The organism is Pseudomonas sp. H1h, assembly GCF_000633255.1.
In the GTDB taxonomy this organism is placed as follows: domain Bacteria; phylum Pseudomonadota; class Gammaproteobacteria; order Pseudomonadales; family Pseudomonadaceae; genus Aquipseudomonas.
In genome coordinates this window covers 57672-173014 of sequence record NZ_AYMJ01000012.1, presented here as the reverse complement: position 1 = coordinate 173014, position 115343 = coordinate 57672, and the positions used below count along the sequence as shown (strand labels likewise).

Annotated in this window: 87 protein-coding genes and 4 pseudogenes (1 of these 91 only partly in view); 46 read left to right on the top strand and 45 right to left on the bottom strand. The window is 61.3% G+C overall.

The genetic code is table 11. The features are described 5' to 3' along the window. A protein-coding gene (locus U862_RS0109960) for a primosomal protein N' (protein WP_025110270.1) crosses the window boundary here: on the bottom strand, nucleotides 1–631 show its 5' end (the start). Its footprint begins 1589 nt before the window's first position; 631 of the gene's 2220 nt are visible here — the first part of the coding sequence; its start codon is at nucleotides 629–631; the stop codon falls past the left edge of the window. Nucleotides 632–915: 284 nt separating this feature from the next. Between U862_RS0109960 and rpmE the strand changes: the two genes are divergently transcribed. The 3 genes from rpmE (at nucleotide 916) to U862_RS0109945 (ending at nucleotide 3407) form a co-directional block, all read left to right on the top strand. Then, the gene (gene rpmE / locus U862_RS0109955; RefSeq protein WP_025110269.1) at nucleotides 916–1131 is read left to right on the top strand and encodes a 50S ribosomal protein L31; all 216 of its coding nucleotides are present in this window, start codon (nucleotides 916–918) and stop codon (nucleotides 1129–1131) included. A 41-nt stretch (nucleotides 1132–1172) separates the two neighbouring features. Next, nucleotides 1173–1955: a thermonuclease family protein gene (locus U862_RS0109950; protein WP_029977568.1), complete on the top strand. Its 783-nt coding sequence runs from the start codon at nucleotides 1173–1175 to the stop codon at nucleotides 1953–1955. Between the two features lie 183 nt (nucleotides 1956–2138). Beyond that, a complete protein-coding gene (locus U862_RS0109945) occupies nucleotides 2139–3407 on the top strand; it encodes a malic enzyme-like NAD(P)-binding protein (RefSeq protein ID WP_003220889.1) in 1269 nt (422 codons plus the stop codon). A gap of 268 nt (nucleotides 3408–3675) precedes the next feature. Here U862_RS0109945 and U862_RS0109940 read toward each other — a convergent pair whose 3' ends face one another. Then, nucleotides 3676–6120, bottom strand: coding sequence for a penicillin-binding protein 1A (locus U862_RS0109940; protein ID WP_371262570.1), 2445 nt, complete (start codon nucleotides 6118–6120; stop codon nucleotides 3676–3678). Nucleotides 6121–6338: 218 nt separating this feature from the next. Between U862_RS0109940 and U862_RS0109935 the strand changes: the two genes are divergently transcribed. From U862_RS0109935 to hemE, 11 genes are all read left to right on the top strand, one after another. Then, nucleotides 6339–7403, top strand: coding sequence for a pilus assembly protein PilM (locus U862_RS0109935; protein ID WP_025110266.1), 1065 nt, complete (start codon nucleotides 6339–6341; stop codon nucleotides 7401–7403). Continuing rightward, nucleotides 7403–7969 carry a PilN domain-containing protein gene (locus U862_RS0109930; RefSeq protein ID WP_025110265.1) on the top strand — a complete coding sequence of 189 codons (567 nt, stop codon included), beginning with the start codon at nucleotides 7403–7405 and terminating at the stop codon, nucleotides 7967–7969. The genes U862_RS0109935 and U862_RS0109930 overlap by 1 nt, the downstream gene beginning before the upstream one ends. Next, a complete protein-coding gene (pilO, locus tag U862_RS0109925) occupies nucleotides 7966–8589 on the top strand; it encodes a type 4a pilus biogenesis protein PilO (RefSeq protein WP_025110264.1) in 624 nt (207 codons plus the stop codon). Before U862_RS0109930 ends, pilO begins: the two co-directional genes overlap by 4 nt. Continuing rightward, nucleotides 8586–9113: a pilus assembly protein PilP gene (locus U862_RS0109920; RefSeq protein ID WP_025110263.1), complete on the top strand. Its 528-nt coding sequence runs from the start codon at nucleotides 8586–8588 to the stop codon at nucleotides 9111–9113. The genes pilO and U862_RS0109920 overlap by 4 nt, the downstream gene beginning before the upstream one ends. A gap of 13 nt (nucleotides 9114–9126) precedes the next feature. Further along, complete coding sequence (gene pilQ, locus U862_RS0109915; protein ID WP_025110262.1) at nucleotides 9127–11199, top strand: type IV pilus secretin PilQ; 2073 nt, start codon at nucleotides 9127–9129, stop codon at nucleotides 11197–11199. Nucleotides 11200–11203: 4 nt separating this feature from the next. Next, the gene (gene aroK / locus U862_RS0109910; protein WP_025110261.1) at nucleotides 11204–11722 is read left to right on the top strand and encodes a shikimate kinase AroK; all 519 of its coding nucleotides are present in this window, start codon (nucleotides 11204–11206) and stop codon (nucleotides 11720–11722) included. Nucleotides 11723–11873: 151 nt separating this feature from the next. Then, nucleotides 11874–12974 (top strand): 3-dehydroquinate synthase, encoded by a 1101-nt coding sequence (gene aroB / locus U862_RS0109905; RefSeq protein WP_025110260.1) that lies wholly within the window; start codon nucleotides 11874–11876, stop codon nucleotides 12972–12974. Between the two features lie 10 nt (nucleotides 12975–12984). Next, the gene (locus U862_RS0109900) at nucleotides 12985–14571 is read left to right on the top strand and encodes an AAA family ATPase (protein WP_025110259.1); all 1587 of its coding nucleotides are present in this window, start codon (nucleotides 12985–12987) and stop codon (nucleotides 14569–14571) included. Between the two features lie 349 nt (nucleotides 14572–14920). Further along, on the top strand, nucleotides 14921–19366 hold the full coding sequence (gene gltB, locus U862_RS0109895; RefSeq protein WP_025110258.1) for a glutamate synthase large subunit: 4446 nt from the start codon (nucleotides 14921–14923) through the stop codon (nucleotides 19364–19366). Nucleotides 19367–19399: 33 nt separating this feature from the next. Beyond that, nucleotides 19400–20818: an FAD-dependent oxidoreductase gene (locus U862_RS0109890; protein ID WP_007909438.1), complete on the top strand. Its 1419-nt coding sequence runs from the start codon at nucleotides 19400–19402 to the stop codon at nucleotides 20816–20818. 254 nt (nucleotides 20819–21072) lie between these two features. Beyond that, complete coding sequence (gene hemE, locus U862_RS0109885) at nucleotides 21073–22140, top strand: uroporphyrinogen decarboxylase (RefSeq protein ID WP_025110257.1); 1068 nt, start codon at nucleotides 21073–21075, stop codon at nucleotides 22138–22140. 175 nt (nucleotides 22141–22315) lie between these two features. On the opposite strand, the gene U862_RS0109880 is transcribed toward hemE, so the two are convergent. Then, nucleotides 22316–23590: an MFS transporter gene (locus U862_RS0109880; protein ID WP_025110256.1), complete on the bottom strand. Its 1275-nt coding sequence runs from the start codon at nucleotides 23588–23590 to the stop codon at nucleotides 22316–22318. 118 nt (nucleotides 23591–23708) lie between these two features. Between U862_RS0109880 and U862_RS0109875 the strand changes: the two genes are divergently transcribed. Continuing rightward, complete coding sequence (locus tag U862_RS0109875; RefSeq protein ID WP_025110255.1) at nucleotides 23709–24611, top strand: LysR family transcriptional regulator; 903 nt, start codon at nucleotides 23709–23711, stop codon at nucleotides 24609–24611. Nucleotides 24612–24715: 104 nt separating this feature from the next. Here the strand turns inward: U862_RS0109875 and U862_RS0109870 are convergent, their stop codons facing one another. From U862_RS0109870 to U862_RS0109765, 22 genes are all read right to left on the bottom strand, one after another. Further along, entirely contained in the window at nucleotides 24716–25153 is a 438-nt protein-coding gene (locus tag U862_RS0109870; protein ID WP_025110254.1) for a hypothetical protein, read from the bottom strand. Between the two features lie 164 nt (nucleotides 25154–25317). Beyond that, the gene (locus tag U862_RS0109865) at nucleotides 25318–26121 is read right to left on the bottom strand and encodes a hypothetical protein (protein ID WP_025110253.1); all 804 of its coding nucleotides are present in this window, start codon (nucleotides 26119–26121) and stop codon (nucleotides 25318–25320) included. Between the two features lie 25 nt (nucleotides 26122–26146). Further along, nucleotides 26147–27373, bottom strand: coding sequence for a beta-ketoacyl-ACP synthase (locus U862_RS0109860; protein ID WP_025110252.1), 1227 nt, complete (start codon nucleotides 27371–27373; stop codon nucleotides 26147–26149). Next, the gene (gene fabG / locus U862_RS0109855; protein WP_025110251.1) at nucleotides 27373–28101 is read right to left on the bottom strand and encodes a 3-oxoacyl-ACP reductase FabG; all 729 of its coding nucleotides are present in this window, start codon (nucleotides 28099–28101) and stop codon (nucleotides 27373–27375) included. The genes U862_RS0109860 and fabG overlap by 1 nt, the downstream gene beginning before the upstream one ends. Then, the gene (locus tag U862_RS0109850; protein WP_025110250.1) at nucleotides 28094–28558 is read right to left on the bottom strand and encodes a hotdog family protein; all 465 of its coding nucleotides are present in this window, start codon (nucleotides 28556–28558) and stop codon (nucleotides 28094–28096) included. Before U862_RS0109850 ends, fabG begins: the two co-directional genes overlap by 8 nt. Further along, the gene (locus U862_RS0109845) at nucleotides 28555–29751 is read right to left on the bottom strand and encodes a beta-ketoacyl-[acyl-carrier-protein] synthase family protein (protein ID WP_025110249.1); all 1197 of its coding nucleotides are present in this window, start codon (nucleotides 29749–29751) and stop codon (nucleotides 28555–28557) included. Before U862_RS0109845 ends, U862_RS0109850 begins: the two co-directional genes overlap by 4 nt. Then, on the bottom strand, nucleotides 29748–30359 hold the full coding sequence (locus U862_RS0109840) for a hypothetical protein (RefSeq protein ID WP_256214652.1): 612 nt from the start codon (nucleotides 30357–30359) through the stop codon (nucleotides 29748–29750). The genes U862_RS0109845 and U862_RS0109840 overlap by 4 nt, the downstream gene beginning before the upstream one ends. Next, nucleotides 30359–31084, bottom strand: coding sequence for a class I SAM-dependent methyltransferase (locus U862_RS0109835; RefSeq protein WP_025110247.1), 726 nt, complete (start codon nucleotides 31082–31084; stop codon nucleotides 30359–30361). Before U862_RS0109835 ends, U862_RS0109840 begins: the two co-directional genes overlap by 1 nt. Next, nucleotides 31081–32328, bottom strand: coding sequence for an NAD(P)/FAD-dependent oxidoreductase (locus tag U862_RS0109830; RefSeq protein WP_025110246.1), 1248 nt, complete (start codon nucleotides 32326–32328; stop codon nucleotides 31081–31083). The genes U862_RS0109835 and U862_RS0109830 overlap by 4 nt, the downstream gene beginning before the upstream one ends. Continuing rightward, on the bottom strand, nucleotides 32315–33478 hold the full coding sequence (locus U862_RS0109825; protein WP_025110245.1) for a hypothetical protein: 1164 nt from the start codon (nucleotides 33476–33478) through the stop codon (nucleotides 32315–32317). The genes U862_RS0109830 and U862_RS0109825 overlap by 14 nt, the downstream gene beginning before the upstream one ends. Beyond that, entirely contained in the window at nucleotides 33475–35814 is a 2340-nt protein-coding gene (locus U862_RS0109820; RefSeq protein ID WP_025110244.1) for an MMPL family transporter, read from the bottom strand. The genes U862_RS0109825 and U862_RS0109820 overlap by 4 nt, the downstream gene beginning before the upstream one ends. Next, the gene (locus U862_RS0109815; protein ID WP_025110243.1) at nucleotides 35798–36400 is read right to left on the bottom strand and encodes an outer membrane lipoprotein carrier protein LolA; all 603 of its coding nucleotides are present in this window, start codon (nucleotides 36398–36400) and stop codon (nucleotides 35798–35800) included. The genes U862_RS0109820 and U862_RS0109815 overlap by 17 nt, the downstream gene beginning before the upstream one ends. After that, nucleotides 36397–36822 carry a thioesterase family protein gene (locus U862_RS0109810; RefSeq protein ID WP_025110242.1) on the bottom strand — a complete coding sequence of 142 codons (426 nt, stop codon included), beginning with the start codon at nucleotides 36820–36822 and terminating at the stop codon, nucleotides 36397–36399. Before U862_RS0109810 ends, U862_RS0109815 begins: the two co-directional genes overlap by 4 nt. Next, nucleotides 36815–38359, bottom strand: a complete 1545-nt coding sequence (hutH, locus tag U862_RS0109805) for a histidine ammonia-lyase (protein WP_025110241.1) — start codon at nucleotides 38357–38359, stop codon at nucleotides 36815–36817. The genes U862_RS0109810 and hutH overlap by 8 nt, the downstream gene beginning before the upstream one ends. Continuing rightward, on the bottom strand, nucleotides 38340–39287 hold the full coding sequence (locus tag U862_RS0109800; protein ID WP_025110240.1) for a glycosyl transferase: 948 nt from the start codon (nucleotides 39285–39287) through the stop codon (nucleotides 38340–38342). The genes hutH and U862_RS0109800 overlap by 20 nt, the downstream gene beginning before the upstream one ends. Continuing rightward, nucleotides 39284–40018: a glycosyltransferase family 2 protein gene (locus U862_RS0109795; RefSeq protein WP_025110239.1), complete on the bottom strand. Its 735-nt coding sequence runs from the start codon at nucleotides 40016–40018 to the stop codon at nucleotides 39284–39286. The genes U862_RS0109800 and U862_RS0109795 overlap by 4 nt, the downstream gene beginning before the upstream one ends. Nucleotides 40019–40137: 119 nt before the next feature. Beyond that, nucleotides 40138–41817 carry an acyl-CoA synthetase family protein gene (locus U862_RS0109790; RefSeq protein WP_025110238.1) on the bottom strand — a complete coding sequence of 560 codons (1680 nt, stop codon included), beginning with the start codon at nucleotides 41815–41817 and terminating at the stop codon, nucleotides 40138–40140. Next, nucleotides 41814–42359 (bottom strand): membrane protein, encoded by a 546-nt coding sequence (locus U862_RS0109785; RefSeq protein WP_025110237.1) that lies wholly within the window; start codon nucleotides 42357–42359, stop codon nucleotides 41814–41816. Before U862_RS0109785 ends, U862_RS0109790 begins: the two co-directional genes overlap by 4 nt. After that, the gene (locus U862_RS0109780) at nucleotides 42356–42610 is read right to left on the bottom strand and encodes an acyl carrier protein (RefSeq protein WP_007909503.1); all 255 of its coding nucleotides are present in this window, start codon (nucleotides 42608–42610) and stop codon (nucleotides 42356–42358) included. Before U862_RS0109780 ends, U862_RS0109785 begins: the two co-directional genes overlap by 4 nt. Nucleotides 42611–42619: 9 nt before the next feature. Further along, nucleotides 42620–42895 (bottom strand): phosphopantetheine-binding protein, encoded by a 276-nt coding sequence (locus U862_RS0109775; protein WP_025110236.1) that lies wholly within the window; start codon nucleotides 42893–42895, stop codon nucleotides 42620–42622. Continuing rightward, nucleotides 42879–43685, bottom strand: coding sequence for a 1-acyl-sn-glycerol-3-phosphate acyltransferase (locus U862_RS0109770; protein ID WP_025110235.1), 807 nt, complete (start codon nucleotides 43683–43685; stop codon nucleotides 42879–42881). The genes U862_RS0109775 and U862_RS0109770 overlap by 17 nt, the downstream gene beginning before the upstream one ends. Beyond that, nucleotides 43661–44386, bottom strand: coding sequence for a beta-ketoacyl synthase chain length factor (locus U862_RS0109765; RefSeq protein ID WP_025110234.1), 726 nt, complete (start codon nucleotides 44384–44386; stop codon nucleotides 43661–43663). Before U862_RS0109765 ends, U862_RS0109770 begins: the two co-directional genes overlap by 25 nt. A 377-nt stretch (nucleotides 44387–44763) precedes the next feature. On the opposite strand from U862_RS0109765, the gene U862_RS0109760 reads away from it, so the two are divergent. Continuing rightward, nucleotides 44764–45534, top strand: coding sequence for a ParA family protein (locus U862_RS0109760; RefSeq protein ID WP_025110233.1), 771 nt, complete (start codon nucleotides 44764–44766; stop codon nucleotides 45532–45534). Nucleotides 45535–45772: 238 nt separating this feature from the next. Here the strand turns inward: U862_RS0109760 and trxC are convergent, their stop codons facing one another. The 6 genes and pseudogenes from trxC to U862_RS31435 all read right to left on the bottom strand — a co-directional run. Next, entirely contained in the window at nucleotides 45773–46207 is a 435-nt protein-coding gene (trxC, locus tag U862_RS0109755) for a thioredoxin TrxC (protein ID WP_025110232.1), read from the bottom strand. An 80-nt stretch (nucleotides 46208–46287) separates the two neighbouring features. Further along, complete coding sequence (gene selO, locus U862_RS0109750) at nucleotides 46288–47751, bottom strand: protein adenylyltransferase SelO (RefSeq protein WP_025110231.1); 1464 nt, start codon at nucleotides 47749–47751, stop codon at nucleotides 46288–46290. 48 nt (nucleotides 47752–47799) lie between these two features. Further along, nucleotides 47800–51153 (bottom strand): mechanosensitive channel MscK, encoded by a 3354-nt coding sequence (mscK, locus tag U862_RS0109745; protein WP_025110230.1) that lies wholly within the window; start codon nucleotides 51151–51153, stop codon nucleotides 47800–47802. Between the two features lie 34 nt (nucleotides 51154–51187). Next, nucleotides 51188–52930 (bottom strand): potassium/proton antiporter, encoded by a 1743-nt coding sequence (locus U862_RS0109740; protein ID WP_025110229.1) that lies wholly within the window; start codon nucleotides 52928–52930, stop codon nucleotides 51188–51190. A gap of 327 nt (nucleotides 52931–53257) precedes the next feature. Next, nucleotides 53258–53857, bottom strand: a pseudogene (locus U862_RS31440) (methyl-accepting chemotaxis protein); the annotation flags it as partial. A 303-nt stretch (nucleotides 53858–54160) separates the two neighbouring features. After that, nucleotides 54161–54817, bottom strand: a pseudogene (locus tag U862_RS31435) (MCP four helix bundle domain-containing protein); the annotation flags it as partial. A 343-nt stretch (nucleotides 54818–55160) separates the two neighbouring features. Here U862_RS31435 and U862_RS0109730 point away from each other — a divergent pair. The 3 genes from U862_RS0109730 (at nucleotide 55161) to U862_RS0109720 (ending at nucleotide 57727) form a co-directional block, all read left to right on the top strand. Next, complete coding sequence (locus U862_RS0109730) at nucleotides 55161–55391, top strand: hypothetical protein (RefSeq protein ID WP_003220969.1); 231 nt, start codon at nucleotides 55161–55163, stop codon at nucleotides 55389–55391. Continuing rightward, a complete protein-coding gene (locus U862_RS0109725; protein ID WP_003220971.1) occupies nucleotides 55388–55690 on the top strand; it encodes a cell division protein ZapA in 303 nt (100 codons plus the stop codon). The genes U862_RS0109730 and U862_RS0109725 overlap by 4 nt, the downstream gene beginning before the upstream one ends. A gap of 99 nt (nucleotides 55691–55789) precedes the next feature. Continuing rightward, nucleotides 55790–57727 (top strand): methyl-accepting chemotaxis protein, encoded by a 1938-nt coding sequence (locus U862_RS0109720; protein WP_025110227.1) that lies wholly within the window; start codon nucleotides 55790–55792, stop codon nucleotides 57725–57727. A 48-nt stretch (nucleotides 57728–57775) separates the two neighbouring features. On the opposite strand, the gene U862_RS0109715 is transcribed toward U862_RS0109720, so the two are convergent. From U862_RS0109715 to putA, 3 genes are all read right to left on the bottom strand, one after another. Next, nucleotides 57776–58504 carry a hypothetical protein gene (locus U862_RS0109715; RefSeq protein ID WP_025110226.1) on the bottom strand — a complete coding sequence of 243 codons (729 nt, stop codon included), beginning with the start codon at nucleotides 58502–58504 and terminating at the stop codon, nucleotides 57776–57778. Between the two features lie 165 nt (nucleotides 58505–58669). Beyond that, the gene (locus U862_RS0109710) at nucleotides 58670–60472 is read right to left on the bottom strand and encodes an acyl-CoA dehydrogenase (protein ID WP_025110225.1); all 1803 of its coding nucleotides are present in this window, start codon (nucleotides 60470–60472) and stop codon (nucleotides 58670–58672) included. A gap of 244 nt (nucleotides 60473–60716) precedes the next feature. Next, nucleotides 60717–64670: a trifunctional transcriptional regulator/proline dehydrogenase/L-glutamate gamma-semialdehyde dehydrogenase gene (gene putA / locus U862_RS0109705; RefSeq protein ID WP_025110224.1), complete on the bottom strand. Its 3954-nt coding sequence runs from the start codon at nucleotides 64668–64670 to the stop codon at nucleotides 60717–60719. Between the two features lie 457 nt (nucleotides 64671–65127). On the opposite strand from putA, the gene putP reads away from it, so the two are divergent. From putP to U862_RS0109675, 6 genes and pseudogenes are all read left to right on the top strand, one after another. After that, nucleotides 65128–66612: a sodium/proline symporter PutP gene (gene putP, locus U862_RS0109700; protein WP_025110223.1), complete on the top strand. Its 1485-nt coding sequence runs from the start codon at nucleotides 65128–65130 to the stop codon at nucleotides 66610–66612. A gap of 353 nt (nucleotides 66613–66965) precedes the next feature. Next, a pseudogene (locus tag U862_RS0109695) lies at nucleotides 66966–68978 on the top strand (type VI secretion system tip protein VgrG); the annotation flags it as partial. Nucleotides 68979–70027: 1049 nt separating this feature from the next. After that, entirely contained in the window at nucleotides 70028–70399 is a 372-nt protein-coding gene (locus U862_RS0109690) for a hypothetical protein (protein WP_157836070.1), read from the top strand. A 126-nt stretch (nucleotides 70400–70525) separates the two neighbouring features. Further along, the gene (locus tag U862_RS0109685) at nucleotides 70526–71248 is read left to right on the top strand and encodes a DUF4123 domain-containing protein (protein ID WP_025110220.1); all 723 of its coding nucleotides are present in this window, start codon (nucleotides 70526–70528) and stop codon (nucleotides 71246–71248) included. An 82-nt stretch (nucleotides 71249–71330) separates the two neighbouring features. After that, nucleotides 71331–71519: pseudogene (locus U862_RS0109680) on the top strand (hypothetical protein); the annotation flags it as partial. Between the two features lie 117 nt (nucleotides 71520–71636). After that, a complete protein-coding gene (locus tag U862_RS0109675) occupies nucleotides 71637–72476 on the top strand; it encodes a 23S rRNA (adenine(2030)-N(6))-methyltransferase RlmJ (RefSeq protein WP_025110218.1) in 840 nt (279 codons plus the stop codon). A gap of 109 nt (nucleotides 72477–72585) precedes the next feature. Here U862_RS0109675 and msrA read toward each other — a convergent pair whose 3' ends face one another. From msrA to aceE, 5 genes are all read right to left on the bottom strand, one after another. Continuing rightward, nucleotides 72586–73251: a peptide-methionine (S)-S-oxide reductase MsrA gene (msrA, locus tag U862_RS0109670; RefSeq protein ID WP_025110217.1), complete on the bottom strand. Its 666-nt coding sequence runs from the start codon at nucleotides 73249–73251 to the stop codon at nucleotides 72586–72588. Nucleotides 73252–73459: 208 nt separating this feature from the next. Beyond that, entirely contained in the window at nucleotides 73460–76156 is a 2697-nt protein-coding gene (locus U862_RS0109665; protein ID WP_025110216.1) for a bifunctional diguanylate cyclase/phosphodiesterase, read from the bottom strand. Between the two features lie 253 nt (nucleotides 76157–76409). Continuing rightward, nucleotides 76410–77807 (bottom strand): alkaline phosphatase D family protein, encoded by a 1398-nt coding sequence (locus tag U862_RS0109660; protein ID WP_025110215.1) that lies wholly within the window; start codon nucleotides 77805–77807, stop codon nucleotides 76410–76412. 274 nt (nucleotides 77808–78081) lie between these two features. Next, complete coding sequence (aceF, locus tag U862_RS0109655) at nucleotides 78082–80061, bottom strand: dihydrolipoyllysine-residue acetyltransferase (RefSeq protein ID WP_025110214.1); 1980 nt, start codon at nucleotides 80059–80061, stop codon at nucleotides 78082–78084. Nucleotides 80062–80072: 11 nt separating this feature from the next. Continuing rightward, nucleotides 80073–82718 carry a pyruvate dehydrogenase (acetyl-transferring), homodimeric type gene (gene aceE / locus U862_RS0109650; RefSeq protein WP_007915682.1) on the bottom strand — a complete coding sequence of 882 codons (2646 nt, stop codon included), beginning with the start codon at nucleotides 82716–82718 and terminating at the stop codon, nucleotides 80073–80075. A gap of 384 nt (nucleotides 82719–83102) precedes the next feature. Between aceE and glnE the strand changes: the two genes are divergently transcribed. The 15 genes from glnE (at nucleotide 83103) to U862_RS0109575 (ending at nucleotide 101173) form a co-directional block, all read left to right on the top strand. After that, on the top strand, nucleotides 83103–86042 hold the full coding sequence (gene glnE / locus U862_RS0109645) for a bifunctional [glutamate--ammonia ligase]-adenylyl-L-tyrosine phosphorylase/[glutamate--ammonia-ligase] adenylyltransferase (RefSeq protein WP_025110213.1): 2940 nt from the start codon (nucleotides 83103–83105) through the stop codon (nucleotides 86040–86042). 195 nt (nucleotides 86043–86237) lie between these two features. Beyond that, entirely contained in the window at nucleotides 86238–87272 is a 1035-nt protein-coding gene (gene waaF, locus U862_RS0109640) for a lipopolysaccharide heptosyltransferase II (RefSeq protein WP_025110212.1), read from the top strand. A 1-nt stretch (nucleotide 87273) separates the two neighbouring features. Continuing rightward, a complete protein-coding gene (gene waaC, locus U862_RS0109635) occupies nucleotides 87274–88335 on the top strand; it encodes a lipopolysaccharide heptosyltransferase I (RefSeq protein WP_025110211.1) in 1062 nt (353 codons plus the stop codon). Next, nucleotides 88335–89456, top strand: coding sequence for a glycosyltransferase family 4 protein (locus U862_RS0109630; RefSeq protein ID WP_025110210.1), 1122 nt, complete (start codon nucleotides 88335–88337; stop codon nucleotides 89454–89456). The genes waaC and U862_RS0109630 overlap by 1 nt, the downstream gene beginning before the upstream one ends. Further along, nucleotides 89457–90263, top strand: a complete 807-nt coding sequence (rfaP, locus tag U862_RS0109625) for a lipopolysaccharide core heptose(I) kinase RfaP (protein WP_025110209.1) — start codon at nucleotides 89457–89459, stop codon at nucleotides 90261–90263. It abuts the gene before it with no gap. Further along, nucleotides 90263–90997 carry a lipopolysaccharide kinase InaA family protein gene (locus tag U862_RS0109620; RefSeq protein ID WP_025110208.1) on the top strand — a complete coding sequence of 245 codons (735 nt, stop codon included), beginning with the start codon at nucleotides 90263–90265 and terminating at the stop codon, nucleotides 90995–90997. The genes rfaP and U862_RS0109620 overlap by 1 nt, the downstream gene beginning before the upstream one ends. Further along, entirely contained in the window at nucleotides 90994–91746 is a 753-nt protein-coding gene (locus U862_RS0109615) for a lipopolysaccharide kinase InaA family protein (protein WP_025110207.1), read from the top strand. The genes U862_RS0109620 and U862_RS0109615 overlap by 4 nt, the downstream gene beginning before the upstream one ends. Continuing rightward, on the top strand, nucleotides 91746–93197 hold the full coding sequence (locus U862_RS0109610; protein WP_025110206.1) for a lipopolysaccharide kinase InaA family protein: 1452 nt from the start codon (nucleotides 91746–91748) through the stop codon (nucleotides 93195–93197). Before U862_RS0109615 ends, U862_RS0109610 begins: the two co-directional genes overlap by 1 nt. Nucleotides 93198–93403: 206 nt before the next feature. Further along, a complete protein-coding gene (locus tag U862_RS0109605) occupies nucleotides 93404–93739 on the top strand; it encodes a YceK/YidQ family lipoprotein (protein WP_025110205.1) in 336 nt (111 codons plus the stop codon). A 171-nt stretch (nucleotides 93740–93910) separates the two neighbouring features. Further along, complete coding sequence (locus U862_RS0109600) at nucleotides 93911–95668, top strand: carbamoyltransferase (protein ID WP_025110204.1); 1758 nt, start codon at nucleotides 93911–93913, stop codon at nucleotides 95666–95668. Further along, nucleotides 95652–96782 (top strand): glycosyltransferase, encoded by a 1131-nt coding sequence (locus tag U862_RS0109595; protein ID WP_025110203.1) that lies wholly within the window; start codon nucleotides 95652–95654, stop codon nucleotides 96780–96782. The genes U862_RS0109600 and U862_RS0109595 overlap by 17 nt, the downstream gene beginning before the upstream one ends. After that, nucleotides 96782–97678, top strand: coding sequence for an antimicrobial resistance protein Mig-14 (locus U862_RS0109590; protein WP_025110202.1), 897 nt, complete (start codon nucleotides 96782–96784; stop codon nucleotides 97676–97678). Before U862_RS0109595 ends, U862_RS0109590 begins: the two co-directional genes overlap by 1 nt. Nucleotides 97679–97686: 8 nt before the next feature. Next, nucleotides 97687–99123: a PIG-L deacetylase family protein gene (locus tag U862_RS0109585; protein ID WP_025110201.1), complete on the top strand. Its 1437-nt coding sequence runs from the start codon at nucleotides 97687–97689 to the stop codon at nucleotides 99121–99123. Next, nucleotides 99120–100274, top strand: coding sequence for a glycosyltransferase family 4 protein (locus U862_RS0109580; protein ID WP_025110200.1), 1155 nt, complete (start codon nucleotides 99120–99122; stop codon nucleotides 100272–100274). The genes U862_RS0109585 and U862_RS0109580 overlap by 4 nt, the downstream gene beginning before the upstream one ends. Next, the gene (locus tag U862_RS0109575; RefSeq protein WP_025110199.1) at nucleotides 100271–101173 is read left to right on the top strand and encodes a glycosyltransferase; all 903 of its coding nucleotides are present in this window, start codon (nucleotides 100271–100273) and stop codon (nucleotides 101171–101173) included. Before U862_RS0109580 ends, U862_RS0109575 begins: the two co-directional genes overlap by 4 nt. A gap of 18 nt (nucleotides 101174–101191) precedes the next feature. Here the strand turns inward: U862_RS0109575 and U862_RS0109570 are convergent, their stop codons facing one another. Beyond that, on the bottom strand, nucleotides 101192–102409 hold the full coding sequence (locus U862_RS0109570; RefSeq protein ID WP_025110198.1) for an acyltransferase: 1218 nt from the start codon (nucleotides 102407–102409) through the stop codon (nucleotides 101192–101194). Continuing rightward, nucleotides 102409–104271 carry a bifunctional O-antigen ligase/aminoglycoside phosphotransferase family protein gene (locus U862_RS0109565; RefSeq protein ID WP_025110197.1) on the bottom strand — a complete coding sequence of 621 codons (1863 nt, stop codon included), beginning with the start codon at nucleotides 104269–104271 and terminating at the stop codon, nucleotides 102409–102411. Before U862_RS0109565 ends, U862_RS0109570 begins: the two co-directional genes overlap by 1 nt. A gap of 154 nt (nucleotides 104272–104425) precedes the next feature. Between U862_RS0109565 and msbA the strand changes: the two genes are divergently transcribed. The 4 genes from msbA (at nucleotide 104426) to hldE (ending at nucleotide 109294) form a co-directional block, all read left to right on the top strand. After that, the gene (gene msbA / locus U862_RS0109560; protein WP_025110196.1) at nucleotides 104426–106228 is read left to right on the top strand and encodes a lipid A export permease/ATP-binding protein MsbA; all 1803 of its coding nucleotides are present in this window, start codon (nucleotides 104426–104428) and stop codon (nucleotides 106226–106228) included. A gap of 233 nt (nucleotides 106229–106461) precedes the next feature. Next, the gene (locus tag U862_RS0109555) at nucleotides 106462–107166 is read left to right on the top strand and encodes a sulfotransferase family 2 domain-containing protein (RefSeq protein ID WP_025110195.1); all 705 of its coding nucleotides are present in this window, start codon (nucleotides 106462–106464) and stop codon (nucleotides 107164–107166) included. Beyond that, the gene (gene cysC, locus U862_RS0109550) at nucleotides 107159–107770 is read left to right on the top strand and encodes an adenylyl-sulfate kinase (protein ID WP_025110194.1); all 612 of its coding nucleotides are present in this window, start codon (nucleotides 107159–107161) and stop codon (nucleotides 107768–107770) included. The genes U862_RS0109555 and cysC overlap by 8 nt, the downstream gene beginning before the upstream one ends. 102 nt (nucleotides 107771–107872) lie before the next feature. Then, the gene (hldE, locus tag U862_RS0109540; RefSeq protein ID WP_025110193.1) at nucleotides 107873–109294 is read left to right on the top strand and encodes a bifunctional D-glycero-beta-D-manno-heptose-7-phosphate kinase/D-glycero-beta-D-manno-heptose 1-phosphate adenylyltransferase HldE; all 1422 of its coding nucleotides are present in this window, start codon (nucleotides 107873–107875) and stop codon (nucleotides 109292–109294) included. Between the two features lie 62 nt (nucleotides 109295–109356). Here the strand turns inward: hldE and U862_RS0109535 are convergent, their stop codons facing one another. From U862_RS0109535 to U862_RS0109520, 4 genes are all read right to left on the bottom strand, one after another. Then, the gene (locus U862_RS0109535; RefSeq protein ID WP_025110192.1) at nucleotides 109357–110325 is read right to left on the bottom strand and encodes a hypothetical protein; all 969 of its coding nucleotides are present in this window, start codon (nucleotides 110323–110325) and stop codon (nucleotides 109357–109359) included. Between the two features lie 31 nt (nucleotides 110326–110356). Then, nucleotides 110357–111169, bottom strand: coding sequence for an aldo/keto reductase (locus U862_RS0109530; protein ID WP_025110191.1), 813 nt, complete (start codon nucleotides 111167–111169; stop codon nucleotides 110357–110359). Then, the gene (locus tag U862_RS0109525) at nucleotides 111166–112341 is read right to left on the bottom strand and encodes an FAD-binding oxidoreductase (RefSeq protein ID WP_025110190.1); all 1176 of its coding nucleotides are present in this window, start codon (nucleotides 112339–112341) and stop codon (nucleotides 111166–111168) included. Before U862_RS0109525 ends, U862_RS0109530 begins: the two co-directional genes overlap by 4 nt. A gap of 203 nt (nucleotides 112342–112544) precedes the next feature. Next, complete coding sequence (locus U862_RS0109520) at nucleotides 112545–112877, bottom strand: multidrug efflux SMR transporter (RefSeq protein ID WP_003221050.1); 333 nt, start codon at nucleotides 112875–112877, stop codon at nucleotides 112545–112547. A 102-nt stretch (nucleotides 112878–112979) separates the two neighbouring features. Here U862_RS0109520 and U862_RS0109515 point away from each other — a divergent pair, with 102 nt between their 5' ends. Together U862_RS0109515 and waaA are read left to right on the top strand one after the other, a co-directional pair. Beyond that, complete coding sequence (locus U862_RS0109515; protein WP_025110189.1) at nucleotides 112980–113882, top strand: LysR family transcriptional regulator; 903 nt, start codon at nucleotides 112980–112982, stop codon at nucleotides 113880–113882. Nucleotides 113883–113893: 11 nt separating this feature from the next. Further along, nucleotides 113894–115168 (top strand): lipid IV(A) 3-deoxy-D-manno-octulosonic acid transferase, encoded by a 1275-nt coding sequence (waaA, locus tag U862_RS0109510; RefSeq protein ID WP_025110188.1) that lies wholly within the window; start codon nucleotides 113894–113896, stop codon nucleotides 115166–115168. The last annotated feature ends 175 nt before the right edge of the window (nucleotides 115169–115343 follow it).

Here is a 115343-nt window from a genome sequence, read left to right as displayed (position 1 = left end):
AAGCGGCGCGTTGCTCGGTATTGAGCGGCAGTTCCGGTTGCGCCAGCCAGTGTTCATGGCGCACGCCGGGGGCGTGCCGCCGGATCTCCACTTGCACCAGATTCTTGGCCAGCAGCAGGTCGAGGCTGTCTTTGCTCAGCATCAGCTTGCTCAACAACTGATGGGCGACGCCGTGCGGGTGCTGCGCCAGCGTCGCCAGTGCTTCACGTTGCCGCGGGGCGCGGGCGATGCGCGGATCATCCAGGCTGGCCCCGGGCGTAACCGACCAGAAGCGTTCCTGACGGGCCTCGGCCAGTTCGCCCTGACGCAGCAGCACCGGCAGCGCCCAGCTCAATGTGTCGCCGAGGCTGTGCTGGTAATACTGCGATGTCCACAGGCACAGCTTGAACAGCGCTGGCGGCAGCGGCGGCTCGGTATCGAGCAGGGCCAGCGCCGGTTTGAGTTTTTCCAGCGGCACTTCGCTGGTGTCTGTGACTTCGACCAGAATCCCGATCATCTCCCGCCGCCCGAACGGCACCCGCAGGCGCATGCCTGGCTGCAGCTGGGCGCGCAGCACCCCGGCCGGTGCCCGATAGTCGAACAGGCGGCGCAGGGGCGAAGGCAGGGCGAGGCGCAGTATGGCGTCGGGCACGCGGGGGGTCTCTTTCAACACAAAAGGGGGGCGAGCGCAGATCAATTGTGGTAGCTGGCTTGCTCGCGAATGCAGTGTGTCAGGCACCGTAATGCTGGCTGACACACTGCATTCGCGAGCAAGCCCGCCCCACAGGAGAATGTGTTCAAGGCCGGGAGCCTAGCAGACGGTCGGTCTCAGGGACAGCTTGCGCGATTGACATTGTCTGGTAGAATCCGCGGCCTAATTACGTGCGGTATTCAACAATAGTGTTGGGTGGCGGCACGCTAGCTGAGGAAGACATCATGAAAGCTGATATCCACCCGAATTACCCAGTCATTGCTGTTACCTGCAGCTGTGGCAACAAGTTCGAAACTCGTTCGACTTTCGGCAAAGCTCTGCCAATCGACGTTTGCAACGAATGCCACCCGTTCTACACCGGTAAGCAGAAGACTCTGGACACCGGTGGTCGCGTTCAGAAGTTCGCAGACCGTTTCGGCGCTTTCGGCAAAAAAGCCTAAGGCTCTTCATTCTGGAAAGCTCCTACGGCTTTTCCGGTCTGATGAAAAAGGCGTCCCTCGCGGGCGCCTTTTTTGTGTCCGCGATTTGGCTGTCCGCTGCCCAGGCGTTTTGCCCGGCGCCTGCCGGCCTGACCAGCGTCAGCGTCCAGCGCGTGGTCGACGGCGACACTTTGCGCCTGAGCGACGGGCGCAGTGTGCGCATGATCGGCCTCAACACGCCGGAACTGGGCAAGCAGGGCCGCAGCGACCAGTCATTCGCCGTGGCGGCGCGCAAACGCCTGGAGGCTTTGGTAGCAGGCAGCGGCGGACGGATCGGTTTGCTGCCCGGCAAGCAAGCCAAGGACCATTACGGTCGCACCCTCGCGCACGTCTACAGTGCCAGTGGCGCCAATCTTGAAGCGCAAATGCTCGCCGACGGTCTCGGTTTCCAGGTGGCGGTGGCGCCGAACGTCGATCTTGTCGCCTGTCAGCAGGTTGCCGAACGCAGTGCCCGGCAGGCCGGTCGAGGCTTATGGCGCCAGTCGCCTGTATTGAAAGCGGAGCAGATTGCTGATTCCGGTTTCGCGGTGATCAGCGGGCGTGTGAGCAAGGTTCAGCGCAATCGTGGCGCAATCTGGATCGAGTTGCAGGGCTCGCTTGTACTGCGTGTTGCGCCCAATCTGGTCGGACAATTTGACAGTGCGCGGTTGCAGGCGCTGAAGGGCAGGCAGATCGAGGCTCGCGGGTGGATCGTCGATCGTTCGCGCCGGGGCGGCTTGAAACCGGGGCAGTCGCGCTGGTTGCTGCCACTGACCGATCCATCGATGCTGCAAAGCGCTCGCTGAATAAAAATTGTAGACATTTTTTCTGTCGATTGTGAACAGTCCAGCCCTTGTGCGCCGTGGCTCTTGGCCCAAAGTCGTAGGACAGGGCGCTTGACAGGGGTGACTGCTCAGTCTTGTGGGGACTTTGCGAGGCGCGTATCCTCGCTGACCAGTCTGTCCAACAGTAAAAAGCGGAATGCCAAAATGTCTGATCTGAAAACTGCCGCTCTCGAATATCATGCCAATCCTCGTCCAGGGAAGCTGAGTGTCGAGCTCACCAAGGCCACTGCTACCGCCCGCGACCTGTCGCTGGCCTACAGCCCCGGCGTAGCTGAACCAGTACGTGAGATCGCCCGCGATCCTGAACTGGCCTACAAATACACCGGCAAGGGCAACCTGGTTGCAGTCATTTCCGATGGCACCGCGATTCTGGGCCTGGGTAACCTCGGCCCATTGGCTTCCAAGCCAGTGATGGAAGGTAAAGGCGTGCTGTTCAAGCGCTTCGCCGGCATCGACGTGTTCGACATCGAAGTCGATTCCGAAAGCCCGCAAGCCTTCATCGACACCGTGAAACGCATCTCCATCACCTTCGGTGGTATCAACCTGGAAGACATCAAGGCACCTGAGTGCTTTGAGATCGAACGCGCTCTGATCGAGCAGTGCGACATCCCGGTATTCCACGATGACCAGCACGGCACTGCGATCGTGACCGCTGCGGGCATGATCAACGCTCTGGAAATCGCTGGCAAAACCCTGCCGGAAGCCAAGATCGTCTGCCTCGGCGCTGGCGCTGCGGCCATCTCCTGCATGAAGTTGCTGGTGAGCATGGGCGCGAAGATCGAAAACATCTTCATGGTTGACCGTACCGGCGTGATCCACTCCGGCCGTGACGACCTGAACCAGTACAAAGCCGTGTTCGCCCACGCGACCGACAAGCGCAGCCTGGCTGACGCTCTGAAAGGTGCTGACGTGTTCGTCGGTCTGTCCGGCCCGAACCTGCTGAGCGCTGAAGGCCTGCTGTCGATGGCGGCCAACCCGATCGTCTTCGCCTGCTCGAACCCGGATCCGGAAATCTCCCCGGAACTGGCGCACGCCACCCGTAGCGACGTGATCATGGCCACCGGTCGTTCCGACTACCCGAACCAGGTCAACAACGTACTGGGCTTCCCGTTCATTTTCCGCGGTGCCCTGGACGTTCGCGCCAAGCGCATCAACGAAGAAATGAAAGTGGCTGCCGCCAACGCTCTGCGTGAATTGGCCAAGCTGCCTGTTCCACAGGACGTGTGCGATGCCTACGGTGGTGCGCCACTGGAATTCGGTCGTGAGTACATCATTCCGAAGCCAATGGACAAGCGCCTGATCACCCTGATCTCCGACGCTGTGGCCAAGGCCGCAATCGAGACCGGCGTGGCCACCCTGCCGTATCCGAAGAACTACCCGCTGAAAAGCGTGGATGACGTGTTCAACGGCTAAGTCGTTGTAGCGCTTCAACCGAAAAGCCCCGGCTCGTGAGAGTCGGGGCTTTTTTGTGCCTGTGTGATTTGTGGTGTTCTTCAGTGCCCCTTCGCGAGCAAGCCCGCTCCCACAGGAATCTGGGGGTGTACATGAAGTGTGTGAACACTGCAAAACCCTGTGGGAGCGGGCTCGCCCGCGAAGAGGCCGGCCCGGGCCATACAAAACCGATAGGCAATAAAAAGCCCCGCACTTCTCACGAAGGCGGGGCTTTTTTGCTGGGGCGGGATCAGAACAGATCGATCGGCGCCTGCTCATCCGCCGGCAGCGGGCTGCCCGGCGCAGTGCCGTTACCCAGCTCGTTTACCGACGGCGGCGTGTCTTCGGACTTGAACAGTTCGAAATAGGCGCCAGGCGTGCTTGGCGTCGCCGCACGACCGCTGACCGGATCTACCCGCAGGCTGAGGATGCCTTCCGGCTCAGGCTGCACGTGCGGCGGCTTGTCCTTCAGTGCAGCCGACATGTAGTTCATCCAGATCGGCAGCGCCACGGTGCCCCCGAACTCGCGGCGACCGAGGCTTTCTGGCTGATCGAAACCGGTCCACACGGTGGTCACGTAATCGGCGTTGTAGCCGGAGAACCACGCATCCTTCGATTCGTTGGTGGTACCGGTCTTGCCGGCGATGTCGCTGCGACCCATGGCCAGCGCGCGGCGACCGGTGCCGAGCTTGATCACGTCCTGCAACATGCTGTTGAGGATGTACGTGGTGCGGCCATCGACAATCCGCTCGGCCACGGCCGGCGCTTGTGGCGCTGCAGCAGCGCCCGGAGCTTCACCCGGTACTGGCGCGGCGTTGACGGTGATCGGCTGGGACGCTGGCGCGGCAAAGCCATCAGTGGCCGAGATACCCTGGGGCACGGTCGGCGGGTTGGCGACGAACAGCGTGTCGCCGTTCCGGCTTTCGATCTTGTCGATGATGTACGGGGTGATCTTGAAGCCGCCGTTGGCGAAGGCGCTCCAGCCGGTGGCGATTTCCATCGGGGTCAGGGTTGCGGTACCCAGTGCCAGCGACAGGTTCGGCGGCAGATCCTGCTTGTTGAAGCCGAAGCGGGTGATGTAGTCGATGGTCTTGCCCACGCCCATCGCCTGCAGCAGGCGGATCGACACCAGGTTGCGCGACTTGTACAGCGCTTCGCGCAGACGGATCGGGCCGAGGAATGTGTTGGTGTCGTTCTTCGGTCGCCAGACTTTATCGAGGTACTCGTCGACGAACACGATCGGGGCGTCGTTGACCAGGGTTGCGGCGGTGTAGCCGCTGTCCAGCGCAGCACTGTAGACGAACGGCTTGAAGCTCGAGCCCGGCTGACGTTTGGCCTGCAGTGCACGGTTGTAGTTGCTCTGCTCGAAAGCGAAGCCGCCGACCAGCGAGCGGATCGCACCGTTCTGCGGATCCAGCGAGACCAGCGCGCCTTGCGCCTGCGGGATCTGGCTGAACTTCAGCGAGTTGTTTGGCTGACGCTGTACGCGAATCAGATCGCCGACCTGGGCCACATCCGACGGCTGACGCGGTGCGGCGCCCATGCTGTTGGTGTTGAGGAACGGGCGTGCCCATTTCATGGTGTCCCAGGCGACGTGTTCTTCACCGGTGCGGGTCAGCACCTGCAAGCCATTCTTGTCGACCTGGGTGACGATGGCCGGCTCCAGGCTGCTGATGGTGCGCTGCTTGGTCAGCTCGCTGACCCAGGCCTCGTGAGTCTTGCCCGGCAGGCGCGACTCGGGGCCACGGTAGCCGTGACGCTGGTCGTAGGTCATCAAGCCTTCGTGCAGGGCGGTGTTGGCCATTTCCTGCAGGTTGCTCGGCACCGTGGTGGTGACGCGGAAGCCTTCTGTATAGGCGTCGCTGCCGTAGCGGCCGACCATTTCGGCACGGGCCATTTCAGCAATGTACGGCGCGTTCACTTCCGGGGTCGGCACGTGATAGCTGGCGTTCAGCGGCTCGTTGATCGCGGTGGTGTAGTCGGCCTCGGAAATCTTGCCGAGCTTGTACATGCGGCCAAGGATCCAGTCGCGACGTTCCTTGCTGCGTGCCGGGTTGGCCAGCGGATTGAAACGCGACGGGGCCTTCGGCAGGCCGGCGATCATCGCCATTTGCGCCAGGCTGATGTCACGGATCGACTTGCCGTAATACACCTGCGCCGCCGCCTCGATGCCATAGGCGCGATTACCCAGATAGATCTTGTTTACATACAGCTCGAGGATCTCGTCCTTGGTCAGCTGCCGTTCGATCTGCAGTGCCAGGAGAATTTCCGTGGTTTTGCGCGAGAAGCTGCGTTCGCTGGTCAGGAAGAAGTTCTTCGCCACCTGCATGGTGATGGTGCTGCCGCCGGACTGGATGTGCCCGCTCTTGACCAGTTGGGTCGCCGCACGCATCAGGCTGCTCGGATCGACGCCATAGTGGTTGGCAAAGTTGTCGTCTTCAGCACTTAGTAACGCATTAATGAAATTGGGCGGAATGTCGGCGAAACGGATCGGAGTACGGCGCATTTCGCCAAATTCTGCGATCAACTTGTTGTCGCTGCTGTAGACCCGCAGCGGAATCTGCAACTGAATGCTTCTCAGGGCCTCCACAGACGGCAAACCCGGACTAAGGTAAAGAAACGCGCCGCTGAGACCTAAAAGCAGTCCGCAGAAAACGGCGACGATGGACCAACCGAAAAATTTCAGCAGACGAATCAAGGCTTTTGGACATCCAGGGCAAAGAATGAATTGGGCGGCAGGGTTCCGGTAACACACAGAACAGCCTGGGCCGGCAGTAAAAGCGGAAAAAAACGCTGGGCATTATAAGCACTTTTCTGCTGGGGGCGTCATTTGCGCTTCTGTCAAGACGGGGTGAAGGAACGCAATGCGTATTACAGAGTCCGTAACTCACGGAAAGTCATAGGGAATTGGTAGTGCTGGGACTCTTCAATAAAAAGACCAATACGTTACTGGGGATCGACATCAGCTCCACTTCGGTGAAGCTGCTGGAACTGAGCCGCCAGGGCGACCGCTACCGGGTCGAGGCCTACGCGGTGGAGCCGTTGCCGGCCAATGCCGTGGTCGAAAAGAACATCGCCGAGCTCGAAGGCGTCGGGCACGCCCTGTCACGGGTGCTGGTGAAGGCCCGCACCGGGCTCAAGAGCGTGGCGGTGGCGGTGGCCGGTTCTGCGGTGATCACCAAGATCATCGAGATGGACGCCGGGCTGACTGATGACGAGCTGGAAAACCAGCTCAAGATCGAAGCCGACCAATACATCCCCTATCCGCTGGACGAAGTCGCCATCGATTTTGAAGTCCAGGGTGTGTCGTCGCGCAACCCGGAGCGGGTCAATGTGCTGCTGGCCGCCTGTCGCAAGGAAAACGTCGAAGTCCGCGAGGCGGCGCTGGCGCTGGCCGGGCTGACCGCGCGGGTGGTCGATGTCGAGGCCTACGCGCTGGAGCGCTCCTTCGGTCTGCTCGCCACCCAATTGGCGGCCTCGCAGGAGCGCCTGACGGTGGCGGTAGTCGACATCGGCGCGACCATGACCACCCTGAGCGTGCTGCACAACGGCCGCATCATTTATACCCGCGAGCAACTGTTCGGTGGCCGGCAACTGACCGAGGAAATCCAGCGCCGCTATGGCTTGACCGTCGAACAGGCCGGGCTGGCGAAAAAACAGGGCGGTCTGCCGGATGACTACGTCAGCGAGGTCTTGCAGCCGTTCCGGGATGCGTTGGTGCAGCAGGTGTCGCGCTCATTACAGTTCTTCTTTGCCTCCGGGCAGTACAACGCCGTCGATCACATCCTGTTGGCCGGTGGCACAGCGTCGGTGCCGGGGCTGGATCGCCTGATCGAGCAACGCCTGGGCACTCCGACCCAGGTCGCCAACCCGTTTTCCGACATGGCCTTGAGCAGCAAGGTCAATGCCGGGGCCCTGGCCAGTGACGCGCCGGCCCTGATGATTGCCTGCGGGCTCGCGCTCAGGAGTTTCGACTGATGGCGCGGATCAACCTTCTCCCCTGGCGTGAAGAGCGCCGCGAAGAGCGGCGTAAACGCTTCCTGCTGATCCTGATCGGGGTCCTGGTCGGATCGGTGGGCGCGGTGTTCATCGCCGATCAGATCTTCAGTGCCGCGATCGAGCGGCAGGAGGCACGCAACGCCTACATCGGCAAGCAGATTGCCGTGGTCGACGAACGGATCAGGCAGATCAGCGAGCTCAAGGCGCGGCGCCAGCAACTGGTCGAGCGCATGCGCATCATCCAGGACCTGCAGGGCAACCGGCAGATCAGCGGACGGATCTTCGATCAACTGGCGCGCACCCTGCCGGACGGCGTGTATTTCACCAGCGTGAAGCTGGTTGGCAAGACGCTGTCGATCAGCGGCGCGGCGGAATCGAACAATCGCGTCTCCGAATTGATGCGCAACCTGGATGCCTCCGATTGGTTCGATGCGCCGAGTCTCAATGAAGTGAAGGCGACTACCGCCGGACAGGTGGATCAGGCCAACGTCTTTCAGTTGACCGTCCGGCAGACTCAGCCAGCAGCCGTGGAGGGCGACAAATGAAACCGTCCGAATGGCTGCAGGGTTTGCGCAACATCGATTTCAACGACCTGGACACCAGCAACATCGGCTCCTGGCCGGCCGCAGTGAAAACCATCGCCGGGGTATTGTTGGCAGTGCTGGTGTTGGCGCTTGGCTATAACTTTTTCATCAGCGACATGGAAAACCAGCTTGAAGCCAAGCGTCAGGAAGAAGACACGTTGAAGGAACAATTCGCCAGCAAGGCGCACATGGCCGCCAACCTGGAGCTGTACACCCAGCAGATGAAGGAAATGGAGAACTCCTTCGGCGTGCTCCTGCGGCAATTGCCCAGCGACACCGAAGTTCCGGGGTTGCTGGAGGACATCACCCGCACCGGTCTGGGCAGCGGTCTGGAATTCGAAGAAATCAAGCTGCTGCCGGAAGTCACCCAGCCGTTCTACATCGAACTGCCGATCCAGATCACCGTCACCGGCGCCTACCACGACCTCGCCACCTTCGTCAGCGGCGTCGCCGGGTTGCCACGGATCGTCACGCTGCACGATTTCGAACTGGCGCCCGCCAACCCGGAAGGCGGGACGAAGCTGCGCATGAGCATCCTCGCCAAGACTTACCGCTATAACGACAAGGGGCTGGAAAAATGACCCCGATGCGTTATTTCGCCTTATCCATGGTGTTGCTGGGCCTGAGCGGCTGCGGCAGCAATGATGAGTTCAGCGACCTCGATGCCTACATGAACGAAGTGCGTCTGCGACCGGCGGGCCGGATTGAGCCGACGCCGACTTTCCACTCCTACCCCACGTTTACCTACAGCGCGGCCAACTTGCGCAGCCCGTTCTCGCGTCAGGTGCGGGTCGATCTGGCCGCTCAGCAGCGCGGTGCGCGCAACGTCAAACCCGACCCCAGCCGGGTCAAGCAATACCTCGAAGGCTTCAACATCGAGCAGTTTGAAATGGTCGGCACAATCTCCAATGCCACCGGCTCTTTTGCCCTGCTGCGCGGAGCTGGCGGGGTGCATCGGTTGAAAGTCGGCGACTACCTGGGGCGCAACGACGGTCGCATCGTTGCAATCAGTGCCACGCAGGTCGATGTGGTCGAAATCGTGCCCGATGGCGAAGGCGCCTGGCTGGAGCGTCCGCGCACCATTCCTTTGAAAGAGCACTCATAGTGGAAGTCGAACAATGAACAGGATTTTCTCCACCCTCGGTTTTTCGCTATGGATAGCGCTGCTTTCACCGATGGTTCAGGCGGCCAGCCTGAAGGCGCTGGATGTGGCGGCGTTGCCTGGTGACCGCGTCGAGTTGAAGCTGTCGTTCGACGGCCCGCCCCCGCAGCCCAAGGGCTACACCACCGAATCACCGGCACGAATTGCGCTGGATCTGCCGGGTGTGGCCAGCCAGCTGACGAGCAAGACCCGCGACCTGGGCAGTGGCAATGCACGAAGCGCCACGGTGGTCGAGGCCAACGATCGCACGCGATTGATCATCAACCTGACGCAACTGAGCCCTTACACCTCTCGGGTCGAGGGCAACAATCTGTTCGTGGTGGTCGGGCAGGGCACCAAGCCTGCTGCATCCCGTCCGGCCGCTGTTGCGTCACGGCCAGCCGCCGCTCCGGCGAAGGCTTACGCTCCCGTCGCCAAGGCCATTCGTGGCGTCGATTTTCAGCGCGGCACGGCGGGCGAGGGCAATGTGGTCATCGATCTGTCGGACCCGACCATCGCCCCGGACATCCAGGAGCATGACGGCAAGATCATCCTCAGTTTTGCCCGCACCCAGTTGCCCGACCGGTTGCGGGTTCGTCTCGACGTCAAGGACTTCGCCACCCCGGTGCAGTTCGTCAACAGTGCCGCGACCGGTGATCGTGCGGTCATCACCGTCGAGCCCAGTGGCACTTTCGACTATTCGACCTACCAGACCGATAACAAGCTGACCGTCAGCATTCGTCCGATGACGGTCGACGATCTGCAAAAGCGCAACGCCGATCGCAACAGCTACAGCGGCGAAAAGCTCTCGCTGAATTTCCAGGACATCGATGTGCGCTCGGTGCTGCAACTGATCGCCGATTTCACCAACCTCAATCTCGTGGCCAGCGACACCGTGCAGGGCGGGATCACCTTGCGCCTGCAGAACGTGCCGTGGGATCAGGCGCTGGATCTGGCGCTGAAAACCAAAGGGCTGGACAAACGCAAGATCGGCAACGTGTTGCTGGTAGCGCCGGCCGACGAAATCGCCGCCCGCGAGCGTCAGGAACTGGAGTCGCAGAAACAGATCGCCGAACTGGCGCCGCTGCGCCGCGAACTGCTGCAAGTCAACTACGCCAAGGCGGCGGACATCGCCAAGTTGTTTCAGTCGGTGACCAGCGCCGAAGCGAAAATCGACGAACGCGGCTCGATCACGGTCGATGAGCGCACCAACAACATCATTGCCTACCAGACCCAGGACCGCCTCGACGAGCTGCGGCGGATCGTGGCGCAACTGGATATTCCGGTGCGTCAGGTGATGATCGAGGCGCGGATCGTCGAGGCCAACGTCGATTACGACAAGAGCCTGGGCGTGCGCTGGGGCGGTTCGATTCAGAACAAGGGCAACTGGAACACGTCCGGGGTCAGTAACGGCACCTCGACCACCATTGGCACACCGGGCAACACCAGCACCAACTCGCCGTTCGTCGACATGGGCACGGTCGGTAACACGTCCGGGATCGGCATCGCTTTCATCACCGACAACGTGCTGCTCGATCTTGAGCTGACCGCCATGGAGAAAACCGGTAACGGCGAAATCGTCTCCCAGCCGAAAGTGGTCACCTCCGACAAGGAGACCGCGAAGATCCTCAAGGGCACCGAGATTCCGTATCAGGAAGCCAGCTCCAGCGGCGCGACTTCGGTGTCATTCAAGGAGGCGTCGCTGTCGCTGGAAGTGACGCCGCAGATCACGCCCGACAACCGCATCATCATGGAGGTCAAGGTCACCAAGGACGAGCCGGACTACCTGAACAAGGTGCAGGATGTACCGCCGATCAAGAAGAACGAGGTCAACGCCAAAGTGCTGGTGAACGACGGCGAGACCATCGTGATCGGGGGCGTTTTCTCAAATACTCAAAGCAAGGTCGTAGATAAGGTGCCATTTCTTGGCGATGTGCCGTATCTTGGCCGCCTTTTCCGGCGTGATGTGGTTTCGGAGAAAAAATCCGAGCTGCTGGTATTTCTCACTCCGCGTATCATGAATAACCAGGCGATTGCTGTGAGTCGTTGATTCTGTGCGAAATTTGATTCTTGTAGGACCGATGGGCGCTGGAAAAAGCACCATCGGCCGGTTGCTGGCCAAAGAGCTGCGCCTGCCGTTCAAAGATTCCGACAAGGAAATTGAACTGCGCACGGGCGCCAATATCCCGTGGATCTTCGACAAGGAAGGCGAGCCCGGCTTTCGTGACCGTGAGCAGGCGATGATCGCCGAGCTGTGCGCGTTCGACGGCGTGGTGCTGGCGACCGGCGGCGGCGCGGTGATGCGCGATGCCAATCGCAAGGCCCTGCACGAAGGCGGGCGGGTGGTGTATCTGCACGCTTCCGTCGAGCAGCAGGTCGGCCGCACTGCCCGCGACCGCAACCGACCGTTGCTGCGCACCGCCAATCCCGAGAAAACCCTGCGCGACCTGCTCGCGATCCGTGATCCGCTCTATCGGGAAATCGCCGATCTGGTGGTGGAAACCGACGAACGGCCGCCGCGCATGGTGGTGCTCGACATTCTCGACCGTCTGGCACAGCTTCCACCCCGTTAAAGCGCCGCCAGAAATGCGCTATCCTCGGCGTCCTGTCGCAGCCGTCGAGGTTGTGGCGGATGGCGTGCGAGCGGCGTCACATCAGCTAAAGGTCGCGGACATCCAATAATTCAAGGCAGGACGCCTGCTTCCATCTTCACTGTGGGGACACATGCAGACACTCAAGGTCGATCTAGGCGAGCGCAGCTACCCGATTCATATTGGCGAAGGTTTGTTGGATCAGCCTGAGCTGCTGGCGCCGCATATCCACGGGCGGCAGGTGGCAATCATCTCCAACGAGACCGTTGCGCCGCTCTATCTCGAACGTCTGACCAAGAGTCTTGCGCCGTTCTCGGTGATTTCCGTGGTGCTGCCGGACGGCGAAGCCTTCAAGAACTGGGAAACCCTGCAACTGATCTTCGACGGCCTGCTGACAGCCCGTCATGACCGCCGCACCACGATCATCGCCCTTGGTGGCGGGGTCATCGGTGACATGGCCGGTTTCGCCGCCGCGTGCTATCAGCGCGGTGTCGATTTCATCCAGATTCCGACCACGCTGCTGTCCCAGGTCGATTCGTCGGTGGGCGGCAAGACCGGCATCAACCATCCGCTGGGCAAGAACATGGTCGGCGCGTTCTATCAGCCGAACGTGGTGCTGATCGATACCGCGTCCCTGAAAACCCTGCCGGAGCGTGAGCTGTCGGCCGGTCTGGCGGAGGTCATCAAGTACGGCCTGATCTGCGATGAGCCGTTCCTGACCTGGCTCGAAGACAACGTCGATGCCCTGCGTGCGCTGGACCAGAAAGCCCTGACTTACGCCATCGAGCGCTCCTGCGCAGCCAAGGCTGCGGTGGTCGGCGCCGATGAGAAGGAAACCGGCGTACGCGCCACGCTCAATCTGGGCCACACCTTCGGCCACGCCATCGAGACCCACATGGGCTATGGTGTCTGGTTGCATGGTGAGGCGGTCGCGGCTGGCACCGTGATGGCGCTGGAAATGTCCGCGCGTCTGGGCTGGATCAGCGAGCAGGAGCGTGATCGCGGCATTCGTCTTTTCCAGCGTGCCGGTCTACCGGTAATTCCGCCGGAAGAGATGACCGAAGCCGATTTTCTCGAACATATGGCAATTGATAAAAAAGTGATCGACGGTCGTCTGCGCCTGGTGCTGCTGCGCCGGATGGGCGAAGCGGTGGTGACCGCCGATTATCCGAAAGAGGTTCTACAGGCCACGCTGGGAGCGGATTACCGCGCTCTGGCTCAGCTTAAAGGTTAATAAGATTCCGATGACTAGTTTGCATGCCGACGAGGCGTTCCTCGGCCATTTCCAGTTAAGTCACGACCCTTTCGCTCCGCGGGTACCGGGCTTCAAATTCTTCCCGGCCCAGCGCAAGCCGGTGCTGGGGCAACTGCATCACCTGGCGCGTTACAGCCAGTTGCTGCTGGTGGTCACCGGTCCGCAAGGCAGCGGCAAGACCCTGCTGCGCCAGGCGCTGGTGGCCAGCACCAACAAACAATCGGTACAGAGCGTTGTGGTGTCGGCGCGCGGTGCAGGCGATGCTGCTGGCATCCTGCGTCAGGTCGCCCAGGCGCTGGACGTGGCGCAGGCCGAGGTCGGCGCGATTCTGGCGCAGGTGGTGCAACTTGCTCTCACCGGTCAGGAAGTCTATCTGCTGGTGGACGACGCCGAGCAGCTCGACGAGTCCGCCCTCGAGGCGCTGATGGCGCTGGGCGCCGGTGCACCGGAAGGTCGTCCGCACGTGTTCCTGTTCGGTGAGTCGTCGCTGATCGCTCAACTGGAGGCGCTGCACCTCGAGGAAGAACGCTTCCACGTCATCGAATTGCAGCCGTATACCGAAGAAGAGACCCGCGAATACCTCGACCAACGGCTCGAAGGTGCGGGCCGGGGTGTCGAACTTTTCACCGCGGATCAGATCTCTGATATTCACGAAAGTGCCGAGGGTTGGCCTGGCAACATCAACCAGGTCGCTCGCGATGCTCTGATCGAAGTCATGATTGCCAGCCGCTCTGCGGTGAAGCGTCCAAGTATGGGGTTCAACATGCCGAAGAAACACGTATTGGCGATTTCCGCCGTCGTTGTGGTCGCGGTCGCCGCCGCCTGGCTGATGCCGGGTCGCAACAAGGCACCAACCACCGGCGCACCTGCCAACGAACAGGCACAACTGCCATTGGGTCAGGGCGCCAAGGGTGGCGCGCCAAACGTCGAGTTCGCCGGCAATACCCAGCCAATGCCGCTGCCGCTGGTCGGCAACTCGCAGCCAGTCATGCGTGGCCCGTTGGCTGAAGCGGCCGGAGGCATCACCGAGGGCGACGATGGAGTGCCGCTGGAAGGCTCCAGCGCTACGCCGCCGACCGTCACCACCTCCGCACCGCCGGCAGGTGTTCCGGCCGGTCCGGCGCCGACCCCGGTTCCGGTGCCTGCCGCCAAGCCGACGCCAGCGCCTACCCAGATCGCTACCGCCAAACCTGCGCCGGCTCCAGTGGCAAAACCTGCTCCTGCGCCGGCCAAGCCCGCTGTAGCAGCCAAACCGGCCGAGAAGCCGGTTACCGTCGCCAAAGCCGCCGGTGGCAGCTGGTACGCCGGTCAGCCGACCAGCAACTACGTGGTGCAGATCCTTGGCACCAGCTCCGAAGCGACCGCGCAGAACTTCGTCAAGGAGCAGGGCGGTGAGTACCGTTATTTCAAGAAAGTCCTCAACGGCAAGCCTCTCTACGTGATCACCTACGGCAACTTCGCCAATCGTGATGCAGCCGTTTCTGCCATCAAGGCCTTGCCAGCGAAGGTTCAGGCTGGTAAACCTTGGCCTCGCACTGTCGCCAGCGTCCAACAGGAACTGGCAACAACTCGCTGAAGATTCGGCGGCCTTACCCAGGCCGCCTCTCCAAGCACCTCAAAATTTCTACGAGTGCGCGCTGCCTTCCAGGTCGCGTGCCTTGTGGTGTCTGCGTCACAGTAGTCTTTGAGTCGTTGCAGTCAGAATTAAAAAAGTTTTGACTAGCACAGCATATCGCTTTAAACCTTTCACAAATGCGACATAGATTTGCGACATTTCGTCGTCAAATTTGTGAGCGTCTGTGTCGCTGTGTACAATGACCACCCTTTTGCCCCCGCTAAGCCGGCGTACGTTCGGCGCGAGATGCAAGTGGTTGAATTGAAAAGAAATTTGCCTCGAAAAGAGGCAGCCTGGTGAGAAAGTGTCTATGAAAGCAGGTCTGTACCAACCAGATGAATTCAAGGATAACTGCGGTTTCGGCCTGATAGCCCACATGCAGGGCGAGCCCAGTCATACCCTATTGCAAACGGCCATTGAGGCCCTGACCTGCATGACCCACCGCGGTGGGATTAATGCCGACGGCAAGACCGGTGACGGTTGCGGTCTGCTGATTCAAAAGCCTGATGCCTTCCTGCGCGCCATTGCCCAGGAAACCTTCAGCGTCGAGCTGCCCAAGCAATATGCGGTGGGCATGGTCTTCTTCAACCAGGATCCGGCCAAGGCCGAAGCCGCTCGCGAGAACATGAACCGCGAGATCCTTGCTGAAGGCCTGCAATTGATCGGCTGGCGCAAGGTGCCAATCGACACCAGCGTCCTCGGCCGCCTGGCGCTTGAGCGCCTGCCGCAAATCGAGCAGGTGTACATCGGCGGTGAAGGCCTGAGCGATCAGGACATGGCGGTCAAGCTGTTCAGCGCCCGTCGTCGTTCGTCGGTGGCCAACGCCGCCGATACCGACCACTACATCTGCAGCTTTTCGCACAAGACCATCATCTATAAAGGCCTGATGATGCCGGCCGATCTGGCCGCGTTCTATCCGGACCTGAGTGACGAGCGCCTGCAAACCGCGATCTGCGTTTTCCACCAGCGCTTCTCCACCAACACCCTGCCGAAATGGCCGCTGGCTCAGCCATTCCGCTTCCTCGCCCACAACGGCGAGATCAACACCATCACCGGCAACCGCAACTGGGCGCAGGCCCGCCGGACCAAGTTCACCAACGATCTGATGGATCTGGAAGAACTCGGCCCGCTGGTCAACCGTGTCGGTTCCGACTCCTCGAGCATGGACAACATGCTCGAATTGATGGTCACCGGTGGCATCGACCTGTTCCGCGGTGTGCGGATGATCATTCCGCCGGCGTGGCAGAACGTCGAAACCATGGACCCGGATCTGCGTGCGTTCTACGAGTACAACTCGATGCACATGGAGCCGTGGGACGGCCCGGCCGGCGTGGTCATGACCGACGGTCGCTACGCGGTGTGCCTGCTCGACCGTAACGGTCTGCGTCCGGCGCGCTGGGTCACCACCACCAACGGTTTCATCACCCTTGCGTCGGAAATCGGCGTATGGGACTACAAACCCGAGGACGTGATTGCCAAAGGCCGCGTCGGCCCTGGCCAGATCTTCGCCGTGGACACCGAAACCGGGCAGATCCTCGACACCGATGCGATCGACAACCGCCTGAAGTCCCGTCATCCGTACAAGCAATGGCTGCGCAAGAATGCCCTGCGCATCCAGGCGACCATGGAAGACAACGACCACGGTTCGGCGTTTTACGACGTCGATCAGCTCAAGCAATACATGAAGATGTATCAGGTCACGTTCGAAGAGCGCGATCAGGTACTGCGTCCGCTCGGCGAGCAAGGCTACGAGGCCGTGGGCTCGATGGGCGACGACACGCCGATGGCCGTGTTGTCCCAGCGTGTGCGCACGCCGTACGACTACTTCCGCCAGCAGTTCGCGCAGGTCACCAACCCGCCGATCGACCCGTTGCGTGAAGCGATCGTGATGTCGCTGGAAATCTGCCTCGGTGCCGAGCGCAACATCTTCCAGGAGTCGCCGGAACATGCCTCGCGCGTGATCCTCAGCTCGCCGGTCATTTCCCCGGCCAAGTGGCGTTCGCTGATGAACCTCGACCGCCCGGGTTTCGAGCGGCAGATCATCGACCTCAACTACGAGGAAAGTGTTGGTCTGGAAGCGGCGATCCGCAACGTCGCCGATCAGGCTGAAGAGGCCGTGCGTGCCGGTCGGACCCAGATCGTCCTGAGCGACCGCCATATCGCTCCGGGCAAACTGCCGATCCACGCATCCCTGGCCACCGGTGCGGTGCACCACCGCCTGACCGAAAAAGGCCTGCGTTGCGATTCCAACATCCTCGTTGAAACCGCGACCGCCCGTGACCCTCATCACTTCGCGGTGCTGATCGGTTTCGGCGCCTCGGCGGTGTATCCGTTCCTGGCCTACGAAGTGCTGGGCGACCTGATCCGTACCGGTGAAGTGCTGGGCGACCTCTACGAGGTGTTCAAGAACTACCGCAAAGGCATCACCAAGGGTCTGCTGAAGATCCTGTCGAAGATGGGCATCTCGACCATCGCCTCGTACCGCGGTGCACAACTGTTCGAAGCGATCGGCCTGTCCGAAGAAGTCTGCGAGCTGAGCTTCCGTGGCGTGCCGAGCCGCATCAAGGGTGCGCGTTTTGTCGACATCGAAGCCGAACAGAAAGCACTGGCTAGCGAAGCCTGGAGTCCGCGCAAGCCGATCCAGCAGGGCGGTCTGCTGAAGTTCGTCCACGGTGGCGAATATCACGCCTACAACCCGGACGTGGTCAACACCCTGCAAGCCGCCGTGCAGCAGGGCGACTACGCCAAGTTCAAGGAATACACCTCGCTGGTGGACAACCGTCCGGTGTCGATGATCCGCGACCTGTTCAAGGTCAAGACTCTCGACAAGCCGTTGGACATCAGTGAAATCGAACCGCTGGAATCGGTGCTCAAGCGCTTCGACTCCGCCGGTATCTCGTTGGGCGCACTGTCGCCGGAAGCTCACGAAGCCTTGGCCGAAGCCATGAACCGCCTCGGTGCGCGTTCCAACTCCGGCGAAGGGGGTGAAGACCCGGCGCGTTACGGCACCATCAAGAGCTCGAAAATCAAGCAGGTCGCGACTGGCCGTTTCGGGGTGACCCCGGAATACCTGGTCAATGCCGAAGTGCTGCAGATCAAGGTCGCGCAAGGTGCCAAGCCGGGCGAGGGCGGGCAACTGCCAGGCGGTAAAGTCAACGGGCTGATCGCCAAGCTGCGTTATGCAGTGCCGGGCGTGACCCTGATTTCGCCACCGCCGCACCACGACATCTACTCGATCGAAGACTTGTCGCAGCTGATTTTCGATCTGAAACAAGTCAACCCGAAGGCGCTGGTTTCGGTGAAGCTGGTTGCAGAAGCAGGCGTCGGCACCATCGCCGCCGGTGTGGCCAAGGCCTATGCGGACTTGATCACCATCTCCGGCTACGACGGTGGTACCGGTGCTTCGCCGCTGACCTCGATCAAATACGCGGGTGCACCGTGGGAACTCGGCCTCGCCGAAACCCACCAGACCCTGCGCGGCAACGACCTGCGCGGCAAAGTCCGGGTGCAGACCGACGGCGGCCTGAAAACCGGCCTCGACGTGATCAAGGCAGCCATCCTCGGCGCTGAAAGCTTCGGTTTCGGTACCGCGCCAATGATCGCGCTGGGCTGCAAATACCTGCGTATCTGCCACCTGAACAACTGCGCCACTGGCGTCGCGACTCAGAACGAGAAGCTGCGCAAGGATCACTACATCGGTACCGTCGACATGGTGGTGAATTTCTTCACCTACGTCGCCGAAGAAACCCGCGAGTGGCTGGCCAAGCTCGGCGTGCGTTCCCTCGAAGAACTGATCGGTCGTACCGATCTGCTGGAAATCCTCGAAGGCCAGACCGCCAAGCAGAATCACCTGGATCTGACCCCGCTGCTGGGCAGCGATCACATCCCGGCGGACAAACCGCAATTCTGCGGTGTCGAGCGCAACCCGCCGTTCGACCAGGGCCTGCTGGCCGAGAAAATGGTCGACATGGCGACCTCGGCGATCAACGACCTCAGTGGCGCCGAGTTCGACCTGGACATCTGCAACTGCGACCGCTCGATCGGCGCACGGATCTCCGGCGAAATCGCACGCAAGCACGGCAACCAGGGTATGGCGAAAGCGCCGATCACCTTCCGCTTCAAAGGCACTGCCGGTCAGAGCTTCGGCGTGTGGAACGCCGGCGGTCTGAACATGTACCTGGAAGGCGACGCCAACGACTACGTCGGCAAGGGCATGACCGGTGGCAAGCTGACCATCGTGCCGCCGAAAGGCAGCGTTTATAAGACTCAGGAAAGCGCCATCATCGGCAACACCTGCCTGTATGGCGCGACGGGCGGCAAGCTGTTCGCCGCCGGCACCGCAGGTGAGCGTTTCGCCGTGCGTAACTCCGGTGCCCACACGGTGGTGGAAGGCACTGGCGATCACTGCTGCGAGTACATGACCGGTGGTTTCGTCTGCGTTCTGGGCAAGACCGGTTACAACTTCGGCTCTGGCATGACCGGTGGTTTTGCCTACGTGCTCGATCAGGACAACACCTTCGTTGACCGGGTCAACCACGAACTGGTGGAAATCCAGCGGATCAGCGGCGAGGCGATGGAAGCCTATCGCAGCCACCTGCAAAACGTGCTGAACGAGTACGTCGCGGAAACCGACAGCGAGTGGGGGCGTGAACTCGCCGAAAACCTCGATGACTATCTGCGCCGTTTCTGGCTGGTCAAGCCCAAGGCTGCCAACCTGAAATCGTTGCTTTCCAGCACTCGTGCCAACCCGCAGTGATATGCGCCTGAAGAGTTTGATGAGGTTTTAACAATGGCTGAACGTCTGAATAACGACTTCCAGTTCATCGATGTCGGGCGCAAGGATCCGAAGAAGAAACTGTTGCGTCAACGCAAGAAAGAGTTCGTCGAAATCTACGAACCGTTCAAACCCCAGCAGTCGGCCGATCAGGCCCACCGCTGCCTGGGTTGCGGCAACCCGTATTGCGAATGGAAGTGCCCGGTGCACAACTTCATTCCCAACTGGCTGAAGCTGGTGGCCGAGGGCAACATCCTCCAGGCCGCCGAGCTGTCGCACCAGACCAACACCCTGCCGGAAGTCTGCGGCCGGGTGTGCCCGCAGGATCGTCTGTGCGAGGGTGCCTGCACCCTTAACGACGGCTTCGGCGCGGTGACCATCGGTTCGGTCGAGAAGTACATCACCGACACCGCGTTCGCCATGGGCTGGCGCCCGGACATGTCCAAGGTCAAACCGACTGGCAAGCGTGTCGCGATCATCGGCGCAGGCCCGGCGGGCCTCGGTTGTGCCGATGTGCTGGTGCGTGGCGGCGTGACCCCGGTGGTGTTCGACAAGAACCCGGAAATCGGCGGTCTGCTGACCTTCGGCATTCCCGAGTTCAAGCTGGAAAAGACCGTGCTGAGCAATCGTCGCGAAGTCTTCACCGGCATGGGCATCGAGTTCCGTCTCAATACCGAAGTCGGCAAAGACGTGACCATGGAGCAACTGCTTGCCGAATACGATGCCGTGTTCATGGGCATGGGCACTTACACCTACATGAAGGGCGGTTTTGCCGGTGAGGACTTGCCGGGCGTTTATGACGCGCTGGACTTCCTGATCGCCAACGTCAATCGCAACCTGGGCTTTGAAAAGTCGCCGGAAGATTTCGTCGACATGAAAGGCAAAAAGGTTGTGGTACTCGGCGGCGGCGACACGGCGATGGACTGCAACCGCACCTCGATTCGCCAGGGCGCCAAGTCGGTGACCTGCGCTTATCGTCGTGACGAAGCGAACATGCCCGGCTCGCGCAAAGAGGTGAAGAACGCCAAGGAAGAAGGCGTGAAATTCCTCTACAACCGCCAGCCGATCGCGATCGTCGGTGAAGACAAGGTCGAAGGCGTGAAGGTGGTCGAGACTCGTCTCGGCGAACCGGACGCCCGTGGCCGTCGCAGCCCCGAGCCGATCCCGGGTTCCGAAGAGATCATCCCGGCCGATGCCGTGGTTATCGCGTTCGGTTTCCGTCCGAGCCCGGCGCCGTGGTTCGAACAGTTCGAGATCCAGACCGACAGCCAGGGCCGTGTCGTGGCGCCTGAGCAAGGTCAGTACAAGCACCAGACCAGCAACCCGAAAATCTTCGCCGGTGGTGACATGGTGCGCGGTTCCGACCTGGTGGTGACGGCGATCTTCGAAGGCCGCAATGCGGCTGAAGGGATCCTCGATTACCTGGGGGTCTGATCACTTTCCGGCCTTGGAATGCGATAAAACTGTGGGAGCGGGCTTGCTCGCGAATGCTTTGTATCAGTCACCTGATGTATTGACTGACACACTGCTTTCGCGAGCAAGCCCGCTCCCACATTGGTTTCCGGGTGTTGCTGAAATCCGCGTGTTCATTGCGATAAATTGACCCGATAGACAAAAGGCTGACCTGTATCCGTGCCTTTTGCCTCGCGCTCTGAGAAAATGCCCGCACTTTTTTTCCGGATGCCGACATGACTGCCCTGAAGAACGACCGTTTCCTTCGCGCCCTGCTCAAGCAACCCGTTGACGTCACCCCGGTGTGGATGATGCGCCAGGCCGGCCGCTACTTGCCGGAATACCGCGCCAGCCGTGCCCACGCCGGTGATTTCATGAGCCTGTGCATGAATCCGGAGTTCGCCTGCGAAGTCACGTTGCAACCGCTCGACCGCTATCCGCAACTGGACGCGGCGATCCTGTTTTCCGACATCCTCACCATTCCCGATGCCATGGGCCAGGGCCTGTACTTCGAGACCGGTGAAGGTCCGCGCTTCAAGAAAGTCGTCAGCACTCTGGCGGATATCGAAGCCCTGCCGATCCCTGATCCGCACAAGGATCTGGGTTACGTGATGGACGCGGTCAGCACCATCCGCCGCGAGCTGAACGGTCGTGTGCCGCTGATCGGTTTCTCCGGCAGCCCATGGACCTTGGCGACGTACATGGTCGAAGGCGGTTCGTCGAAAGACTTCCGCAAGACCAAGGCGATGCTCTACGACAACCCGCAAGCCATGCACCTGCTGCTGGACAAGTTGGCGCAGTCGGTGACCTCGTACCTCAACGGCCAGATCATGGCTGGCGCACAAGCGGTGCAGATTTTCGATACCTGGGGCGGCAACCTGTCGGCGGCGGCGTATCAGGAATTCTCGCTGGCCTACATGAAGAAAATCGTCAGCGGCCTGATCCGCGAGCACGACGGGCGCAAGGTGCCGGTGATCCTGTTCACCAAAAACGGCGGCCTGTGGCTGGAAAGCATCGCCGACGCTGGTGCCGATGCACTGGGCCTGGACTGGACCTGCGACATCGGCAATGCCCGCGCCCGCGTTGGCGACAAGGTGGCGCTGCAAGGCAACATGGACCCGACCGTGCTCTACGCCAAACCTGAAGCGATCCGCACTGAAGTGGGTCGCATTCTGGCCAGCTATGGCAAGGGCAGCGGCCACGTGTTCAACCTTGGCCACGGCATCACCCCTGAGGTTGATCCGGAACACGCCGGCGCGTTCCTGCGTGCGGTGCACGAGTTGTCGGCGCAGTATCACGAGTGATCGCCACACAATGAAAAACGCCCGGCTATGCCGGGCGTTTTTGTTTGCACGATCCAGGGCCGAAAACAGATCAACTGTGGGAGGGGGCTTGCTCCCGAAGGCGGTGGTTCAGCACCATCTTCATTGACTGTCTCACCGCATTCGGGAGCAAGCCCCCTCCCACAGGGGATTTTTGTCAGGCTTTGACTCCGCCGAGCGGCGGTAACTTCGCCAGTTTCAATGCCACCAGCAGCGCCACCAGCAACAGCGCTCCAATGAACAGGCCAATCCCGTTCCAGCCGCCCAGATGCCAGAACACTCCACCCGCCGTACCGGCAATACTGGAACCTGCGTAATAGCTGAACAGATACAACGATGAGGCCTGCCCCTTGGCCTTGGTCGCGCGACGGCCGATCCAGCTGCTCGCTACCGAATGTGCACCAAAGAAGCCGAAGGTGAAGATCAGCATGCCGACGATCACCAGCAGCAGCGGCGTAAACATCGTCAGCGCAAGGCCGGCAAACATCAGTGCAATGGTCGCCCACAACACCTTGCGTCGCCCCAGTTTGTCCGCCAGCGAACCGATCTTCGCCGAACTGTAGATACCCGACAGGTACACCACCGACAGCAGGCCGACAAACACCTGATCAAGGTTGTACGGCGCCGCCAGCAGGCGATAACCGATGTAGTTGAACAAGGTGACGAACGCGCCCATCAGCACGAACGCCTCAAGAAACAGCAGCGGCAGACCGGCATCGCGAAAGTGCATGGTGAAGCCATCGAGCAGGCTGCGCGGGTGCAGCGAGCGCGAGCGGAAATTGCGCGACTCGGGAAGGATCTTCCAGAACACCGCTGCCGCGATCAGCGCCAGACCGCCGATCACCAGCATCGCCGTGTGCCAGCTGACAAAGTCGATCAGCACGCCGGTGATCAAGCGCCCGCTCATCCCGCCAATGGCGTTGCCGCCGATGTACAGGCCCATCGCCAGACCGATGTGCTGCGGGTGGATCTCCTCGCTCAAATAAGTCATTGCCACCGCCGCCAGGCCACTCAATGACAGCCCGATCAACGCGCGCATGATCAGCACACCGTGCCAGCTCGGCATCATCGAACTGGCGATGGTGCACAGGGCGGCGGCGAACAGTGCCGCGACCATCACCGGTTTGCGCCCGATGCGGTCGGATATCGGCCCGGTGATCAACAGCCCGAAGGCCAGCATGCCGGTTGCCACGGAGAGGATCAGGCTGCTCTGCGCCGCGTTGATCCCGTATTCGTGAGACAGCAGCGGCATCATCGGCTGCACGCAGTACAACAGGGCAAAGGTCGCGAAGCCGCCGCTGAACAAAGCCAGCACTGTGCGCATGAACATCGGCGTGCCTTTTTCGATGTAGATCTCTTGCAGCTCGGCGATCACATCGTCCGCAGCAGCAGGCGGGACTTCATGGGCAAGGGGCGCGACAGCTGTTTTCACTTCAGACCTCGGGGGGCACGGCCAGGCAGGCAATGAAAAAATCATATAGCTGGCTAATGTTTCTATCCAATATATTGTTCGACCTGTTTGATAGCTTTAACGACCTAATGGGGTGTCCATGGAATTGCGTCACTTGCGCTACTTCATCGCCGTCGCCGAAGAGCTGCATTTCGGCCGCGCCGCACAGGTGCTGGGCATCTCCCAGCCACCGCTGAGCCAACAGATTCAGGCGCTGGAGCAAGAGGTCGGCGCACGGTTGTTTGAACGGACCAATCGTCGGGTCGAACTGAGCGAGGCTGGCCGATTGTTTCTGGAAGAGGCGCGGCTGGTGCTGGCACAGGTCGACAAAGCTGCAGATGTCGCCCGGCGTGCGCAACTGGGTGAGCTGGGCGAATTGAAGATTGGCTTCACCTCGTCGGCGCCATTCAACTCGACCATTCCCCAGGCGATCTTTGCCTTTCGCCAGCGTTTCCCGGCGGTGCACCTGAACCTGCGCGAAATGAGCAGCACCATGGTGGCGGATGCACTGGTGGATGAGTCGATCGAAGTCGGCATCATGCGTCCGCTGGGCTTGCCGGATTCGCTCAGCGTGGTCGAGTTGATGCGCGAGCCGCTGGTCGCGGTGCTCAGTGCCAAGCATCCGCTGGCGCAGGGCTCGGAGGAGGGCCTGTTCCTTGCGGCGCTGGCCCACGAGCCATTTGTGTTCTTCCCGCGCAGCTACGGCAGCGGTTTGTATGCGCAATTGCTGAGCCTGGCGCGTGATGCCGGGTTCAGCCCGCACTTTGCCCAGGAGGCTGGGGAGGCGATGACCATCATCGGTCTGGTGGCGGCGGGTTTGGGTGTTTCGGTGATGCCGGCCTCGTATCAGCGGATGCGCATCGACGGCGTGGTCTATCGGCCGTTGCTGGATCCCGAAGCGGTGACGGCGGTGTGGCTGGTGCAGCGCAAGGATCAGAAATCGCCGATGGCCAAGGCGTTTGTCGAGTTGCTCACGCGCAAGGTCGAACCCTCAAAGGCGTGACTGCTGCGCAGTCAAATCGCGAGCAGGCTCGCTCCCACAGGGGAACGTATTTCAGGGTGGGAGCGAGCCTGCTCGCGAAGACGTCAGCTCAATCACCACGGCCCTCAGGGCAACCGCACCAAATCCCCCTTCAACGCCACCCGCGTGACAAATATCCCCGCCCGGCACTCATAGGTATTCAAATCCTTGCGCACATGCTGGTCGTAATAGCTGACGATATTGACCACCGCATTCGCTCCGACCCGTTTGGCATCGGCCTGCAACTTGATCAGGTTCGACTGCAACACCCACTCGCAGGAATCGTGGTCGCTCTTGTTGAAGCCGTTGGTGCTCAGATCGCTGACCACGTCCCGGCGCAACAAGCGCTGCGTGCCCTGCGGCCCATTGCCGACCAGATAGAACTTCACACTGCCATCCAGCCGACCGGCGCGAATCGCGTCCGAGAGTACGGTCTCGAACGGCATGTACATCAGATTGGTGGCGTGGCTGGCGCTGGGCAAAAGCCCAAGGAGTGTGGCGGCAATCATGGCTTTCACGTGCATGGTCATCTCCTTGACGGTGAAAGAGAACCGCGAGTGCTCGAGCGATGGGGCTCGCCGTTCTGACAGGCGTAGCGTGAAGGGCTGTATGAGCCAGTGTAGTGCCGAATAAAAAAAGGGCGCCAAATGGCGCCCTTTTTATGGCTGCAGGATGCAGGTCAAGCCGTTCAGTCGACGTGAGCGAGGTCACCTCGCAACGCTACGCTCGACACCACCAGCCCGGCACGGCACTGAAACTTTTCGGTGTCTTTGTACAGGTCGCGCTGGTCGACGCTGGCGATATTGATCACGGCGTTGGCGTCGGCTTTTTTCGCGGCGTTCTGCAGGGTCGCGAGGGCCGATTGCAGCGCCCAGTAACAGGCGTCGGCGTCGGATTTGTTCGAGCCGTTGGTCTTGCGGCTGCTGCTCACGGTGTCGAGTGTGCGCACCTGTTTGGGCAGGGTTTCGCCGGCCAGGTAGAACTTCACGCTGCCGTCCAGCAGGCCGGCGTCGGTGGCGCGTTTGACGCCTTCGCGAAAGCTCAGGTAGGTCGGCTCGTCGGCGCCTTGCTTGACGATGCCCAGGTCGTTGACGAACTCGATATCCGGGTTGATCGACAGTTCCTTGAGCACGTTGTCACGCAGGCGGTTGACCCAGCGGTTGTAGTTGCCGTGGATCTTGCCGTCCTTGGCGTCCAGGCCATAGCTGCTGCGGTAGTCGATTTCGAACGAGGTCGGGCTGAACGGGATGTCGACTTCGGCGTGGTGGCGACCGCGTACGGTGATCGCGGCCTTGATCATGCCCGGGCGTACCGATTGCACGACCCACTGGCGGTCGTTGAGCGCGGTAACGATGGCGCGGCTCATCTGTTGCTGGGTGAAGCCTAAGTTGGGCGAGAACTGTTCCTTGGCGTTGTACACCGGTTTGCTGGTGCAACCGCCGAGCACAAAGGCCAGGGCCAACAGGGCGGCGATGCGGTGAAACTGAGTCATTCCCTTCACTCCAAACGTATTGCGGTCAGTGCCAGCGGCGGAAAATCAACGAGGTGTTGACGCCACCAAAAGCGAAATTGTTGTTCATCACGTACTCGTGATGCATCTGGCGGAATTCGCCGCGCAGGTAATCGAGTTTGCCGCAGTGCGGATCGACCTCGTCGAGGTTGAGCGTGTGCACGTACACATCGCGGTTGAGCATTTCGATGCTGAACCACGACTCCAGCGCGCCGCAGGCCCCGAGCGTGTGGCCGAGGAAACTCTTCTGCGAGCTGATCGGCATGCGCTCGCCGAACAAGCTGCTGGTTGCCAGTGTTTCGGCAATGTCGCCCTGTTCTGTAGCGGTGCCGTGACCATTTACGTAACCGATTGCATCCGGGGTGAGCCCGGCGTCTTCCAGCGCCAGTTCCATGGCGCGGCGCATGGTGATCTGCTCGGGGCGGGTGGTGTGCTGGCCGTCGGCGTTGCTGCCGAAACCGACGATTTCGGCATGGATCCGCGCACCGCGCGCCAAGGCGTGTTCCAGCTCTTCAAGCACCAGCATGCCGCCGCCCTCACCGATCACCAGGCCGTCGCGGCCCTTGTCGTACGGGCGTGGGCTGGTCTGCGGCGCGTCGTTTTTCAGGCTGGTGGCGTAGAGTGCGTCGAAGACCATCGCCTCGGTCGGGCACAGTTCTTCGGCGCCGCCGGCGAGCATTAGCGGCAGGCGTCCGAACTTGATCGCCTCGTAGGCGTAGCCGATGCCCTGGCTGCCGCTGGTGCAGGCGCTGGACGTCGGGATCAGACGCCCGGTGAGGCCGAAGAAAATGCTGATGTTGGCGGCGGTGGTGTGCGGCATCATCCGCACGTAGGAGTTGGCGTTGAGGCCCTCGGCCACCGAGTTGAGCAGCATGTTGCCGAACGCCTTGATCTCGTCGGTGCTGCCGGTGGACGAGCCGCAGGCCACGCCCATGCGCCCGTCCTTGATCGTTTCGTCGCCAAGCAGGCCGGCATCCGCCAGTGCCTGTTCTGCCGCGCCGACTGCCAGGCGCGACACGCGGCCCATGCTGCGCAATTGCTTGCGTGTCCAGTGCGCGGGTACGACGAAGTCATCGATCGGGCCGGCCAGACGGGTGTTGAGTTCGCTGAAGCGATCCCACTCGTCCATCCGGCGGATGCCGCTGCGGTTGGCCGCGAAGTTGCCGGCGATGGTCTGCCAGTCGCTGCCCAGCGAGGTGATGCCGGCCATGCCGGTGACGACGACGCGCTTCATCAGCACAAGCCTCCGTTGACCGCCAGCACCTGGCGGGTGATGTACGAGGCTTCCGCCGACATCAGGAAATTCACCGCAGAGGCCACCTCTTCCGGGGTGCCCATGCGTTGTGCGGGGATCATCTTCATCAGTTCTTCCACCGGCACGTTTTCATCCAGCATCGCCGTGTCGATCAGGCCCGGCGCGACGCAGTTAACCGTGATTTTGCGCTTGCCCAGCTCGATCGCCAACGCTTTCGCAGCGCCAATCACACCGGCCTTTGAGGCGCTGTAGTTGACCTGGCCTCGATTGCCGATCAAGCCCGATACCGAGGTGATGCAGACGATCCGACCGGCGGCGCGACGACGGATCATCGGCATCATCACCGGGTGCAGGACGTTGTAGAAACCGTCAAGGTTGGTGCGCAGCACCACGTCCCAATCGTCATCGCTCAGCGCCGGAAAGGCACCGTCGCGGGTCAGCCCGGCGTTGAGCACCACGCCGTAATAGGCGCCGTGGGTTTCAACGTCGGCTTCGAGGATGGTTTTGCAGGTTTCGCGGTCGGCGACATCAAATTGCAGAATGCGCGCGTTGCGGCCCAACGCTTCGATCTCGGTCTGCACCGCTTGGGCTTCGGCCACGCCGCTGCGGCAATGCAGGACGATGTCGTGCCCGGCCTGTGCCAGGCGCAGGGCAATGGCGCGGCCGATGCCACGGCTGGAGCCGGTGACCAGTACGGATTCAGTCATCGTTCGACTCCCGGTTTTGTTCAAGATATTGGGATGGCTGGGGCGGGCGGAACACATTCAAGCGCGCACTGGCTTCGATGCCGGGCCCGTGGATGTGGCATTCGAACACGCCCATGCCGTTGTCGTCTTCCAGCGAGCGGATGCCATGGATGGTCAGTTCGCTGCCGGCCGGAAACGCCTCGACGTTGCACTCGAATTTACGTGTGCCGAGCAGGAAACCCAGCTCCACCGGATTGCCTTTGTGCCGCGCGTGGCAACCGGCGAACGCGGCGACGCTTTGCGCCATCAGCTCTACGCCGACCCACGCCGGCAGGCTGCCGTCGGGCAGGTTGAACAAGCCGTTGGGCTTGACCGTCAGACAGGTATGGATCTGTTCTTCGTCGAAACTGAGGACGCGGTCGATCAGAATCATGTCGCCAGCGTGGGGCAGCAATTCGGCGAGCGGCCAGTCAGTCATGGGGCGTCTCCGATAATCAGGCTGACGTTGTTGCCCCCGAAGGCAAACGAGTTGCTCATCAGGTAGCGCGGTGCAATGGACGACAGGCGTGTGTTCGCGGTCACCCAGTTCAGGGCTGGCAGGTCGGGATCGGGCTGAGCGTCCCAGACGTGCGGCGGCAAGGCCTGTTGCGGATTGTCGGCGCTCAGGCTCAGCCAGCAGAACGCCGCTTCCAGTGCACCGGCAGCGCCGAGGGTATGGCCGGTCATCGGCTTGGTCGACGAGCAGGCCACGCCGTCGGGGAACAGCGTGGCGACCGCCAGACTTTCCATCGCGTCGTTGTGCTGGGTCGCCGTGCCGTGCAGGTTCAGGTAATGGATTTGCGCAGCGTGCAGCTGTGCGCGGCTCAGGGCTTTGTGCATCGCTTGCAGGGCGCCGCGGCCGCTCGGTTCCGGGGCGGAAATATGGTGCGCGTCGGAGCTGGCCCCGGCGCCGAGCAGGGCGATGGCCGGACCCTCGCCGCGCTGCTTGCTCATCAGGAACAGCACCGCCGCTTCGCCGATGTTGATGCCGTTGCGGTTGGCCGAGAACGGATTGCAGCGCTCGTCGGACACCGCCTCCAGCGCGCTGAAACCGTTGAGTGTCAGCTTGCACAGGCTGTCGACCCCGCCGCACAGCACGGCATCGCACAGGCCCAGATCGAGCAGGCGCTGCGCGCTCATCAGCGCCCGGGCGCTGGAGGTGCAGGCGGTGGAGATCACGTAGGCCGGGCCGCTGAGTTGCAGCCAGTCGGCCAGAAAATTCGCCGGGGCGCCGAGTTCCTGCTGACGGTAATCGTATTCGGCGGGGAACTGCTGTTCGCGAAGGTAGTGCGCCAGACCACGGCTGGCTTCGTCGATGCCCGAAGTACTGGTGCCGAGCACCACGCCGATGCGCTCGCGACCAAAGGTCTGGATCGCTTGGTCGATGTCAGCGCGAATTTGCAGCGCGGCTTCCAGCAGCAGTTGATTGTTGCGGCTGCTCTGGTCGGCCAGTTCGGCCGGAATGGCCGCCAGCTCAGCGTGCACCGCCGCCACGGGCAACTCACGCCCGGCGACCCAGCCGCACTCGTGGCGCATGCCCGAGCAATCACCGGCAAACAGGTTGTGCGCGACTTGTTGCTTGTCGCGGCCCAGCGCGCAGATCACGCCGAGGGCATTGAGGTAGGCAGTCATGGCGTCGGCTCACCGAGGGGAGAAACCCGATAGTGCGGGCCTTGGGGCAGGTTCAATTCGAAGCTCAACGGTTGTGCATAACGGATCGCCCAGCGCGGCGGCAGCGAGCGTTGCCCGGCCTGTTGCTGCGCGGCGGGATAATTGCGCAGCAGCTCGCCGGACGGCGTCAGGGCGAACAGCAAAGCGGCAAACAGCTCCCGGGCTTCCGGATTGGGCGGCAGCAGCCCGTCGGCCTGCCAGTGCCCATCGACCAGTTGCTGACGGGCCTGGGGAATGCCCAGCGGGTCCATCATCGACCAGCGGATGCCGGGGCCTTCACGCTGAATCACCAGAAGCCAGTCCTGACGTTGGTCGGCTTGTTGGCGCTCGATGTGCAGCTGCAGCGGCAGCGGTAGAGTCGGACTGCTCGCGGGTAGCGGAGCCTGGCTGGCGCAGGCACTGAGCAACAGGGCAGATATCACCAATACCAGCCACACCCCAAACCCTGTGGGAGCGGGCTTGCTCGCGAAGGCGTCGGCACGTCCAGCATCGCAGCAAGCTGACCCACCGCTTTCGCGAGCAAGCCCGCTCCCACAGGAGGTCAGGTGTGCAGGTCGATAGCGTGGCATCAGATGGATTCCTGCAATGGCTTGCGGGCAACGACATTCACCAAGGTTTCTTCGCGCTCGCCGAACGGTTTTGGCCGGCGCAATCCAAACCGCTCCAGCAAGCCGAAATCTTTCGACCGGCTCCACCACAGATACGGGTACGAGACATTGCGCTCGGCGAACTCGAAACCCTGCTGGCGAATCATCTCCAGATACTGCGCCGCGCTCTTTTGCACATGCATTGGATGGCGGAACAGCCAGCGGATCACCCAAGTATCAATGTAGGCCTCGGTGGACTCGGCGAACAGCAGGTAACCACCCGGTTTGAGCACACGATAGAACTCGGCGAGGGCCTTTTGCTGTTCGACCAGATGATGAAAGGTCTGGTGGCAGAACAGCAGATCGACACTGGCGTCCGCCACGTTGAGCGTGGCGCAGTCGCTGCCGATCAGCTCGACGTCGAAACCCTGGCGCGCCGCTTCTGCAGCGCTCAATTCAAGGCTGTGTGGGTCCGCATCGATGCCAATCAAACGCTGTGGGGCGAAGGTCTGGCGCAGATGCCGGAACGACTTGCCCTGGCCACAGCCGGCATCCAGCAGCACCGGATTGGCGGGCAGTGACTCGCTGAACAGCCCGCGCAGGTCGTTGATCGCCACGCGCAACACATGGTGCTGCCAGGTGTGGCTGCGCAGGAACCAGAAACCGAAGCGGGTTTCCTCGACGTAGCTGTCGCTCAAGTAATTCATGGGGCGTCCTTTGCACAGAGTTCGGAAATCATCTTCAGCCGGCGGCGCGCTTCGCTGACGAACGGGTTGCGTTCATCCCAGGCGTAACCGGCGAGGATCGAGCAGATCATCCGGCGGATGTCCGCCTGGCTGTCTTCATGAAAAATCACGTCCTGGAAGGTGCCGGCGTACCAGCCCTCGACGTAGCAGCGAAAAGTGTCGACCCCGCGTTTGAGCGGCGCGGCGAACTCGTGCAGCCAATCAACAGCTTCGCCTTGCAACTGACGGTGCAACACCGCGGCGGCCATGCTCGCCGAGCGCATGGCGATGGTCACGCCGGAGGAAAACACCGGGTCGAGAAATTCCGCCGCGTTGCCGAGCAGGGCGAAGCCCGGGCCGTGCAGGGTTTTGACGTTGGCCGCATAACCGCCGAGGGTGCGCGCCGGGGTGTCCCACACGGCGTTGTTCAGCACGCCGGCGAGGCTTGGGGTTTGTGCGATGAAGCCGCGCAGACAAGCGTCCAGATCGCTATCGCGGCCCTTGAAGTGTTCGGCGGCAGCCACTACGCCCACTGAGCAGCGACCGTTGCTGAACGGGATCGTCCAGAACCAGATGTCGCGGTGCTCTGGATGGGTGGTGACGAGGATTTTCTCGCGGTCGAAGGCCGGGTTGTCGATGTGATCTTCGACGTGGGCGAACACTGCCTGGCGCAGCGGGAAATTCGACGGTGCTTCAAGATCGAGCAAGCGCGACAACACGCGACCGTAACCGCTGGCGTCGAGCACAAAATCCGCTTCGACGTGGTATTCACTGCCGTCTTCGCGCCGCACGTCGAGCTGCGGTTTGGCCCGGTTGAAATCGACGCGGACGATGGCCTCGCCATAACGGATCTCGACACCTTGCAGCGCCGCCTGATCAGCCAGCAGCTTGTCGAAATCGGCGCGCTGCACCTGGAAAGTGGTCGGCTTGCCACCGCTGAAGGTGTCGCTGAAATCGAACGCGCTATAGCGCTCGCCCCAGGCGAACGCAGCGCCGGTCTTGCGCTGGAACCCGGCGGCGTTGACGGCGTCGAGCATGCCGGCCTCTTCGACGAAATCCAGGCAATGACACAGCAGGCTTTCGCCGATGGAAAAGCGTGGGAAGTGCTGGCGCTCGATCACCAGCACATCGTGGCCCTTGCGCTGGAGCAGGGCGGAGGCGATGGCGCCGGACGGGCCGGCACCGATGATCACTACCTGACGACGTTGCATTTCAACGGTTGGCACGTGAACTCCCGGGCGCGGTGGCGGTGTGTTTCAGGGGCGCGCGATGCAGGCCGATCAGGGCCGGCAACAGCGTCGCGATCAGGCCCATCAGCATCAGCGCGAAGTACAGCGCCGGGCTGATCAGCTGTTGTTGCAGCAACAGGTTGAGAAAGACGATTTCGCTCAGGCCACGGATGTTCAGCAGCACGCTTTCGCGCCAGCGGCTGGCACCTTCGAACGATGCACCGGCCCAGCCCAGCCCGAGCCAGTTACCGAGCAGTTTACTGGCGATCGGCAACAGCAGCAGGGCGGCCCATTGCACCGCACCGAGGCTGGCGAGGGCACTGTGCACGTCGATCTGCACGATGCCGAACGTGAGGATCAGCGGGATCGCGATCCACGTCTGCAAACGGCTCATCCACAGCGCCGGCAATGGCAGCACCAATGGCACTTTCAACAACGCCATGCACAACAGGTAGCCGATGCCGACAATCAGTGCGTTGAGCTTGTAGTGCTCGGCCAGCACCAGCAGCGCGAAGAAGCCGAGGCTGTAGGTCAGCGGTCGACGCACGCGCAACAAGTGCAGCAGCACCGGCACACACGCCAACCCCAGCGGCAGCAACAGGCTGTTCAAATGCAGGCTGCCCTGAGCGAGGCCGAACAGTGTCCAGCAGGTCAGGTCGATTAGGATCGCGGTCTGCACCAGACGCCGAGTGGCGGCAGGTGGGTAGTCGATGTGGCGCAGGTACAGGTACAGCACCGGGATTGCGGTAATCGCGAACACCAGACCGATCGCCAGCGAATTCAGCCACGGTTGTGCCGGCATCAGCCAACAGGCGACCACCAGCCCACAGGCGAACGGCACGGCAAAACTCGGCACGGCGATTTTCACACTCTGGCGATCCAGGCGCAGGTCGATCACATCGCTGAGGATGTGCCCCAGCAACAGCGCGAAACTCAGACTGTAGAGGTCTTTCAGCCACACCGGTGCAATCAGCACGGGGCCACTGAGTTGCCAGCCCGGTTCGATCCAGAAGTACATCAACAGCGGCAAACCGAAGCTTGCCAGCAGCAACTGGCTGACGATCGGGATCAGGCCGAAATGCCGGCCGATGCGGGTCGCCACGGCGAACAGCGCCAGGGCCATCAGCCAGAAGCCGGCGACCATCACGCTGCGGGCTCCGCGACGACGGCGCTGTGGGCGTGACGCCCGGCCCACGGCGCGAGGATGAAGCTGAAGGCCAGCCCGAGACTGACCGCCAGACCGAAATTGCTCACCGCCGGCGTGCTGGACACTGCCAGCAGACCGAACGACAGCCACGTCGTCAGCGCCGCCAGCAAGGTGCCTAGCAGGCTGACAGCGGCACCGCCGACCTGCTCGCGCATGAGGATCGCGTAATCGACGCTGATGGCCGTCACCAGCAGCAGGCCGAACAGGCTGAACAGGGTCAGCGGCTGGCCGAGCCAGCCGAGACTGGCGAGACTGCACAGCGCCGCCAGCAGCGGCAGGGCGACGATGCGCAGCGCGCCGCCGAAGCCGAATGGCACGATCAGTACCAGCACGATCAACACGCAGGAGGCGAGTTTCAATTCGGCGGCGCTGATCTGAGTCGCGGCGAACACCTCGTTCAACTCGCCAAGGCGGTCAACCAGCATCACCCCCGGCAAGTCGAGTGCCTGCACCCGCAGCAGCGCCGGGTTGTTCAGGCCTTGCAGGCTGGTCATCGCCGCCACGCCGTCTGCGGTCGGACCGAGCCATAGCGTGCGGTAAGGCTCGCCCAGCGGGCCGGCCAGTGCCGCGTCGATGTCCTCGGCGGGCAGATTCTGCAATTGTTGCAGCTCGCTTTGCAGCGCGGCGAGCGGTACGCCGAGGTCCTGCAATGGCTGCCAGTATTGCGGCAGTTTGCGCAGTGCTTCGCGAACCTGCTGTTGCTGGCTCGGCGGGCTGAGCAGTTGATCGAGGGCCAGATAACCTTGCAGTTTGTCGAGGTTGACCAGTTGTTGCAGGCGCTCGCTCAACGCGGCCTGACGCTCCAGTAATTCCTGCTGATTGGCCCCGCGCACCAGGAAGAACTGGCTGGTCGGTTGATAGCCGGTGATGCGCGCGATGGTTTGCGCTTCGTCAGTCAGGCGTTGCGGCGCGCCGACCCACTGACGAATGTCGTTCTTGCTTTGCAGTTGCACCAGACCGCCGGCGCAGAAGGCGATCAATAGCGCCAGCAGCACCGGCGTGCGCACGTGTTCGAGCAGGGTTTCGCGCAGTTTCACCAGGCGTTCGGCCAGGCGTAGCGGCCATTGCGCGGGAAGCAGCTCGACGTTTTTCAGCAGGGCCGGCAGCAGGCACACCGCCGACAGGTAAGCACCGAGCAATCCGGCGGCAGAGAACACCGCGATCTGCGTCAGCGCCGGGAATGGCGTCCAGGCCAACGCCAGATAACCGATGGCGCTGGTGATCAGGCTCAAGGTCAGCCCGCAGAGCGTCAGGCGCAAGGCCGGCCAACTGCGCCACGGTTTGAGGCTCCAGCTCTTCGACAGATAGTGCAGCGGGTAGTCGACTGCTACGCCGATCAGGCTGGAACCCAGCACCAGCGTCATCACATGCATGTGGCCGAACAGCGCCACGCAGGCCACCGCACCGAACAACATGCCCACCAGCACCGGCACAAACGCCAGCAACACCCGCCAGCGACGAAACACCAACAGCAGCAGCAACAGAATGCCAAGGGTGGCGCCGCCGCCGACCCAGGTCATTTCGCGAGTGGCTTGTTGCTGACCGTTGGCGGCGTAGAGCAGGCCGCTGGCGGCCAGCAGTTGCACGTCGGCTTTCGCCGCTTGCTCGCGACTGTGCTGGAGCAAGTCCGCGACTTTCAGCGGCAGGTTCATGTCGAAGGCATTGCCGGTGGTGCGCGCGCGCAACAGCACCCAGCTCTTGCCGTCGGCGTCGGCGACCAGTACGCCGCTGCCGATGTCCAGCTGCACCGCGCCGTGCTTCGGCTGGCTGTTCTGGATGCGTCCGGTGAGGCCCAGCCAGTCATCCTGGCTCGGCACCAGACTGAAACCGGTGAACGGGTCGAACAGGGCCTGCACCCGTTGCTGAATAAACGCGTCAGGATGTTCGCTCAGCAGTTGCCGGTCATCCGCCGAGAGCATCGCCAGACGTCCTTGCAACAGTTGCGTGCGCAGGGCCGGGAGGTCGGCTTGCAGGTTCCACTGGACCTTTTCGAACAGACCGCTGGCTTGCCACTGCTCGCCCAGGGTTTGTGCCATGGCGACCGCCTGCTGGCGATCGGCGTGGCCGACCAGCACCAGCATTTCCCGGTTGAGCGGTTCCTGCATGCGCTGTTCGGCACGCAGTTCGAGGGCGTCAGGGTGGGTGCCGGGCACCAGTTCCATGAGGTTGGCCGACAGCGGCGCACCGTCGCGCCACTGCCACCCGGCCAGCGCGACGACCGCCAGCAGCAGGATCAGGAACAGCCAAGGCAGCCTGCGTTCACTCGGCAAAGTCATGTTGCTCCGTGTCGCTCAACGGTTGGCTTGCGGTGCTGTCCTGCATGCGCAACACGGTGCTGTCGCCCTGGGTTTCCAGCAGTTCGATGGTCTGCACCAGCTCACCGCCGTCGATGTTGATCCGGTTGAACACTTGCTTGAGCAGCAACGAGCGCGGGGTCAGGGTCAGTTTCCACTGCTGTGCGTCGCCGCTCAGGGCCAGTTCGAAATCCCGTTGCAGGCCGCTGCTGTCACCTTGCAGTACCGCGAGGAACAAGCGGTTCTGCTCGGCCCCGGCGCTCTTGTTCGGCAACATCTGCCAACGGTTGCCGTCACGGCGAGCGATGCCGTTGCCGGTGATGCGGTAGTCCTGTTGCAGCGGGGTCTTGAGCAACCAGAGCAGGCCGTGACTTTTCGCCAGGACGAAGCTGCCCTTGCTGATCAACGGCTGGGGCAGGGCGCGCAGGTGTTTTTCCTGGATGAACCGGCCGTGAATCACGTCCGGTTTCGCCAGTTGCTCACTTAGCTGTTGCAGGTCGAAGGCGCTGGCCAGGCTCGATACCGCGAGCAGTGCCATCGCACCCAGGCATTTGCAGATCAGGTTCATCGCAGCATCCTTTGCACCGCATCGGTGAACACTTTGGGTGAGGCCAGTTGCATCTCGCGGCTGCTGATCTCGACCGCCACTTGCACCGAGCTGGCGCGAGTCAGGCGTTCGCCGCTCTGCAGGTCGGTGATCAGGTAATTGATCTTCAACCGGTTCTCCCACTCCACCAGACTGGCGCGCACGTTCAAGCGCTGGCCGAACACCGCGCCACGCACGTAACGCAGTTGCAGGTCGATGATCGGCCACGCATAGCCGGACTCGGACATCTGCGTGTAGTTGTGGCCGATCCGGTCGAGCAGCGCGCAACGCGCCACCTCCAGGTATTTGACGTAATGCCCGTGCCAGACCACGTGCATGGTGTCGATGTCGAAGAACGGCACGAGGATTTCCGTGTCGGCGTGCAGCACTCCGGCGCTACGCATGCAGCCTCCAGTGTTGCTCGGCAATGCGTTGCAGGCACAGGCGCAGTTCGCCTTCCAGTGCGCGGTCCTCGATGACCGGCGGGAAGTCCTTGGCCAGCTCTTCGTGCATGGCGGCCAGAGACGGTGGCAGCGCACGTGCGTCTTCAGCGCGACCCCGCAACCAGACGCCCTGATTGGCCGCGAGCAACGTGGCGGCAGCCACTTGTTCGGTCAGCTCCAGTACGCGAATTGCGTCGCGGGCGGCGATGGTGCCCATGCTCACCTTGTCCTGGTTGTGGCACTCGGTGGAGCGTGAGAACACGCTGGCCGGCATGGTGTTTTTCAGCGCTTCGGCGGTCCAGGCGCTGGTGCCGATCTGCACGGCCTTGAAGCCATGGTTGATCATCGCGCGATCCGCCGGGGCGCCGGACAGGTTACTCGGCAAGCCGTGGTTGTAACGTTCATCGACCAGCAAGGCGAGTTGCCGGTCGAGCAGGTCGGCAACGTTGGCCACCAGGTTTTTCAGGCTGTCCATGGCGAAGGCGATGTGCCCGCCATAGAAGTGCCCACCGTGCAGCACACGCTCGGCTTCGGCATCGATGATCGGGTTGTCATTGGCGCTGTTGAGTTCGGTTTCGATGAACGAACGCAGCCAGTTCAGGCTGTCGGCCAGCACGCCGAGCACATGCGGGGCGCAGCGCAGCGAGTAGCGATCCTGCAGGCGGTGCAGCGGCGCAGTCGGGGCGTCGATCGCCAGATCCTTGCGCAGCCATGCGGCGACCTGCATCTGCCCCGGGTGCGGTTTGGCGGCGAACAGACGCTCGTCGAAGTGTTCCGGGTTGCCTTGTAGCGCGACCACGTTGAGCGCGGTGATGCGTGTGGCCAGTTGCAGCAGATAGTCGGCGCGGGCGTAGGCGAGGCAGGCAAGGCCGGTCATCACCGCGGTGCCGTTCATCAAGGCCAGCGCTTCTTTCGGGCGCAGCACCAATGGCGTCCAGCCGAGCTCGCGGTGCACATCGGCGGACTGGCGGCGCTCGCCACGGTACGTCACTTCACGCTCACCGGACAGGGTCGCGGCGACGTAGGACAGCGGCGTCAGATCGCCGCTGGCACCCACCGAACCTTCTTCCGGAATCAGCGGCAGGATGTCATGTTCAAGAAACGCGTGCAGGCGCTCCAGCAGTTCGATTCGCACTCCGGACACGCCGTGGCACAACGACTGCAAACGCGCGGCCAGTACGGCGCGGGTGGCCTGGGCGTCGAGCAGTTTGCCCAGCCCGCAACCGTGGAAGGTGTACAGATGACGGGGCAGCGCCTCGACGTGATGCAGCGGCACTGCGACCACACAGGAATCGCCGTAACCGGTGGTCACGCCGTAGATCACGCCTTCCTTGTCCAGCAGCGAATCGAGGAACCGCGCACCCTTGGCGATGTGTTCGCGGTAAGCGGCGTCGCTCTGCAACTGCACGGGCGCCTGACGGTTGGCCAGGGTCAGCACGTCTTCGATGCGCAAAGGGCGTTCGCCGAAGGTTACCGGCTCATGGGTTGGCGTCGTCATCGGTCTTCCAGAATGGATAAAAGTTGAACCATTGGTGCGGGGCTTCGAGGCAATAGTGACTCAGGCGCTGCGCATAGCGGGTGGCCCACTGATGAATGACCTGCTCGCGCTCGCGGCGTGTCCACACCACGCTGTCGGCGAACGGTTCGAGGGTCAGGCGATAGTGGCCGTCCGGTTGTTTCAGGCACATCAGCAAATTGACCGGGCATTTGAGCAATCCGGCCAGCAGCCACGGCCCCTGCGGGAAGGGGGCCGGGTGGCCGAGAAAGTCGACGGTGACGCTGCGTCCGCCGTGCAGTGGCACGCGGTCGCCGGCAATCGCCAGCCATTCGCCGCGCTCCAGGCGTTCGTGCAGTTGCAGCATGATCACCGGGTCCAGTTCGCTGACCTGAATCAGGCGCAGATTGGTCGCTCCGGCCTCGCCCAGCAAGCGGTTGAACTGCTCGGCGTGCTTGGTGTGCACCAGCACGTTCATGGTGACCTTTTCGCCGATCTCTGCCAGCGCCCGACAGACTTCGAGGTTGCCCAGGTGCGCGCCGACCAGCAGTTGCCCGCGATTGCCGCGCAACTGATTGCGCAGCAGTGCCGGGTCGATGATTTCGATCTGCTCGATGCGGATCTTGCCGTTCCACACGTCGAGCTTGTCGAGCAGTGAATCGGCGAACGCCATGAACTGGCCGAATACCCGCCAGTGGCTCGGGCGCAGATCGTCGCGCTGGCTCCAGTCGGCCAGACGCTGCTGGTATTGCCAGGCACTGCGTCGGGCGATACGGCCGAACAGGAAAAAGTACAGGACGATGCCATACAGCAACGGACTGAGCAGGCGCCGGCCAAGCACTTTGGCGGCCAGCGCGGTAAATTTCATCAGCAGGAAACTGCCGCGCTCCTCGCGGTCGGCCCAGTGCTTCTTGTCGGTCTCGATGCTCATGTCCGCCACCGGCGCCAGAGGATCAGCGGCAGGCGCAGCACCATGCCGAAGAACAACCGGGTATGCATACTGGAAATCAGCGCGTTGTCGTGGAACAGACGGAAGTGCGAAACGCCGTCCAGCGGGTAATGCACGCTGGTCTGCAGCCAACGCATCGGCTGATTGCGCCACGACAGGCGCACCAGAATGTCCGAGTCGAAATCCATCCGCTTGCCGACCCGAGCCGAGTCGATCACCGCCAGTGTCGGGGCCAGCGGATACACGCGAAAACCGCACATCGAATCGCGGATCTGCAGCGACAGCGTGTTGATCCAGACCATCACGTGGGTCAGATAACGCGCGTACAGACGGCCCTTGGGCACGCTTTCGTCGAACAGTGGATAGCCGCAGATCATCGCGTCCGGATGAGCGCGGGACTCCTCGATGAAACGCGCGACGTCATGCAAGTCGTGCTGGCCATCGGCGTCGACCTGCAAGGCATGGCTGAACCCCAGGCGCGCCGCTTCGCGCAGGCCGGTCATCACCGCACCGCCCTTGCCCTGATTGAGGGTCAGGCGCACCAGGTGCACATTGTCGCGCTCGGCCAGCGCATCGAGCACCTTTGCGCAGGAGGGTGTGCTGGCGTCGTCCACCAGAATGCACGGCAGGTGTTGCGCGAGCAGGGCGTCGACGACAGTGCCGATCGCGGTTTCGTGGTTGTAGACCGGGATTACGGCGCAAGGGTTATGCATACCGATTCTCCACAGGAAGACTGCAATGACCGCTTCGCGAGCAGGCTCGTTCCCACATGAGATCGCGGTTTCTGTGGGCGTGAGCCTGCTCGCGATTGAGTGCGCAGCACTCACCAGGGTCAATCATGCTCTACACCCAAAAGAATCCGCCCACTTGAGCACGTCGCCGTGTCATTGCGATAAGCGAAATACAACTTGCTGCGCTCAGAATCGAAGCGCAGGTGCAGCTGGATTTCATCGCCGGGGCGCACCAGTTGCTGGAATTTCAGCACTTCCATGCCGGCAAATGCGCCGGACAGGTTCAGCAATTGGCGGCCGAGGTTCAACGCCCACTCCACTTGCACGACGCCGGGTAAGACCGGGGCCTTGGGGAAGTGGCCGCTGAAGTAGGCCAGATCCGGCGGCACGCTCAGTTGCAGACTCCATTCGCCGTCGGTTTCGACCTGCTCCAGCACTTCTGGGGTCTTGGGCCGTGGCGCCAGCAGCAGGGCATCGACTTCGGCCTGAGGCAGTTTGCCTTGCGCGTTCATCGGCAATTGCCGCAGCAGACGCCAGCGACGCGGCAGGGCCAGGGCTTCGCAATGTTGGCTCAGGTGTTTGCGCAGGGCTTCGGTGAGACTGCGGCGGCCGTGTTCACGCAAGGCGAACAAGCCGTTCTCGCTGAGCACCAACAGGGCACCGAGGACTGCGCGGTTTTCCTGGACCACGCCCAGCCGTGCTTCGGCGACCCAGTCGTGGGCGACGAGGGCTTGTTCAAGCATGGGCAGGGAAATACGTTTTTCTTCGAGTTTGACGATGCGGTCCAGCCGACCCAGCAATTCGAAACGACCGTCGGCGGCAATGCGCGCAGCGTCGGCGGTGTGTTCGACATGTCCGGCGGGTAGATACGGTGAAGCGATCAACAGCGCACCGTCGCGGTCCTGAGTCAGTGCGACGCCAGCGAACGGCTGCCACAGGTTTGTGCCCTGACGCCAGGCAATGCCGCCGGTTTCCGAGCTGCCGAGGATTTCCGTCGGCCACTGTTGCAAGCGTTGTTGAAGGCTTTGCGCGGCATCTGCCGGCAATGCGCCACCGGAGGAAAACACCCGGCGCACGGCACTCAGGGCTGGCCAGTCGAGATTGTCGCCCATGCGTTTGAGCAGGGCCGGGCTGCCGACCCAGGCGAAGGCCGGGTGTTCGCGGCTGGCGCGTTGCAGATCTTCCGGAAACGCCAGTTGCTTGCGCACGAACGGACGCCCGGCGCACAGCGGCCACAGCACGCGGAACAACAAACCGTAGATGTGCTGTGTGGCGACGCTGCCGATGATCCACGCTTCACCGAGATCGGCGCCCCACAGTTGTTCCAGCGCCTCGACCTCGTTGGCCAGTTGGTGCAGGGTCTTGTCGATGCGCTTGGGTTCGCCGCTGGAACCGGAGGTGCACAGGCTCAGGCGGCACTGCTCGAGATCCAGTTCAGCGCCGGGCAGGGGCGGCTGCAGCAGGTCGTTCAAGTGCACATCAGCGGGCTGATCGGTCAGCCACAAGTCGACTTCACTCGACCAGCGCTGACGGGTCTGCGCTTGCAGATCCGCCGGCAGCAACACACTGACGCCCGCGCGCCATGCACCGAGCAGGGCGATGCCGAGGTCGGCGGCATCGTCCAGATGCACCGCCATGCGCTGCACGCCGCGTGCTTGCAGGCCGGCGGCGACGCTCAACGCCTGTTCGTGCAGTTGCGCGTGGTCGAGCGCCGGAGCGTCGGTGATCACTCGCCCTGGCAGGGCCTTGAGCAACAGGTGCTCAAGTTTTTTCCAGTTCATTTACGGCCTCTTACCCGTTGTCGTATCAGCCATTCAATGGCAAACATCAGGCCGATCAATCCGTAGGAGATCAGGCCGGTGTACAACATCCACCAATTCAGCGGCGCCCACAGGGTCAGGAGGGCGGCGCACAAACCGTTGCAGAAGAAAAACACGCTCCAGGCCACGGTGACCTGGCGGGTGTAGCGGATCGCCTCGGGCGGCAGTTGCGGCTCGCGGATCCGCGCCAGGCGCTCGACCATCGGCGGTCCGTATTTCAGGCTCAGGCTGAACAGCACCAGCATGAAGCCGCTGATCAATACCGGGTACCAACGCAGCAACAGCGGGCTGTCGAACAGGGCCAGCAACAGGCAGAACGTGATTGCCACACAGGCCATCCACAGGCTGCCGGGCTTGCGCTCGCCCGTCAGCGCGCGCGCCAGCCACAGGCTGCCCAGCAGCAGCCCGAACTGCCACGGGGCGAAGTGCTCCATGCCGAAATACACCGCAAAGGGGTACAGCAGGCCTGCCAGCAGCAGGCCGAGGCCGATCAATCGGCTCATGCGGCCGGTTGAACCAGACGGTAGACCGCCTCGACTACGTCACCGACAGTACGCACCGATTTGAATTCTTCGGCGGCGATTTTCTTGCCGGTCTGGCGCTTGATGTGATCGATCAGATCGACCGCATCGATGCTGTCGATTTCCAGATCCTGATACAGGTTTGACTCCAGGCTCACGCGAGCCGGATCCAGTTCGAACAGCTCGACCAGGGCATCGCGCAGGGTGTTGAAAATATCGTCACGAGTTTGCATGGTCCGGTCTCAAGCTGCCTGTTTTGCCGTGACGAACGCCGCAAGGCTCGCCACGTTGGTGAAGTGGTTACGGGTGTCTTTGGCGTCGGCGTCGATCTTGATGCCGTACTTTTTCTGGATCGCCAGACCCAGTTCCAGCGCGTCGACGGAATCCAGGCCCAGGCCTTCGCCAAACAGGGTCTGCTCGTCGCCGATGTCGTCGACGCTGATGTCTTCGAGGCCCAGGGCATCGATGATCAGCAGTTTGATGTCGCGCACCAGGCCCGGGTTATTCAGATCGTTCATCTTCGGCGAGCTCCTTAATGAAGTAAGAGTGCAAATAATCGTTGAGCTTGCGCGAGGCCTGCGGTGCCGGCCCCTGCGTGGCGAAAGTCTGTGGGTCTATATCGGCCCCGACACGAAAACTGAAGTGCACGCGGCGGCTGGGGATCCGATACCAGGGTTCGGCCTTGGTCAGGGTGGTCGGGTTGACCTTGATAACCACCGGAGTCAGGATTTTCGCACCGCGCAGGGCAATCGCCGCGGCCCCCCGATGAAAGGCCGGTGCCTGCCTTGGCTGGGTGCGCGTGCCCTCGGGAAAAATGATCAGGGTCTGGCCGTTCTGCAGGGACTCGGCGGCGGCGTCGAGCATGTCCATGCTGCCGTCATTGCTGATGTACTCGGTGCTACGCAGCGGGCCACGGGTGAAGGGGTTTTCCCACAGGCTTTTCTTCACCACGCAATTGGCCTGGCGCACCAGGCCGATCAGGAACACCACATCAATCAGCGACGGGTGGTTGGCGATGATCATCTGCCCCGGGCGACCAAGGCGTTCCGCCCCTTGAATGTCGTAGCTCAGCACGCCAGTACGGGCCATGAACCGCACAAAAAACCAGAACAGCCGACTGACCGTCTGCCGTGCGCGCTGGCGATGTTTCAGCGCATCGCCGGGCAGACAGCCGAGCAACGGAAACACCAGCAGGCGCAGGCACAGCCCGCCCAGCCCGAACAGAGCGAAACTCGCGGCGGTGGCCAGCAGACGCCAGTAGTAGGCGTCGCGGTTTTTCTCGGTCACGGGTTGCGTTGCCAGGTCCATACACGATTTTTCCAGGCATGTTGGCAATGGGGTTGCTGGCCGAGCAGGGTACGCAACAGATTCAGCGCGTGCGGCCAGTGCGCTTTGGACACTGCTTCTGTGCCGCTGTTCAGGGTAAGCCGCCAGTCGGTACCGGGGGTGATCAACAAACCGAGCGCATAGGGAAAAGGCACGTCGTCGATCCACTGCGAGTAGGCTTGGGGCGGCTGTTCTTCGGTGATGATCAGCAGCACTGCCGGAGCGCCTTCGTCGAGCAGGGCCGCGGCTTCAAGCATGCCGTGTTCCAGGCCATCGCCGGCTGCCGCGAGGGCGGTCATTTCGCTGGTTTCACCGCGCATGATCGACCACAGGCCGATGATCGCGTTGTGCACCGACAGGCTGAACTGGGTGGGCGACAACGGTTCGTCCTTGGCCAGATCGCTGAGGATTTCGAAGGTGCGCGGGGTTTCGCCGTGCCGCGAAACAAACACCAGCGGCAGGTTTTCCCGTCCGTCGGCCAGCGGCCAGCCAACACTGAACGCCATCCGCGCCAGGCGGCTGAGGCGCCGGCGCTGCATGGCCGGGAGGAACGACACATCGGGCGCGGCATCGCTGCTCTGGAGCACAACCGGCTGTCGGCTCCAGGCCTGCCAGGCGTCCACGCTGTCGAGCCCTGGAGCCCACGCGCGCCATTGGGCGATGTTGAAGTTGATCACGGACATTTATCCCGCCCCTGCGGGCTTTTATTGACGCGTTGAGTCGCCAAAGCCGCAGCCGGGCTGTGCTGACGTTACCGGACGCGGCGTGGCGCCTGACGTTCGGGTGGCGCGCATTATCCCGGTGCGACGAGTGTGTAGCAAATGCTGGTTACATTTTGCGCAGCTGAATGTACCGAATAGTTCGTGGAAAAAATGTCACTTGGCCATTATTCGGGTCGTCAGCGGTTTGTCTGTCCGGCATCCCGACGATCAATGGCCGTTTTTGCTCCATCACCATGGGGATATTTGCACCTGACTCTGTAGTCCGCGTCCATGGAGGTAGCGAAGCCGAGCCGCGCGCATCTACACTCGGTCATTCTTTGATACACGGAGGTTTTGTCATGCGGCGCGTGGTGTTCAATCAGAAAGGTGGCGTGGGCAAATCCAGCATTGCCTGCAATCTGGCGGCGGTCAGCGCCAGCGAGGGCTATCGCACGCTGTTGGTGGATCTCGATGCCCAGGCCAACTCCACTCAGTATCTGACGGGGCTCACCGGGGATGACATTCCGATGGGCATTGCCGACTTCTTCAAGCAGACCCTGTCTTCAGGGCCGTTCTCGAAGAAAAATCAGGCGGATATCTACGAAACCCCGTTCGACAACCTGCACATCATCACCGCCACCGCCGAACTGGCTGATCTGCAGCCCAAGCTTGAGGCCAAGCACAAGATCAACAAGCTGCGCAAGTTGCTGGACGAGTTGTCAGAAGATTACGACCGGATCTATCTCGACACCCCGCCCGCACTGAATTTTTATGCGGTGTCGGCATTGATTGCCGCCGATCGTGTGTTGATTCCCTTCGATTGCGACAGCTTCTCGCGGCAGGCGCTGTACGGGTTGCTGGCGGAGATCGAAGAGTTGAAGGAAGACCACAACGAAGGCCTGGAAGTCGAAGGCATTGTGGTCAACCAGTTCCAGGCCCGGGCCAGCCTGCCGCAGCAGATGCTTGATGAGTTGATCGCTGAAGGCTTGCCGGTGCTGCCGGTGTATCTGAGCAGCTCGGTGCGCATGCGTGAATCGCACCAGGCCAGCACGCCGCTGATCCACCTCGACCCGCGGCACAAGCTGACGCAGCAATTCGTCGAGCTGCATAACCTGCTCGAAGACGCCTGATACCTCGAATTACGCATGGATCCCCTGTGGGAGCGGGGGTGTGTCAGATACCCTGGCTGCGCAGCCATGCCATCAACTGCGGCAGCGGACGCCCCACTCGGCCTGACGTTCTGAGACGCGTCTGATCCCCCTGTGGGAGCGGGCTTGCTCGCGAAGGCATTCTGTCAGTTGATAAATCGGCTGACTGACACTCCCTCTTCGCGAGCAAGCCCGCTCCCACAATGGGTTTTCGGGTGTGTCAGATACCCTGGCTGCGCAGCCATGCCATCAACTGTGGCAACGGAAACGCCCCGCTCTGGCGCGCCACTTCGCGGCCATTTTTGAACAGAATAAGGCTCGGAATCGAACGAATCCCCAACTGCGCCGACAACTGCTGATTGGCTTCGCTGTCGAGCTTGGCCAGTCGACACTTGCCCGCCAACTGCGCAGCAGCCTGTTCGAACACCGGTGCGAACGACTTGCATGGCCCGCACCAGTCCGCCCACACATCCACCAACAGCGGCAGATCACCCTTGATCTGACTGGTGTAGTCGCCTTGCTTGAGTTCGAACGGCTTGCTCAGCAGCACAGTGGATTTGCAGCGCCCGCACTTCGGCTGATCACCCAGGCGTTCGGCGGGGATGCGGTTGAGGCCGTTACAGGCGGGGCAGGGGATGAGGAGTGGGTTGGTCATAATGGGCTCGGTGAACGTATATAACTCGTATGACTGATCTGGAGTCCTGCGAGGCATTTATCAAGGTTGAATCCTGTGCCTCAAGACGAACAACTGATCTCCAGATGCTTGCCCCACTCCGGCGGCCGCTCGGCATAACTTTCCATCCCCGGCTGCTCGTCGAACGGCTTGCTCAGCACTGCATGCAGGCGGCGGACCTCTGAGTAGTCGCCTTGTTCGGCGGCGTCGATAGCCTTTTGCGCCAAATAGTTGCGCAGGATGTACAGCGGGTTGACCGCATGCATCCGCGTGCGGCGTTGTGCTTGATCGTTCTCCCCATCGCGTGCAACCCGGGCCACATAACGCTCGCCCCAGGCATCGAAGCCCTTGATGTCGACGAAGTCATCGCGCAGTCGGGCGACGGCTTTTTCCGCTGACTCTTCGCCGAGACGCCGGAAGAACAGCGTGTAATCGACGCCGCTGTTGTGCATCAGTTGCAGCAGGCTTTCCAGGAGCTGTTGGTCATCATCCTCGGCGGTGGTGAAGCCGAGGCGGCGGCGCATCAGGTCCAGGTAATGCGCCTGGAACAGTGGCAGATACAGGCCGAGGGTTTCGCGCAGGGCCTCCACGCTGATGAACGGCGTCAGGGCCTGGGCCAGGGCGCTGAGGTTCCACTGGCCGATCGGCACCTGATTGCTGAACGAGTAGCGGCCCTGATCGTCCGAGTGGTTGCAGATGAAGTTGGCGTCGAAATCGTCGAGGAAGGCGAACGGGCCGAAGTCGAATGTGATGCCGAGGATCGACATGTTGTCGGTGTTCATCACCCCGTGGCAGAAGCCGTAGGCCTGCCACTTGGCGATCAGTTCGGCATTGCGCTCGACGATCTCGCGGAACATCGCCAGATACGGTTCCGGTTGTTCCAGGCACTCGGGGAAGTGCATCGCCAGCACGTGTTCGCCGAGCTGCTTTTGCTGCTCGGGACGCTTGGTGTAGTAGAAATATTCAAAGTGGCCGAAGCGGATGTGGCTCGGCGCCAGCCGTAGCACCATCGCCGCGCGTTCCTGCTTTTCCCGCCAGACCGGAGTGTCGGAGCCGATCACGCAGGCCGCGCGCGAGGACGGAATGTTCAGCGCGTACAGCGCTTCGGAGGCGAGGAACTCGCGGATCGACGAACGCAGCACCGCACGCCCGTCGCCCATGCGCGAAAACGGCGTCTGCCCGGCGCCCTTGAGGTGCAAGTCCCAGTGTTCGCCGGCGCTGTTGTAGACCTCGCCGAGCAGCAAGCCTCGGCCATCGCCCAGTTGCGGCGTATAGCCGCCGAACTGGTGCCCGGAATAGACCATCGCCCGTGGCTCGGCATCGGCCCACAGCTTGTGGCCGCCAAACAGTTCGGCAAACTCTTGGGTTTCGGCGGTCGCCGGGTCGAGATCCAGCAAGGCCATGGCCGCAGGGCTGGCGACGACCAGACGCGGATTGTCGATCGGCTCGGGCAGCACGTGAGCGGAGAACGCATCGCCCAGGCGGGCAAAGCGATTGTCGAAGGTCAGTTCGTCGAGGGCTTTCAAGGGCCGGCTCCAGCAGAATGTCCGAGCATTCTGCTGGGATTAGACCGGTTAGTCGAGTTTGGCTGGCGGCGGTTCTTGCAGCGGTTTTTGTTCGCCGCTGATCGGAACGATGGTTTTGCTGTCGTCCTCGACCGGCACCAACTTGTATTCCTGACCGTGGAGGTTCTTCAGGTACACCTCCATCTGGCGGAACGAGATGTTGATGTGCTGCTTCTTGAACTCGCGGTTGATGAAGCGGTTCACTTCGTCGATCACCGGATTGCGGTCGCCGAGGTCACGCACGTGCATGCGCAGCTCATGATCGAGGGTGCTTTCGCCGAAGTTGAGGAAGTACACGTGCGGCTCGGGCTCTTTGAGAACACGCGGGTTTTCCCGGGCAGCCTTGAGCAGCAGTTCCTTGACCAGATCCAGATCGGAGCCGTAATCCACGCCGAGTTTCAGCGTCACCCGGGTGATCGTGTCGGTCAGCGACCAGTTGATCAGTTGCCCGGTGATGAACGTCTTGTTCGGGACAATGATGTCCTTGCGGTCGAAGTCGGTGATGGTCGTGGCACGGATGCGGATCTTGCTCACCGTGCCCGAGAGGTTGCCGATGGTGATGGTGTCACCGATCCGCACCGGGCGTTCGAACAGGATCATGATGCCGGAGATGAAGTTCGCGAAGATCTCCTGCATGCCGAAACCGAGGCCCACCGAGAGCGCCGCCACCAGCCATTGCAACTTGTCCCAGCTCACGCCGAGGGTCGACAGGGTGGAGACGAAACCGACGCCGGCGATCACATACGACAGCAACGTCGTGGTCGCGTAGGCACTGCCCTGCGCGAGGTTGAGTTTCGACAGCACGAACACTTCGAGCAGACCCGGCAGGTTGCGCGCCAGGGCGAAGGTGATGCCGATGATGATCAGCGCGCCGAGCATGTCGCCGATGCTGATCGGCACCATGCTCATGTTGGCGCCGGTGCCGCTGGTGTATTCGTAGAGGGTGATGTTGTCGAGGTACGAGAACACCGAAATCAGGTCGGCCCAGACCCAGTACAGCGCGGCGATGAAGCCGCCGAGCAGTGCCAGACGGATCAGACGCAGCGACTGTTCGTTGACCTTTTCGATGTCCAGCGTCGGCTCTTCGATCACCGCTTCGCCGTCGCCGGCCTCTTTGGCCGCCTGACGTTTGGCCAGCGCGCGCTGGTAGGCCAGACGGCGTGCGGCGACCGCCAGACCACGGACGAAGGTGGCTTCGATCACCAGCCAGAACATCAGCAGGTACAGGGTGTTGATCAGCCGGTCGCTGAGTTTCAGCGCGGTGTAGTAGTAGCCGAAGCACACCGCGACGAACAGGGCGATCGGCAGCAGGGTGAACATCACACCGACAGCCTTGCGGAACAATGAGGTGTTTTCGTGGGCCGGGCTGCTGATCAGCAGGCGGCTGAGCAGCCACGCCATCAGGGCGTAGCAGGTCAGTACCACCGGCATGCCGATTACGTCGTCGGCCAGCGCCGCCGGTTGCAGCTCGGCGACGGCCACCACGGTTACCAGCGCCATCACCACCAGCCCGAGGCGCCGGATCCAGCCCTGAAGGAACTCGACCTGCGGCTTGTCCCAGCGGAAGTGCAACTCGGCCACGCCGCCCGGCGAGAGAATCCGGTAGGCGGTGTAGAACACCAGCCACGCCTGACCCATTTGCAGCAGTGCTGCGCCCATGTTGGCGTTCTGCCCGCGGGCGTCGATCTGCAAGGCCAGACCGCACAGCGCCAGGCCAAGGGCGACCGGCATCGCCAGCAGAATGTTGATCAGGATCGCCTGCGGCGTGTGCCACTGGCTGTCACGCTTGAAGTGACCGATGTCCTGGTGAACCTTGTTCAACCGCGCGTATAGCGCCTTGCGCCGCCACAACAGGGCGCCGATCAGCAAGGCCAGCGGCAGGAACAGCAGCGGGCGCTGGGTCAGACCGTCGGTCAGCTCGCTCAGGCTCGACGCCAGCGGCAGCGTGTCGATCTGGCGCTTGAGCCGCTCTGGGACGCTGCGAATCCATTCCGTGTCCAGCGGCTTGTTGCTGGGAATCCAGAACATCTGCTCGTCCAAGGTCGCGCGCAGGCTTTGCGCGGTGCTCAGCAGTTGTTTCTGGTTCAGTTGCAGGGTGATCGATTCATTGAGCATCGCGCTCAGTTCGCGGCTCAGCCGCTCCAGCAGATCGACACGGGTGTTGGCCAGCTCCAGCAGACTCTTGCGAAGCTGTGGCGTGACCTGCTCTGGCGGCTGGGTGGACAGCAGGTTGTCGACGTAAGTCGTTGGATTGCTCAGCTGTTCGCGCTGTTGGTTGATCTCGAATTGATACAGACGAATGTCGGCGATCTGATCCGCGAGGTCGCGGTCGACCTTGAGGCGCGGCAGCGCCTGTTTCTGCTTATAGAGAATCTTCGACAGCAGCAGGCTGCCCTTGAGCACGTTGATCTGTTCGTCGAGGGCCGAGTCGCTTTGGGTCACGCTGTCCAGTTGCTGCTTGGTCTGCAGATTCTGCTGGGTCAGCTCGTTGAGGCGGTCAGTGCTTTTGAGCAGGTAGTCGGAGAGCTTGAGGTTGGCCGCGCTTTCAGTGGCAAGCAGGGTGCTGCTGCCTGATTTCTGGGCCTCGATCGACTGCTGCGTCACGGTTTCCTGAGACAGGGTCAAACGCTTCTGGTTGATCAGGGTTTGCAGTTCCTGGATCTCATGGTCCAAGCGATCGGATTTTTCCGAGAGCAGGTCATGCTGGCTGTTGCCCAGATCCTGCAACTGGTTGTTGCCGGCCAGTTCCTGGCGGCGCAACGGGATCAGCGCATTGAGCGCCGCCAGCTCGGCATTGAGCAGGTCGCGTTGCTCGCCGCTCAGGGTTTTGCCGCTGTCCTTGCCGGTCTTGAGGATGCCGTTGATCTGCTGGATGCGCGTCTGGCTGCTGGCGATTTCTGCCTGGGCGCGTTCCGGGCGAGTCTGGGCCGTGATGATCAGGCTGTTGGCGTCGGCCAGGGCTTTTTGCAGATCGCTTTGCTGGGTCGAGCGCTCGGTGAGCATCTGTTCCAGCTGCTGAATGTTTTCCTTGGTAAAGCGTTGCGCCACCGGCACCACGGCAGTGGCTTTGAGTCGCGCCAGCTCACGCGTGTTCTCGATAGTCTGCTTCGGCGCGGTGGCCAGTTGTTGCTTGAGATCGATCAGCTTCTGCTCATAGTCACGCCGGTTGTTGAGCTGGTTCAGCGTGTTTTGCAGGACTGTTTGTAGGGCCTTCTTGTCGGCCTCGGGCAGTTTGCTGTCGGTAAGCTTGTCCAGGCTGGCCTGCACGGCTTCGCTGGACGGCGGTTCGGCGGCGTACAACGGGCCGACGGAAAGACTCAGGCCCAGCAGGGCCGCGAAAAAGAAGGAGCGCAGGGTAGGCATAGAGACCGGTCAAGCAAGTGATAGTGGACGCAGTTTAGAGGAAGAGCCCGGGGCCCGGGCGACTTCCTTCGGGGAATCTGACGCCCACTTTGCCGATCTTGTTCCCGTCCATGACCGCGACCGTCCAGTGGGTGTTGTTCCACTCCACCTGGTCGCCAACGATTGGTGCACCGCCGACCTTGTGGGCAATGAACGCACCCAGGGTCATGTCCGGATCGATGCCCTCGGCAGGCAACCCGTAAAGCGCTGCAACCGCTTTAAGCTGGGCGTCTCCCTCGAGTACGAAGTCGCCGAAGAAGCGCAGATCCAGACCGCGTTGCGGCGCCTGGCTGAACAGTTTGCCGAGGGCCGGCAGGTTGTGTTCATGGCCGATAACACACAGCAAATCATCGACCTCCAGCACCGTACTACCCGACGGATGGAGCAGTTGCTGACCGCGAAACAGGGCGGCGATGCGCGTGCCTTCGGGCATTTTCAGTTCACGCAAGGGCGAACCGATGCACCATTTCTCCGCGCCGAGCTTGTAGACGAACAGTTCCCACTCACTGGTGATGTGCACTTCCAGCGCGGAACGGGAAATCGGCGCCGGCTCTGGCGGCACCGTTACCTTCAACAGTCTGGCGACCCATGGCAGGCTCGTGCCCTGCACCAGCAGCGACACCAGCACGATGAAGAACGCGAGGTTGAAGTACAGCTGCGCATTCGGCAGCCCGGCCATCAGCGGGAACACCGCCAGAATGATAGGCACCGCGCCGCGCAATCCGACCCAGGAAATAAACGCCTTCTCGCGGCCATGGAACGCCTTGAACGGCAGCAGGCCGACAATCACCGACAGCGGCCGGGCGAACAGAATCATCCACAGTGCCAGTCCGAGGGCGGGCAGGGCGATCGGCAGCAGGTCATGCGGGGTGACCAGCAGCCCCAGCACAAGGAACATGCCGATCTGCGCCAGCCACGCCATGCCGTCGAGCATGTGCAGGATGCCGTGACGGCTGCGCACCGGACGGTTGCCGATCACCAGACCGCACAGGTAAACGGCGAGGAAGCCGCTGCCGTGCAGGGCGTTGGTCAGGGCGAACACCACCAGGCCGCCGGCGATCACCAGAATCGGATAGAGGCCGGTGGCAAGGTTGATCCGGTTGACCAATTGCAGCATCAGCCAGCCGCCGCCGAGGCCGATCACGCCGCCGATGCCGAACTCGCGGATCAGGTGGGTCAACAGGCTCCAGTGCAGGCCGGTCTGGCCGCTGGCGAGCATGTCGATCAGGGTCACGGTGAGGAACACCGCCATCGGGTCGTTGCTGCCGGACTCGATTTCCAGGCTGGCGGTCACCCGTTCGTTGAGGCCTTTGCCGCCGAGCAGCGAGAACACTGCAGCGGCGTCGGTGGAGCCGACGATAGCGCCGATCAGCAGGCCCTGGATCAGGTTCAGGTCGAACAGCCACGCGGCGGCCATGCCGGTCAGCCCGGTGGTGATCAGCACCCCGACCGTCGCCAGCGACAGCGCCGGCCACAAGGCCACGCGGAAACTCGAGACCCGGGTGCGCAAGCCACCGTCGAGCAGGATCACTGCGAGTGCGAGGTTGCCGACCAGGTAGGCCGTGGGATAGTTATCGAAAATGATCCCGCCGCCATCGACCCCGGCGGTCATGCCAACCGCGAGAATGATCACCAGAATGGGGATGCCGAGACGGGAAGAAAGTGAGCTGACAAGAATGCTCGCACCTACCAGCAACGCGCCGATCAAGAACAGGCTGTTGATGGTCGTCGCATTCAAAGGCAGTACTCCAGAAGCGTAAAGACGGGCACAAACTGACCATGCAGTCTGCGTGCCAGCGATTCTAACCTGTTGAAATGTGATGCTGTCAAAAAGGTTTTTCAGTGGGGGATGCAGATTTGGGTTCGGCTTGAGATCGCTGCCCTCACCCTGGCCCTCTCCCGGAGGGAAAGGGGACTGACCGAGTGGCTCTCTCGAGTTACATCGACCTGAAATAGCGAGTCGAACTCAGGTTTTGAAAAGCACGAAGATCTGCTCCCTTTCCCCCTCGCCCCCTTTAGGGGGAGAGGGTTGGGGAGAGGGGGCGCTCTTGATCTTGCTTTTAGATCAAAGGCTGAAGCGCCCAACCATATTGTTCAGGTCCAGCGCCAGGCGCGACAGCTCGTTGCTCGCCGCACTGGTCTGATTCGCGCCGGTGGCCGACTGCACCGACAGGTCGCGAATGTTCACCAGGTTGCGATCCACTTCGCGGGCCACTTGTGCCTGCTCTTCGGCAGCGCTGGCGATCACCAGGTTGCGCTCGTTGATTTCAACGATCGCGGTGTTGATGGTGTCCAGCGACAGACCGGCGCCACGGGCGATGTTCAGCGTCGATTCGGCGCGCTCGGTGCTGTTGCGCATCGAATCCACGGCGTGTTCGGTGCCGCTCTGGATGCTGCCGATCATCCGCTCGATTTCGCTGGTCGACTGCTGGGTGCGGTGTGCCAGGGCACGGACTTCGTCCGCCACCACGGCAAAACCGCGCCCGGCTTCACCGGCACGTGCCGCTTCGATAGCTGCGTTGAGGGCCAGCAGGTTGGTCTGATCGGCCAGGCCACGAATCACGTCGAGCACCTTGCCGATGTCACGGGATTCGTTCGCCAGATCACCGATCAGGGTTGCAGTGCTCTGCACATCGGCGCTCATGCGTTCGATGGCGCTGACGGTTTCCTGTACCAGGTCACGGCCGTCGCCCGCCGAAGTGGTGGCGTTCTTCGAGGCTTCCGAAGTGCTTACCGCATTGCGTGCGACTTCTTCCACGGCACTGGTCATTTCGTTGACGGCGGTGGCGGCCTGTTCGATTTCGTTGTTCTGCTGGGTCAGGCCACGGGCGCTTTCGTCGGTGACGCTGTTCAGCTCTTCGGCAGCGGAAGCCAGCTGGGTGGCGGAGCCGGAGATGCGCTGCAGGGTGTCGCGCAGTTTCGATTGCATCTTGGCCATGGCCGCCAGCAGGCGCCCGGCTTCGTCGGTGCCGTCAACGTGGATCGGCTGGGTCAGGTTGCCTTCGGCAATGGTTTCCGCCGCGTCCAGCGCTTTCGAGATCGGCTTGGTGATGCTGAGGGTCAGCAGCCAGGCGAACAGGAACGTCAGGCCAGTGGCGACGACCAGCAGGGTGACCACCAGATTGAATGCCGAGGAGTATTGCTCGGCGGCCTGTTGGTTGGTTTCGCTGATCTGCTGGCCATTGATTTGCATCAGGCGGTTGAGCACGCTGTTCATCGCCTCGGAGTTGTCGAGCAACTGGGTGTTCAGCAGGTTGCGCAACTCGTCCACCTGATTGTTGCGCGACAGGCTTTTCATCCGGTCTTCGATCTGGCGGTACTGGCCGAGCAACTGCACGTACTGATCGTACGCGGCGCGCTCCTGCGGGCTGACGATCAGCGGCTCATAGGCGGTTTGGGCGGCGCGGATCTGCTGGTTGCGCATCTCCAGCAGCTCGACGGTTTTCTGCTGCACGTCCGCTTCACGGTTGACCAGCAAACGGTACGACAGCACCCGTAGGCGCAGGGTCAGTTGCGTGAACTCGTCGAGGTTCTTGATGCTCGGCACACTGCTGGTGGTGATGTTCTCGGCAGCGCCGCGGATTTTGCTCATCTGGTTCAAGGCGAACACGCCGAGGATCAGCATCAGGCCGCCGATCAGGGCGAAACCGGTGAACGCCCGGGGGGCGATATTCATATTGCGAAGGGACATGGCGTGATACCAAAAAGGGCCGCATCCATGCGGGCTGAGATTGCTGTATGGATGACTTATCGGTCATACGACTAAAGTCTTGAGGCAGTGTGCGTATTTGTCGCATAAGGGCCTGGGCGACGAAGTGCAGGAACCAGATCGGCAGATCGCAGTCTTTAAAGCTCGCAAGAACGGTCGGCCGCCAGGAAAATCAAGGCCTTGCGCCGGTTTAACCCTGGCATCCGCAGTGACTTTTCTTTATCGTACGCGCCCTTTGAAAAACGCCTGGAAGATCAAAATGTTGGAAGCATCCCTCAGCCAATTGGAACAGCTCGTCAGCGACCTGGTGCAACAGAACCAGACCCTCACGCAAACCAACCAGACCCTGTCCACGGAACTGGCCCAGGCCAAGGATGAAAACGAAAGCCTGCAACTGAGCCTGATGGAACAGGAAGAGAAGCACGGCGCCACCGCAGCGCGCATCCAGGCACTGGTTGATCGCGTCAACGCAGGTCCTGTCAGCGCATGAACCACGGCACCGCAGGGGTAAAAGTCATCTCCATTCTCGGGGAGGACTATTCGATCAAGGCACCGGCCGGGGAAGAACAGACCCTGCTGGACGCCGCACTGATGCTCAAGGCCGCACTGGCCGACACCAAACGCAAATACCCGACGCTGATCGGTGACCGCTTGCTGGTGCTGGCAGCCATGAATCTGTGCTCGCAGCAGATCGAAATGAAGAAGCAGCACCAGGAAGAACTCGACCGTTACCAAGAGCAAGTCAGCGCCACGGTCGAAACCATCGCCAAGACCATCAATCAGGGTTGATGGGGTTGCGCACAACCAAAGAATAGATTGTCGATTGGGTTGTATACAATCGGCACGGCTGTTGCATTGTTTCGGCCACTTATTCTTTGGGGGTGCTCCATGCAGTTGTGGCGACGCAGTATTCAATGGCAGCTGATTCTCAGCATGGGCACCGCCCTGCTGTTCAGCATCCTGATCGTGGTTGGCATTTATACCCTGGTGGTCAACCGCCTCGCCCAGAGCTATCTGGTCGAACAAGCGCTGCCGTCGAGCATCGAAGCGACGCGCAATGACATCGAACGCATCCTCGTTCAGCCACTGACCGCCGCCAAGGACATCGCCAGCAACACGATGGTGCGCGACTGGCTGGCCTCGGGTGAAGACAGCGGCAAAACGGCGGCCTTCGCGCAGTATCTGGAAGGTATCCGCGCCGAACATAAAGCCTTCACCGCATTGATCATCGGCGCCGAGTCCAATCACTACATCACCGAAAAAGGCCTGGACCGCACCCTCAGCCGCGCCAAGCCGGCCGATGCCTGGTTCTATTCCTTCCTCGACAGCAACCAACCCCGCACCCTGAATATCGACAACGACGGTGCTACCGGAGAATTGGCGCTGTTCATCGACCTGAAGGTCGAGCAGGCGGGCAAGGTGGTCGGCGTGGCAGGGCTTGGCCTGAGCATGAAAGAGCTGTCGGAGCTGATCCACAACTTCAGCTTCGGTGAGCGCGGCAAGGTCTATCTTGTGCGTTCTGACGGTTTGATCCAGGTTCATCCTGAAGCGCAATACAGCGGCAAGCGCACCTTGAGCGAGCAGATCGGCGCCAGCGCTGCGCAAAGCGTCTTGGGTCAAAAAGTTGCCGTGAACAGCAGCTTCCAAAGGGACGGCGAAGACTTCCTCGTCTTCAGCCTGCCGTTGCGCGATCTTGGCTGGACCCTGGTGGCCGAAGTGCCGCAGTCGCAGATCTATGCCGAAGCCCGCAAAGCGATGTGGATGAGTGGCGGCATCGGTCTGGCGGTGGCGCTGGTGTGCCTCGCCTTGGTGGTGTGGCTGGCGCAAGGTTTGGTGCGGCCGATTCGTCAGGTAACAGCCGCGCTGGTAGCAATCGGTAGCGGCGGTGGAGATTTGACCCATCGGTTAGATTCCAGCCGCGCCGATGAGCTGGGCGATCTGGCCCGGGGCTTCAACCGATTCCTCGACAGCCAGCGCGGGATGATCGGTGAGGTGCTGACCACCAGCGAACGTCTGCGCACCGCTGTCGGCCAAGTGGCCAGAGTGGTGGAAAACACCGCCGAGCGTTCCGGCCGTCAGCAGGAAATGACCGATATGGTCGCCACGGCGGTGCATGAAATGGGCCTGACCGTGCAGGAGATCGCACAGAACGCCGGCAACGCCGCGCTTGCCTCACAAACCGCACGGGACGAAGCGCTGCAGGCGCGGGAAGTGGTCGGTGGCTCGATCCGTCATATCGAAAGCATGTCCGATGAGATTGGCGTGGCGGCTGGCGCGGTCGGTGAGTTGGCGCATCAGGTGGCATCGATCGACTCGGTGCTGGCGGTGATTCGCGGGGTGTCCGAGCAGACCAACCTGCTGGCACTCAACGCCGCCATCGAAGCGGCGCGGGCCGGGGACATGGGGCGCGGGTTCGCTGTGGTGGCCGATGAAGTGCGCACCTTGGCGCGCAGGACCCAAGCGTCCACCGACGAGATTCAGCAGATGATCGGCAGCCTCAAGCAGGGCGCCGAGAATGCGGTGTCATCGATGCGTACCGGTCAGGCGGCGACCGGCACCGGTGTTGAATCCAGTCAGCGTACCGGCGCGTCGTTGACGGCGATTACCGGGCAGGTCGAGCGCATCAGCGACATGAACCACCAGGTGGCGACGGCGACCGAAGAGCAGTCGGCGGTGACTGAAGAGATCAACCGTAATGTGCAGGGGATTTCCGACCTGGCGCGGGCGACGGCGGGGGAGGTCAGGGCTTGTCGCGAAGACTGCCAGATGTTGCAGAGACTGGCGGATGATCTGGCGCGGCAGATGGGTGGGTTTCGATTAAATTGATAGCGTTTTTTTTCGGTTCGACGCGCCGGCTGAGGCGCGTCGGGCGAATTATCGCGCAGCTTTTATCAGGCGGAGTTCTCTACCGTAAAAGTCGATTCCGCCCAAGGTAAGCAAGTAGTAAACCAGTTTCTCCTTGACCAACCACTCTGCTGACTCATCAACGTAGAGATCGTCTGACGCCAATGTTCTGAACATGTCGTCGTTGTTGAAAGACTGGGAGTTGGCATAGGTCTTATAAGGGGTCACAATTTCATTGATGTAAAGATTGTTGGCTAACTTTGTGTAGGTTTTTTTGCTGATGCGCTCTTGGCTGCCCTCATCTTTCACATTGTCATTGACTCTGGCCGCCATGAAAAACTGATATTCGCTGAGCATGACATAGGGGTCGATTAACGATTCTGGCGTGTCATTAAGCAATGGCGTGCCGTACACCGTAGCATTCCATTGATTGTCTTGCATGTGGGTGAAGTCCTTGAAGGTGACGCGATGTGTCGATAAATAGTGATCGCCCACAGAAGTCACTTCAAACATTGCCGTTGCGGTAGTTGTAATACCAAGCTCGTTATCGCCTGGAGCCATTACGATACTGATCAGGCTTTGTTCATCCGATAATCGTTGATGATTTTTGCTGATGACAGAGGATACGGTTGAATCCTTATTCGTCCAGACCGTACCGTTGCGCAGAGACGTGGCTGAGGTGGAAGCGAGAATGCAGTAGTCCTTGGTCACAATCCCCGAAAGCTTGATGGATCGTTCTTCGAGCGTTTTGCTACTCATGATGTGTCTGCCTCTCGGAGTGGAAGGTGTACTTCAAGTCCATACTTGCCGGGCAAACTACATGTCAGGCGAAAACAGCCTATCGCCAAATCCTGATTTGCACACCTGTAAAGCCTGACAGGTGCGCAAATGTTTTAAGTGTGAGTGGGTAACTCAACGGCTTGATCAGAACCACGCATCCTGCATCGCCAGGCACGTATCATCCCGCGCCTCCAGCAACGCCAGTTCATGGTGACAAGCCGGCACTTCCCACGTCAGGAAATACCGCGCCGCCTGCAACTTGCCCTTATAGAAGTCGGCATCCGCCGCATTGCCATGGGCTAATCCTTCTTCGGCGCGAATCGCCTGCTCCAGCCAGCGCCAGCCAATCACCGTGTGCCCGAACACCTTCAGGTACAGCGCCGAATTCGCCAGGCTGCTGTTGACCTTGCCCTGCGCCAGATCAGTCAACAGCCCAATGGTCACGACTTGCAGGCGCGCCACCAGTTTCTCCAGCGGCTCACGCAACTCGGTGAGTGATTCGTGCGCGGTCGCGCGCTCGGCGGTGTTGGCGATCAGGCGGATCAGTTGCTTGAGCCCCGCGCCGCCGTTCTGCGCCAGTTTGCGTCCGAGCAAGTCCAGCGACTGAATGCCGTGGGTGCCTTCGTGGATCGGATTCAGGCGGTTGTCACGGTAATACTGCTCCACCGGGTATTCGCGGGTGTAACCGTGGCCGCCGAGAATCTGGATCGCCAGTTCGTTAGCCTTCAGGCAGAACTCCGATGGCCACGATTTGACGATCGGCGTCAGCAGATCCAGCAACTCGTGGGCCTGTTTGCGCTCGGCTTCGGTTTCCAGCGTGGTGGTGTCATCGAACAGCCGCGCCGCGTACAGACCGAGGTCAAACGCCCCTTCGACGTAGGATTTTTGCGTCAGCAGCATGCGTCTGACATCCGCGTGCTGAATGATCGCCACCGGCGCTGTGCTCGGGTCCTTGCTGTCCGGCACACGACCTTGCGGACGTTCGCGAGCGTACTCCAGCGAATAAAGATACCCGGCATAACCGAGCATCACCGCGCCCATACCGACGCCGATCCGCGCTTCGTTCATCATCTGGAACATGTAGCTCAGCCCATGATGCGGCTTGCCCACCAGATAGCCGACACACTCGCCGTTATCGCCGAAGTTCAGTGCGGTGGACGTGGTACCGCGCCAGCCCATCTTGTGGAACAGCCCGGCCAGCAGCACGTCATTGCGTTGACCGAGGCTGCCGTCATCGTTGACCAGAAATTTCGGCACGATGAACAGCGAAATGCCCTTCACCCCCGGTGGTGCGTCGGGCAGCTTGGCCAGCACCATGTGCACGATGTTTTCCGACAGCGGGTGATCGCCGCCGGAAATGAAGATCTTGTTGCCCTTGAGCCGATAAGTGCCGTCGGACGCAGGTTCCGCGCGAGTCCTGATATCCGACAGCGAAGAGCCGGCATGCGGTTCGGTCAGGGCCATGGTGCCGAAGAAACGGCCGTCGATCATCGGCTGCAGGAAGCGCTGTTTCTGCTCGTCAGTGCCGAAGCTTTCGATCAGGTTGGCCGCGCCCATGGTCAGGAACGGGTACGAAGTGGTTGCCGCGTTCGCCGATTGAAAGTGCGCAAAGCACGCTTGCGACAGCAGCGTCGGCAATTGCATGCCACCGGCCTCGAAGCTTCTCGCGGCGTTGAGGAAGCCGGCTTCGAGGAAAGCATCCACGGCCGGTTTCACTTCCGGAATCAGAACCGCCTGGCCGTTCTCGTAGCGCGGCTCGTTCTCGTCGCCCTTGCGATTGTGCGGCGCGAAGTATTTCTCGGCGATGCTGCGCGCGGTGCCGATGGCGGCGTCGAAGGTTTCGCGATTGTGCTCGCAAAAGCGCTCACGCCGGGTCAGGCCTTCGGCATCGAGGACTTCATACAGCTCGAAAGCCAGATTGCGGGAACTGAGCAGCGTCTCGGACATGGCGGCCTACCTGAAATTTGGGGTTGGGCCGAGTCTAGGCGTGCTGATAAAGGCTGAACAGGATGATTGATGGGAGTGATGGAGAGGCGGGGGTGCCACTAATCAAATGTGGGGGCGGGCTTGCTCGCGAATGCGGTGTGTCAGGCAACATTGATGTCGACTGATCGACCGCGTTCGCGAGCAAGCCCGCTCCCACAGGGGTATTGCGTACCGGGCGGCCATTGCGGCAGCCCGGTTATCGGTATTAACCGATGGTCATCAGGCTGGCGTTACCACCCGCCGCAGCCGTGTTAACGCTCAACGCCCGCTCGATCACCAGACGCTCCAGCGCAATGTTGGTTTCGCCCTGGGACAAGCCCTGAACGCCAACGATTGCACCGCCACGCTTGGCGATCTGCTGGCAGACGCCGCGCAGCTGATCGGAATGACCGTGGTGCAGGACTGCATCGAACACCACTTCGTCCTTGTTCCAGTCGGCGATCAGCTTGATCCGCGCCTGAACGTCCTTCGGCAGGCGTGCGAACAACGCCTTGCTGATGTCGGACTCCGGCCACACTGCCGAACCGCCGACAGCCAATACCGCCGCCAGTTGGGTCAGCAGATCGCCTTCGACGTCCGCCAGGCACAGCACATGCTCGCGCGGCAGTATCGCGTAGCTGTTCTTCTCGCCGGTCGGGCCGGCCAGCACGCGGGTGATACCGCTTTGCGACTGGGCGGCGTACTGCACGCACAGGGCGCTCAGGTCGGCGTATTTGTTGCTCTCGGCCCAGGCTTTGAAGGCGTTCAGCGGTTTGCTCATGGCATCTCGCAGACGCACGTCCGGGGCGACGACAGCATCACCGCGAGCGAAGGATTGTTCGATCGCATCGGCCGGACGGGTCGACAGCAGGCGGTACAGGTACAGCGGGCCACCGGCTTTCGGGCCAGTACCCGACAGGCCTTCGCCGCCGAATGGCTGCACGCCGACCACGGCACCGACGATGTTGCGGTTGACGTAGACGTTACCGGCGTTGACGTTGTCGATCACCTTGGCGATGGTTTCGTCGATCCGGGTGTGCACGCCGAGGGTCAGGCCGTAACCGGAAGCGTTGATCTGAGCGATCAGTTGATCGATCTCTTTGCGCTTGTAACGAACCACGTGCAGCACTGGGCCGAAAATCTCGCGCTGCAGCTCGTCAAAGCTTTCCAGTTCGATCAGGGTCGGCATGACGAAGGTGCCGCGTTTGACTTCTTCAGTGTCGGCGATCGCCACCTGGTACACGTTGCGACCTTTATCGCGCATGCCCTGGATGTGCTTGTCGATGCCAGCCTTGGCTTCGGCGTCGATCACCGGGCCGATGTCTACGGACAGGCGCTCAGGATTGCCGAGACGGCTTTCAGCCATGGCACCTTTGAGCATTTCGATGACGCGATCAGCAGAATCTTCCTGCAGGCACAGCACACGCAGAGCCGAGCAGCGCTGACCGGCGCTGTCGAACGCCGAGGACACCACGTCGATCACGACTTGTTCGGTCAGGGCCGAAGAGTCGACAATCATCGCGTTCTGGCCACCGGTTTCGGCGATCAGCGGAATCGGACGGCCCTGGCTGTCGAGACGGCCAGCGATGTTGCGCTGCAACAGACGCGCGACTTCGGTGGAACCGGTGAACATCACGCCTTTGACGCGCTCATCACCGACCAGGCCGGCACCGACGGTTTCACCGCGACCCGGCAGCAGTTGCAGTACGCCTTCCGGAATACCTGCTTCAAGCAGCAGGCGCACGGCTTGCGCGGCAACCAGCGGCGTTTGCTCAGCCGGTTTGGCCAGTACCGGGTTACCGGCGGCCAGTGCCGCAGCGACCTGGCCGCTGAAGATGGCCAGCGGGAAGTTCCATGGGCTGATGCACACCACCGGGCCCAGTGGGCGGTGGGCGTCGTTGCTGAAATCGTTGCGTGCCTGCACCGCGTAGTAACGCAGGAAGTCGACCGCTTCACGGACTTCGGCGATGGCGTTGGCGAAGGTCTTGCCGGCTTCACGGGCCAGCAGGCCCATCAGCGGCTGGATCTCGCCTTCCATCAAGTCCGCGGCACGTTCCAGAATCGCGGCGCGCTCGGCGGGCGGGGTAGCCTGCCAGATCGGCGCGGCGTTCAGGGCGCACTGGATCGCGTTGTCGACGTCTGCGACGGTGGCTTCCTGCACGTGACCGACCACATCGCGGTGATCGGCCGGGTTCAGCACCGGGGCCGGGGCTTCGTTGCTGGAGGCGCAACCGAGCATCGGTGCGGCTTTCCAGTTGTTGTGCGCGGTGGCGAGCAGGGCGCAGGACAGCGAGGCCAGACGGTGTTCGTTGGCCATGTCGATGCCCGAGGAGTTGGCGCGCTCGGAACCGTACAGGTCACGCGGCAACGGAATGCGTGGGTGCGGCAGGCCGAAACCACCTTCCACGGTCGCCATCTGCTCGATCTGAGCCACCGGATCGGCCACCAGCTCCTGGATCGAAATCGACTGGTCGGCGATGCGGTTGACGAACGAGGTGTTCGCGCCGTTTTCCAGCAGACGACGCACGAGGTACGCCAGCAGGGTTTCGTGGGTGCCGACCGGTGCGTACACACGGCACGGACGGTTCAGCTTGCCTTCGGAAACTTTGCCGACAACCTGCTCGTAGAGCGGTTCGCCCATGCCGTGCAGGCACTGGAATTCGTACTGGCCCGGGTAATAGTTCTGACCGGCAATGTGGTAAATCGCCGACAGGGTGTGGGCGTTGTGCGTGGCGAACTGCGGGTAGATGACTTCCGGCACCGACAGCAGTTTGCGCGCACAAGCGATGTAGGAAACGTCGGTGTACACCTTGCGGGTGTAGACCGGATAGCCTTCCAGGCCTTCGACCTGGGCGCGTTTGATTTCGCTGTCCCAGTACGCGCCTTTTACCAGGCGGATCATCAGGCGATGACGGCTGCGACGAGCCAGGTCGATCACGTAGTCGATCACGTACGGGCAACGCTTCTGGTAAGCCTGGATCACGAAACCGATGCCGTTCCAGCCGGTCAGTTGCGGCTCGAAGCACAGGCGCTCGAGCAGATCCAGCGACAGTTCGAGACGGTCGGCTTCTTCGGCGTCGATGTTCAGGCCGATGTCGTATTGCTTGGCCAGCAGGGTCAGCGACAGCAGGCGCGGGTACAGCTCGTCCATCACGCGCTCGTACTGCGCACGGCTGTAACGCGGGTGCAGTGCCGACAGCTTGATGGAAATGCCCGGGCCTTCATAAATCCCACGGCCGTGGGAGGCTTTGCCGATCGAGTGGATGGCTTGTTCGTACGACGCCAGGTACTTCTGCGCGTCGTGCTCGGTCAGTGCCGCTTCACCGAGCATGTCGTAGGAATAGCGGAAGCCCTTGGCTTCGAACTTGCTCGCGTTGGCCAGCGCTTCGGCGATGGTTTCGCCGGTGACGAACTGCTCGCCCATCAGGCGCATGGCCATGTCGACACCCTTGCGGATCATCGGCTCGCCGCTCTTGCCGATGATGCGGCTCAGCGACGACGTCAGGCCGGCTTCGTTGTGGGTCGACACCAGTTTGCCGGTCAGCAGCAGGCCCCAAGTGGCCGCGTTGACGAACAGCGAAGGGCTGTTGCCCAAATGCGGGTGCCAGTTGCCGGTGCTGATCTTGTCGCGGATCAGCGCATCACGAGTGCCTTTGTCCGGTATACGCAGCAGCGCTTCGGCCAGGCACATCAGGGCTACGCCTTCCTGGGACGACAGGGAGAATTCCTGCAGCAGACCCTGAACAATGCCTGCACGACCGCCGGCACTTTTCTGGTTACGCAGTTTTTCCGCGATGGTCGCGGCGAGTTTGTTGGTGGCTTCGGCCATCGGTGCCGGCAGGCGCGCCTGTTCAATCAGCATCGGCACCACTTCCGGCTCAGGGCGGCGGTAAGCGGCAGTGATCGAAGCACGCAGCACCGATTGCGGCAGGATGCTTTCAGCGAATTCGAGGAAACACTGATGGGCGTGATCGGTGTGGACTTCGCCGGCGTCGTCGCTGTCCTTGGCGGTCAAACCGTTCAGCTCGGTCAGGGTTGCACCACCCTCGAGTTTTTCCAGGTAATTGAAAATTGCCTGCTTGATCAGCCAGTGCGGTGTGCGATCAATCGAGGTCGCGGCAGCCTTCAGGCGCTCGCGGGTCGGGTCATCGAGTTTGACCCCAAGGGTGGTGGTAGCCATATTTTTATCCTCATGGTTGCCACAGTTGCGTGGCATCAGCTGGCGGCAAGATTAGCCGTGCGCCGAAAGAGGTGCAACCGGGTGCAACCCTTTTTTTGTCGGAAAAATAAACGCCTCATCAGGAATTATTTTCTGGTACTCGAGTGCAGCACTTGCTTGGTGCGTTTGCTTCTAGCAAAGCGTTCTGACTGCGTTAAAAGGGAGCAAAAAACGCTTATTTGTGGGTATATCCGACTAGGTGCAACTTATTCTCGAGAAACTGGTTGCACCTATTTTGCTTTGTTGCATAGCATTCGCGCCCAAGGTGCAACCGGGAATACCCGATGCATCGGCTGGTGGCTTTCCTGGGGAAACATCAGTCCTAAATGCGCGGGATCCCGATTCGTCTGCCAAACGTCGTCGTTTGTGTGCGATTCATCACCGCTGCTACATAAAAACAAAGCCAGGGCGTAACTTAATGAGCGTAAGCAATCCAACACTGATCACGTTCGTGATCTACATCGCAGCAATGGTGCTGATCGGCTTCATGGCCTATCGCTCCACCAACAACCTCTCCGACTACATTCTTGGCGGCCGCAGCCTCGGCAGCGTCGTGACGGCTCTGTCTGCCGGTGCTTCCGACATGAGCGGCTGGTTGCTGATGGGCCTGCCGGGTGCCATCTATATGTCCGGCCTGTCCGAAAGCTGGATCGCCATCGGCCTGATCGTCGGTGCCTACCTGAACTGGCTGTTCGTCGCCGGTCGTCTGCGCGTGCAGACCGAGCACAACGGTGACGCCCTGACGCTGCCGGATTACTTCTCCAGCCGATTCGAAGACAAAAGCGGCCTGCTGCGTATCATTTCGGCGATCGTGATTCTGGTGTTTTTCACCGTTTATTGCGCATCTGGCATCGTGGCCGGTGCCCGTCTGTTCGAAAGCACCTTTGGCATGTCCTACGAGACGGCGCTGTGGGCCGGTGCTGCGGCGACGATTGCCTACACCTTCGTCGGCGGTTTCCTCGCAGTGAGCTGGACCGACACCGTACAAGCCACCCTGATGATTTTCGCGCTGATCCTTACGCCGATCATCGTCCTGTTGGCCACTGGCGGCGTCGACACCACGTTCCTGGCGATCGAGGCACAAGACCCAAGCAACTTTGACATGCTCAAGGGCACCACTTTCATTGGCGTCATTTCGCTGATGGGCTGGGGCTTGGGCTACTTCGGTCAACCGCACATCCTGGCGCGTTTCATGGCGGCTGACTCGGTAAAGTCGATTGCCAATGCCCGTCGCATCTCCATGACCTGGATGATCCTGTGCCTGGGCGGCACCGTGGCTGTGGGCTTCTTCGGTATTGCCTACTTCTCGGCACACCCGGAAGTTGCAGGTCCGGTGACTGAAAACCACGAGCGCGTCTTCATCGAACTGGCCAAACTGCTGTTCAACCCATGGATTGCCGGTGTTCTGCTGTCGGCCATTCTGGCTGCAGTGATGAGCACCCTGAGCTGCCAGTTGCTGGTGTGCTCGAGCGCCCTGACTGAAGACTTCTACAAAGCGTTCATCCGCAAGACAGCTTCCCAGAAGGAACTGGTCTGGATCGGTCGCGCCATGGTGTTGGTGGTCGCGCTGATCGCTATCGCACTGGCAGCCAACCCGAAAAACCACGTGCTGGGTCTGGTCAGCTACGCATGGGCCGGTTTCGGTGCTGCGTTTGGTCCGGTGGTGCTGATCTCGGTTGTCTGGAAAGGCATGACGCGCAACGGCGCACTGGCCGGTATCCTTGTCGGTGCGATCACCGTTGTGGCGTGGAAACACTGGGAAGTGATGGGTCTGTACGAAATCATCCCGGGCTTCATCTTCGCCAGCCTGGCGATCTACATCGTCAGCAAGTTCGGCTCGCCGACCACTGGCATGGTGCAGCGCTTCGAAGCGGCGGAAAAAGATTTCCACCTGAACAAGTGATGCATTGAGCTTCGGCTCAGGAGAGAGCGGCCCGTTTCCGACAGGAGGCGGGCCGTTTTTTTATGCCTGCAATAACCCTGACTAAGCAAGGATCCCCTGTGGTATCGGGCTTGTTCGCGAATGCAGTGGATCAAATGAAATCAATGTCGACGGACACGGCCCCTTCGCGAGCAAGCCCGCTCCCACAGTTTTTCGGTGGTGGGTTTGAGAGAGTTGTCTGTAGTTGGATGCGCCGATATTCGAAGGCTTTTTCGACAGAAAAAGTAGGGAAAGTCTGATTTTCCCGTCACTCACCCAACCCTCCTTGTCCCTCATGCAGAATCGCCCGCCCTCATTCTGCAGAGACACATCGGATGTTCGCGCCTGCCAATCAACCGCGTTTCACGTTGACCCTCGAAGGCGCCCAACTTGACCTCAAGGTCCTTGAGTTCACGGGCAAGGAAGCCATCAGCCAACCCTATCGTTTCGAACTGGAACTGGTCAGTGAACGGCCCGATCTGGACCTCGAAAGCCTGCTGCACCGTCAGGCGTTTCTGAGTTTTGACGCGGACGGTTCCGGTGTTCACGGTCAGATTTATCAGGTCGGGCAGGGCGACTCCGGGAAACGTCTGACGCGCTATCACTTGAGCCTGGTCCCGCGTCTGACGTACCTCGGGCACCGCATCAATCAGCGGATCTTCCAGCATCAAACGGTGCCGCAGATCGTTGCGCGGATCCTCAAGGATCACGCGATCCTGCGCGATGCGTTCGAGTTCCGCCTCGGCAGCGACTACCCGCTGCGTGAATATTGCGTGCAGTACGCCGAGAGCGATCTGGCGTTCATCCAGCGCCTGTGTGCCGAGGTCGGCATTCATTACCACTTTCAGCACAGTCCCGAAGGCCACGTATTGGTGTTCGGCGACGATCAAACGGTGTTCCCGCGTCTGGCGACGCCGACGTTGTACCTGCCGGGCAGCGGCATGGCGGCAGGCGCGCCGGCGATCCAGCGTTTCAACGTGCGCGTGGAGACCCGTACCAGCGTGGTTACCCTGCGTGACTACAACTTTGAAAAGCCGCGCGTGCAACTGCAAAGGCGTAGTGAAAGCGAGCAGCGCCCAGTGCTGGAGGAGTATCACTTCCCCGGTCAATTCAACGATCGTGAAACTGGCAAGCACCTGGCACAACGTGCGCTTGAGCGGCATGTCGCCGACTACCGTCAGGCCGAAGGCATCAGCGATGAATCCTCGCTGGTGTGTGGACATTTCCTGCAACTGACCGAGCACCCGCGCCAGGACTGGAATGATCTGTGGCTGCTCACCGCCATCGAGCACTGTGGGCGACAGCCGCAAGTGCTGGAGGAATCGGTGACCAGTGATGGGGAAACATTCCAGGGCTACCGTAATACCTTTCTCGCCACGCCGTGGGATGTGTTCTTCCGCCCGGCCCTTGGCCCGGAAAAACCACGGATGCTCGGCTATCAACCAGCGGTGGTCACTGGGCCGAAAGACACGGAAATCCACTGCGACGAGTACGGCCGGGTCAAGGTGCAACTGGCTTGGGATCGTGACGGCGAACTCAACGAGCACTCCAGTTGCTGGCTGCGTGTCGCTACGGGGTGGGCGCATGACCATTACGGCAGCGTGCTGATCCCACGGGTCGGCATGGAGGTGCTGGTCGGGTTCATCGACGCCGATGCCGACAAACCCTTGGTCATGGGTTGTTTGCCGAGCGCCGCGACGCCAGTGCCGCTGGATTTGCCGGCCGACCAGACCCGCAGCATCTTCCGCAGCCAGAGCAGCCCCGGTGGCGGCGGTTACAACGAACTGCGTATCGAGGACAAAAAAGGCGCCGAGGAAATCTACCTGCGCGCCCAGCGCAACTGGACCCAGCATGTGCTGCACGACCAACAGGTGCAGGTCGACAATCAGCGCAGCATCGTCGTCACCGGCACCGCAAAGCATGAGCTGAAGGCGGACGAACAGCGCATCACCCACGGCCAGCGCCAGGCCGAAGTGAAGAGGGACGACCATTTGACGGTTGTTGGCGATCGGCACATTCGGGTGAGCAATCAGGCAACCAGCGCCAGCGGACAGTTCCACGTCAGCGCCGGGCAACAAGTGGTCATCGATGGCGGTGCGAGCGCGACGATTCAGGCGGGCGGGCAGTGGATCAACATCGGCCCCGGCGGGATCTTCAGCAGCGTGCCGATTCAGGTCGGTGGTGCGCCGATGGCGGCGATGAGTGCGGCGCCGATTGTGCCGGGATTGCCGGAGAAACTGGCGGCAGCGCCCGCCGCCATCCTCACGCCAGGACAGATCATGAGCCTGAATAGCGATGCACCGTTCTGCGAAGAGTGCGAGCGCTGCAAGAATGGCCTCTGCCCGGCGCCCGACACGTTGTCGCAACCCCCAAAGTCCTCAGCCCGGCCGGCGCCTTCGGGCGCTGAGCCGGGCTTTCATATTGTTGAACAGGGAATGTCGCGGTCTGCGCTGGAATCCACACTGTTCCCGCAGCCAGATCCGGCCGTGCTGGAGAAATTTCGCAGCCTTAATCCGCAACTCAGCCAATACGCCAAACCTGGGCAACTGATCGTCCTCAGCGATCCACGAAATACGCAATGCACTCGGGAAGAGGCGTTGCTGATGGAGGCGGCGCAGAAAGTTGATGCGGCGTTGGCGCCGATGAGTGATGCGGAGGCGGAGTTTATGGCTCGGCATCATGGGGAGATTGAATCGTTTTTATCGCAGGGTTCGACAAGCATGGGGATTGGGGCGGCGATGTTCAGTAATCATTTAAAAAATCTCGCCGGCACGTTGAGTGAGTTGGAATCACTGCATAAGGAAACCTTCGATAAGCACGGCAAGCTTAAAGGTGTTGATTTCTTTGAAAAGCGAAAACAGTTGATGACGCAACTGGATAACAGCCTCAGTCCCTTAATGCGAAAAATGGTTGGTTTGCCCGATCACCCGAACCTTAGGAAAGCACTGGGCATTTCCAGCCGCAGCCTTGTCCATCACTGGAGCAAGGTGGGTACTTCAGCCGGAATTCCGGGGTATGCGACGCATATTGAGGGGGTAAGTAAGGCGAGCAAGGTAATAAAAGTGGGGGGCTGGATCGGAGTTGGGCTACAGGCCACAGCATCGGGAATTAAGGTCAAGGAGACCTGTCGAGAGGGTACTGAAGAGGCTTGCAGGAGAGTGCGGTTCACCGAAAGTGGGAAATTTAGTGGAATTGTCATGGGCGGAGCCGCAGGGGCGGCAATTGCGGGTCCGGTGTGCGCCGCTATCGGGCTTAGCACTTTGGGGGCAGGCGGAATCGCCTGCGGTCTTGTGTTGACTGGTTTGGGTACCGCTGTGCTGGGCAATACTTTCGGGGAGTGGGGCGAGCAAGGGGCAGATGTTGTCTATGAGATCCAGAAATGAGATCGGATATTGAAATGCTGTTCCTGTTAAGTGGTTTGGTATTGATTGCACTTATTTTTCTGTCGTCATTGATTTTGCTGTTTGTCGCTTATTTTTTTGCGCGGGATATCTTTAAGTGTTTGAGCAATTCACCGGCTGTTATTTCTAGAAAACGCACCTTGGGGTGGGAGCCGATTGGCCGATTTCTATTTATTAGTAGTGTGGGCACGCTCATGATCTTCTCGCGTAAATCCATACGAAATGGAGAGCTGGACGCCAAGGATTACGAAGCCTTGCCAGTAGGCTTGCGGCGGATAATTTTATTTTCCAATTGGATGATGTTGGTGTTAAGCACCCTTGCAATAATCGGTGTGGTGTTGGGGAAGGTTAATGGTTGGCTGAGTTAACCATTTTTCGATGATCAATCTGTTTTTGTCATTCAGGTTGTCTCTTTACGCTGGTTTGTAACTCAGCCATTTGTTTTTGTAGATAACAGCATTCTCGATATTGTCGAGAGCTGAATAGGTCCTTGAATGAAAAAACTAATTCCCCAACATTGGTTACAGCGTCAGCCGCTAATGGCCGATGAACAACTGTTTGCAGTTCTCAGCAGCACCAGCGATGGCGAGCCATTCAAGATCTTGAGCGGGTCAACTACCGCCCAAGCGCCAAGTCCGATTTGGGCGGATACGATTTACGCGCAGTGGGATGCTGTGATGCCTTTCGTGGGAATTGTCCCGGCAGACAGTGAGTTTCTCGATTGGGTGGCGACTACCGAGTCTCTTGATTGGGGCTGGCTGGCGGTTTCTTCGGCGAGCCTTGAAGTGGTGGTTGAGCATTTGCGCAGTTTGACCCAGGTGTTGATGCCGGACGGCAAAGCGGTGTTTTTCCGTTTTTGGGATGGGCGGTTTCTGTTGCCGATCCTGCATTCGGACGCAGTGGATTCGGCGCAACTGATGCCGGTGATATCGCGCGGTTTGATCAATGGTCAGGCCGTGGCTGTCGGGGGCAGGGCGCAGGCTTCGGAGCGGGTGTTTCCTTGGTGGACAGTACCGGAGTCGGTCTTGGCTGCGGCGGGTGACGACGTTCGCGTCGGCAATGCTGTGCAGTGGTTGAGCGAGGAGCATCCGATGCTCTTCGAGGACTTCCCCGAGCCGGTTCTACGCTGCAAGGTCAGGCAGTTTTTTCAGGTCGCAACGTCGGAAGAATCGTCGCAGTCGGCGTTGTTGGAGTATTTGCTGACAGAGTCGGAGTGAGGTTTCCGGGCGAAGGCCCCGGACGTTTCCTTCGAGTCGCGGCGGTTTTCATGAACTGGTAGGCGATGGGTTGCAGGGATAGCTGATGGACGCCGCCAACTACCGCATCCGCACCGTCGTCCAGGTGCTGGAAAACCTGTGCATGCGCGGCTCGATCGAGTGCGACTCCATCATCCTCAGTGACTTCGCCAAACTCTGCGCCATTCCCTTGCGTGATGGGTGTGATTTGCTGGATGTGATCGGGAAACGATTGGGCTCAATGCCGAACTGAATGTTGGTGAGTTTCAAACTGTGGCGGGTTCTTGAGATGTGAGAGGCCCGCTCGGCCGCCAACCCCTGACTTGCCGCCCGGTAAAAGGTAAACTTCACGGCCCTCGCAGGAGCAGCCATGAATTATCGTCACGCCTTCCATGCCGGCAATCACGCCGATGTGTTCAAACACCTGACTTTGACCCGCCTCATCGCCCTGATGTCGTGCAAGGAGCAGCCGTTTGCCTATCTCGACAGCCACGCCGGCATCGGTCTGTATGACCTGCAGGGTGATCAGGCCAACCGTACCGGCGAGTACCTGGAAGGCATCGCGCGCTTGTGGGATCAGCCGGATCTGCCGGCGCTGACCGCCGACTACATGAACGTGCTGCACGAGATGAACCCGGATGGCCAGTTGCGCTATTACCCGGGTTCGCCGGAGTTGGCGCGGCGTCTGACCCGGCCGCAGGACCGGGTGATGCTCAACGAGAAGCACCCGGAAGACGGCGTGCTGCTCAAGGACAACATGGCCGGCGACCGTCGGGTGAAGGTGCATCTGGGCGAGGGCTGGCATGTGGCGCGGGCGATGTTGCCGGTGCAGGAGAAGCGTGCGGTGATGTTGATTGATCCGCCGTTCGAACAGCTCGATGAAATGCAACGTTGCGCGGCGTCGTTGAAAGAGGCGATTGGCCGGATGCGCCAGACCGTGGCGGCAATCTGGTACCCGGTGAAGGACCAGCGTGCGCTGCGTCGTTTCTATCAGGACCTGGCCGGTACTGGTGCGCCGAAACTGCTGCGCGTGGAGCTGTTGGTGCATCCGCTGGATACGCCGAACAGCCTGAACGGATCGGGCATGGCGATTGCCAATCCGCCGTGGGGGCTGGAGGAAGAATTGCGTGAGCTGCTGCCGTGGCTGTCCAGGAAACTTGGGCAGACCCAGGGTGGGTGGCAGATGGACTGGTTGATTGCCGAGAGTTGATCAGTTGCTTTGATGGTGTCTGATCGGACGCCTTCGCGAGCAAGTCCGCTGCCACATTTGGAACGCATTTCAAATGTGGCAGCGGGCTTGCTCGCGAAGCTTCCAGGCTTTAGTTGCCCGCCAGACTCGGTGGCATGCACACGCCGGTGCCGCCGATCCCGCAGTAGCCTTCGGGATTCTTCGCCAGGTATTGCTGGTGATACGCCTCGGCGAAGTACACGGTCGGCGCCTGTTCGATGTCGGTGCTGATTTCGCCCAGACCGGCCTTCGACAGTTCAGCCTGATACACCGCTTTGCTCTTGAGCGCCGCATCCAGTTGCTCTGGCGAGGTCGCGTAGATCACCGAGCGGTACTGGGTGCCGATGTCGTTACCCTGGCGCATGCCCTGCGTCGGGTTGTGCAGTTCCCAGAACATCGCCAGCAGCTCTTCGTAGCTGACTTTGGCCTTGTCATACACCACCAGCACCACTTCGGCGTGGCCGGTCAGGCCCGAGCAGACTTCTTCATAAGTCGGGTTCGGCGTGTAGCCACCGGCGTAGCCGACCACGGTGCTGACCACGCCTTCACGCTGCCAGAAGCGGCGTTCGGCACCCCAGAAGCAACCCAGGCCGAAGATCGCGAAGTCGACGTCCTGGAAGAACGGGCCGAGCAGCGGGGTTTCTTCGAAGACGAAGTGCTTTTCAGGCAGGGTCATCGCGGTTTCGCGGCCGGGCAGAGCTTGGTCTTTGGTCGGTAGCACGTTTTTGTTCACCAGAATTTCCGAGCGCAGAACCATGATCGTTCCTCTCAGTCAGGATGGGATGTAAAAAATCAGACCGCCAGTGTGCCCAATGATGCCCAGTTAATCACTACCCAAAATGTGCGGGTACTCGCACCCATTGTAGGAGTGAGCCTGCTCGCGATAGCGGTATTTCAGTAACGAATAAGTTGATTGACCTACCACTATCGCGAGCAGGCTCACTCCTACAAGGGATCTGTGTTGTTTAGAGGCAGAGCGGGCCGCGTGGGTAGCGCTTGAGCGCCTGGATCAGCTCGGCGCCGGGTATCGGGCGGTCGAACAGGTAGCCCTGGCCGACATCGCAGCGGTGGCGACGCAGGAATGCCAGCTGTTCGGCGGTTTCGATGCCTTCGGCCACGACTTTGAGCTTGAGGTTGTGCGCCATGGCGATCACCGCCGAGGTAATTTCCATGTCGTCCTGGTTGTCCGGGATCTCGTGGATGAAGCTGCGATCGATCTTGATGATGTCGATCGGGAATTTCTTCAAATAACTCAGCGACGAATAACCGGTGCCGAAGTCATCCATGGCCAGGGTCAGGCCCAGGCGCTTGAGCTGGTCGAGCTGCAGGTGCGTGTCTTCGGTGGCTTCCAGCAGCAAACCTTCGGTCAGCTCCAGCTCCAGCAGATTGGCCGGCAGCGCTTCTTCCTTGAGGATGTTGGCGATCGAGGCGACCAGGTCCGGGTCGGAGAATTGCTTGGGCGACAGGTTGATCGCCACTTGCAGATTGCCCATGCCGGCGGCGGTCAGCGCTTTGCTCATGCGGCAGGCCTGACGGGCGATCCACTTGCCGATCGGGATGATCAGGCCGGTCTCTTCGGCGACGCTGATGAACTGGTCCGGACGGATCATGCCACGCTCCGGGTGGTTCCAGCGCAGCAGCGCTTCCATGCCCAGCAGGCGACCGCTGCGCAGGCACAGCTTGGGCTGATAGAACACGTCCAGCTCGTTCTGGGTCAGGGCGCGGCGCAGGTTGTTCTCGACGAACAGCTTGTAGCTGGCCTCGGCGTTCAGCGCCTCGGTGAAGACTTGCACCTGGTGTTTGCCGTTGGCCTTGGCCTTGTGCAGGGCCAGGCCAGCGTTACGCATCAGGGTCTGCGGATCGCGCCCGTGCAGCGGCGCACAGGCCAGGCCGACCGAGCCGGTGACGCTGATCAGCTGGTTGTCGACGAACATCGGTTTGTCGAGGGTCATCAGCAGTTGGCTGGCGATCTGCTGCCCGGCTTCGAGATCGGTGTCGTCGAGCAGCACGGCGAACTCGTTACTGGCAAACCGCGCCAGGCTGCCGCTCGGGCTCAGGCTGTTGCGCAGGCGCCGGGCGAGACTGATCAGCAGTTTGTCGCCGGTCTGGTGACCGAGGCTGTCGTTGATTCGTTTGAAGTTGTCGATGTCCACCAGCAACAGGCTGATCGGGGTATCGCTATCCCGGGCGAAGCGTTCGTCCAGATTGCGGATAAATGCAGGCCGGTTACCGAGGTTGGTCAGGTTGTCGGTGTACGCCAGACGCTCGATGCGCTGTTGCGCCAGTTTGGTCTGGGTAATGTCTTCGTAGATGCCGATGTAGTGCGTCAGCTCGCGGTTGTCGCCATACACCTTGGAGATCGACAACTGACCCCAGTACGGTTCGAGGTTCTTGCGCCGGCTCTTGAATTCGCCCTGCCAGCTGTTGCTCTTGGCCAGCGCCGAGGGCGCGTCGAACAGCAGTTCACTGAGGTTTTCCAGGGCCGGAAGCTCCGACAGGCGCTGGCCGTGGACTTCCTCGGTGGAATACTGGGTGATCGCGGTGAAGCTCGGGTTGACGTACTCGACCACGCCGTCGCAATTGACCAGCAAAAAGGCGTTGGCGCTTTGCTCGACCGCGCGCTGGAACAGGTGCAGGGCGCTGGTGGCGGTGCGACGGTTGTGGTTGTTGATGACCTGGGCGAACTGGTCTGCCAGCTCACCGGCAAAGGCGATTTCGTCGGACTGCCAGGCGCGGGTGACGCCGGTCTGTTCCAGGCAGAGCACGCCGACCACTTGGCCATCGACGCGGATACTGGCGTCGAGCATCGCGTTGACGTCGCGCGGGCGCAGGGCTTCGGCCATCTCGCGGGTGCGCGGGTCGCGCATGGCGTTGTGCGCGTCGATGGCGCGACTGCCGTGCAGGGCGTCCATGTAGTCGGGGAAACCGCTGATGTCGATCACCTCCGGCAGGATGTATTCCTGAGTCGCGCGGTGATACGCCGAAATCGGCACCAGCAGATTACCTTCGAGGTTCCACAGGCTGGCGCAGTCGATTTCATAGATGTCACAGGCACAGCGGGTGATCAGCTCGGCGGCTTCCTGCAGCGAATTGTGGCTGCTGTAGCGCTGGCGGGCCAGCAACAGGATCAGATCCTGCTGGGCGCGCACCCGATCCAGATGTTGCAGTTGTTCCTGCTGGGCACGCTGGTTGAGTTCCAGGGCGATCTGCAGGCGGGAATTCTGGGTTTCGAGGTCGACGGACGGCAGCGTGGGCGCTTCAGCGAACACGTTATCAACGGCCAGCAAATAGCCGCGCAACAGGTGGCGATTGTGCTGTTTGTAGGCTTCGCCGAGCTCGAGGATGCTCAAGGCGCCGGCGGCGGTGTGCAGGGTGTAGCGCACCAGATAATGCGGGCTGACGCCGAGTTGCTGCTGGATGGTGTCGTGCAGTTGATAGCGCGCTTCAGGCTCCATCAGGCTGGCGTAGGGCGAGCCGACCAGCGCACAGAGCTCGACCGCCGGTTGGCCGAACTGACGCTCGCAGTTGGGGTCGAGAAACAGCATCGCCCAGCTGGCTTCATTCAAGCGCTCGAAACGCAGCATGCCGAGCCGCGAGGGCACAGGCAACTGCGTCACTACCTCGGCCGCCATACGGCTGGCGGCATCGGGTTGGCTCTTCATGAAGGAACTCGCTTGGAAATATGCTGAACGCGCCGGGCTCTCGCCCTCTTTACTGTTGCCTGCGGCAAGGTTGCATCATTGCGGCACCGACTGACAAGAGAGATGAAGGCCAAGTGCTATAAGAATATGTCGGCCGCGCAAGGCATTTCTCCAGCGCCTCTCGTAAAAGAGCAAAAGATCGCAGCCTGCTGCAGCTCCTACAGGGGGCGCACACCCGTGCAGGACCTACCGAAGGCTGCAATTTTTTAAGGTTTCAGCGTAATTTCATACTGATCGATTGCAGCTTCTTTCCATCCCGATCATGGTAATTGATCAAAATCTGATCAGCCTCAACCACCATGTGCGCGAAGTTGTCTTCACTGACCACTGCGCTGGTCAACTCTTGGTGATAGTCGCCTGCTGCGGTGCGCGCCAGCGGTTGATCGAGGATGAACGTCGAGGCCCTGGCGTAGGGCAACAGCTTGCTGTTATGAAAAGGCGAGGAAACGATGGTGTGGACTTCGAAGTCCGGGTCTTCGCTGTGGCTCAGGCGCGAGGTCAACGAGCCGTGCACGTCGCCCGAGACAAACACCACGTTCCTGATCCGCTGGGTGCGGATGGTTTCCAGCAGGCGCAGGCGTTGCTCCGGGAAGGCTTTCCAGGCGTCGTCGCCGTGCAGCTTGCGATCCGGGTAGAACATCACGCTGGTGACGACGAACTTGACCCGCGCCGGGCTGTTGATCAGCCACTGAAGGAGCGCCTGTTCCTGCGCCTCGTCGAGGATGCGGCGATCATCGGCCGACAGGTTGCGTCGGGTGCGACTGTCGGTCACGAACCATTCAATGTCACCGTCACTGAATTGATACCAGTAATGCTCGAGCTTTTCCCGGTCGACTTCTTCGTTAGTTGTCAGCTCATGCGCAGGGCTATGGCTTACTTGATAGATCTCATAGGCCGCCATGGCATTGCGATATAACGCGTGATCAGACTTTCCGGCATTCGCCGGCCAGTTGTCTTCGATTTCGTGATCATCAAGGATCATGTAAGTCGAGGTGCCGGCCATCAGACGCTGAATGTTGGGTTGGGAGAACGCCGCGCGGTATTTGCTGAGGATCTCTTCGTATTCACGATCAGGTGCGAACAGATTAAGGTCGTCGACGTAAATCTGATCACCCGTCATCAACGTGGCACTGATCGGCGGTTGCGCACCTTCGATCAACTGGTTGATAGAGGCGAAGATCCGGTCGCCGAGGTGGGGCAGCGAGGGGATGCCTGCGCTCATGCGCAAATAGCGGCAGGAGCCGACGATGTAAGCCCGTGGCTGCAGGGCCTGGCTGGAACGGGTACGCAGGCGATAGATTTCCCGGGGCCACTGCAGCGGTAGTTCGGCCACACTGTCCACAGTGTGTACCGGATTCATCGGGCTGAACCAGCCGGTCTGGTATTCATATTCGGTGTCGCTGCTCAAGTTGTTGAGTACGAACACCGCCGTCATGTCGCGCAAACTATCGAGTTCAGCGAAGTTACCCGTTGACCACTGTTGTGTGTCTGCCATCCGGTAGCGAATGGCGGCAAATACCGGTGCATTGTCCTGGCGGTCTGCGCGCATGAATATCCGCGCATGATGAGTTGTCACGTGGCCGATGATCGGGCCAATAGTTGGCTTTAACATATTCGAATCCGTTCGAGTAAGTTTGTTGTTGATAAATAACGCTGGGTTTTTGTTATTTAATTAGAGGGGCAAAGGTTAGTTGGCCGTCGAGCAAAAATATCGAGGCGAAGTGGACTGTGCTCGTGGCTTAAGTAAGCCGAACATGTAGGAAGATGCGCTGGTATTTCTTCAGGCAAAAAAAGCCCCGTCAAACTGACGGGGTTGAGGTACGAGCGTGTGGCGCTCGAAAACGTGAAACACAAGCGGCCCTCCGTTGCCGGAGGGCCGCCTGGGATTACAGCAGGATGGTGCGGATGTCCGCCAGCAGGCTGCCCAGACGCTGGGTAAAGCGTGCGGCAGCGGCGCCGTTGATCACACGGTGATCGTAGGACAACGACAGCGGCAGCATCAGTTTCGGCTGGAAGGCTTTGCCGTCCCAGACTGGCTGGATGGTCGCCTTGGAAACACCGAGGATCGCCACTTCCGGCGCGTTGACGATCGGCGTGAAGCCGGTGCCGCCAATGTGGCCGAGGCTGGAAATGGTGAAGCAGGCGCCCTGCATGTCGTCAGCGGTGAGCTTCTTGTCGCGGGCTTTGGCAGCCAGCGCAGCGGCTTCGGCTGCCAGTTGCAACAGGCTCTTCTGGTCAACGTTCTTGATGACCGGTACCAGCAGGCCATCCGGAGTGTCGACGGCGAAGCCGATGTTGACGTACTTCTTGCGGATAATCGCTTTGCCGCTTGGCGCCAGCGAACTGTTGAAGTCCGGCAGCTCCTTGAGCATGTGCGCGCACGACTTGAGTAGCAGTGGCAGGATTGTCAGCTTGACGCCGGCCTTCTCTGCAACGGCTTTCTGGGCCACGCGGAACGCTTCCAGCTCGGTGATATCAGCCGAATCGAACTGAGTCACGTGCGGGATGTTCAGCCAGCTGCGGTGCAGGCTCGACGCGCCGATTTGCATCAGGCGAGTCATCGGCACTTCTTCGATTTCGCCGAAACGGCTGAAGTCGACGACCGGAATCGGCGGGATGCCCGCACCACCGGTTGCGCCGGCAGCAGCGGCCGGTGCTTCCTTGGCCTTCTGCATCATCGCTTTGACGTAAGTCTGCACGTCTTCTTTCAAGATACGACCGTGCGGGCCGCTGGCGCCGACAGCGTTCAGCTCCACGCCGAACTCGCGAGCCAGTTGACGCACGGCAGGACCGGCGTGAACTTTCGCACCCGGCTTGGCCGGTGCGGCGGCTGGCGCAGCAGCAGGTGCGGGTGCAGCGGCAGCCGGAGCGGCAGCGGCTGGAGCACTTGGAGCAGCAGCAGCGGCAGCTGGAGCCGGGGCAGCAGCAGGCGCCGCGCATTTGACTTTCAGCTTGAGGATCAGGTCGCCGGTACCGACTTCGTCGTCCAGCTTGATCGAAACGCTTTCCACCACGCCGGCAGCGGGCGACGGGATTTCCATGCTCGCCTTGTCGGATTCCAGGGTGATCAGCGACTGGTCGGCTTCAACGCTGTCGCCAGCCTTGACCAACACTTCGATGATCTTCGCTTTGCCAGCCGAGCCGATGTCCGGAACGTGGATGTCCTGAACGCTGTCGGCCACTGGAGCAGCCGGGGCTGCTGCAGGAGCAGGTGCAGCCGCAGCGGCCGGTGCAGCAGCCTGGGCTGGAGCGGCAGCAGCAGGGGCCGCAGCACCCGCCACTTCCAGATCCAGGATCAGGTCGCCGGTGCCGACTTCGTCGTTGAGCTTGACGCTGATGGCCTTGACCACGCCAGCGGCAGGCGACGGGATTTCCATGCTCGCCTTGTCGGATTCCAGAGTGATCAGCGATTGATCAGCCTCGACCTTGTCGCCGACCTTGACCTGGATCTCGATGATCTGGGCCTTGCCCGACGAACCGATGTCCGGCACGTGCACTTGCTGAACCGAAGCGGCAGCAGGGGCAGCAGGGGCAGCAGGGGCAGCGGCAGGCGCGGCAGCAGGCGCCGCAGCCGGTTTGGCTTCAGCTTTTGCTGCCGGTGCAGCGGCAGGCGCAGGGGCCGCTTGCGCGGCGCCCTCGACTTCCAGCTCAAGCAGTTCGTCGCCTTCTTTCAGGCGGTCGCCCAGCTTCACTTTCAGGCTTTTGATGACGCCGGCTTTCGGGGCCGGCACTTCCATGCTGGCCTTGTCCGATTCCAGGGTCAGGATGCTCTGGTCGGCTTCGATACGGTCGCCGACCTTCACAAACAGTTCAATTACTTCACCTTCACCGCTGCCGATGTCAGGTACGCGAATGAGTTCGCTCACAAAATGTCTCCTCAGCAGTCCAGTGGGTTGCGTTTTTCCGGGTCGATGCCGAACTTGACGATGGCCTCAGCCACCACTTTAGGTTCGATATCACCACGGTCAGCCAGTGCTTCCAGGGCTGCCAACACCACGAAATGACGGTCGACTTCGAAGAAATGACGCAGTTTCTTGCGGCTGTCGCTGCGGCCGAAACCGTCGGTGCCCAGGACTTTGAATTCCTTGGACGGTACCCACTGACGGATCTGCTCGGCGAACAGTTTCATGTAGTCGGTAGAGGCGATGACCGGACCTTTACGGCCGTTCAGGCACTCTTCGACGTAGCTCAGCTTAGGCTTCTGGCCAGGCTTCAGGCGGTTGCTGCGCTCTACGGCAAGGCCGTCGCGACGCAGTTCGTTGAAGCTGGTGACGCTCCACACGTCGGCGCCGACGTTGAACTCTTCACGCAGGATCTTCGCCGCTTCACGGACTTCACGCAGGATGGTGCCGGAGCCCATCAGCTGTACGTGGTGCGCCGCATCGCGGGTGTCTTCTTCAAGCAGGTACATGCCTTTCTTGATGCCTTCTTCGGCACCGGCCGGCATGGCTGGCTGCTGGTACGACTCGTTCATCACGGTGATGTAGTAGAAGATGTCCTGTTGCTCTTCGGTCATCTTCTTCATGCCGTCCTGAATGATCACCGCCAGCTCGTAGCCGTAGGTTGGATCGTAGGTGCGGCAGTTCGGGATGGTCGCGGCCAGCAGGTGGCTGTGACCGTCTTCGTGTTGCAGACCTTCACCGTTCAGGGTGGTACGACCGGCGGTGCCGCCGATCAGGAAGCCACGGGTGCGGCTGTCGCCGGCAGCCCAGGCCAGGTCGCCAATGCGCTGGAAGCCGAACATCGAGTAGAAGATGTAGAACGGCAGCATCGGCTGATTGTGGCTGGAGTACGAAGTACCGGCGGCGATGAACGAGCTCATGGCGCCTGCTTCGTTGATGCCTTCTTCAAGGATCTGACCTTTCTGGTCTTCCTTGTAGAACATCACCTGGTCTTTATCGACTGGCTCGTAGAGCTGGCCGACGGACGAGTAGATGCCCAGCTGACGGAACATGCCTTCCATACCGAAGGTACGGGCTTCGTCCGGGATGATCGGAACGATGCGTGGGCCGATTTCCTTGTCCTTGACCAGTTGCGCGAGGATCCGCACGAACGCCATGGTGGTGGAGATTTCACGGTCGCCCGAACCATCGAGGATGGCTTTGAGGGTGTCCAGATCCGGCGTCGGCACGCTGAAGCTTTGCGCGCGGCGCTGTGGCACGAAACCGCCCAGTGCAGTGCGACGCTCGCTCAGGTAGCGGGCTTCGGCGCTGTTTGGCTCTGGCTTGAAGAACGGCAGGTTCTCCAGCTCTTCGTCCTTGACCGGGATGTCGAAACGATCGCGGAACAACTTCAGGCTGTCGACGTCGACTTTCTTGGTGTTGTGCGCCGTGTTTTTCGCTTCGCCGGCACCGGTGCCATAACCCTTGATGGTCTTGGCCAGGATGACGGTCGGTTGTTCTTTGTGGTTGACCGCTTCGTGGTACGCCGCGTAGACCTTGTACGGGTCGTGGCCGCCACGGTTGAGTTTCCAGATTTCGTCGTCGGACAGATCAGCAACCATCGCCTTGAGTTCTGGCGTGTTGAAGAAGTGCTCACGGACGAACGCGCCGTCTTTGGCTTTGTAGTTCTGGTACTCGCCGTCGATGACTTCGTCCATGCGACGTTGCAGGATGCCGTCGACGTCCTTGGCCAGCAGTGGGTCCCAGAAACGGCCCCAGATGACTTTGGTCACGTTCCACTGTGCACCGCGGAACACGCCTTCGAGCTCCTGGATGATCTTGCCGTTGCCGCGAACCGGGCCGTCGAGGCGCTGCAGGTTGCAGTTGATGACGAAGATCAGGTTGTCCAGCTTCTCGCGGCCGGCCAGGGAGATCGCGCCCAGGGATTCCGGCTCGTCGCACTCGCCGTCGCCCAGGAAGCACCAGACTTTCTGTTTGCCTGGCTGGATGAAGCCGCGGTGTTCCAGGTACTTCATGAAGCGAGCCTGGTAGATCGCCTGGATCGGGCCCAGACCCATGGATACGGTCGGGAACTGCCAGAAGTCAGGCATCAGCCAAGGGTGCGGGTAGGACGACAGGCCCTGACCGTCGACTTCCTGGCGGAAGTTGTTCATCTGGTCTTCGGTGATGCGGCCTTCCATGAACGCACGGGCGTAAACGCCTGGCGAGGTGTGGCCCTGGAAGTAGATCAGGTCGCCGCCGTGTTCGTCGGTCGGGGCCTGGAAGAAGTAGTTGAAGCCGATGTCATACAGGGTCGCGCTGGAAGCGAAGCTGGAGATGTGACCACCCAGGTCAGAATCTTTCAGGTTCGTACGCATTACCATGGCCATCGCGTTCCAGCGTACCAGCGAGCGAATGCGGCGTTCCATGAACAGGTCGCCAGGCATGCGTGCTTCGTGGGTTACCGGGATGGTGTTGCGGTAAGGCGTGGTGATGGCGTAAGGGAGCTGCGAGCCGCTGCGGGTCGCGAGTTCGCCCATACGGGTCATCAGATAGTGAGCACGGTCTTCGCCTTCTTTGTCGAGAACCGATTCCAGGGCGTCCAGCCATTCCTGGGTTTCGACGGGATCGAGGTCTTGCATGGCTTGCTCCAGGGCGGAAAGGCTTCCAGAATCGGTTGCCTGAGTTTGCGACTGGCCTTGTGGGCAGACGATTTAAAATTCTTGGATTGCCGACAGGTTGTTCCGGCGGCGTGTAGTTTTACTACAAATCTTTGAGCATTTCAGCCTTTCGGATGTATAGACGAGTAGTAAAACTACAGATGAAAGGCTTGTGGCCTCCGACTGCGTTGTGAGAATAATCGTTAAGGTTGGTCGATTACCATCCGTAAAAGGTGAAATTTTGATGCTGGATGCTAAAGAAGAAGAAATTTCAGCTATTTCTAACTTTTGTTCGACAGTCCTTCGCGTAGCGGGTTTTCATCATTCACTACAAGCGGCCATTTACACGCCGATCAAGGATAGACCATGACCCTGCCCGCGCTTGCCGAACTGCCCGCCATTCTCCTGCCGTTGGTCACTCGATCCGAGCAGTCGTTCCGTACGGCCGTCGCCTCACTGGAAGACGATCATGGCCTTGCCCACTGGACGCCGGAGCGCTGGGCGCAATTGGCTCGCGTTGGCGCCGCCAGCGATTTCGTCATTGAACAGAGCGTTCGTGACCCTTTGATGTTGCTCTCCTTGGTGCAGTCCGGCGAACTCGACCGGCCATTCGCGCCGGGTGAACTGTGCGCGCAGATTGCCGCCGCCGTAAACACTGCGCAAAGCGAAGACGAGCTCGGGCGCGTGCTGCGTCGTCAGCGCGCCCGTCATCAAGTACGCATCATCTGGCGTGACCTCAATCGCCAAGCCGACCTGGTACAGACCTGTCGCGATCTGTCGGACATGGCCGACGCCACCATCGATCAGGCCTATCAATGGCTGTACAGCCGTCATTGCCAGCAGTTTGGTACACCGACCGGCCGGCGCAGCGGTTTGCCGCAGCAGATGGTCATCCTTGGCATGGGCAAGCTCGGCGCCGTCGAGTTGAATCTGTCCTCGGACATCGATCTGATCTTCGCCTACCCCGAGGGCGGCGAAACCGTCGGGGTGAAACGTGCGCTGGATAATCAGGAATTCTTCATTCGTCTCGGCCAGCGTCTGATCAAGGCCCTTGACCCGATGACGGTCGACGGTTTCGTGTTCCGCGTCGACATGCGCCTGCGCCCGTACGGTTCGTCCGGTGCATTGGTGCTGAGCTTCAATGCACTGGAGCAGTATTACCAGGATCAGGGTCGTGACTGGGAACGTTACGCGATGATCAAGGCGCGGGTGGTGGCCGGCGATCAAGCGGCTGGTGCGCAGTTGCTCGACATGCTGCGACCGTTCGTCTACCGGCGCTATCTGGATTTCTCGGCGATCGAGGCGCTGCGCACCATGAAGCAGCTGATCCAGCAGGAAGTGCGGCGCAAGGGCATGGCCGACAATATCAAGCTCGGTTCGGGCGGCATCCGCGAGGTCGAGTTCATTGCCCAGGCCTTCCAGTTGATCCACGGCGGGCGTGATCTGAGCCTGCAACAGCGTCCTTTATTAAAGGTATTGAGCACGCTGGAGGGGCAGGGTTATCTGCCACCGGCAGTGATCAGCGAGTTGCGTGAAGGCTACGAATTCCTGCGTTACACCGAGCACGCGATCCAGGCGATTGCCGACCGCCAGACCCAGATGTTGCCGGATGGCGCTCAGGATCAGGCGCGCATTGCGTTCATGCTCGGGTTCGCCGACTGGGATGCTTTCCACGAAAAACTGATGTTCTGGCGGGGCCGGGTCGCCTGGCACTTTGCGCAGGTGATCGCTGATCCCGATGAAGAAGAGGGCGCTGATTGCGAAGTGGTGGTTGGCGGTGAGTGGCTGCCGCTGTGGGAAGAGGCACAGGACGAAGAGGCCGCTTGCCGGCAGTTGGAAGAGGGCGGTTTCAAGGATGCGAACAAAGCGCTGAAGGCCCTGGCCGGTTTGCGCGGCAGCCCGCAGTTGCGCGCGATGCAGCGATTGGGGCGTGAGCGTCTCGATGCCTTTATTCCACGATTGCTGGCCCAGGCAGTGGAGCATGCCAATCCGGATCTGGTGCTGGAGCGGGTGCTGCCGCTGGTCGAAGCAGTGGCCCGGCGTTCAGCTTATCTAGTGCTGCTGACGGAGAACCCCGGCGCCCTGCGGCGTTTGCTGACGCTGTGCGCAGCGAGCCCGTGGATTGCCGAGCAGATCACTCGCTTCCCGCTGTTGCTCGACGAATTGCTTAATGAAGGTCGCCTGTTCAAGCCGCCACTGGCCCCTGAGCTGGCCGCCGAATTGCGCGAGCGCCTGACGCGGATTCCCGAAGACGACCTCGAACAACAGATGGAAGCCCTGCGTCACTTCAAGCTTGCGCATCGCTTGCGAGTCGCCGCTTCGGAAATCGCCGGCAGCCTGCCGTTGATGAAGGTCAGCGATTACCTGACGTGGCTGGCCGAAGCGATACTCGAACAAGTGCTGGCCCTGGCCTGGCGCCAGACGGTCGCCAAGTACGGCACGCCGCTGCGCACCGATGGCACCTTGTGCGATCCCGGCTTCATCATTGTCGGTTATGGGAAAGTCGGTGGGCTGGAACTGGGGCATGGTTCGGACCTGGACCTGGTGTTCATCCATGACGGCGATCCGCAGGCGGAAACCGACGGGCCGAAGCCAATCGATGGCGCGCAGTTCTTCACCCGGCTGGGTCAGCGAATCATCCATTTGCTGACCGCGCAGACCAACTCCGGGCAGTTGTATGAAGTGGACATGCGCCTGCGGCCATCCGGTGCATCCGGGTTGCTGGTCAGCTCCTTGGGTGCATTTGCCCGCTATCAGGAAAATGAAGCCTGGACGTGGGAGCATCAGGCGCTGGTGCGTGCGCGGGTACTGGTGGGCAGTCAGGATGTCGGTCAGGCGTTCGAGAAAGTCCGCGCTCAGGTATTGGGCAAGGCGCGGGATCTGGCGAAGTTGCAGCAGGAAGTCAGCGAGATGCGCGCCAAGATGCGTGACAACCTCGGCAGCAAGGGCACTGCGGCCGGTACGGCGGCAAATGCCTTCGAGGCCACGGCGCCGTTCGACCTCAAGCAGGACGCCGGAGGTATCGTCGATATTGAATTTATGGTGCAATACGCGGCCTTGGCGTGGTCGCACAGCCACCCGCCATTGCTGCGCTGGACTGATAACATTCGCATTCTGGAAGAGCTGGAACACGAAGGGCTGATGCCTGCCGAAGACGCCAGCCTGTTGCGTGAGGCGTATAAAGCCTACCGCTCCGCTGCCCACCGGCAGGCCTTGCAGAAGGACGCCGGGGTGATCCAGGGCGATCAGTTTGTCGAGGAACGCCAGCAGGTATTGCGGATCTGGAAAGAGTTGGGGCTAAGCTGAAACCGGATATTTGAAACACCTGATGGCCCCTGTGGGAGCGGGCTTGCTCGCGAAAGCGGAGTATCAGACGACAATAATGTTGGATGTGAAGACCCTTTCGCGAGCAAGCCCGCTCCCACAGCAGATCTACAGTGTTTGTAGAATTCTCGAGGCGGGGAGGCGTAGATGCCTCCCCGGTTCGTTTATGGAAACCACATGAATATTCTGATCGTTGGGCCCAGTTGGGTCGGTGACATGGTGATGGCGCAGACACTGTTTCAGTGTCTCAAGCAGCGCCACCCGCAATGCGAAATCGACGTGCTGGCCCCCGAGTGGAGCCGGCCGATCCTTGAGCGCATGCCCGAAGTGCGCAAGGCCTTGAGCTTTCCGCTCGGCCACGGCGCGCTGGAACTGGCGACGCGCCGGCGGATCGGCAAGTCCCTGGCCGGCCAGTACGATCAGGCGATCCTGCTGCCCAACTCGATGAAGTCGGCGCTGGTGCCGTTCTTTGCCGGCATCAAGCAGCGCACCGGCTGGCGCGGCGAGTTCCGCTATGGCCTGCTCAATGATGTGCGTACGCTGGATAAAGAGCGTTATCCGCTGATGATCGAGCGCTTCATGGCGCTGGCCTATGAGCCGAACGCCGAACTGCCCAAACCCTATCCGCGCCCGAGCCTGCAAATCGACCCGGTGACCCGCGAAGCCGCGCTGGCCAAATTCGGCCTGACCCTCGACCGTCCGGTGTTGGCCCTGTGCCCCGGCGCCGAGTTCGGCGAGTCCAAGCGCTGGCCGTCCGAGCATTACGCCAAGGTCGCTGAAGCACGGATTCGTGAAGGCTGGCAGGTGTGGCTGTTCGGCTCGAAAAACGATCACGCGGTGGGCGAAGACATCCGCGCGCGGCTGATTCCCGGCCTGCGTGAAGAGTCGGTCAACCTCAGCGGCAGTACCTCGCTGGCCGAGGCGATCGACCTGATGTCCTGTGCCGACTCGGTGGTGTCCAACGACTCCGGCCTGATGCACGTCGCCGCCGCACTGAACCGCCCATTGGTGGCGGTCTACGGCTCGACCTCGCCGGGTTTCACCCCGCCGCTGGCCGAGCACGTCGAAGTCGTTCGGCTGGGGCTCGATTGCAGTCCTTGCTTCGATCGCACTTGCCGTTTCGGCCATTACAACTGCCTGCGCCAGCTGATGCCGGACGCGGTCAACGATGCCTTGCAGAAACTGCAGGGTACTGTGGTCGAGGTTCATTAAGTTGCGGGTATTGCTGATCAAGACGTCATCGCTGGGCGATGTGATTCATGCGTTGCCGGCGCTGACCGACGCGGCCCGGGCCATCCCCGGGATCAAGTTCGACTGGGTGGTGGAAGAAGGCTTCGCCGAGATTCCGACCTGGCACCCGGCCGTTGGCAAGGTGATTCCGGTGGCGATCCGCCGCTGGCGCAAAAACATCTGGAAAACCATCACCAGCGGCGAGTGGAAACGCTTCAAGCAAAGCGTGCGCGCCAGCAAATACGACCTGGTGATCGATGCCCAGGGCCTGCTGAAAAGTGCCTGGTTGACCCGTTACGTCAAAGCCCCGGTGGCCGGCCTCGATAAAGGTTCGGCGCGCGAGCCGATGGCGGCACGCTTTTACGACCGCAAGCTGGCCGTGGCGCGGGGGCAGCACGCGGTCGAGCGCGTGCGGCAGTTGTTTGCCATCGCCCTCGGTTACGACTTGCCCAAAGGCTTGGGCGATTACGGCCTCAACGTCGAGCGCCTGGTGGAATTGCCGCGCAAGAGCGCATTCGTGGTGTTTTTGCACGGCACCACGTGGGACACCAAGCACTGGCCGGAAGCCTACTGGCGCGAGCTGACCGAGCGGGTCGGCTATCTTGGCGTCGGCGTCAAGCTGCCGTGGGGCAACCCGCTGGAGAAGGCCCGCGCCGAGCGCATTGCCGCCGGGTTCAAGCATGCCGAAGTGTTGCCGAAGCTGAACCTGGCCGGCGTCGGCAAAGTCCTCGCCGGCGCCCAAGCCTGCGTGGCGGTGGACACCGGTCTCGGCCACTTGGCCGCTGCGCTGGACGTGCCGACAATTTCGCTGTTCGGCCCGACCAACCCGGGTCTGACCGGCGCCTACGGCAAGGTGCAGATTCACATGGCCAGTGATTTCCCCTGCGCCCCTTGCCTGCAAAAGAAATGCACTTACCAACCGACTGCGCAGGATGCCCGTCAGTTTGACCTGAAACGCGAGCAGCCTCTGTGCTTCACGCGTGTGAATCCCGAGCGTGTCGCCAGCCGACTGAGCACGTTGTTAATGGCTGAGGAGCTGCGCTGATGCAATTGGCATTCGTCCTGTACAAATATTTCCCGTTCGGTGGTTTGCAGCGCGACTTCATGCGCATCGCCCTCGAATGCCAGAAGCGCGGCCACCAGATCCGTGTCTACACGCTGATCTGGGAAGGTGACGTACCGCCCGGTTTCGAAGTGCTGGTGGCGCCGGTCAAGGCGTTCTTCAATCACCGTCGCAACGAGAAACTCAGCGCGTGGATGGAAGCGGACCTGGCCAAGCGTCCGGTGGACCGGCTGATCGGCTTCAACAAGATGCCCGGGCTGGACGTCTACTACGCCGCCGACGGCTGCTTCGAAGACAAGGCGCAGAACCTGCGCCACTCGCTGTACCGCCGCTGGGGTCGCTATCGCCACTTCGCCGAGTACGAGCGCGCGGTGTTCGCCAAAGATGCGAAAACCGAAGTGTTGATGATTTCCGAAGTCCAGCAGCCGCTGTTCATCAAGCATTACGACACCCCGCTTGAGCGTTTCCACCTGCTGCCGCCGGGCATTGCCCTGGATCGTCGGCGCCCGGCAGATGCCGATGAAATTCGTGCCGGCTTCCGCGCCGAATTCAATCTGAAGGATGACGAACTGCTGCTGGTGCAGATTGGTTCCGGGTTCAAGACCAAGGGCGTCGATCGCAGTCTCAAGGCGCTGGCCGCGTTGCCCGCCGAGCTGAAGAAACGCACCCGGCTGTTTGTAATCGGCCAGGATGACCCCAAATTGTTCCAGATGCAGAGTGCCACTTTGGGCCTGGGCGACAACGTGACGTTCCTCAAGGGCCGCAGCGATATCCCGCGTTTCCTGCTCGGCGCCGACCTGTTGATCCACCCGGCGTACAACGAAAACACCGGTACGGTGCTGCTCGAAGCGCTGGTGGCGGGTTTGCCGGTGCTGGTCAGCGCGGTCTGCGGTTATGCCCATTACATCGCCGAGGCGGACGCCGGGCGAGTGCTGGACGAGCCGTTCGATCAGGCGCAACTGACGCAATACCTGACTGACATGTTGAGCGACGCCTCTGCACGCGCGGCCTGGAGCCGCAATGGTCTGGCCTTCGCCGAGACGGCCGACCTCTACAGCATGCCGCAGCACGCGGCCGATGTGATTCTGGCGGAGCACGCTTAAATGAAGTTGATGCTGGCTGAACCGTTCAAGAGCCTCTGGGCCGGACGCGACCCGTTCGCCGAAGTCGAGGGCTTGCAGGGCGAGGTCTACCGCGAGCTGGAGGCTCGACGGACGCTGCGCACGGAAGTCGACGGCCACGGATTTTTCGTCAAGATCCACCGTGGCATAGGCTGGGGCGAGATCTTCAAGAACCTGCTGACCGCCAAGCTGCCGGTACTCGGCGCAGGTCAGGAGTGGAAGGCCATCCAGCGCCTGCAGGAAGTCGGCGTGCCGACCATGACCGCAGTCGCCTACGGCGAGAAGGGCAGCAACCCGGCCGATCAGCATTCGTTCATCGTCACCGAAGAGCTGGCGCCGACCATCAGCCTCGAAGACTACAGCATCGACTGGGTCAAGCAGCCGCCAGAGCCAACGCTCAAGCGTGCGCTGATCGCTGAGGTGGCGCGCATGACCGGCATGATGCACCGCGCCGGGGTCAACCATCGCGACTGCTACATCTGCCACTTTCTGCTGCACACCGATAAGCCGATCACCCCGCAGAGCTTCAAGCTCTCAGTGATCGACCTGCACCGTGCCCAGACCCGCCCGGCAATTACCCAGCGCTGGCGCAACAAGGATCTGGCGGCACTGTATTTCTCGGCGCTGGACATCGGCCTGACCCGTCGCGACAAACTGCGTTTCCTCAAAGGCTATTTCCAGCAGCCGCTACGGCAGATCCTGGCGCAAGAAGCACCGCTGCTGAGCTGGCTCGAAGGCAAGGCCAACAAGCTCTATGCGCGTAAACAGCGTTACGGGGATGCGCTCTGATGGCGGGTTGGACTCTAGAGCCGCAGTACAGCGATCTGGCCGAGGACTTCGGCAGCCTCGAGGCGGTGTTTGCCCTGCAAGGCGAACGCCTGACCCGCGATCCGCTGTCTGAAGTCATTCGCGTGCAGCGCAACGGCGTCAATTACTACGTCAAACGCTACGTCGGTGCCGGCAAGGGTTTGCGCCGTTACCTGGGCAAGCCTCGGGTGAAGATGGAGTGGCAGAACCTCAAGCGCTTCGCCAAGTGGGGTATTCCCACCGCCGAAGTGGTGGCCTGGGGCCTGGAACGACGCGGCGCCGCCTATGCCCGTGGGGCGATGATCACCCGCGAACTGCCGCGCACCGAAGACCTTTCGGCGCTGGCCGAACGCAACGATCCGAAGCTCAAGGATCGCCGCTGGGTCGATGGCATCAGCCGGCAGTTGGCCGTTTACACCCGGACCATGCACGATCAGCGCTTTACCCATAACGACCTGAAGTGGCGCAATCTGTTGATCGACGATCAGGCGCAGCTGTTTCTGATCGACTGCCCGAACGGCGATTTCTGGCGCGGCTTCTGGCTCAAATACCGAATCACCAAGGACCTGGCCTGTCTCGACAAAGTGGCCAAATATCACCTGTCGAACACCCAGCGCCTGCGCTTCTACCTGCAATACCGCGGACGTGATCGGCTCAATGCCGCCGACAAGAAACGGATTCGTCACGTGGTGAGATTTTTCGAGGGACGCGAATGACTGATTTCCTGGCCGCTGAAGACCGGGCGCTGCTTGAGCGTCATGGCCTCGGCACTTTCGATGCGCTTTGGGCCAAACAGCTCGAAGCGGTGGACGAGCCGAACACCGATGGCGGTGGCTGGAGCAGCGTGTTTCGCCTGGAGCTCGAAGGGCAGGCCTACTACCTCAAGCGTCAGAGCAATTATCTGACCCGCACCCTGCACGCGCCGTTTGGCGAACCCAGTTTTGCCCGCGAGTTTCGCAATATCAGCCGCTACAACAAGCTGGGGATTCCGGCGCTGCAAGCGGCATTTTTCGGTGAGCGCAAGGTCAAGGGCGACGTCCACGCGATCCTGCTGACCCGTGCCCTCGACGGTTGGGACGACCTTGATTCGCTGTTGCAGCGCTGGTCTGAACTGACCGCTGCGCAGCATTCGGCGATTCTCAAGGCCTGTGGACAACTGGCGCGCCAGCTGCACGGCGTGCGCCAAGTGCACGGTTGCTTCTACCCCAAACACATCTTTTTGCAGGCTGACGGCGAGCGCTACCGGGCGCAACTGATCGACCTGGAAAAGACCCGGCCCTTGTTGTTCGGTCTGCGTGATCGGGTCAAGGATCTGGAACCGCTGCTGCGTCGCGCGCCGGAGTGGAGCGAGGCGCAATTGCGCGAGTTGCTGGTGGCCTATCTCGATCAGCCAATCGACAGCTCGCTGGTCGTCCGTTGGGTTACGCGACTGACTGCACGTCGCAGTCGCAAGGAGACCCGTTGATGCGGTTGTCCGAACTGAAAAATGCCGGACGCGCGCCGAGTCTGCCGCTGACGATCACCCTCGCCGATGCGGCAGGCTCTGCGGATCTGCAGTTGCTGAGCCTGCTGCGGGTACTGCCCGGGCAGCGCTATGTCGGTGCCGGCGTGTGGCGCGGCAGGCCGGTGCTGGCCAAATTGCTGGTGGGCAGCAAGGCTGCGCGGCATTTTCAGCGCGAGCTGGCGGGCGTCAAATGGCTCGCCGAGCAAGGCCTGACCACACCGTTGCTGCTGGCCGATGGCTTGCAGGACGGTGAGGGCGGCTGGCTGTTGTTCGAATTCCTTGAAAACGCCGAAAGCCTCGGTGATGCCTGGCAGCAGGTCGAGTCGCTGCCGGTGCTGGCGGATGAGCAATCGGCGGTGCTGGCCGAGGCGCTGGGGGCCATCGGTCAACTGCATGGCAAAGGCCTGTGGCAGGAAGATCTGCACCTGGACAACCTGCTGCGCCATGGCGGTCAGTTGTACTTGATCGATGGCGCCGGGATCTGTGTCGAGACCGCCGGTCAGCCGTTGTCGCGGCAGAAGGTGCTGGAAAACCTCGGGGTGTTTTTCGCCCAGTTGCCCAAGTCGCTGGAACCGTTCACCGAAGAGTTGCTGGTGTATTACCTGCTGAGCAACAGCGAGCACGCGCTGCCGCTGGAAGCGTTGCAGAAGCAGATCGCCAAGGTTCGCGCCTGGCGCCTGAAGGACTACCTGATCAAGGTCGGCCGCGAGTGCACCTTGTTCAGTGTGCGCCGCGGTGCATTTGGCCTGCGGGCGATCCGTCGCGAGGAAGAAGCAGCGATGCTGCCGGTGCTGGATCAAGCCGATGCCCTGCTCGATCAGGGCCATCTGTACAAGACCGGCGGCGCGGCGAGCGTCGGCAAGGTCGAGGTGGCCGGGCGCACGTTGGTGATCAAGCGCTACAACATCAAAGGCTTTGCGCACTGGCTCAAGCGTTTCTGGCGCCCGAGCCGCGCGTGGCACTCGTGGCGTGAAGGCAATCGCCTGGCGTTCCTCGGCATTGCCACGCCGAAACCGCTCGCGGTACTGGAGAAGCGTTTTCTGTGGCTACGCAGCCGTGCCTATCTGGTGACCGAGTTTTTGCCGGGGCCGGACATCATCGAGCGCTTCGCACCGTACGTCGAAAGCGGCGCGGCGCCGGCATCCGAGTTGCTGGCGCTGGATCAACTGTTTGCGCGGCTGATTGCCGAACGCATCAGCCATGGCGATTTCAAGGGGCATAACCTGTTCTGGCAGGAGGATCGCTGGGCATTGATCGACCTGGATTCGATGTGTCAGCACGCGTCTGCCAGCAGTTTCGCGCCAGCCTATGCGCGGGATCGGGCGCGCTTCATGCGCAACTGGCCCGAGAGCAGCGCGCTGTATCAGGTGATCGATCAGCGGTTGCCCAAGAGCATCTCCAGCGCGGCCTGAGCCGCCTTCGCGTGCAAGCCCGCTCCCACACATTCCCCTGTAGGAGTGAGCCTGCTCGCGATGAGGCTCTAAAACCCCAAAAAATCCGCCCTCGAGCAACGACGGACAAGCACCACTGACTTGTCCTACAGCTTCTCCGGAAGCCATGAACTGTGCCCACTCCAGCCCCGATGCTAGTTTGCCCTGACCACTTGGGAGCGCATAACTTGACCATCAAAAAGGCTGTAGCACTGAGCGCCTGCTCATGGGTTTTATCCGGTTGCGGCACCGCCGCCTCGGTGCTGCAAATGGACGCCGACGCCGCCCGCGACCTGCGTAAACAGAAAACCTACTGTCAGTCGATTCCACGGATCTACAGCGGTCTGGCGTTTGATTTCTGCGTACTGAATGCCCCGCCTGACCCGACTGGCGTGCTGCTGCCGTTCGTGCTGCTGGATCTGCCGCTGTCGGGTGTGCTGGACACGGTGGTGCTGCCGTACACGATTTATCGTCAGGCCAGTGATGGCAACCTTGGTATCTATTGGCGGCAGCGCGGTTATTGAGCCTGAGCACAAGGTTTATCCAGCCCAATCAACCTGGGGTAATTCGCACAGGGTCATTCCCGCCACGTTTACGCTATAATCCCGCCCTTTAGCTGTCTCTCGCCCGGTGCGAGGGCACATCAATTTTCAAGGCGCATCGCGCCTGAATGCAGACTAAAGAGGCTAGACCCTGTGGCATTGACGATTCTTGGCCTGTCCGGCGCCCTTAGCCATGACCCTTCAGCCGCCTTGTACATCGACGGCAAGCTGGTGGCGGCGGCTGAAGAAGAGCGCTTCGTCCGCGATAAGCATGCAAAGAACCGCATGCCCTACGAATCGGCGAAGTTCTGCCTGGAGCAGGCCGGTATCAAGCCGTCCGACGTTGACGTGGTGGCGATTCCGTTCGCTCCGATCAGCCTGTTCGGCAAGGCCCGCTGGCAGTACGCCAAGCGTTACTGGTACGCCCCGGATCGTGCACTCGACGCGATCCTGATGGGCAACCGTCGCTACAAGCGTTATCGCAACAAGATCGTCTGGTGCCTGGAGCAACTGGGTTTTGATCCGAAGAAGATCAAGATCGAGCCGGTCGAGCACCACTTGGCTCACGCCTCCAGCGCCTACCACTGCTCGGGTTTCAAAGAGAAAACCGCGATCCTCGGTATCGACGGCAAGGGCGAATACGCCACGACTTTCTTCGGTTATGGCGAAAACGGCAAGATCCACAAGATCAAGGAATTCTTTGATCCGGACTCCCTCGGCGGCCTGTACGGCGCGATCACCGAGTTCCTTGGTTTCGACATGCTGGACGGTGAGTTCAAAGTCATGGGCATGGCGCCGTACGGTGACGCCAGCAAATATGATTTCTCGCGTCTGGCCTCGTTCGAGAACGGCGAGCTGGTGATCAACACCGACTACGCCAACGTGATCGGCCTGCGTCGCTACAAGGAAAAAGGCAAGGGTTACTACTTCTCGCCGAAACTGATCGAGTGGCTGGGTCCCAAGCGCGAAGGCGACATCGCCGACGAACCTTACATCCACTACGCCGCCAGCATTCAAGCGCTGTTCGAAAAAATCGCGCTGCAGATGATCGACTACTACCTGGGCGACGTGCTCAAGGAAACCGGCAAACTGGCCTACGCCGGTGGCTGTGCGTTGAACGTCAAGCTCAACCAGAAAATCATCGCGCGCGATGACGTCAAAGAGCTGTTCGTACAGCCTGCTTCCGGCGACGCCGGCACCGCGGTTGGCGCGGCGGCCTATGTGTCCAACGCCCGTGGCGTGCCGGTCGAGAAGATGGAACACGTCTACCTCGGCCCGTCGTACAGCAACGAAGACGTGATCGCTGCGTGCGCCCGTCACGAGAACAAGCCGACCTGGCGCAAGCTCGACAACATGCCGGAGCAGATCGCCAAAATCATGGTCGATGGCAACCCGGTGGCCTGGTTCCAGGGCCGCATGGAGTTCGGTCCGCGTGCACTGGGTGGTCGTTCGATCATCGGTTGCCCGAGCGTGGCCGGGGTGGCTGACCGCATCAACCACCAGATCAAGTTCCGCGAGCGCTGGAGGCCTTTCTGCCCGTCGATGCTCGACACCGTGGCTCCGCAGATGATCAAGATCGATCACCCGGCGCCGTTCATGACCTTCACCTTCGAAGTGGCGGAAGAGTGGAAGACCCGCGTGCCGGAAGTCGTTCACGAAGACGGTACTTCCCGTGCCCAGGTGCTCAAGCGCGAATACAACCCGCGCTACTACGACATGATGAAGGCGCTGGAAGTGCTGACCGGCAACGGCGTGTCGCTGAACACCTCGCTGAACCGCCGTGGTGAACCGATGATCTGCTCGCCGACCGACGCCCTGAACATGTTCTTCGGCTCCGATCTGCAGTACCTGATCATGGAAGACATTCTGGTGGTCAAAGAGGGCGCAAACGCTTATGACTCGCTCGGCTGAACGCCATGTGCTGCAGTTCTGTCACGGCTATGACGGGCCGTTCCTCGACTGCGCACGGCAGTACGCCAGCCTGTTCGCGGGCACCGGTTATCGGGTGACCACGGTCTTTCTGACCGGGGCCGCCGATAGCGAGGTGGCTGCAGCGTGTGCTTCCGATGAAGTGTTGTTCATGGAATACAGCTCCAAGGCCATTCGTGGCCTGAAGCTGGGCGCCATCGGCGATCTGCGCAAGATCGCCGCTTCACGCAATTTCAGTTTCTGCATCGCCCATCGCTTCAAGCCGATCTATATCGCCTTGCTCGGCACCTCGCTGCCGGTGATTGGCGTGCACCACGCGTTTGACGATTACAAACGCGGTACGCGCAAACTGTTTGCGCAGATTTTCCGCAAACGCCTGAGCCTGCTCGGCGTGTCCGACGCGGTGCGCGACGACATGCGTCGTTGCCTGCCGAAATGGCCGTCCACCCGCATCCAGACCCTGTACAACCGCATCGATGTGCCGGCCTTGCAGGCCAGTCAGGTGTCGGCCCGCGAAGCGCGCGAAACCCTCGGGCTGGCGGCGGATGCATTCATTGTCGGCAACGTCGGTCGTCTGCACCCGGACAAGGATCAGGCCACGCTGCTGCACGGTTTTGCTGCGGCGTTGCCGGGACTGCCGGGCAACAGCCAACTGGTGATTCTCGGCAAGGGGCGCCTGGAGCAGGACCTGAAGGAATTGGCGCGCGAACTGGGTATCGGTGACCGGGTGCTGTTTCTCGGTCAGGTGCCGGAGGCGCGCAACTACTTTCGCGCCTTCGATGTGTTTGCCCTGAGCTCCGACCACGAACCGTTCGGCATGGTGCTGCTGGAGGCCATGGCCGCCGGCGTGCCTTTGCTCGCTACGGCGTGTGGCGGGGCGAAGGAAGTGGTCGAAGGCGTGGGCATCCTGTTTCCGTTGGGCGATGCCGAACACCTTGCACAAGGCCTGCAGCATCTGGCGGGTATGGATGATCAGCAGCGCCGGCAGTGCGCCGAGCTGATGCTCGATCGCCTGCGTGAGCGTTTCTCCGACCGTGCGGTGCGCGACACCTTCTGGCGTCTGCCGCAAGTTACCGATCTGGCACCGAGGGGCTGATGCTCAACCGATTTCAAGGCTGGCGCGAACGTGGCTGGTCGCCCGTTGACGCCTCCACCTATGCAACTGCCTGGCAGCGTTTTGGCGGCAGCGTCGCGACCCATCCGCTGGTGGTCGAGCGTCTGGCCGCGCTGGCCGGCATCCCGGTGCGCTATCTGGCGTGGGAGCAAGGCGGCGAAGTCAAAGCGGCGATCCCGACCTGGGGCCGCGATCTGGCGCTGTCCAAGGACGTGCTCAAGCGCAATGGCAAAAAAGGCCTGTTCGACCTCGGCAATGCCGAACTGATCCTGCCGGCTGCCGTCGATGCCCAGGCACCGCTGCGTCATCGCGCGCGCTACCTGTCGGCACTCAACGAAAACCGCTTCAGCGGCATGAAGTTGCAGACCGAACAACTGGCCATGGCGCGTACTCCCGAAGAGTTGTCGAAGAAGTTTCGCTACAACCAGCGCCGTGAGTTGCGCCTGCTGGAAGAGGCGGGCGGTGTGGTGCGTGCGGTCGGCGAGTTCTCCAGCGCCGAACTGGCGGCGATCTACTGCGATCTGTTCCAGCGCCGCTGGGGCTTTCCGGCCACTGGCGCGGCGCGCATGGCCGAAGTCATCGAGCTGCTGCGCGAACTGCTGATCGGTTCGGTGATCTTCCTCAACGATGCGCCCATCGCCATTCAACTGGTGTACCGCGTCGAAGCGCCGGAGTGGATCAGCGTCGAGTACATCAACGGCGGCGTTGATCCCGAAACCCGCGAATTCAGCCCCGGCAGCGTGTTGAGCTTCCTCAATACGCAAAGCGCCTGGGAACACGCCCGGGCACTGAACAAGCCGCTGCGGTTTTCCTTCGGTCGCGCCGACCGTGAATACAAGGACCGCTGGTGCAATCCTGTGCCGGTGTTCACCGTATGAGTCAGCCCATGAGCCGCAAACAGCAACTGCTCAAGCGTCATCGTCGCAACAAACGCATCACCTTGCTGATCGCCCTGATCGCTTTGATTGCGCTCGGTGTGCTGGTCGCGTGGTGGTTGCCGCTGGTGCTTGCGGTGCTCGGCTGGATCGCCCACGAGGCGTGGTTTGCCGATCATCTGTTCTATTCGCCGAAAGACGATTACCAGTACAGCTTTCCACCATTCACTCCGCAGCCGAAGGTCCATCTGAACGGCGAGCAATTGCGCCTGGACGAGGGCGTGATGCTGGTAGACGAGGCCACGCTGATTCTCTCGGTGCGGGTCAAAAGCAGCTGGCTCGGACGCTTCTTCGATCCGCGCGTCGAACTGTTTGGAGGAACGAATCCGGATGCGCAAACCTTCGAGCGCGGCGTCAATGGCCTGCGTTACCTGAACCTCAGCGGTCAGGCGCAAGCCCTGTCGCAAGGCCGGTTGCGTCTGCGCGGGCGGTTCTGTCGGGTGGCCGGCGAGCCGGTGCTGTGGGCGCTGGAGCAACCGGATTATCGTCGTCAACGGGTGATGGTGATCGCGCCGCATGCCGACGATGCTGAGCTCGCGGCGTATGGCTTGTACAGCCAGGCCGAAGAAGCCTGGATCGTCACCCTGACCGCTGGCGAGATCGAAGCCGAACATTATCAGCGGATGGGCATGAACAAGGTCGAGGCGGCGCGGCTCAAGGGGCGTCTGCGTGCCTGGGACAGTCTTGCCGTGCCGCGTTGGGCGGGTGTGCCGCAGGAACATTGCGTGCAGCTCGGTTACTTCTGCCTGCAACTGGCGGCGATGCAGGCCGCGCCGAATCAGGCGGTGGGTTCGCGGGAAGCAGACTTGAACGACACGCGACTGTTTCGCCAGTTGAACCCGTTCACTTTGCCGGGCGATGCCGATGGGGCGCCGACCTGGAACAATCTGCTGGCTGACCTGCGTGAAGTGCTGTTGCGCGCGCGTCCGGACGTGATCGTATTGCCGCATCCGACGCTCGATCCGCACCCTGACCATATCTGCGCCCAGCAAGCGGTCTTGCAGGCCTTGCACGATCTGGACTGGCAGCCGACGTTGCTCGGTTACGCCAACCATTTGCACGACAACGACCGCTGGCCGATGGGCAACACCGGGCAGGGCATTGCGCTGCCGCCGGCCTTCGATTCGGCCGTGGCGATGCAGCCGTTGTGCCTGCCGTTGTCGATCGAGTTGCAGCGGGACAAAGCCATGGCGCTGGGCATGATGCATGACCTGCAGCCACCGGCTCCGTTCAAGCGCCGCCTGCGCCGAGTGATTCAGCGCCTGCTGGCGGGGCGGGTAACCTCGGTGTACGGGGAAAACGAATTTTTTCGAAAAGCGGTCAGACGCCAGGAATTGTTCTGGTTATTGAAGCACGGTGAGCCGGGCGATCAGCGGGGAGAGTCATGAGTCAACGGTCCAAGGTGTTGCAGCTGCAACCCGACTACAACGTCAAAGCCCATGATTTCGCCGACCTGGCCGAGCAGATCGTCAAGGCGTTGCCTTCGGATCGGTATGAGGTCACCGCCGCGTTCCTGCGCGGCAAGCCGGGGCCGGGCGAGCCGGTCAGCCGCGCCGACCGTTCGGTGTACTTCGAGTTTTCCGACAAGTCGCTCAAGGGCATGCGCCTGCGGGCGATGTGGCAGCTGTACAAGTTCTGTCGCCGGGAAAAGTTCGACGTGGTGATCTGCAACCGCTTCAAACCGGTGAACATGATGCTCGCGCTCAACCGTTGGTTGAAGGTGCCGCTGTGCATCGGCATCTCCCACGGTTTCGGTGAGTACGACCGCTTTTACCGACGTCGCCAGACTCAGCGCCTGATCGACCGCCACTGGCGTTTCGTCGGCGTGTCGCCGGCGGTCAAACAGTATCTGCTGGACTGCGATTGCGGCTTCACCGACCAGAACACCTACGCGATTACCAATGCCATCGACATTGAACAGGCCGAAGGCTTGCAGCACAGCCGCGAAAAAGCCCGCGAGCTGTTGGGCATTGACCCGAATGTGCGCTTGATCGGCGCACTGGGGCGACTGGTGTCGGTCAAGGGCCACACCTATCTGTTGCAGGCGTTTGCTGCGCTGAAAGACAAATACCCGAACACGCAATTGGCGATCATCGGTGCCGGGCGCCTGCAAGCGCCACTGGCGGCCGAGATCGAGCAACTGGGCCTGAGCGGCCGTGCACACCTGCTGGGTTTCAAGGAAAACGCACTGCAATACGTGCGTGCGTTCGATATCTGGACCATGCCGTCGCTGGCCGAAGGCCTGGGGTTGGCGTTGCTCGAAGGGATGAGCGGCCACTTGCCGGTGATCGCCTCGAACGTGCCGGCCATGTTGCCGCTGATCGAGGGTGCCGGCGGGCTGGCGATCACGCCCAAGGATGTGCCGAGCCTGGTCGCCGCGCTGGATAACTATCTGGCGCTGTCGGACGACGAACTCAAGGCCAAGGGCGAGCAGGCCTACCGCTATCTGCAGGAGCAACACGACATCGAGGTGTTCCGTCAGGAATACCTGGACCTGATCGACTCTGGCCTGGAACAGGCTCGCAAGGAGCAGCCATGAGCGAAGAACAAGCCACGAGCGAAGCAAACGCCCTCGTCACCGTGATCATCGCCTCGTACAACCATGGCCCGTACATTGAGGAAAGCATCCTCAGCGTCCTCAACCAGAGCTACAAGAACATCGAACTGCTGGTGGTCGATGACGGTTCGAAGGATGACAGCGTCGAGCGCATCAACGCGTTGCAGGCGCAGTACGGTTTCGATTTTCGCGTGCAGCAGAATCAGGGGCTGACCAATACGCTAAACGGTGCCATTGCCCGCGCGAAGGGCAGCCTGATCGTACCGTTCGGCTCCGACGACATCATGTACCCGGAGCGTATCGCCACCCAGGTGGCGTACATGGACGGTAAGCCCGAGGTCGGAATCTGCGCCGGCAACATCGAGTTGATGCATGCCGACGGCAGCCTTTACCCGGAGAAGCGTCAGCGCCGCGACGTGCCGTTCCGCCGCCTCGATTTCGATGACATGTTCCTGGAGCGCAAGCCTTATCCACCGGCACCGACCCTGATGATCCGTCGGGAGGCGCTGGAAAAGGTGGGGGGGTTCGATCCGTCGATTCGTCTTGAGGACCTGTACATCGAGCTGAAGGTGACCCGTGCCGGTTACTTCATCGATGGCCTGAACGTGGTGATGGCGCGCTATCGCAAACACGCCACCAACTCGTACAAGAATCATCGCTTCATGATCGAGAACATTCTGCGCACTTACGCACTGTTCAGTGATCATCCGCTGTACGACGAAGTACGCTTCAAGGCGCTGAACTCGATGTTCCTCAAGACCGCCAACCGCAATCGCAAGCTGGCCCGCGAGCTGTTGGCGCAGATCCCGTTCAAGGCCTGGAACAAGAAGACCTGGCGCGGCCTGGGGCGCTTGCTTTTTTCCCCGCTGGAAAAGGACTGAGGTAACGGTCGCTCGCACTCAGCGAGCGACTTTCTCCGACAGGCGCTTTTCGCCCTTCTGGCGCTGGCGCAACCAGTGCAGAACCTTCTTGCCGGCAGCCATGCCCGGTTGCTCGATATAGAGGAACGTCGCGCTGCTGATCAGAATCAGCAAGCATGTGCAGACCGCCACCAAGGGCAGGTACACCGAGGTTTCCCGCGCATCGATGTCCAGCAGCAGTGGCAGCCGTTGCACCATCAGCCACAGGACGAAACCGTGCAGCAGATAGGTGCTGTAGCTGATTTCGCCGAGCCAGCGAATGCTGCGTGGCTTCAGCGCGCCGAACAGGTTGTTGCCGGACGCCACGATCACGAAAAACAGCCCCAGCAGAAACAGCGGTGCAGCCTTGAACGCTCGACTGAACGCGGTGAACGCAATCAGCAGCGCAAGCACGGCGATGATGCTCGCCAGGCGCGACTGGCTCCATGCCACAAGCGCCGGCCGGCGAATCCAGTACGCGGCGGCGATGCCACCGAGAAAGCTCGCCAGAAAGTGCTTTTTCAGCGAATGCTCCCAGCCGATGAACTGGTACAGCGCGTAGATGCCGATCAGGCACAGCACCACTTGCAACCAACTGCCTCGATAGATGAACACCAGCCCGGCCAGTGGCAGCGCCAGGTAGAAAAACACCTCATAGGCCAGCGTCCAGGTGACGTTGGATATCAGCATGCCCGAGTGGCGGTACTGGTTGATGTCCGGTCGGTCGAAGGTCAGCCAGGCGAGAATCTGCTTGAACAGTTCCAGGCCAGGCTCTTTCAGTTGCCAGTTCTGCAAGTGGAAGATCGAAACGAACACCAGCACCATCAGCGGCAGGTACAGCGGGTACAGGCGAAATACCCGTGAGACGCCGAAAGCCAGCCAGTCGTGGTCGCGTCCTTGCGCAAGCAGGCGGCTCCAGAACAGAAACCCGGTGATCATGAAGAACAGCGCAACGCTGCCCTGGCCGAGCATCGAATAGAAGTTGCTCGGGGGGAAATCGATCACCCCGGTGCGCAAGAAGATCCAGGTAATGATCGAGTGGTGCACGAATACACCAAACGCCAGGTAGCCGCGCAGGCCGTCGATGCTGGCATAACGGCTTTCGCCGGAATGCTGCAGGTGCCGGGCGATTTTCGGTACCGCGCGCAACAACAGGGCGGAGGTGACGATGGCCAGCAGATAGGCGACCAGCGCAAATAGGGGATTAGTTTCGTTCATCAGTGAACTCGGGCCGCAGTGTTGCCGGCCAGCACTTGCCTGTGCAGATTTTCAACCGCGGATTTAGACGCCGTCATGGCGTACCCCTGGAGCAACGCATCGAGGTGATCCTCGAACAACCAGCGTTTGTCGACAGTGTAACGTTGCATATGACGCAAATTCCGTTGGCGCAGGGAGAGACTGAGCGGGGTAGGGTAGATACGCAGGTCGGCCAGATCAATCAGCCCGAATTCGCCATCTTCCAGTACCAGCACATTGCCCAGATGCAGCGAGCGGAAATACACGCCTTTCTCGTGCAGTTGCGCCATGAATTTGCCAAAGCGCTCTACCAACGCCTGACGTACCGCCGGGGCGGTAATGCTCTGCAGCACCTGACGCAGGGTGTGGCCCGGCAATGGTGAGTAATGCACGGCGCTGCTGCCATCGTCCAGGCGGTACAGATTCGATACTGGTGGGGTCGGAATGCCCATCTGACGCAATTGTTCACTGTTGACCGCGAAGCGTTCGGAGTAGGGATTGAAACTGCCGGAGGTGTACCAGCGGCGTCGGCGGAACAGTTTGAGGAAGCTGCCGTCGCTCAGGCGCAGGACTTTCGGGCCGAGGCCGTCTTCTTCAATGATCTGCGCTTCGCGGCTCAATTGCTCAAGGTCTGCCGCGGCGAGCTTTTGCACCGGCAGGGTCAACAGGCGACGCGCGCGCTGATTGATGCTCAGCGCCGCGATCAGCGCCAGCGGGATCCACAGCAGGAACCAGTGCTCCTTGGGCCGCGAGATGATTCCACCGCCTTCGGTCAGTCCTGCACCAATACCGAACACCAGCCAGGTCGAGGCAATGATCAGCATGGGCTGCACGCGCTGGCGCCAACTGCTCAGCAGGCCCCAGAGCAGAAAAAACAACCAGGGCAGCAAGCCGATGATGCCGACGTAATACAGAACCCCCAAGACAAAACTGTGCGGCTCCTGAAAGCTGACACCGTTGCCGGGATCGACGGCCAAGGTGGCGCTGTAGCCGTGACCGATCCATGGATGATCAGCAATCATGTGCAGCACTTTCTGCCAGATTTCCAGGCGGTAGGAGTCGCCACGCTCGGTGATCATCTGCCCAAACAGCATGACAACGGTCACACCGCTCAAGGCCAGGGCGATCAGCAGCCCCACCGAGCGTCGGTTCCAGCAAATGAAACACAGCCACAGTGCTGCCATGGTCAGCGCCACCAGCGGGGTTCTGGAGCCGGTACCGATCACCGCCATGAACATGATGGCCATCGCCGGCACGCTGAGCCACATCATCCGGCGGCGTTTGCAGGTCATGGTCACGCTCAGCCAGTAGGCACTGAAGAACCCGAACAGGTGCGAACTGAGCAGTGGATTGTCGAAGGCGCCACCGCCGATCAGGCGCATCCCCGGTTCATAGACCCGGGCGAACATGAACAGGAAAATGGTGGTGGCAATCAGGGCGACCAGCGCTGCGCCGAACATCAAGGGTTGAAGGATATCGCTGCGGTAGCGCACCAGCAGGTAGCAGCCGGCGAACAACAGCAGGGTATGCAGTGGCGGCTTGAGCATTCCGCCGAAAGGTTCACCGCCCGGTCCCCAGGACAGACTGAGCAAGGCCCACGCCGCAAACAGCAGAACCGCGATGAAAATCGGCTCGCGCAGCAACTCTCTGAGCTCGCGCGGGCGCAGGCACAATGCGATCAATGTCGGAATGCTGAACAGTCCGTAAAACAGCTTGTGATGCAGGCTTCGGCCCGGCAAAAAGAACAGCGCGCACAGGAGCAGGAAATAGCCGGCGGGAAGTATCCACAGGCTGATGAAATCGAAAATCCGGTTGGACGTACTGCTGAAGCCGCTGAGTTGCATGCTGTGAGATTCATTCCTGAGGTTGATCGACCATTCGAGTGATGGCTATTTGATACGGAAAAAGATGCCTAACAATAACAGCCTTTCGCCGATTGCCAGAACCCTGAAGAAGCTGTGCTAAAGTCAGCGTCCTTTTTATCGACTTTCGCGTGATATGACCGACTCCAGTCCAGCCGCAAGCCCTTCGAGCTTGAAAATCTACTTCCGCCTGCTCGGCTATGTCCGGCCGTACATCAGTCTGTTCCTGATCAGCATCGTCGGTTTTCTGATTTTCGCCTCGACGCAGCCGATGCTCGGCTACATCCTCAAGTACTTTGTCGATGGCCTGTCCAACCCTGAAGCGGTGCTGTTTCCCAGCGTGCCGTATCTGCGTGACCTGCAACTGCTGCAGGCCGTACCGCTGCTGATCATCCTGATCGCCGCCTGGCAGGGGCTTGGCTCCTATCTGGGCAACTATTTCCTGGCCAAGGTCTCCCTGGGCCTGGTGCATGACCTGCGGGTGCAGTTGTTCAACAACCTGCTGGTCCTGCCTAACCGCTATTTCGACAAGCATAACTCCGGTCATCTGATTTCGCGTATCACCTTCAACGTGACCATGGTCACGGGGGCGGCAACAGATGCGATCAAGGTCGTAATCCGTGAAGGGATGACGGTGATCTTCCTGTTCGCATCGCTGTTGTTCATGAACTGGAAGCTGACCCTGGTGATGGTTGCGATCCTGCCGCTCATCGCCGTAATGGTGCGCACGGCGAGCAAGAAATTCCGCAAGCAGAGCAAGAAGATCCAGCTGGCGATGGGCGACGTCACGCACGTGGCCTCGGAAACCATCCAGGGCTATCGCGTGGTACGCAGCTTCGGCGGCGAGGCTTACGAAGAACAGCGCTTCCTCAACGCCAGCCAAAGTAACACCGACAAGCAACTGCGCATGACTCGCACTGGTGCGATCTATACGCCGATGCTGCAACTGGTGATCTACACCGCCATGGCCGTGCTGATGTTCCTGGTGTTGTTCCTGCGCGGTGACGCCTCGGCGGGTGACATGGTCGCCTACATCACCCTGGCGGGCCTGCTGCCCAAGCCGATTCGCCAATTGTCGGAAGTCAGCTCGACCATTCAGAAAGGTGTGGCCGGTGCCGAGAGCATCTTCGAGCAACTGGACGTCGAGCCCGAAGTCGATACCGGTACGGTCGAGCGTGACTCGGTCAGCGGTCGTCTGGATGTACGCAACCTGAGTTTCACCTACCCGGGCACCGAACGTCAGGTGCTCGACAACATCAGCTTCTCGGTTCAACCGGGGCAGATGGTGGCATTGGTGGGGCGCTCGGGCAGCGGCAAGTCGACGCTGGCCAACCTGATTCCGCGCTTCTATCACCACGACAAGGGCGAGATCCTTATCGATGACGTGGAAGTCGAACAGTACAAACTGCTCAACCTGCGTCGCCATATCGCCCAGGTGACCCAGCATGTCACCCTGTTCAGCGACACCGTGGCCAACAACATCGCTTATGGCGATCTGGCCGGCGCGCCCCGCGAAGACATCGAGAAAGCCGCGCGTGATGCTTATGCGATGGACTTCATCTCGCAACTTCCCCAAGGCCTGGACACTCAGGTTGGCGAAAACGGCGTACTGCTTTCCGGTGGTCAGCGTCAGCGCCTGGCGATTGCCCGTGCGCTGCTCAAGAATGCACCGCTGCTGATTCTCGACGAAGCCACCTCGGCACTCGATACCGAATCCGAGCGGCACATTCAGGCGGCGCTGGATCAAGTGATGAAGGGCCGCACCACGCTGGTGATCGCTCACCGTCTGTCGACGATCGAGAAGGCCGATCTGATTCTGGTCATGGATCAGGGGCGGATCGTCGAGCGCGGTACTCACGACGAGTTGCTCGCCCAGAACGGCTATTACGCACGCCTGAACGCCATGGGTCTGGACACTCCGGCCGAAGACATCGCCTGATTCCAGGCCTGACCCTGTGGGAGCGAGCCTGCTCGTGAAAGCGGTGCAACAGACGACATCCGTGTCGAATGTGCACACGCCTTCGCGAGCAGGCTCGCTCCCACAGTCGTTTGTATCCAGACCTTTACCCTTCTTGACCAAACCGGAATAAATCCGGGCACCGCGCTTGTTAAGGTTCCTCAACGAACTCTGACTTTCATCGAGGGGGCCATCCCCGTCGCGCGGGTGCTTTCATGCTGCAACGCTATCTCTGGAAACTGCTGCCCAAGTCGCAGCGGGCCTTTCTGTTGGGGCGCCTGTCGGTGGTCGATCGTCAGGTGGTGAACAAATCGATGTCGGCCAACCTGACGTTTCCCCAAGCCTTCCAGCAGCGTTCCTGCCTGTTCATTCACGTCCCCAAATGCGCCGGCAGCAGCATCTGCACGGCAATGTTTGACGGCTGGCGTCCCGGACATTTGCCGCTGTACTGGTACGAGGCACAATTCCCCGCGCAGTTCGCGAGCGCTTTCAAGTTTGCCTTTGTCCGCGACCCGCTGGAGCGCGCCTATTCGGCCTATGCCTTTCTGCGTGGCAACGCGTTGAGCGCGCGCGACCACCCGGCGCAGCAGCTGGTGCGTAAATACCGCGATTTCGACGATTTTGTCGCACGCTGGCTGCACCCGGAAACCATCGCCCGGCAACTGCACTTCGCGCCACAGACGGACTTTCTCGTTGATTCGCTCGGTCACCTGGCGCTGGATTTCGTCGGTTATCAGGAGTACCTGACGCGCGACTTTGGTCTGGTCTGCGCACAGTTGGGGCTGGACAGTCAGTTGCCTCACGTCAACAGTTCGCGGGAGCGGCAATCGATGCCTGTGCGTGAGTTCTGTTGCGTACGCACCCGGCGCCTGGTGCGTCGGGTCTATCAGCGTGACTACGAGTTGCTCGGTTATGAATGAGTCCATGTCACGGGTGGTACAGACGCTCGCCATCCGGCCTTATGGTCTGGCGCTCTCGCACCAGGCCCGGGCTGCGCTCAAGGCGCAGCGCCCATGCTGCCTGTGGCTGACCGGGTTCTCCGGAGCCGGCAAGTCGACCTTGGCCAATGCCCTCGAGCTGCACCTGCATGCGTTCGGTCGACACACTTTTCTGCTCGATGGCGACAACGTGCGCAACGGTCTGTGCCGTGACCTGGGCATGAGTGACGCCTGCCGCCGGGAAAACACCCGGCGCATGGCGGAGGTGGCGCGGCTGATGGTCGACGCGGGATTGATCGTGATCGTCGCGGCCATTTCGCCGTTCCGCGCCGAACGCGATGCCGCACGCCGGCTGTTTGCGCCGGATGAGTTCATTGAGGTGCATGTCAGTACCTCGCTGGACGTCTGTGCCAGGCGCGATCCAAAAGGTCTGTACCAGGCCGTGCGGGAAGGGCGGATCAAGCATTTCACGGGGGTGGACAGTCCTTACGAGCCGCCGCTGACAGCCGAGTGGCAGATCGACACCGAGGACCTCGACTTGTCCGAAGCCTGCCAGCAACTGGCGGCGCTGGTGCTCAAAAATTAAGCAAAATACTGAGCTGTTTCATCCTGTTGCAGGCTGCACTCAAGCCTGCGCCAACCCTGTGTTAATATCGCGCCCCTGTTCATTTTGTATGTGGGTTGCTCCATGAAGTTGTCCATGCCGCGATTCGATCAAGCCCCAGTCTTGGTGGTCGGCGATGTCATGCTCGACCGTTACTGGCATGGTGGAACCTCACGGATTTCCCCTGAGGCGCCGGTTCCGGTCGTAAAAGTCGAGCAAATCGAAGACCGCCCGGGCGGTGCTGCCAACGTTGCCTTGAACATTGCCGCGCTGGGTGCGCCGGCGTCCCTGGTCGGTGTGACCGGTGATGACGAAGCCGCCGACAGCCTGAGCAACAGTCTCAAGGGGGCGGGCGTGCGTGCTCTGTTCCAGCGCATTGCGCATCAGCCGACCATCGTCAAGCTGCGGGTCATGAGCCGGCACCAGCAATTGCTGCGTATCGACTTTGAAGAACCGTTTGCCACCGATGCACTGGCCCTGGCCTCGCAGGTCGATGATCTGCTGGAAGGCATCAAGGTGCTGGTGCTGTCCGACTACGGCAAAGGCGCGTTGAAAAACCATCAGGCCTTGATTCAGGCTGCCCGGGCCAAAGGCATTCCGGTGCTGGCCGATCCCAAGGGCAAGGACTTTTCGATCTACCGTGGTGCCAGCCTGATCACGCCGAACCTCAGCGAATTCGAAGCCATCGTCGGCGGTTGCGTCGATGAGCACGAGCTGGTGAGCAAGGGCGCGACCCTGATGCACGATCTCGAACTCGGCGCGCTGCTGGTGACCCGTGGCGAACACGGCATGACCCTGTTGCGCCCGGAGCATCCGGCGCTGCACCTGCCGGCCCGTGCCCGTGAAGTGTTCGACGTGACCGGTGCTGGTGATACGGTGATTTCCACGCTGGCGGCGGCGATCGCTGCCGGTGAAGAGTTGCCGCACGCGGTGGCGCTGGCCAACCTGGCAGCCGGCATTGTGGTCGGCAAGCTCGGTACCGCAGCGATCAGCGCGCCGGAACTGCGCCGGGCGATCCAGCGCGAAGAAGGCTCGGAACGTGGCGTGCTGGGTCTCGAACAACTGGTACAGGCAGTCGCCGATGCTCGCGCGCATAACGAGCGCATCGTCTTCACCAACGGCTGCTTCGACATTCTGCATGCCGGTCACGTGACCTACCTCGAGCAGGCGCGCGCGCAGGGCGACCGTCTGATCGTGGCGATCAACGATGACGCCTCCGTCAGTCGCCTGAAAGGGCCGGGACGTCCGATCAACAGTGTCGACCGGCGCATGGCGGTACTCGCCGGCCTCGGTGCGGTGGACTGGGTGATCAGCTTCCCGGAAGGCACTCCGGAAAACCTGCTGCGCGAGGTCAAGCCGGACGTACTGGTCAAAGGCGGTGACTACGGCATCGACCAAGTGGTCGGCGCGGACATCGTCAAGGCGTACGGCGGCACGGTGAAAGTGCTGGGGCTGGTGGAAAACAGCTCGACGACAGCGATCGTGGAGAAAATCCGCGGTCACTGATTCACGCTAAAAAAATCGCCCGAACGCGGCCCTGGCCTGCGTTCGGGCGATTTTTTTTCGTTTCAGGAACTGACTTTCTTGCGCGGTACGATCTTCTTCAGCAATTGCTTGGCCTTGCCGCGCAACCGCGCCAGTCCCGTGGGCTTTTCCGGCGGTGTCAGGCCTTGCTGGCGCAGCCAGTCCTTCCAGCGAATCCGCTCCTCGCGCACCAGCCAGCCATCCTGTCTGGCAAAGCTTTCGGCCAGATACAGACCGCGCGTGCCGGCCGGATACAGCTGACCTTTCTTCAAGGTGTAGAGTTCAGCCAGCGGCTCGCCATCCTGCAACGGCATCAGGTACAGATCCGGACGTTTGCGGTCCAGACGCGCGACCAGTTGATCGCCCTCCAGGCGCTCATCGACATGAAACAGGCTCAGCGACTTGGCTTCTTTTGGTACTTCCAGGCGCAGGTCATAGATCAGTTGCAGCGACGCGGTGGGCAAATGCACGTAGGCCCGTGGACGCTCCAATAATTGCAGGTTGGCACAGCGCACCGGCCGCGCCGAGCCGGACAGCGGCGTCAGGCGAAACGGCAGGGCCTCGCGATAATGCAGCGCGGACGAGTAGGGCGCCGGCAGCCAGGTGTCGTTGAAGCGCCCGCCGAGCCAGCCTTCCGGGGTTTCCAGCAGGCACTCCTCGGCAATCTCCTGAATTGCGGTGTGCAGCGGGATGTTCAGCTCATGGGCCGGCACGTAACCGGAAATCAGTTTGAGCACCACGTCACCGCGATCCTGGCGGCGTTGGCGCACCAGCACCCAGTAGTCGCGATTCTGCCAATGCAGGGTCAGGCGCACCGAAACCCCAAGGTTGGCCAGCTCCAGCGCGAAACGCTCGGCATCCGCCACGCTCACTGGTTTGCGTCGCTGCAAGGTCTGGGCGAAGTTCAGCGGCATGCCCACGCTCTGATAGGTCAGGCCTTCGGGCGAGGCTTCGACGAACAGCGGCAGGGTCTTGAAGTTGCTCGGGTTCTTTCTGATGAGCGTGCGCGGCATGTCGGCTCCTGCTTAAGGCCGCGAGGCGGCGTCAGTGACCACGAAGGACCTGGGCAACGGTCGCAACGTTATGGGCGAGGTGCAGCGGATTGATCGTCCCGACAATAGCACTGGCAACGCCGGGCTGTTGGAACAACAGCTCGAAGCTGGCGCGCACCGGGTCCACGCCCGGACTCAGGCACACGTGTCCGCTGGCCAGGGCTTTTTTCACCAGGATGGCTTTGCCGTGGGCAGCAGCATAGTCAATGACTGCCTTCTCGTTCTGTTCGTTCAGATTGTAGGTGACCATCGCGCAGTCCCCTTGCTCCAGCGCTTTCAAGCCGCCTTCGACGGTTTTGCCGGAGAAGCCGAAGCCGCGAATCTTGCCCTCGGCCTTGAGTGCGGCGAGCGTAGCGTAAACCTCTTCATGCTCAAGAATCGCCAGGTCGTTGCCGTCGGAGTGCACCAGCACCAGATCGATAAAATCGGTTTCAAGACGTTGCAGGCTGCGCTCGACCGACATCCGCGTATGCGCAGCGCTGAAGTCATGGCGCGACAGGCCGTCGGCAAACTCTTCACCGACCTTGCTGACGATCACCCAGTCCTGACGCTGGCCGCGCAGCAGCGGGCCGAGGCGTTCTTCGCTGCGGCCATAGGCCGGGGCGGTGTCGATCAGGTTGATGCCCAGCCCCTGCGCCTGCTTGAGCAGCATGCGTGCTGCGTCATCGTCGGGGATCTGAAAGCCGTTGGGGTATTTCACACCCTGGTCGCGGCCAAGCTTGACCGTGCCCAGGCCCAGCGGTGAAACCAGCAGTCCGGTACTGCCCAGCGGGCGATGCAGTTCGTGCAGGGTCGCTACGCTCATGGCAAGAGTTGCTCCCAGGCCGGTACGCCCATCGGTGGTTTCGGTAGCGCCGGCAATGGCTCGGCAGCTTGCGGCTGGATGCCGTCGCGCTCCAGCGAGGCGATGACACGATCGGCGAAATCTGGCGCCAGTGCGAGCTTGGTTGGCCAGCCGACCAGCAGGCGACCCTGTTCGGCGAGGAAGGCGTTGTCCGGACGGCTCAGGCCGGTTTGCAGCGGTTCTGCGCGGTCGACCCGCAAGGTCGCCCACTGCGTGGTGCTGAGGTCGATCCACGGCAACAGCTGCGTGATTTCCTTTTGCGCCGTGGCAATCTGCTCGGCCGGCTCGCGGTTTACGCCTTCGCTTTCGGCGATGTCACCGCCCATGTACCAGACCCAGTTGCCATCAGCGGCCGGGTGGGTGGTCACGGTGATGCGCGGTTTGGTGCCGCCACCCAGGCAGTGAGCGTACAGCGGCTTCAGGCCCGGGCCTTTGGCGATGATCATGTGCAGCGGACGACGTTGCATTGCCGGTTGGGTCAGGCCCAGGTCTTCCAGCAACCGCGCGGTACCGGCCCCGGCACTGAGGACGATGCGCTGGGCGCGAATCTCGCGGCCGTCGACTTTCAGGCCGACCAGCACGCCCGCTTCCAGCAGCGGCTCGATGGTTTGCCCGGCGAGCAGACCGTCCCCGGCCAGATCGGCCAGACGCTGGATCAGGCTCGGCACGTCGACCACCAGTTCAGCCAGGCGATAGACCTTGCCCTTGAAACGTTTGTCTTGCAGCGCTGGCGGCAGTTGATCGCCCTTGACCTGATCGACGCGGCCACGCACGGCTTTGCTGGCGAAAAAACTGGTGAGGTTGCCGGCCAGGGTGCCTGGCGACCACAGGTAATGCGCTTCGGATAGCAGGCGTACGCCGGACAGGTCCAGCTCACCGTTGCCGGCCAGCGCTTCACGCCAGCGGCGCGGCATGTCGGCGATCGCTTCCGAGGCGCCGGTCAGCGCGCCGTGCAAGGCGTACTTTGCACCGCCATGGATGATGCCCTGGGACTTCACACTCTGCCCGCCGCCGAGGCTGGCGCTTTCCACCAGCACGGTCGAAAAACCCTGACGGCGCAGACGCGCGTTCAGCCAGAGGCCGGCGACACCAGCGCCGACAATCAGAACGTCGGTGGAAATAACGGATGGCATGCAACGACCTCAGTGTTCAAGACGAGGGCGCAGTATACAGACTCGGCAAAGAGGGGATTTGTCGATGATCAACAGAGGGGAAGGCGTCGGCCCCTGTGGGAGCGGGCTTGCTCGCGAAAGCGGTCTATCAGTTAACACCAATGTTGCCTGACACACCGTCTTCGCGAGCAAGCCCGCTCCCACAGGGGGCATGCATCACTCAGTCAATGCCCGGCAGTTTTCGAGAACAACTGGATGACCACCACACCGAGGACGATCAGCGCCATCCCGAGCATTGCCGGCACATCCAGCTTCTGCCCATAAATGAACAGCGCCGCGACGCTGACCATCACGATGCCCATGCCTGCCCACACGGCGTAGGCGACGCCCACCGGCACGGTACGCACCACCAGCGTGAGCATCCAGAAGGCGATCCCGTAACCGACGATGACCAGGATCAGCGGCAGCGGGGTGCTCAAGCCTTTGACCGCTTTCATCGAAACGGTGGCAATCACTTCGGCGCAGATGGCGATAGCCAGAAAGGCGTAGGCGTTCATGTGTAAATCCTCATGTAAAACGTTGCTTGCTGAGGCGGCATTCTAGTGATTCGCCAGATGGGGTAAAGTCATTACCTATCTGTTTTAAAGATGGGTTACACCATGAATACCCAATGGAACCTGGAACAACTGCGCGCCTTCGTCAGCGTCGCCGAGCAACGCTCGTTTTCCGCTGTGGCCCGCCAGCAGCGCAAGGCACAATCAGCGATCAGCAGCGCAATTGCCATGCTGGAGGATGATCTGGGCGTCAGCCTGTTCGAGCGTAGCAGTGGACGGCAGCCCAAGCTCACCGAAGCGGGGGAAGCGCTGCTCGAAGAGGCCCGGGAAGTATTGCGCCAATGCGAGCGCCTCAATGGTCGGGCGATGGCGATGATGCGCGGCCAGGAAGCGCAGTTGCGCGTGGCTCAGGACGAGGCGATGCCTTATCAGGCTCTGGTGGAAAGCTTCGATGCCCTGGCCGAGCAATTCCCCAGCCTCGAAGTGCAACTGACCAGCGCCGCCCAAGGCGAGGTGGCGCGCAAACTGGTCGAGCGCCGCGCCGATCTGGGCCTGCTGTTCTATCACGATGAAATCCCCGAAGCACTGGAGCGCCGGGTCTTGGGCCGGGTGGAAATGGTCACGGTCTGCGGGATCAATCATCCGCTGGCGACGCAGTCCTATGTCACCTGTCAGCAACTGGCGCAACACCGGCAGCTGTTGATGTCGACGCAAACCAGCGTTTATCCCGGCAACGAACCGGCCAGCCCACAGGTATGGCGCGCCGACAGTTTCTATGTGATGGCCGAATGGCTGGTGCGTGATCTTGGCTGGGCGTGGCTGCCCCGGCATGTGGTGCAGTATTCGGCCTATCAGGGCCTGATGGTTGAACTGGAAAGCGAATGGACGCCGCCAGCGCTGGTGGTGGAGCTGGTCTGGCGTCGGGATGAGCCTTTGGGGCCCGCCGCTCGCTGGCTGGCTGAACGTTTTGCCGTGCACTTGCGGGCGATTGGCGACAAAAGTCGATAAACTCCGCCGCCATGAATAGAACTCTCTACACCGCGCTGTTTTACCTGGGGCTGCCATTGGTGGCGATTCGGCTGTGGCTGCGCTCGCGCAAGGCCCCGGCGTATGCCAAGCGGATTGGCGAGCGCTTCTCCTACGGGATGCCGTCGCTGCAGCCCGGCGGGATCTGGGTGCATGCGGTGTCGGTGGGCGAAAGCATCGCCGCCGCGCCGATGATCCGCGCCTTGCTGCAACGTTATCCCCAGCTGCCGATCACCGTGACCTGCATGACCCCGACCGGTTCGGAGCGGATTCAGGCGTTGTTCGCCAACGAGCCGCGCATCCAGCATTGCTATCTGCCGTACGACTTGCCGTGTGCGGCAGCGCGCTTCCTGGATCGCGTCCAGCCGAAACTGGCGGTGATCATGGAAACCGAGCTGTGGCCCAACCACATCCACCAGTGCGCCAAACGCGGGATCCCGGTGGCGCTGGCCAACGGCCGATTGTCCGAACGTTCGGCCCGGGGTTATGGCCGCTTCAGCAAGCTGACCGCGCCGATGCTGGCTGAAATGAGCTTGTTCGCGGTGCAGACCGAAGCCGAAGCCCAGCGCTTTCGTGATCTGGGTGCGCGCCCGGAGACGGTCGAGGTCACCGGTTCGATCAAGTTCGACCTGACCATCGACCCGCAACTGCTGCAACGCGCCAATCAATTGCGCGGCCAATGGCAGGCGCTGGAGCGCCCGGTGTGGATCGCCGCCAGCACCCACGAAGGCGAAGACGAAGTGGTGCTCGACGCCCATCGTCGCCTGCTGGCGAACTACCCGAATGCGCTGCTGATTCTGGTGCCGCGTCATCCAGAGCGCTTCAACGCGGTGTTCGAATTGTGCCAGCGCGAAGGCTTTGCCACGGTGCGCCGCTCTACCGGTGCCAACGTCGAGGCCGACACCTCGGTGCTGCTCGGCGACACCATGGGCGAGTTGCTGTTTCTCTATGCGCTGGCTGACAGCGCTTTCGTCGGTGGCAGCCTGGTGCCGAACGGCGGGCATAACCTGCTGGAGCCGGCGGCCCTGGCAAAACCGGTGCTCAGCGGCCCGCACCTGTTCAACTTCCTCGACATCGCCGCGCAATTGCGCGAGGCCGGGGCGTTGGCCGAAGTGGATGATGCCGAAGGGCTGGCGGTGGAAGTGCAGCGGCTGTTCGAATTGCCGCGTGATGCGCAACGCATGGCCGAGGCCGGGCTGGCGGTGATGCGCCGCAATCAGGGCGCGTTGCAGCGACTGCTGGATGGAATGGGCAGGTTATTAAAGTAGCCCGGCTTAAAAGAGATCGCGCGCAGCGATCTCTTTTAAACCGGCCTTTTAGTAGAAGCTGATATTCGCATTGAGGAATGTTCCCGCATTCTTCAGCGAGCCTTCCTACATAGATTTTTTTTCCCCGTTGTTACCGTGCCCGCCAATACTCGCGAGCACGAACCACGGACGGTTT

Coding starts and splice junctions, on each gene's coding strand:
- U862_RS0109555 (WP_025110195.1), top strand. CDS start 106,462: ATGCTGCAACGCTATCTCTGGAAACTGCTGCCCAAGTCGCAGCGGGCC.
- U862_RS0109765 (WP_025110234.1), bottom strand. CDS start 44,386: ATGTCCGTGATCAACTTCAACATCGCCCAATGGCGCGCGTGGGCTCCA.
- aceE (WP_007915682.1), bottom strand. CDS start 82,718: ATGCAAGACCTCGATCCCGTCGAAACCCAGGAATGGCTGGACGCCCTG.
- pilO (WP_025110264.1), top strand. CDS start 7,966: ATGAAACCGTCCGAATGGCTGCAGGGTTTGCGCAACATCGATTTCAAC.
- U862_RS0109685 (WP_025110220.1), top strand. CDS start 70,526: ATGAAAAAACTAATTCCCCAACATTGGTTACAGCGTCAGCCGCTAATG.
- U862_RS0109615 (WP_025110207.1), top strand. CDS start 90,994: ATGACTGATTTCCTGGCCGCTGAAGACCGGGCGCTGCTTGAGCGTCAT.
- putA (WP_025110224.1), bottom strand. CDS start 64,670: ATGGCTACCACCACCCTTGGGGTCAAACTCGATGACCCGACCCGCGAG.
- U862_RS0109945 (WP_003220889.1), top strand. CDS start 2,139: ATGTCTGATCTGAAAACTGCCGCTCTCGAATATCATGCCAATCCTCGT.
- U862_RS0109865 (WP_025110253.1), bottom strand. CDS start 26,121: ATGACTCAGTTTCACCGCATCGCCGCCCTGTTGGCCCTGGCCTTTGTG.
- U862_RS0109845 (WP_025110249.1), bottom strand. CDS start 29,751: ATGACTGCCTACCTCAATGCCCTCGGCGTGATCTGCGCGCTGGGCCGC.
- U862_RS0109795 (WP_025110239.1), bottom strand. CDS start 40,018: ATGCATAACCCTTGCGCCGTAATCCCGGTCTACAACCACGAAACCGCG.
- gltB (WP_025110258.1), top strand. CDS start 14,921: ATGAAAGCAGGTCTGTACCAACCAGATGAATTCAAGGATAACTGCGGT.
- U862_RS0109585 (WP_025110201.1), top strand. CDS start 97,687: ATGAGCCGCAAACAGCAACTGCTCAAGCGTCATCGTCGCAACAAACGC.
- U862_RS0109690 (WP_157836070.1), top strand. CDS start 70,028: ATGCTGTTCCTGTTAAGTGGTTTGGTATTGATTGCACTTATTTTTCTG.
- aroB (WP_025110260.1), top strand. CDS start 11,874: ATGCAGACACTCAAGGTCGATCTAGGCGAGCGCAGCTACCCGATTCAT.
- waaA (WP_025110188.1), top strand. CDS start 113,894: ATGAATAGAACTCTCTACACCGCGCTGTTTTACCTGGGGCTGCCATTG.
- U862_RS0109515 (WP_025110189.1), top strand. CDS start 112,980: ATGAATACCCAATGGAACCTGGAACAACTGCGCGCCTTCGTCAGCGTC.
- U862_RS0109665 (WP_025110216.1), bottom strand. CDS start 76,156: ATGAAGAGCCAACCCGATGCCGCCAGCCGTATGGCGGCCGAGGTAGTG.
- U862_RS0109790 (WP_025110238.1), bottom strand. CDS start 41,817: ATGAACTGGAAAAAACTTGAGCACCTGTTGCTCAAGGCCCTGCCAGGG.
- U862_RS0109930 (WP_025110265.1), top strand. CDS start 7,403: ATGGCGCGGATCAACCTTCTCCCCTGGCGTGAAGAGCGCCGCGAAGAG.
- U862_RS0109850 (WP_025110250.1), bottom strand. CDS start 28,558: ATGACTGACTGGCCGCTCGCCGAATTGCTGCCCCACGCTGGCGACATG.
- U862_RS0109610 (WP_025110206.1), top strand. CDS start 91,746: ATGCGGTTGTCCGAACTGAAAAATGCCGGACGCGCGCCGAGTCTGCCG.
- U862_RS0109840 (WP_256214652.1), bottom strand. CDS start 30,359: ATGCCACGCTATCGACCTGCACACCTGACCTCCTGTGGGAGCGGGCTT.
- hemE (WP_025110257.1), top strand. CDS start 21,073: ATGACTGCCCTGAAGAACGACCGTTTCCTTCGCGCCCTGCTCAAGCAA.
- U862_RS0109890 (WP_007909438.1), top strand. CDS start 19,400: ATGGCTGAACGTCTGAATAACGACTTCCAGTTCATCGATGTCGGGCGC.
- waaF (WP_025110212.1), top strand. CDS start 86,238: ATGAATATTCTGATCGTTGGGCCCAGTTGGGTCGGTGACATGGTGATG.
- U862_RS0109950 (WP_029977568.1), top strand. CDS start 1,173: ATGAAAAAGGCGTCCCTCGCGGGCGCCTTTTTTGTGTCCGCGATTTGG.
- U862_RS0109785 (WP_025110237.1), bottom strand. CDS start 42,359: ATGAGCCGATTGATCGGCCTCGGCCTGCTGCTGGCAGGCCTGCTGTAC.
- rpmE (WP_025110269.1), top strand. CDS start 916: ATGAAAGCTGATATCCACCCGAATTACCCAGTCATTGCTGTTACCTGC.
- U862_RS0109820 (WP_025110244.1), bottom strand. CDS start 35,814: ATGACTTTGCCGAGTGAACGCAGGCTGCCTTGGCTGTTCCTGATCCTG.
- U862_RS0109575 (WP_025110199.1), top strand. CDS start 100,271: ATGAGCGAAGAACAAGCCACGAGCGAAGCAAACGCCCTCGTCACCGTG.
- glnE (WP_025110213.1), top strand. CDS start 83,103: ATGACCCTGCCCGCGCTTGCCGAACTGCCCGCCATTCTCCTGCCGTTG.
- U862_RS0109675 (WP_025110218.1), top strand. CDS start 71,637: ATGAATTATCGTCACGCCTTCCATGCCGGCAATCACGCCGATGTGTTC.
- U862_RS0109715 (WP_025110226.1), bottom strand. CDS start 58,504: ATGAGTAGCAAAACGCTCGAAGAACGATCCATCAAGCTTTCGGGGATT.
- U862_RS0109570 (WP_025110198.1), bottom strand. CDS start 102,409: ATGAACGAAACTAATCCCCTATTTGCGCTGGTCGCCTATCTGCTGGCC.
- pilQ (WP_025110262.1), top strand. CDS start 9,127: ATGAACAGGATTTTCTCCACCCTCGGTTTTTCGCTATGGATAGCGCTG.
- U862_RS0109595 (WP_025110203.1), top strand. CDS start 95,652: ATGACTCGCTCGGCTGAACGCCATGTGCTGCAGTTCTGTCACGGCTAT.
- U862_RS0109580 (WP_025110200.1), top strand. CDS start 99,120: ATGAGTCAACGGTCCAAGGTGTTGCAGCTGCAACCCGACTACAACGTC.
- U862_RS0109780 (WP_007909503.1), bottom strand. CDS start 42,610: ATGCAAACTCGTGACGATATTTTCAACACCCTGCGCGATGCCCTGGTC.
- U862_RS0109810 (WP_025110242.1), bottom strand. CDS start 36,822: ATGCGTAGCGCCGGAGTGCTGCACGCCGACACGGAAATCCTCGTGCCG.
- U862_RS0109760 (WP_025110233.1), top strand. CDS start 44,764: ATGCGGCGCGTGGTGTTCAATCAGAAAGGTGGCGTGGGCAAATCCAGC.
- U862_RS0109660 (WP_025110215.1), bottom strand. CDS start 77,807: ATGTTAAAGCCAACTATTGGCCCGATCATCGGCCACGTGACAACTCAT.
- cysC (WP_025110194.1), top strand. CDS start 107,159: ATGAATGAGTCCATGTCACGGGTGGTACAGACGCTCGCCATCCGGCCT.
- fabG (WP_025110251.1), bottom strand. CDS start 28,101: ATGACTGAATCCGTACTGGTCACCGGCTCCAGCCGTGGCATCGGCCGC.
- U862_RS0109900 (WP_025110259.1), top strand. CDS start 12,985: ATGACTAGTTTGCATGCCGACGAGGCGTTCCTCGGCCATTTCCAGTTA.
- U862_RS0109725 (WP_003220971.1), top strand. CDS start 55,388: ATGAACCACGGCACCGCAGGGGTAAAAGTCATCTCCATTCTCGGGGAG.
- U862_RS0109800 (WP_025110240.1), bottom strand. CDS start 39,287: ATGAGCATCGAGACCGACAAGAAGCACTGGGCCGACCGCGAGGAGCGC.
- U862_RS0109720 (WP_025110227.1), top strand. CDS start 55,790: ATGCAGTTGTGGCGACGCAGTATTCAATGGCAGCTGATTCTCAGCATG.
- mscK (WP_025110230.1), bottom strand. CDS start 51,153: ATGCCTACCCTGCGCTCCTTCTTTTTCGCGGCCCTGCTGGGCCTGAGT.
- U862_RS0109920 (WP_025110263.1), top strand. CDS start 8,586: ATGACCCCGATGCGTTATTTCGCCTTATCCATGGTGTTGCTGGGCCTG.
- U862_RS0109835 (WP_025110247.1), bottom strand. CDS start 31,084: ATGAATTACTTGAGCGACAGCTACGTCGAGGAAACCCGCTTCGGTTTC.
- U862_RS0109870 (WP_025110254.1), bottom strand. CDS start 25,153: ATGCACGTGAAAGCCATGATTGCCGCCACACTCCTTGGGCTTTTGCCC.
- rfaP (WP_025110209.1), top strand. CDS start 89,457: ATGAAGTTGATGCTGGCTGAACCGTTCAAGAGCCTCTGGGCCGGACGC.
- U862_RS0109630 (WP_025110210.1), top strand. CDS start 88,335: ATGCAATTGGCATTCGTCCTGTACAAATATTTCCCGTTCGGTGGTTTG.
- U862_RS0109590 (WP_025110202.1), top strand. CDS start 96,782: ATGCTCAACCGATTTCAAGGCTGGCGCGAACGTGGCTGGTCGCCCGTT.
- U862_RS0109535 (WP_025110192.1), bottom strand. CDS start 110,325: ATGCCGCGCACGCTCATCAGAAAGAACCCGAGCAACTTCAAGACCCTG.
- U862_RS0109710 (WP_025110225.1), bottom strand. CDS start 60,472: ATGTCCGAGACGCTGCTCAGTTCCCGCAATCTGGCTTTCGAGCTGTAT.
- U862_RS0109525 (WP_025110190.1), bottom strand. CDS start 112,341: ATGCCATCCGTTATTTCCACCGACGTTCTGATTGTCGGCGCTGGTGTC.
- U862_RS0109620 (WP_025110208.1), top strand. CDS start 90,263: ATGGCGGGTTGGACTCTAGAGCCGCAGTACAGCGATCTGGCCGAGGAC.
- trxC (WP_025110232.1), bottom strand. CDS start 46,207: ATGACCAACCCACTCCTCATCCCCTGCCCCGCCTGTAACGGCCTCAAC.
- U862_RS0109860 (WP_025110252.1), bottom strand. CDS start 27,373: ATGAAGCGCGTCGTCGTCACCGGCATGGCCGGCATCACCTCGCTGGGC.
- U862_RS0109875 (WP_025110255.1), top strand. CDS start 23,709: ATGGAATTGCGTCACTTGCGCTACTTCATCGCCGTCGCCGAAGAGCTG.
- hutH (WP_025110241.1), bottom strand. CDS start 38,359: ATGACGACGCCAACCCATGAGCCGGTAACCTTCGGCGAACGCCCTTTG.
- U862_RS0109730 (WP_003220969.1), top strand. CDS start 55,161: ATGTTGGAAGCATCCCTCAGCCAATTGGAACAGCTCGTCAGCGACCTG.
- U862_RS0109815 (WP_025110243.1), bottom strand. CDS start 36,400: ATGAACCTGATCTGCAAATGCCTGGGTGCGATGGCACTGCTCGCGGTA.
- U862_RS0109530 (WP_025110191.1), bottom strand. CDS start 111,169: ATGAGCGTAGCGACCCTGCACGAACTGCATCGCCCGCTGGGCAGTACC.
- msbA (WP_025110196.1), top strand. CDS start 104,426: ATGACCGACTCCAGTCCAGCCGCAAGCCCTTCGAGCTTGAAAATCTAC.
- U862_RS0109520 (WP_003221050.1), bottom strand. CDS start 112,877: ATGAACGCCTACGCCTTTCTGGCTATCGCCATCTGCGCCGAAGTGATT.
- hldE (WP_025110193.1), top strand. CDS start 107,873: ATGAAGTTGTCCATGCCGCGATTCGATCAAGCCCCAGTCTTGGTGGTC.
- U862_RS0109770 (WP_025110235.1), bottom strand. CDS start 43,685: ATGGACCTGGCAACGCAACCCGTGACCGAGAAAAACCGCGACGCCTAC.
- putP (WP_025110223.1), top strand. CDS start 65,128: ATGAGCGTAAGCAATCCAACACTGATCACGTTCGTGATCTACATCGCA.
- U862_RS0109775 (WP_025110236.1), bottom strand. CDS start 42,895: ATGAACGATCTGAATAACCCGGGCCTGGTGCGCGACATCAAACTGCTG.
- msrA (WP_025110217.1), bottom strand. CDS start 73,251: ATGGTTCTGCGCTCGGAAATTCTGGTGAACAAAAACGTGCTACCGACC.
- U862_RS0109565 (WP_025110197.1), bottom strand. CDS start 104,271: ATGCAACTCAGCGGCTTCAGCAGTACGTCCAACCGGATTTTCGATTTC.